Below are 113,853 nucleotides of genomic sequence, written 5' to 3'. Positions count from 1 at the left end.
GCCCGCCACCCCGCCGGTGCTGCTCGACTGGGAGCGTCCGCTGTACGAGCAGACCGGCGCCGAAACCAAGGGCCTCACCGGGCCACCCTGCACCGTCGACCGCGAACTCGCCGACGGCGAAGAACTCGGGTTCGGCGGCGGCGCGAAGGTTCTCGCGATCCCCGGGCACACCGACGGCAGCATCGCGATCCACCTCCCGGCGCACGGCATCCTGTTCGCCGGCGACTCGGTCTCGCAACGGGACGGCGTCGCCATGCCCGGCGTGTTCAACACGGACCGCCCGCGCCTGCTGGAGTCGTTCCGCAGGCTGGCCGCGCTGGACGTCGAAATCGCGTGCTTCGGCCACCTGGACCCGTTCACCGAGCACGCCGGCAAACGCTTGCGCGCCGCTCTCGACGGGCTGGCCTGAATCCGTCCTAGACTCGCCGGATGTCCTGGTTACGGCGGTACGCCGCCGAACTCGCGGTCACCGTCGCGGTGCTCGCGGGTTCGCTGTTCGCCGTCCTGAGCGACACCGCGGAGCCCGGGAACCACGTCGTGCTCGGCTGGCTGCTGACGATCGCTTGCTGCGCCGCGCTGTTCCTGCGCCGCCGGTACCCGCTGGGCGTCGCCGGGTTCGCGCTGGTCTGCTGCGCGCTCTACTACCCGCTCACCGATCCGGACGGGCTGGTGCTGCTGGCCTTCGCCTACACGCTCTACACGGCCGCCGCGGCCGGGCGGATCCGCGGCGCCGCACTGCTCGTCGTCGCGGCGATGGCCGGTGTCGTGGTCGGCGAGATCAGCTCACGGTCCGGGCGGCACGTCGACAACTTCGCGTTCTTCCTGATGACGGGCTGGTTCGTCGCACTGGTCGCGGGCGGCGCGGTCGCGCACTTCCGCGCCGCGGCCGAGCGCACCAAAGCGGCCGAAGCGCGGACCGACGAGCGCCTCCGCATCGCGCGCGAGCTGCACGACGCGCTGGGCCACCACCTCGCGCTGATCAACGTCCAGGCCGGCGCCGCGCTGCATCGCCGTGATCCGGAGCAGACCGAAGAAGCGCTCGGAGCGATCAAGGACGCGAGCAAGACGGCGTTGCAGGAGCTGCGCGCGACCCTCGGCATGCTGCGCCAGAGCAGCGGGCCCGCGCTCTCCCGCGTCGCGGAGCTGGCCGAATCGGCCGGCGCGTCCGGGCTGACCGTGCGCACCGAGATCGACGGCGTCGTTCGGGACCTGCCGCCGGACGTCGAGCACGCCGCGTTCCGCGTCGTCCAGGAAGCGCTGACGAACGTCGCGAAGCACGCCGCCGCGAAGACCGTCGTGGTCCGGCTGGACTACAGCGAAACCGAGCTGTCCGTGCAGGTTGACGACGACGGGCGCGGCGGCACCGCCCCGGCGGGCAACGGCATCCGCGGCATGACCGAGCGCGCGCGGGCACTCGGCGGCGACGTGACCGCCGCGCCCCGTGAAGGCGGCGGCTACCGCGTGCGCGCCCGGCTTCCGGTGCGATGATGGGCCGATGATCCGGGTCCTGCTCGTCGACGACCAGCGGCTCGTCCGCGCCGGCTTCCGGTCCATTTTGGACGGCGAGGACGACATCGACGTCGTCGCCGAAGCCGCCGACGGGCGCGAAGCCCTGCAGGCCGCGCACGACCACCGCCCGGACGTCGTGCTGATGGACATCCGGATGCCGGTGCTCGACGGCCTGGCCGCGACGCGGCACCTGCTGGCAGACCCGGGGATGACCGGCACCAAGGTCGTCATCCTCACCACGTTCGACCTCGACGAAGACGTCTACGGCGCCCTTCGCGCGGGAGCGAGCGGGTTCCTGGTCAAGGACACCGAACCCGCCGAACTGATCCACGCGGTGCGCGTGGTCGCCCGCGGGGACGCGTTGCTGGCGCCGTCCGTCACGCGGCGGCTGATTTCCGAATTCGCCGCGCGCGTCACCCGGCCGACGCCGTCACCGGCGCTCGACCGGCTCACCGACCGCGAACGCGAAGTGCTGTCCCTGGTCGCCGCGGGCATGTCGAACGACGACATCGCGCGCGAGCTCACGCTCAGCCCGGCGACGGCGAAAACGCACGTCAGCCGCATCATGACCAAGACCGGCGCGCACGACCGCGCCCAGCTCGTCGTCCTCGCCTACGAGTCCGGCGCGGTGACGCCGCGCTGGCTCACCCCCTGAGCCGTACCCCCGCGGGAGTACGGGAAAGGCCGTAAGGGACACCGCTGGGTGCACGTGAAGTGCCCTCCGGAGCGCGACGCGGAGCAGGCCCGCACTCGCGGATTCTTGTCCACCATGGACACCATCACCCGCACCACCGGCGGCCGGCCGGCGCGCCTGGCCGGCTGGGCGCAACGCCACCGGTGGCTCGCCGTCGCGCTCTGGGCCCTGGTCCTCCTCGCCGTCACGTTCACCTCCCGGCTCACCGGGAGCGCCTTCCACGACGACAACTCGCTGCCGGGCGCCGAATCGCAGCAGGTCGTCGACCTGCTGAAGACGACCACGCAGTCCGGGGCGGACGCGCAGATCGTCTTCAAGTCCGACAGCGGGCTCGCCGCCAGGCGTGCAGCGGTCGAAAACGCTCTGGCAAATGTCCGATTGCAGCAGCACGTGCGGTCGGTGACCGGCCCGTTCGACAGCCCGGCGACGCTCTCGCGCGATGGCCGGATCGGCTACGCGACCGTCGCGTTCGACGCCGCGTCGGCCGACCTCCCCTACGACGACATCGTCAAGGTCGTCGACACCGCGAAGGCAGCCGACGGCGTCCAGGTGGCGCTCGCCGGTGACCCGATCAAGCGGGTCTCCGAAGGCGGCGGCCCCGCGGAGGGCGTCGGCCTGCTCGCCGCGCTGGTCGTGCTCGTGTTCCTGTTCCGCTCGCTGCTGGCGGCGGGACTGCCGGTCATCACCGCGGTGTTCGCGGTCGGCAGCACGCTCGGCGCGATCACGATCGTCTCGCACTACGTCGGCATCGCGAGCTACACGTCGCCGCTGATGATGCTGGTCGGGTTCGGCGTGGGCGTCGACTACTCGCTGCTCATCTTCTCCCGCTACCGCGGTGAGATCCTCGCCGGCCACGACCGCGACACGGCGGTGCGCCGCGCGCTCGACACCGCCGGGCGGTCGGTGCTGTTCGCCGGGACGACGGTGATCATCGCGTTGCTCGGCCTGCTCGCTCTCGGCCTCGGCGGGCTGCGGGGCGTCGCGCTGGCCGTCGCGCTCACCGTCCTCATGACGATGCTCGCGTCGGTGACGCTGCTGCCCGCGCTGCTGTCGCTGTTCGGCAAGCGGCTCGAACGCGGCATCCGCAAGCACGCCGTGAAACGTGCAAGGGGGTCCGGGCCTGGGGCGAAGCCCCGAATGTCACCGCGCGAGCACGGCAACGCCTGGCGGCGGCTCGCCGACGGCGTCCAGCGCCGGCCGCTGGCCCCGCTGGCGATCGGCCTGACCGTGCTCATCGGACTGGCCATCCCGGCCGCCGGCATGCGGCTCGGCTTCGCCGACTCGGGCACGGACCCCGCCGGGTCGACGACGCGTGAGGCGTACGACCTGATGGCCGAAGGGTTCGGGCCGGGCTTCAGCGGACCGCTCGCCGTCGTCACCGAAGACGGCGACCCCGTCGCGCTGCAGCAGCGGCTCGCGTCGACCCCGGGGATCGCCCGCGCGCTGCCGCCGACGGGCCTGACCGTGCTCGCGTTCCCGACGACGTCCCCGCAGGACGAAGCGACCGCCGAACTGGTGACGCGCCTGCGGACCGAGGTCCTGCCGTCCCTGCCGGGGCACTACCTGGTCGGCGGTTCGGTCGCGGCCGCGACCGACTTCGCCGACGCCGTCGCCGCTCGGCTGCCGCTGTTCGTGCTCGTCGTCGTCGGGCTCTCGGCGCTGCTGCTGATGGTCGTGTTCCGCTCGATCCTGATCCCGCTGAAGGCGGCGTTGCTGAACCTGCTGAGCATCGGCGCCTCGCTCGGCGTGATGACGCTGGTGTTCGGCGACGGCTGGTTCGGCGCGCAGTCGGGCCCGATCGAGGCGTTCGTGCCGGTGATGATCTTCGCGATCGTGTTCGGGCTGTCGATGGACTACGAGGTGTTCCTGGTGTCGCGGATGCACGAGGAGTGGCGGCGCACCGGCGACGCGCGCCTCGCGGTGCGCGAAGGGCTCGCCGCGACCGGCGGCGTGATCACCGCCGCCGGCGCGATCATGGTGCTGGTGTTCGGCGCGTTCCTGCTCGACCCGTCCCGGATGCTGGCGCAGTTCGGGCTCGGCCTGGCGGTGGCGGTGCTGCTGGACGCACTGCTGATCCGCTGCCTGCTCGTCCCGGCGATCATGCGCTTGCTCGGCGCGCGGGCTTGGTGGCTGCCGCGCCGGCTGGACCGCCGGCTCCCGCACGTCGCGCTGGAGCCTTAAGTCCCCCAGGTGGTGGGTGTCTCGGACAGGCGGAAGTCCAGGGCGCCGCCCGAACGCAGGAAGGACGCGTCGAGCTTCCAGTCCCGCTGCGGCCGGCCATCGCGGCGGACGTCCGCGACGTACTTGCCGCTGCCCGACGTCGTGATCCGGATCGGGGCCCCGGCCGCCGGGTGGATCACGGCGCTCGGGAACAGCGGGCTCGAGAGCAGCAGCTCGCCCGAACCCGGCGTGCGCGGGTAGACGCCGAGCGCGGCGAAGACGTACCAGGCGGACATCGTGCCGAGGTCGTCGTTGCCGGGCAGGCCCGACGGCCCGGTCGTGTACACCGAGTTCACCAGCTGCCGGACGGTCTCCTGCGTCTTCCACGGCTGGCCGAGCTCGTTGTACATCCAGGGCGCGTGGATGTCGGGCTCGTTCGTCGGGTCGTACTTGAGCGGGCCGCCGCCCTTGAGCAGCCAGTTCCCGTTCGCGTCGTGGAAGAAGCCGTCGAGTCGGGTGACGGCGTTCGCCTTGCCGCCCATCGCGTCGGCGAGGCCGGAGACGTCCTGCGGGACCATCCAGGTGTAGGCCGCCGCGCTGCCCTGGGCGAAACCGCGGTCGCTCGCCGGGTCGAACGGCGTCACCCAGCTGCCGTCGACGTTGCGGGCCTGCATGTAGCCGGTCCCCGGGTTGTACACGTTGCGCCAGTACGCACCCCGGGCGTGCAGCTCCGCGGCTTCGCGAGTGCGACCGAGCAGCTCTGCGAAATGTCCGATTGCGTAGTCCGCGACCGCGTCTTCGAGCGTCTCCGCGGCGCCGCCCCAGCAGTGGCAGACGTCGTTGGGCGCGTAGTGCGAGGTCAGGTACTGCGCGAGGTTCGGGCGCTGGCCGACGCACTGGCCGGGGCAGCCGCCGTCCTGCAGCCCTTCCGGCCGCGGCACGGTCGCCTGCTTGTAGAGCGAATCGAACGCGCCGCGGTAGTCGAAGTTGCGGACGCCCATCGCGTAGAACGTCGCGAGCGTCGCCGCCGTCGGGTCGCCGGTCATCACGTGCGTCGCGCCGTTGACGTGCACCCAGCGGTCCCAGACGCCGTCGTTCTGCTGCGCGTAGTTGTAGAGCGACTGCGCGAAGTTCCCGGCGACGCGGGGTTCGAGCAGGGCCAGGAGCTGCACCTGCGCGCGGTACTGGTCCCAGCCGGAGAAGTTGGAGTACTGCGCGTCCTGGCCGCGGGCGACGCGGTGGGGTTTCCGATCCATCCCCAGGTACTGACCGTCGACGTCGCTCACGAGGTTCGGCTGCTGCAGGCCGTGGTAGAGCGCGGTGTAGAAGGTGATCTGCTGGTTGGCCGTGCCGCCGCTGACGGCGACGCGGTTCAGCTCGGTGTTCCACGCGCGTTTCGTCCCGGCGGCCACACTGTCCACAGTGGACTTGACCGGCAGCTCGGCCCGCAGGTTGCGCTTCGCGCCGTCGAGCGAGACGTACGAGATCGCGATCCGCATGGTGACCTTGCTGCCGGACGCGAAGGTGACGTACCCGCCGGAGCCCCGGCCGGCGCGGTCGCTGCCGGTCGCGTACCCCTCGCCGCCGGTCTGACCGAGCCCGCCCGGCTGCAGCGTCGCGTCCTTCCACGTCCCGGTGCCGGCGAACGGCTGGTCGAACTGCGCGGTGAAGTACAGGCGGTAGTAGGACTTGCGGTTGTTGACGCCGCCGTTCGCGCGACGGCCGCAGAACGCGCCGGTGAGCACGGAGCCGGTGACCTCGCGATTCGCCGGGTCGAGGTGCGTCTCGGCGTCCTCGCTGCCGTTGAGCGAGTTCGACGTCCGGAAGAGCAGGTTCGCGGGTTTGCCTGCCGGGTACTGCAGGGCGCCGATCGCGGTGCGTTCGGTGGCGGCGACGTCGGTGGTGACGCCGTTCGCGAGCCCGAGCTTGTAGCGCCCCGGCGTCGCGGCTTCGTCGGCGTGGCTGAAGTTGCTCGCGTAGATCGCATCAGTGGTGTCGGCGGTCGGCGACGAGGTGACGTCCCCGGCGAACGGCAGGATCGGCACGTCCCCCGCGGCGCCCGGGTTGCAGCCCGCGCCGTTGACGTGCGTGAGGCTCAGGCCGCGGATCCGGGTGGTGTCGTACTGGTAGCCGTTGGCGGCCCCGGTGCTGGTCTGGTCCCCGCGCGTACTGGTGGGACTCCAGGCGAGCATCCCGAACGGCGCGGTGGCGCCGGGGTAGGTGTTCCCGTCCCCGGCCGAGCCGATGAGGGGATCGACGAAGTCGGCGGGGCTCAGCCCGGAGGCGGCCGACATCGTTGTCAGGCTGGAGGCGAGCAAGACGGCGGCGAGGACCACCGTGACGGGACGGCGCATGGGCGGAGATTAACCCGCTTCGATGGCCTTCCGGCGAATTCGAAGTGGACAAGCTTCCGGACACCCACGAAAGCCGTGAAGGCCTCCTTACCGGCTCTAACAGCCGGTAAGGAGGCCTTCACGGACCTTGCTTATTCGTAGATCTCGCCCTTGGCGGCCTTCTCCACCAGCGAAGCCGGCGGCTCGAAGTGGTCGCCGTACCGAGCGGCCAGCTCGCGCGACCGGTCGACGAAACCCTGCAGGCCACCCTCGTACTGGTTGATGTACTGGATGACACCGCCGGTCCAAGCCGGGAAGCCGATGCCGAAGATGGAGCCGATGTTGGCGTCCGCGATCGACGTCAGCACGCCCTCGTCGAAGCACTTCACCGTCTCGAGCGCCTCGGCGAACAGCATCCGCTCCTTGAGGTCCTCGAACGGGACCTCGGCCGAGCCGGACTTGAACGCGTCACGCAGGCCCGGCCACAGCCCGGTGCGCTTGCCGTCCTCGCCGTACTCGTAGAAGCCCGCGCCCGTCGAGCGGCCCTTGCGGTCGAACTCCTCGACCATCCGGTCGATGACGCCCTCCGACGCGTGCGCCTTCCAGGTGCCGCCCGCGGCCTCGATCGCCTCGCGCGTCTCCTTGCGGATCTTGCGCGGCAGGGTCAGCGTCAGCTCGTCCATCAGCTGCAGCGGCGGCGCCGGGTAGCCGGCCTGCGAACCCGCCTGCTCGATCGACGCCGGCTCGACGCCCTCGCCCAAGGCGGCGACGGCCTCGTTGATGAACGTGCCGATCACGCGCGAGGTGAAGAAGCCGCGGCTGTCGTTGACGACGATCGGGGTCTTCTTGATCTGCAGCGTGTAGTCGAAGACCTTCGCCAGCGTCGCCGGCGACGTCTTCTCACCGCAGATGATCTCGACCAGCGGCATCTTGTCCACCGGCGAGAAGAAGTGGATCCCGATGAAGTCCTCGGTCCGCTGCACGCCCTCGGCGAGGGTGGTGATCGGCAGCGTCGAGGTGTTGGAGCCCAGCACCGCGTCGGCGTTGACGACGCTCTCGATCTCGCCGAACACCTTGTGCTTGAGCTCGACGCTCTCGAACACGGCCTCGATCACGAAGTCGACGCCCGCGAAGTCGGCCGGGTCGGCGGTCGGCGTGATCTTCGCCAGCAGCGCGTCCGACTTCTCCTGCGTCGTCTTGCCGCGCGAAAGGGCCTTCTGCTCGATCTTGGCCGCGTAGCCCTTGCCCTTCTCGGCCGCCTCCTGCGAGACGTCCTTGAGGACGACGTCGATGCCGGCCTTCGCCGACACGTACGCGATCGCGGCGCCCATCATCCCGGCCCCGAGCACGCCGACCTTCTTGGCCGTGTACTTCTCGAAGCCGTCCGGCCGCGAGCCGCCGGAGTTGATCGTCTGCAGGTCGAAGAAGAACGCCTTCGTCATGTTCTTCGAGACCTGGCCGGTGGCGAGGCTGATGAAGTAGCGCGTCTCGATGGTGATCGCGGTGTCGAAGTCGACCTGCGAGCCCTCGATGGCGGCGGCCAGGATCGCCCGCGGCGCCGGCATGTTCGCGCCCTTGATCTGCTTGCGCAGGTTCGCCGGGAACGCGGGCAGGTTCGCCGCGAAGCTCGGGTTCGACGGCGTGCCGCCGGGGATCCGGTAGCCCTTGACGTCCCAGGGCTGGACGCCGCCTTCGGGGTTGGCCTTGATCCACGCCTTCGCGGCGGGGACGAGTTCCTCGACGGTGTCGACGACCTCGTGCACCAGGCCCAGCTCCAGCGCCTTGCGCGGACGGTGGCGCTGGCCCTGCAGCAGGACGTTCAGCAGCGCGCTCTGGATACCCAGCAATCGGACAGTGCGCACGACGCCACCGCCGCCGGGCAGCAGGCCGAGCGTCACCTCGGGCAGGCCGATCTGGCTACCCTTGGCGTCGGCCGCGATGCGGTGGTGCGTCGCCAGCGCGATCTCCAGGCCACCGCCGAGCGCGGCGCCGTTGATCGCCGCGACGACCGGCTTGCCGAGCTGCTCGATCCGCCGCATCTGGCCCTTCATCAGGCCGGACGACTCGGTGAACTCGACGGCGTTCTCGGGCTTGGCCTGGATGAGGTCGTTCAGGTCGCCGCCGGCGAAGAAGGTCTTCTTCGCGGAGGTGATGACGACGCCGGTGATGGAGTCCTTCTCGGCCTCCAGGCGGTCCACGGTCACGCCGAGCGACTCGCGGAAGTCGGCGTTCATGGTGTTCGCCGACTGCTTCGGGTCGTCGAGGGTCAGCGTGACGATGCCGTCCTCGTCCTGCTCCCAGCGGATGGTCTTGCTCTCAGCCATTAGTGTCCTCACACCCGCTCGATGATGGTGGCGACGCCCATGCCGCCGCCGATGCACAGGGTCACCAGGGCGCGGCGCGCCTGGCGGCGTTCGAGCTCGTCGACCACGGTGCCGACCAGCATCGCGCCGGTGGCGCCGAGCGGGTGGCCCATGGCGATCGCGCCGCCGTTGACGTTGACCTTCTCCTCGTCGAGGTGCAGGTCCTTGATCCACTTGAGCACGACGGACGCGAACGCCTCGTTGAGCTCCCACAGGTCGATGTCCTCGGGCTTGAGGCCCGCGGTCTTCAGCACCTTCTCGGTGGCCGGGGTCGGGCCGGTGAGCATGATCGTCGGCTCGGAGCCGATCGACGCGGTCGCCACGATCCGGGCGCGCGGCGTCAGCCCGAAGGTCTTGCCGATCTGCTCGGAGCCGACGAGCACCAGCGCGGCGCCGTCGACGATGCCGGAGGAGTTGCCGCCGGTGTGGACGTGGTTGATCTTCTCGACCGAGTGGTACTTCTGCAGCGCGACGGCGTCGAAGCCGCCCAGCTCGCCGATGCCGGCGAACGCGGGCTTGAGCTTGCCGAGGCTCTCGACGGTGGAGCCGGGGCGGCGGTGCTCGTCGTGGTCCAGGACGGTCACGCCGTTGATGTCCTTGACCGGGACGACGGACTTGGCGAAGTAGCCGCCGGACCAGGCCGCCTCGGCACGTTCCTGCGAGCGCACGGCCCACGCGTCGACGTCTTCGCGCGAGAAGCCCTCGATGGTCGCGATCAGGTCGGCGCCGGTGCCCTGCGGGACGATGTAGTTGTCGTACGCGGTCGCCGGGTCCATGAACAGCGCGCCGCCGTCGGAGCCCATCGGCACGCGCGACATCGACTCGACACCGCCGGCGATGATCAGGTTGTCCCAGCCGGAGCGGACCTTCTGCGCGGCGGTGTTGGTGGCTTCCAGCCCGGAGGCGCAGAAGCGGTTGAGCTGCACGCCCGCGACGGTCTCGGGCAGGCCGGCGTTCAGCGCGGCGGTGCGCGCGATGACCGCGCCCTGCTCGCCGACCGGCGAGACGACGCCGAGCACGACGTCGTCGATCACGGCGGGATCGAGGTTCGGGTGGCGGACCTTGAGCTCTTCGATCAGGCCGACCACCAGGTCGACCGGCTTGGTGCCGTGCAGGGCACCGCCCTTGTTCTTGCCGCGAGGCGTGCGGATCGCCTCGTAGATGTAGGCCTCGCTACTCACAGAAAAACTCCTCGCGAGCGGATGGGAACGTCGTCGTGCCCTGACCGATGATACCGGCCAGTAGTGCTAATGGCCATTAACATATCCTCGGATAACCCCATGGTGTCAATGGGTTGCCGTTGTGCCGTTAGCCGCTATCGTCGACTCACCATGACCGACTCCGTACGTACCGCGCGACCGCGCGACCGCAAGGCTCAGCTGGCCGCGGTCGCCGCCGGGCTGTTCCGCGCGCGCGGCTTCCCCGGAGTCGGCATCAAGGACATAGCGGACGCGGCGGGCGTCACCGGGCCGGCGTTGTACCGGCACTTCGCGGACAAGCAGGCGATCCTCGCGTACGTCGTCTTGAGCGGTTTCGAGGACCTGGAGGCGGCGACGGCGGAGGCGCTGTCCGACTCCGTTCCGCCCGCCGACCAGCTGGAAGCCCTGCTCACGCGGCTCGCGGCACAGGCCGTCGAGCGCCGGGAGATCGCGGCGCTGTGGCGCTGGGAAGGCCGTCACCTCCCGAAGGAAGACCAACGGGAGATCGCCCGCAGGTCGACGCTGGCGCTGGCGTCGTGGTCGAAGGCGTTGCTGGTCCAGCGCCCGGATCTGCCGGCCGAAGACGCCGAACTGCTGTGCTGGGCGGCGCTGTCGGTGTTCGGCAGCGTGTCGGTCCACCACACCGCCGTGGCCCGCCGCCGCTTCGCTCAACTACTGGTCGAGCTGGCCCTGGGTGTGCTGAACGCCACACTCCCGTTGCCCGTCTCCGCGCCTTCGGAGACGCCCTCCTTGCGCTTGGGCACGCCGTCCCGCCGCGAGCAGGTCCTGGCGGAGGCCACGGCCCTGTTCGCCCAGCGCGGCTTCCACGACGTGAGCATGGAGGACATCGGAGCGGCGGCGGGCATAGCCGGCCCGAGCGTCTACCGCCACTTCCCGAGCAAAGCCGCCCTGATGGTCGCGATCGGCCACCGAGCGGCCGACCGCCTGGCCTTGGCGGCGGAGCAAGCGCTGCAGGCCCCCGACGAGCCGACGGCACTGCGCCGCTTGGCGGCGTCGTACGTCCGCACGATTCTGCACACGCCGGAACTCCTGGTCTCGTTCTCGGCGGACCGCGTCACGATGCCGGACCGCGACAAAGCCGACCTCCTGCGGGTGCAGCGCGATTACGTGGCCCAGTGGGTCACGCTGCTATCGGCCACCCACCCGTCACTCCCCCCGCGAGAGGCCAAGATAACGGTCCACGCGGCTCTGACCATCGCGAACGACCTGGCCCGCACCCGCCGGGTCGCGGCCCGGGCGAACTTCGAAGCCGAGCTGACGACGCTGCTGCACAAGATCCTCGACGTAGCCTGATCGACGCACGACGTCCGTCCCTGTCGCAACGGCGGGAAATGCGAGACAATGCAGACGGGCCGACGGGGTCCGTTCTCCCTGCGAGAGGGGATTTTCTGATGCAGTCACCGGGGACCGACGGGGACACGGGAATCGAATCGGAACTCCTCGACCTCGGCGCCGTGTCACTGACGAGGCTGCGCACGCTCGACGGCAACCGGATGCAAACCGCGTTGCGACACGCCGTGGAACGCGTGTCCCACATCCAGGTGACCGCGAGTGGAAGCCAAGGCGCGAAACGGCTCGATTGACGAGGTCTGCTGTGCTCATCGAAAACCCTGAGCAAAACGAACACGCGCCGGAGCTGGCGCCGCATCACCTTCCCTGGTCCGATTTCGACGCCCTCGCCCGCGGCGAAGGTGGTCCGGGACCCGTGCAAAAACTGCGGGCGGCCGAGCGCAGCAGACGGTTGCTCTTGTTGCGTGGCCTGATTGACATCGCGAGCAAGAGCCACGACCGATTCGGCCCTCTTTCGTCACCGGAATCCGCCTGGGAATTGCTCACTCGAGTGCAGCATGCCGCTCCTGAAGCACTGGAACTGACTCTCGCGCACCCGTACACGGGAACTTGGGCCGGCTACACGACGCGATTGTTCCACCAGCAGGTCACGGGCGTCTGCCCGATCTGGGTCCACGTCGGGCATGTGCACTGCCTGGCTGCGGCCGCAGCCGTACACGCCGGGCTGCAGTTCGACATCGACGTTCCGGTGTGGCAGGGCAACGTGTCCCTGCCAACCCTCGGCATGGCTCACCTCGCGACGGACGAGCCGTTCTCGGTCGCCGAAGTTCACGGTCGCGACGGTGAAGTCACAGTCGAGAACTGGTATTCACGTGTATTGCTGCCGGCAGACCGGTCGATCGACGTCCCCGCATGGTCGGGGATCCGCGAAGCCACGGCGCAAACCGAGGGTCGCAGGCTGTCCGTTCGGCTTGACGATCTGGACCCGTACCGCGGACTCTACGAACCTGTTCCCCCGCGGCGGCTCACCATCGAAGAAGTTGAATCCTGGCGCACCGTGGTGGGTGGCGCGTGGGACTTGCTCGTCCGGCACCTGCCCGAGGTGGCCGACGCGCTCCCGGACGGCCTCGATTCCCTCGTACCCGCGCCCGCAGTGCCGTTCCGCCAGCCGAGCGCGTCCAGTGGTGAAGCCTTCGGCAGTGCGATCATCGCCCATTCAGAAGATCCCGCGTCCCTTGCCGCAGCGCTAGTGCACGAATTCCACCACATCCGTTTAGGCGGTCTCCAGCACCTGACGGCCTTCACCACCGCCGACCCTCGGGAACGGCTTTACGCGCCCTGGCGCGACGATCCTCGGCCGATCGCCGGCGTTCTGCACGGCATCTACGCCTTTTTCGGAGTGACCGGCTTCTGGCGGCGGCTGGCTTCGGCCGACCCGAACAATGAGCTGGCCGCGTTCGAATTCGCACTGTGGCGAGGCGCGACTTGGAACACCTTGCGGGTGGTCAGACGGGATGCCGCCTTGACCGACGCCGGCCGCAGATTCCTCGACGGCGTCACTGATCGGCTCGGCCCTTGGCAGGAAGACCCGATCACCCCTGGCCCGGCAGCATGGGCAGCAGCCATCGCGTCCGACCACTACGCGGGCTGGCGGGTTCGGCACCTGCGACCGATTCCCGGTACCGTCACGGAACTCGTGCGAGCGTGGCGAGCCGACCACACCCGGCCGAATGTGACGCGACTGCTCGAACCCGAAAGCCCGACCCCGGTGCCGGACGGAACTTGGCCCGACGCCCGGGCCGACCTCGTCCGCTTGCGACTGAGTCCTGACGGCGCGCACCGGCTGGCCACGAACTGGTCGTCCGTCAGGGGCGCGAGCGCCGCTGACTTCGATTACGCAGCAGGACGAACCGAAGCGGCGATCGCCGGCTACCGGGCCGAGCTGAGCAAGGCACCTGACAGCCCGTCCGCTCTGGTCGGCCTCGGCCTCGCGCTCTCCACGCGAGGCACCAGCCCGGCCGCCCGGGCGTTGATGCACCGCCCGGAACTCGTCCGGGCGGTGCATCGTCGCCTCCGCGCCGAAACTCGCGACGCACCGTCACCCGAAACGGTCGCCGCGTGGATCGGCCGGTTCACTCACTGACCGAAGGGACTACAAGGGCATCGGGTCGATGTCGCAGTCGGCGCGGACGCCACGAGACGCGCTGAGCGTGCCCGGGTGTGTCTCCCCCAGAACAGCCCGGTACCGCTCCATGACGTCTTGGTAGAGCACATCGGCTTCGCCGTCGTCACCCTGGGCGCGCAGATCGAGGGACCGGTTGAGCTGAGCGGCGAGAGTGGTCGGGTGGTCCTTGCCGAGAATGCGGCGTGCCCGGGTCAACATCTCGTCGTCGATCGCCGCTGCCTCCTCGACACGGCCGAGGGCGAACAGGTCACTTGCCACGTCGATCGCGCACACGATGGAGTGCGGGTGGTCCGCGCCGAGCAATGTCCTCAGCTGTTCGAGCGAACGCTCGTCAATGGCTCGCGCGCTGGCCGGGTCACCACTGAGACGCATGGTCACGCCCAGGTCGAGCGCAGCCGAAAGCGTGTGGGGATGCTGCTCACCCACGCTCTCCCGGTACAGGTTGAACACCTGCTCACCCAGTGCGCGCGCCTTGGTGAAGTCCTTGGCGTGCCGCAGGTCGATCGAGTGCCCGAGCGCACAGGCCAGTGCATTCGGGTGCTTGTCGCCGTAACGGTCCCGGAACCGTTTGAGCGCCGCATCCGACAAGGCCAAGGCTGCCTCGTGGTCGCCGTCCTTCCGGCATGCGACAGCCTGGTGGTAGCGACGTCGAAGCGTTCCGACGCTGTTCTCGCCGTACAGCTTCAATGCTCGCTCGGCGATCCGTTCCTGCTCTATCCGCGCCCACGGATACTCTCCCAGCTCCCGCCGGGCGATGACCAGCAACACCTGGGTCGAGATGGTCGCGTCGTGATCATAGCCAAGGATCTGCGCACGGCGATCGTAGGTCTCCTGGGCGAGTCGGCGAGCCTCCTCGTACTCCCCCGTCAGCAGTAGCGAAACAACGAAGTCGTGCGCCGCGTTGAGGGTGATCGGGTCGTCTTCGCCGAACAATCCCCTGGTCTTCACGTAGGTCCGGTCACCAAGGGACCTGGCGGCTGCGAAGTCACCGTTGGCCTTCAGCACCAGGGCCACCGTGAGTTCCGCGTTGATCGTCTGTTCCGCATCCGCGCCCAGAGTCTCCTGGTACAGGTCCAACGTTCGCTGCGTGACCTCGGCGGCTTCGGTGTACCGCCCGACGACCCAGTAGTAGAACCCGAGGCGCTCGGACGCCTGCAGCACCTGCAGATCGGTCTCCGGGCGCACATCCGCATCGGCGTCAGGGGCCGACCAGGCGCGCACGGTCTGGTCCGCCAGGGCGAGCGCGCCCTCGTGGTCGCCCCAGTGGTACAGGAACTTCAGAAGGTTGATTACCAGCTGACGCACCCAGCGGTCATCACAACCGATCAATTCGGCGGAATAGACGTGCGGCAGCAAGATCTGGTATCGGGGCCAATGCTTCGGAGAAGCCGGGTCGCGGGGATCAAGATTCGCGAGAAGCATATGCGCACCGTGGCGCATGTGAGCCCGGTCTTGCCTGCTCAGTCGATTGCGCAACACAAGCTGAACAAGCCGGTGCAACACGATGGTGTCGTTACCGTGGTCGATCTTCGCCAGTCCGAACTTGTTGATGTCGCGGATCGCGCGCCCCAGCTCCATCGGATCGCGCAGCGCTTCGTCGAGCTCAGCGGTGATTTCCACGCCGCGCACGCCGGTGAACAAGCTGCGCGCGATCGGCTCTGGCGCGAAGAACGCGCACACCTGCAACAGCTGGTGGGCAGCGGGATTGCGCCGGCTCAGCTCGTCGAACGAGACGTTCCACGCTGCCGCAACCGAGACCTCGTAGTCGGCCGGTGCCGAAGTGCTGAGGACTTCAGTGACCTTTTCGTCGAACAGCCGCAGATACTCCTGCACCGGCATCCCGGTTTCAGCACGCCAAGCGGCGGCCTGGGCAATGGCGAGCGGCAGATCGCCGAGCTTCTCGGACAGCAGGTCCGCATCATTGTCGGAAATCGCCGGCCCGCGGCGCCGCAACAGGTCCCGGCTCTCCGAGCGTTCGAAGACCGCGACCTCTAGCGGCCGGGCGATCCCGGCCCAATCCGGGTTACGGGACGTCACCAGGATCTCGCCGGGTCCGTTCACCGGGAAGAACCGGCGGGCCATATCCGGATTCTCCGCCGAGTCGAACACCAGCAACCAGCGCCGGTACGGACGGCCGAGCCGGAGTGCTTCCCGGACCGCCGGTACAGCCGTGATCGCCTCGTCACAGCCAGGCAGCCGGAGGTGCTGGGCCAGTTCGGTCAAGGACGATCTGATCTGGGTCTCCTCGGTGGCTTGGATCCACCAGACCAAATCGTAGTCCTGGAGGTGACGGTAAATGAACTCGACCGCCATCTGCGTTTTGCCGATACCACCCATGCCATGCAATGCGGCCGGCAGGACAGCCGTCGTACCCGCACCCAAACGCTCGCCGAGCTGGTCGAGCAAGTCGTCCCGTCCGGTGAAATTGAGGTTCTTGGCCGGGATCTTTCCCCAGACCGGAGGGTTTTCATCACTGGACGGCCGTTCATGCCGCGCCGTCGACGCCACGCTGGACACGGCGCGCGCAGGGCTCACCGTGCCACCCTCGCCGGAATCCGGTCGGCCGTCCGGAACTGGGGAATTTGTCGGGGCAAGGGCAGCAGGGTCGCTCGGAAGACCGGCGATCCGGTCGGGCGCCTGGGACATCGTGTCACTCACCGGTTCGATATTAGAGTCTAATGTGGATACCCGAGTGGGGCCTTGCTGTTCAGCGCCGGCCTCTGCTTCGATAGCGTCAAGCCGAGCTGCGCGTGAAAGGTACGGGCCGGACAGTGCGGCCATGACAGCCCGCTCAAGGGCGACTTCGTCGACTGTTCCTGGTTCGGGCGCGGGGTCAGAAGTACTGTCGGGATCCTCCAGGGCGTCCCGCAATCGCGCGAGAAACCCACTGCGGACACCGAAAGAACGTCGCGCGGCCAACACCGCCCGTACGGTCTCCGACCGACGTGCCCCACTCAGCAAGACTGCCCGGACTTGATGCGGGAAGTCCCAGTTCACAGCATCCCAAGGCCCGTCGCCGCCAGTCTGCTCCAGCAAGCCACTGGTGAAGACTTCCGCCAGGTGAGCGGGCTCCGAGTCCGGCACGAGTTCGGCCTGCAGCGTCCGCGCTACGCCGACCGTGACCGGCACGGCGGCCAAGAGCGTCGCCAGCCGATACGCCGGCGGAGAGGCTTGACTGTGAAAGCGTTTCACTTGGTCTCTTGGCGACGGATCGAAGGTCTCTTCCCTCTCCGGTTCCGTTTCGCGGACCGGAACCGACCGGTGCCGAGCGAGCAAGACCTTGGCCGTACGCCGTTCTTCACCGTTCCCGGTGACCAGCCCGACCCACCAATGCAACCACCGCGGTTTGAATTCCAGGACCGGCACCGGCACCGAGCCCGCGACGAGCTCCGCCGAACGATCGGGGTCCACCCAGTCGTCGGGGAGCTCGAGCCCGTAGTGCCGGTTTGCTCTCAACGGCCCGGATGTGGCAAGGACCGCGCGATGCACGTCGAGACCGCCTCGTGGCCAGAGTCGCTGCGGCAACAGATGCAACACGGCCACCGGCATCGCGCGGGCCCAGTCCGCGAGGATCGGTGAGACGAGATCATTTCGCCAGGCATCGGAAACGCCGTCGGTCACCACCAGCATCAGCCGACGTCCGGACGAGTCCAGAACCTCCGCGGCACCGCGCGCAGGCGTTTCGAGCGTGCCCCCGTGCAGCTCCGGCTCGATGACCGTGCCGTCCTCGGCCTGGCCCGCCTTTCCCGTGTCGAGCATGCGGACCTGGATCGACCGGAACGCGCCGAGTCGTTCCAGCAGGCTGACGAACGCGTTCACCGTCGGTTTCCAAAGAGCCAGTGATGGCGCCGCGTCGATCACCAGCGTCAAATCGAGCCACTTCCGCCGTTTTTGCCGGGTGACCGGCCACCAGCGCCCCGTCTCCGCCGCTTCTTCGGCGGTACGTTCTTCATCGAGTTCAACGTCCTCCGGGCGCCGGGACTTGATCAGCCGCTTGAGGGGCCGTAACGACCGGACGAATTCAGCTGCGTCGGGCAACGTTGCGATGCCTGCGTCCGAGACCTGCCGCTGCCCCCGGCCGGACGGCGCGAATGCGATGGGTACCCACGGTGCCGGGCTCGGCGCCTCATCCTCCCCCGCCTCCGTGGGCATCCCGTCATCCGGTTCGGCGTCCTTCAGCACGACGTCATGCCGTGCCCCACCCTCGTCGGGAGACTCGGATTCCACACCGGGATCCGGCGGCGGGAATGCTGTGTCGGGCTCGGTGGACTCCGGTGTCAGAGTCGGTTCGACAACGGGAAGATCCCACTCGGGTTCCCTCGTGACCTGGTCGTCGCGTTGTCCGAAGTTCGGAACAGCGCCCTGCATCACCGCGGCGAGCCACAGTCCGTCGGCGAGTTCGCGGGAAGTCAGCTGCGGGGCGTCCGGAACGCCGACCGGTCCACCCGCCATCTCAAGACTCCGGCGACGTGAGCTGCTGCCAAAGCGCACCGACCACGCGTCGCCACGACTCACCGTCCTTTTGGTAAGCGCCTGAAGTCGCCAGGTACACGGCGTCGAGTAGTTTGTCCGCCGGCGGAGCACCTTTGGCCTTGCTCGCTTCGACGAACTCCTCGACCAGCCGAGACCGGTGCTCATTGTCCGGGTCGAGAGCGTGTGCGGCCGCCATGGCCGCCAGTTGCTCCGCTGTCGGAGTCTTCGTCTTGTACGTGAGGCAACGGCGCAGGAAGGCTGGTGAGAATTCCCGTTCACCATTGCTCGTGATCACCACGATGGGGAAGGCCGCGCACCTGATCCGGCCGCCGGCCACTTCGGCGGTCTGATCCTGGTCGGCGGTGAAGACGTCGACCTCGGGCGTCCGGCGCGCGGCACGAGCCAGCTCGGGGATGACGAACTCGCCGTCCTCAAAAAGACTCAGGAGGTCGTGCGGCAGGTCGGAGTCTGATTTGTCCAATTCGTCGATGAGTAGCACTCTCGGCAGGTGACGCGGCAGGAAGGCCGTACCCAACATGCCCAGGCGCAGGAAATCACCGATCGGCGACTCTTCCGACACCCCACCGGACTGCGAGTGACCGACCGCTCTGGTGCCGGCCGCCTGCGCGCGCCCGATGGCGTCGTAGTCGTAGAGCCCGGACTTGAGAGTGGTGTTCGAGGTAATCGGCCAGCGCAGCACCCGCCCGAGGCGAAGTTCGCGACTGATTCGGTATGCCAAGCTGGATTTGCCACTGCCCGGTCGGCCGGTGACCAGCAAGGGCCGCCGCAGATGGATCGCCGCGTTGACCATCTCGATTTCGTGCGGGTCGACATGGAGCGCCGACCGGTGCCTGCGGCCCAGACGCCTGTCCATCTCACCGTCATCCTCGGGAACGACGTCCGCTTCCGGCAACGGGCCCCCGTCGAAGACGCGCCAAGGAGGTGCCGGTGGCAGCAGCTCAGCAAGCCCGATGTCCTCCAGCGGATGCCCCGTACCGCGATAGATGCACCACGCCGGTACACCATCGCGGTGTTCCACCGCTGTCATCGGCGACTCATGTCCGCGCAGGACGATCGAACGTATCGCCGACCAGTCGACCCGGATCGTCCCACAACACCACCAGATCACGAAGAATGTCAGTGTCGAACGGCACCGACAGGTCCGAGAAAATTGCTTGCCGCGTTTGTTGCGTCCGGTACGGCAATTCTCCCAAACCATTAGCACCGACGATCCACGATACCACCTCGCGCAAGGCCTCCACACCGGCAGTCGGGTGCCAGACGAGAATCGGCAATCCGGCCCGCAATGCCGCGAACAGTTGATCTTGCCCAGGAACCGGTCTGACCGGCGGAGACTCGGTCAGCACCATCATCACCCACTGGTCGTCACTCAGGATCGAGTCCAGCCGATGTGGCTCCTCTGTGTCCTTCTCATGACAGAAATACACTCGATCGACGGATGGATCGGCCTCCAGCGCGCGCCAGCGCAAACGCCACCGCCGATGCCATTGACGGGTTTCCAACCGCTCCAGTGAACGAATCACGATCGGGTAGCTGATGAACAGCGGACTGGGATCACCCGAACGGCGGTCAGTCGACCAGGAATGCACCGGCAGGTTGAGCAACGCCCTAGGCAGCACGAACTCGATGACCACCTCCGACGCCACGCCTGCCCAGTACTCTTCCGCTACGCCTACGAGGTCACCGATCTCGTCCTCCAGGTCGTCCGCACAGACGAACCGAATCTCACCCCGTGGCGGCGGCCACTGCCCAGCATCGTCCTGCCGCCACGGAGAGATCTGATATCGGCCTGCGTCGATACCGTCCGGTTCGATCGCTATCACTAGATGCAGCCGTCCAGCCGGGCCTGCGGTACGGCTCTCCGATCGCAACCGCCGCAACGCCCCGTCGAGCCGAAGGCGACGGGCCTGCCTGGTGGTCCACTCGATCAGATCCGCACCCAGCGGACCGCCGCATTCCGCCCCGATCAACTCGATGAAGACCAGGGCAGGTGGCAGTTCCTCGGGAGCCGCGTTGAAGTCGGCAAGATCGGAGAACGCCATCCAGGCGTCCTCGTACCGCGGCGGGGGCACTGCAGCGTCTCGGGCTGCCCGCCGCACCGCCGCGGCGAGCCCCGGAGGCGCCAGTCCGGTCAGCCGGGCCCGGATCAGTTCCTGTTCCGTTTCGGGGATGACGTCCCGCAACCAGAGAGAAGACACCACTCTGCGCAGTTCCGCACATTCCGGAGTCCCCGGACGCATCAACTCGAACACGTCGGCCAACGCGTCCATGCCGTCCTCGAGCCTGCCGCACGCGTTGACCACTTCGAGCAACTCGTCACGTGGGGCGAGCTGGTCCGAAAAGGTGAACTGGCACTCCAATACCGTCTCGAGCTCTCCGACCAGGAGCGCACGGCGCGCCTTGTCGTGTGCGAAACCGGCGGCGGCCAACACGTCCACCAGCGCTTTTCGTGCCGCGAGATTGACCCGGCCTCGCCGCGAAGCCACCTGACGAACCACCTCCCGCCCCCGCGAAGCGCCCGAAGATCGTGAGTTTACCTATTCGCCGCGCTGACAAAAGGGCAAATCCTGGACAAAGATCATCCGATTCCACCGGGCAGTCCGCCGATGATCTTGGCGAGTTCGCCTACCTGGGGTGATTCAGGTTCGAGCATCCGCACGGCCGCGAGCAGGTCGGACAGGCCACTGTCGAACCGCTGACAAGTACGAGCCAGTGCAATGACGTGCAACCGGTCCTCGGGATGGTAGGGCACGGCATCGGCGATTTCACGCCGGGGAAGCTGCTCGAGCAGCAACCGACGGCCTTCGATGTCCCGCACGCAAGGCACCGCGAGCAGGGCATCGACCAGTGCCGGAAAGTCCACCTTGAGCGCGAGCTCGGAGCCGGAGCCGGCGTACCCCTTCACCAGGGTGCCCAGCAGGCGCAGCCAGGCTTCGGTATGCGTTTCCTTCACCGACACTGCTATGCGGCGATAAGAACCGGGGTCCGCGGCAGGGTCCGCCCGGACGACGTCTTGGAAGAAAGTGTCGGAAACGATCAACGCCAGCTGTGCTCCCGACGACTTCAGAGCGCTCTTGACCTGCTGCTCATCCAGCAGCCGGAACGCGAAACTCGTCGCATCACTTACCGTGCCGTGGCTTCCTTCGTAGACCTCACCCGCGTGGATGGCCACACGCAGCCTTATGCCGGCGGCATCAGCGCGGACCTCGTTGTAACGGCGCAGCTCGGCGAGCATGCGGTCCGGCAGCCCGGCGACCAGATCCGCCTTTGCCACCTGTGCCGGCAACTGGATCATCGCGCCGTCTCCGGTGTTCTCCACGAAACAGACGTCCCACGGAATGCCTGCGTCAGCGAACGATCTGCGCATCAGGCCCCAGAAGCCTTCGTGCACAGCCCGGCGATGGATCATTGCTCGCTTCGGGTCGTTGTAGCCGGCTATGTCGACAGCCATGATCGTCCGGTGTTGCGCGGCAGAATCCGGTAGCACGACACCTCCCCACGTCCCGTGTTCAGTGTCCCAGACAGATGCACGCGCGGCCATGTTCGCGCAGGGCGTTACCGCGAAACACGGACGTCAGGGGGCCGCACTGGACATAATTCGGCGTGCCAACGAGACGCCTGCACCTGGTGAGCGCGGATGAGGACCACCGCGTCTCGACCATCGAGCTCTTCTTCGACCTGGTCTTCGTCTACGCCATCACCCAGACCACCCAGCTGATGGCCGACCACCTGAGCCCGCTCGGGGTCGGGCAGGGGCTGGCCATGCTCGCCGTGCTGTGGTGGTGCTGGTGCTCCTACGCCTGGCTCGGGACCACCATCCACGTCGACCACGGGATCGCGCGGCTCGCGATGTTCGGGGCGATGGCCGTGATGTTCCTCGTCTCGCTCACCATTCCCGAAGCCTTTGTCGATCATCCCGGCGGGCTGTTCGCGCCGGTGTTGTTCGTGGTCTGCTACGCGCTCGTGCGGCTGCTGCACCTCGTCGCCTACCTCGGGGCCGCGCGGCACGATCCCGGGCTCAAGCGGGTGCTGCTCCGGATGTTCGTCGGCTTGCTGCCGAGCGTGGTGCTGCTCGGTGTGGCGACGGCGCTGAGCGGGCCGTGGCAGCTGGGGCTCTGGGTGGTCGCGCTGCTCGTCGACTACCTCAACGTCTACCTCACCGGGCCCGACGGCTGGCGGCTGAACTCGCCCGCGCACTTCGCCGAGCGGTTCGGGCTGATCGTGATCATCGCGCTCGGGGAGTCGATCGTCGCGATCGGCATCGGGATCGGGGCGCTGCCGATGTCGTGGCCGGTCACCGGGGCGGCCGTGTGCGGGCTCGCGCTGGCCGCGGGGATGTGGTGGACGTACTTCGACGTCGTCGCGCGCGTGTCCGAGCACCGGCTGACGCGGGCGACCGGGCGCGAGCGCGCGAAGCTCGCCACCGACTCCTACACGTTCCTGCACCTGCCGCTGATCGCCGGGATCGTGCTGGTCGCCCTCGGGCTGAAGAAGGCGCTCCTCTACGTCGCCGACACCGAGCACCACGCGCCCGGCGAAGCGCTGCACGGCGTGCCGGCCTGGACGTTGACCGGCGGCCTCGCGCTCTACCTGATCGCGCTGAGCTCCCTGCGCAAGCGCAACCTCGGCAGCTGGAACCACCAGCGCCTCGTCATCGCGGTCCTGCTGGTCGCGGCGACGCCGTTGCTGGAACACGTGCCCGCCGCCGTGCTGGTGCTGATCGTCGCCGCGGTCGTTCTCGCGCTCATCGCCTTCGAACGCCTGCAGTTCGCGGAGTGGCGCAAGCAGGTGCACGCCGAGCACTCATGACGACTCGAGCAGCTCCGGGCCGACGACCGAAAGGAGCAGGAGCTTCTCGGCGTCCTCGGTGCCGGGCGTGGCCGTGAACACCAGCAGCACCTGCGCGAGGTCGTCGGTGAACAGCAGCTGGCAGTCGAGGTCGATCTCGCCCAGGTTCGGGTGGACGATCGTCTTGCGCCGCTCCGACGGCACCCCGACCTCGTGCGCGTCCCACAGTTCGGCGAACTCCGCGCTCTTCGCCCGGACCAGCCGCGCGAGCTCGGTGGCCCGGGCGTCGGTGCCGCTCGCCGTGCGGAGGTTCGCCACCAGGAACCGGGCGTGCCGCGGGCGGTAGGCCGCCGGGTAGATCAGCTGCTCGTCCGGGTTGGTGAACCAGCGGTAGACGGCGCTGCGCGCGGGTCCGGTGTAGCCGGTCTCGTCGCCGAGCAGCGCCTTGGCCGGCTGGTTCTGCACGAGCGTCTCGCCGAGGTTCGACATCACCTGGGCGGGGGTGTCGTGCAGCCGGTCCAGCACGCGCATCAACGGCCGGCTGACGTGGTCGCTGCGCGAAACCCGCGTCGGCGCGGTGTGGCCGGCGAGGCGGAACAGGTGGTCGCGCTCGTCGAGGGACAGGCGCAGGCCGCGCGCGATGGCGACGAGCATCTGCTCCGACGGCCGCGGCCCGCGCTGCTGCTCCAGCCGCGTGTAGTAGTCGGTGGACATGCCCGAGAGCGTCGCGACCTCCTCGCGGCGCAGCCCGGCGGTGCGGCGACGCTGCCCCGGCGGCAGCCCGACGTCCTCCGGGCTCAGTGCCTCACGACGGCGGCGCAGGAAATCGGCGAGTTCGGGTCGGTCCACACCGTCGATTATCGGCGCTTCCGCCGGGCGTGCCAGGGATCGCCGATCCCCCGTTCGACGCGCTCTGCCACGGCGCGCCGGACGCGACGACGCTGAGCGCATGACCACTTCACTCTCCGGCCGCACCTTCGTCGTCACCGGCGCCGGTGGCGGCCTCGGTGCCATCACCGCCCGCGACCTGGCCGCCCGCGGCGCGCACGTCGTGCTCGCCGTGCGCGACCCCGCCCGCGTCACGCCGCCGCCCGGTGACACCGAGGTCCGCCGCCTCGACCTCGCCGACCTGGCTTCCGTGCGCGCGTTCGCCGACGGCTGGTCCGGCGACCTCGACGTGCTCGTCAACAACGCGGGCGTGATGGCCGTGCCGTACGGCAAGTCCGTCGACGGCTTCGAGACGCACATGGCCGTCAACCACTTCGGGCCCTTCGCGCTGACGAACCTGCTGCTGCCGCACCTGACCGGACGGGTCGTGACCGTGGCGTCCGGCCTGTCCCGGACGGGCAAGATCGAGCTGGCCGACCTGAACTGGGAACGCCGCCGCTACTCGCCGATGCGCGCGTACGGCCAGTCGAAGCTGGCGAACCTGCTGTTCACGCTCGAACTGCAGCGCCGGCTCACCGAAGCCGGCAGCAAGGTCCTGGCGGTCGCGGCGCACCCGGGCGTCGCGCGGACCGGGCTCGACCGGCACGCCGGCGGCGTCCAGGCGGTGGTGGTCAAGGCGCTCTACCCGCTGATCACGCAGAAGAAGACGGAGTACGGCGCGCTGCCCACGCTCTTCGCCGCGACCGAGGACGTCCCGGGCAACGCCTACCTCGGCCCGGGCGGGCGATCCGGTGAGACGCCGAAGCCGGCCCGGCGGCGGCCCGCGGACAGCGACGCCGCCGTCGCGCGCGCCCTCTGGGACGTCTCGGCCCGGCTGACTCACTCGTAAGTGACCCCGCACTGGCGCCGAGCCGCATCCCGCGTTAACCTACTCACGAGTAGGTAACGGGATGGAGGGCCACATGGCTGCGCCAAGGAAACGGGACGCGATGGGCTGGGGCCTTTCGGCGCTGACCCGGCTGGCCGGGAGCAAGGTCGTGGATCGGGCCGGGCTGCGCAAGCCCATCGAAGGCCTGGTCACGGCGGGGACGCGCAACGGCTTCCGTGCCGCCGGCGCGGCGACCCGGTCGTTCAAGTCTGTGCAAAAACTGGGCAAGCCCGCCCGGCTCGCGCCGACGTCCGACACCGGGCTGTTCGACCTCACGCCGAGCGAGGACCAGCAGCTCATCGTCGAGACGGTGACGGAGTTCGCCGCCGAGCAGCTGCGCCCGGCCGCCGCGGACGCCGACGCCAAGCTCGAAGCCCCGGAAGGCCTGCTGAGCCGGGCCGCCGAGCTGGGCATCAGCCTGGTCGGCATCCCCGAGGAGCTGGGCGGCGTCGGCACCGAACGCTCGGTCGTCACCAACGCGCTGGTCGCGGAGGCCCTCGCGCACGGCGACCTCGGGCTCGCGGTCGCGGTGCTCGCGCCGTCCGCGGTCAGCACCGCGCTGGTCAGCTGGGGCGACGAGCAGCAGCAGGCGGACTACCTGCCCGCGTTCGTCGGCGAGAACGTGCCCGCCGCGGCGCTCGCGCTGCAGGAACAGCGGGCGCTGTACGACCCGTTCAAGCCCGCGACGAAGGCTCGCCGCACCCCCAAGGGCTACCAGCTCGACGGCGTGAAGTCGCTGGTTCCGCGGGCGGCGCAGGCGGAGCTGTTCATCGTCTCGACCGACCTCGAAGGCCGCGGCCCGGCGCTGTTCCTCGTCGAGTCGTCGAACGCGGGCGTGACCATCGAGGCCGAGCCGGCGATGGGCCTGCGCGGCGCCGCGACCGGCAAGCTGCACCTCTCGAGCGTCGCACTGCCCGCGGGCGCGCTGCTCGGCGGCGGCAAGCTCGACGTCTTCACCGAGCTCGTCCGGCTTTCGCGGCTGGGCTGGGCGGCGCTGGCCACCGGCACCGCGAAGGCCGTCCTCGACTACGTCGTCCCCTACGTCAACGACCGGACGGCGTTCGGCGAGCCGATCAGCCACCGGCAGGCCGTGGCGTTCTCCGTCGCCGACATCGCGATCGAGCTGGAGGGGCTGCGGCTGGTCACCCTGCGCGCCGCGTCCCTGGCCGAGCAGGGCAAGTCCTACGCCCGCGAGGTCGCGCTGGCCCGGAAGCTGGCCGTGGACAAGGCCATGCAGATCGGCAACGCGGGCGTGCAGCTGCTCGGCGGGCACGGCTTCGTCAAGGAGCACCCGGTCGAGCGCTGGTACCGGGACCTGCGGGCCATCGGCGTCATGGAAGGCGCCGTCCTTCTTTAGGAAAGGGCTTTGAACCGATGATCAACCTGGAAGCTCCCAAGAAGGCCGGCGCGCTGATCAACCAGGCGTACCAGGCCGCGGCCGAGGTGTTCCGGCCGATCTCGCGCAAGTACGACCGCGCGGAGCACACCTACCCCGCCGAGCTCGACATGTTCGCGGCGCTGCTGGACGGCCTGAACTCTTCCGGCGAAGGTGGCGCGGGAGCCGCGGGCGTCCGGCGTTCCGGTTCCGACGACGCCAAGAAGGGCAACCGCAACGGCGCCAACCTGAACGTCGTCCTCGGCACGATCGAGATGTGCTGGGGTGACGTCGGCCTGCTGCTGTCGATGCCGCGCCAGGGCCTGGGCAACGCGGCGATCGGCTCGGTCGCGACCGACGAGCAGCTCAAGCGTTTCTCCGGGCTGTGGGCGGCGATGGCGATCACCGAGCCGTCGTGCGGTTCGGACTCGGCCGCGATCACGGCGACCGCGCGTCTCGACGGTGACGACTACGTGCTCAACGGCGAGAAGATCTTCGTGACGTCGGGCGAGCGCGCGGACGCGGTCGTGGTGTGGGCGACGCTGGACAAGACGAAGGGCCGCGCGGCGATCAAGTCGTTCGTGGTCGAGAAGGGCACGCCGGGCTTCGAGGTGGTGCGCGTCGAGCACAAGCTCGGCATCCGCGCGTCGGACACCGCGGTGCTGCGCTTCGAGAACTGCCGTGTCCCCGCGGAGAACCTCTTGGGCACGCCGGAAATCGACACGGCCAAGGGTTTCGCCGGCGTCATGCAGACGTTCGACAACACCCGCCCGCTGGTGGCGGCGATGGCGATCGGCGTCGCGCGGGCGGCGCTGGAGGAAACGCGGCGGATCCTGACCGACGCGGGCGTGGTCATCGACTACGACCGCCCGGCACACACCCAGCACGCGGCGGCGGCGGAATTCATCCGCCTGGAAGCGGACTACGAGTCGGCGTACCTGCTGACGCTCGAGTCGGCGTGGATGGCGGACAACCGCAAGCCGAACTCGCTGCAGGCGTCGATGGCGAAGGCCAAGGCCGGCCGCTCGGTGGTGGACATCGCGCTGAAGTGCGTCGAGCTGACCGGGGCTTACGGCGAGGAGTCGCTGCTGGAGAAGTGGGCCCGGGACGCGAAGATTCTCGACATCTTCGAGGGGACCCAGCAGATCCAGCAGCTGATCGTGGCCCGCCGAGTGCTGGGGAAGACTTCCGCTCAGCTCAAGTAAGCGAAAGCCGTGAAGGCCTCCTTACCGGCTCTTATGGCCGGGAAGGGGGCCTTCACGGCTTTCGGAGCGAGATGCGCCGGGTAACCGCGATGGCGCACGTCCGGCGAGGTCACTCCGACGCGGCGATCCGGTCGTCGAGGAACTCGTCCAGGTAGCGCCACGTCGTGCCGCGCGCCTTGCGGCCGGTCAGGACGCCCAGGTGCCCGCCCGGCGCGGTCTTGAAGCGGACCTCGGGCGCGTTGTCCAGCAGCTCCACCACGCGCTCCACCGACGCCTGGGGCGCGATCGTGTCGTTCTGGCCCGCCACCACCAGCGTCGGGACCTTCACCGTCGACAGGGAGATCACCCGGCCGTTCAGGTCCACCTTGCCCTCCGCCAGGTCGTTCGTGCGGAACAGGCGGTGGTACAGCTGGCCGAACGTGCGGCCCGGGTAGGCGTACATGTTGTCCATGAAGTGGTCCACCGCCTCGATCTGGGCCAGGTAGTCCCGGTCGTCGAGGTTCTTGAGGATCGCGATCGGCTTCGTGATCTCCTTGCTGATGCCCGTCGCCTTGAACACGCGGCTGACCAAATAGGACGGTGCGCCGCCGAACGCGCGGTAGATCGGCGTCAGCAGGTGGCCGCCCGTCAGGTCGACCAGCGGGCGGAACGGGGCGACGATCGGGATCGCCGTGAAGTCCACCGGGGAACCGATCGCCGTGATCGACGCGATCGGCAGGTCCGGCTGGTCGGCGTTCACCAGCAGCGAGAAGATCCCACCGAGCGACCACGACACCAGGTGCACGGCCTGGCCGCCGTTGTCGGCGCTGACCTTGCGGATCGCGCGCGGCAGCACCTCGTCGATCCAGTGCTCGATGCCCAGCCGGCGGTCGGAGAACGCGACCATGCCGTAGTCGACGAGGTAGGCGTTGCGGCCGGCCTCGACGAGGTGCTCGATGAGGCTGCAGCCGCGGCGCAGGTCGAAGCAGATCGCCGGCGCGGCCAGCGGCGGCACCAGCAGGATCGGCGGCCCCGACACCGGACGGCTGCTGTGCGTCATCCGGTACACCGAGCGGTTCGGGCCCTGGTCGATCAGCACCCGCGGCATCGGGCGGAGATCGGCGACCCCGCCGTGCAGCACCTTGCCGACCACGTTCGACGCCGCGGCGGCCAGCCGTGCGGGCGGTGAAGCCATTTCTCTTGCCTCCTGGAGGTCCCCCGGGGATTCCAGGCAATCTTGCCAGTGCGGACGCGCGCGGCTCAACATCACCACACCTGCAAGCACCCGGCAAGCACGTCCAATTCGGACAGTCGCTAGGCCGTCCGAGCTACTCCGGGCCCGCCCCGGGAGCGCTCTCCGCGGCCCGCGCCTCGTACGCCGCACGAGCCGGGGAATGGGCCGCTGAAGCCAAAAGCTGGTCCGCTTTCAACGTCCGCGCGAGCCTTTCGGCGGCCCGTCGCGGCAACAGTCCCGTGAGTTTGCCCATAGGACCCAGTGACCGGGGCACGAAGACGTCGAACTTCGGCTTCCGCAGTGTGCCGACGATGGCGTCGGCGACGTCTTCCGGGCTCGCGGACTTGAACAGCTTCGCCTCGCCGAGGCCGCTCGCGAGCTCGGTCCGCACGATCGCGGGCATCACGCAGGAGACGTGCACGCCGGAGCCGTGCAGCTCCAGGTGCACGGCCTCGGACAGCCCGACGACGGCGTGCTTGGTCGCGCAGTACGTCGCCGCGCCCGGAAAGCCCGCTTTGCCGGCGAACGACGCGACGTTGACGATGTGCCCGCTGCGGCGCGGGCGCATCCGCTTCATCGCTTCGCGGGTGCCGTGGATGACGGCGTGCAGGTTGATCTCGAGCTGCCGCCGGGTCGTCGCGTCGCTCTCCTCCTCGAGGCCGGCGAGCGGCATGATCCCGGCGTTGTTGATCAGCACGTCGATGCGGCCGTGCCGGCGTTCGACCTCGTCGAGGAACTCGGTGAAACCGCGGATGTCGGTGACGTCCAGCGGCAGCGCGTCGGCGCCCAGCTCACCGGCCGTCTTCTCGGCCCGGACCTGGTCGAGGTCACCGATCACCACCCGCGCGCCCAGCCGGGCCAGCGCCGACGCGGTCGCCGCGCCGATCCCCTGCCCGCCGCCGGTGATGACGACGACCTTGCCCGCGAGATGCTCGGCCATGGCGGCTCCTTCGTCTGTTGGCAACGCGTCAACAGTGTCGCTCGCCGGCCGCGATCGCGCTACCCCACGCGCTGCTCCAGCACCTGACCGGTCCAGCCGTCGACGTCGAACCGCACGGTCGGCTTGAAGCCCTGGCTCTCGTAGTAGCGCTGCAGGTCGCCGTCGCCGCCGGCCCAGCAGTCGACGCGCACGAGGTCGATGCCGCGGCGCTTGGCCTCGTCGAGCGCGTACTCGACGAGCCGCCCGCCGACGCGCTGCCCGGCGAACCGCCGGGAGGTGATCAGCAGCCGCACGTATAGCTCACGCTCGTCGACGGCCGGCACGTGCGGGTCGTGCTCCTCGGAGACGATCAGCGCGCCCGCTGGCTCGCCGCCGACCATCGCGATGCGCAGCCCGGGGTCGGCGACCATGCCTTCGACCCGCTCGACGCGCTTCGGGACGACGCTCCACGGCTCGGTCCCCCACTGCTTCGAGCTGCCCCGGGCGACCAGCCACTCGACGGCTTCGTCGAAGAAGCGCAGCAGGATGTCGACGTCCCCGGGGTCACCCGATCGGATGACGGTGTTGTCCATGCCCCCTGTTTACCGGACCGAGGGCACGCGCGTGCGGCCTTCGGCGAAGGCGAACAGCTCAGCCGACGCCGAGGTGGCGCGAGATCAGCATCTTCTGGACCTCGCTCGTCCCCTCGCCGATCTCCAGGATCTTGGCGTCGCGGTAGAAGCGGCTCACCGGGTACTCGTTCATGAACCCGTAGCCGCCGAAGATCTGCGTCGCGTCGCGCGCGTTGTCCATCGCGGCGTTCGAGGCCACCAGCTTGGCGATCGACGCTTCCTTCTTGAACGGCTCGCCGCGCAGCATCTTCGACGCCGCCTGGTAGTACGCCAGGCGGGCTGTGTGCGTGCGGACCTCCATGTCGGCGATCTTGAACTGGATCGCCTGGTACTCGCCGATGCGCTTGCCGAACGCGACGCGGTCCTTCACGTACCCCAGGCACTCGTCGACGCAGCCTTGCGCCAGGCCCACCGACAGCGCGGCGATCGCGACGCGGCCTTCGTCCAAAATGGACAAGAACTGGGCGTACCCGCGGCCGCGCGTGCCGACCAGGTTCGCCAGCGGGACGTGGACGTCCGAAAAGGACAGTTCGTGGGTGTCCGAGCAGTTCCAGCCGACCTTCGAGTACTTCGGCGCGACCTCGAAGCCCGGCGTCCCCGACGGGATGAGGATCGCCGAGATCTCCTTGCGGCCGTTCTCCATCACGTCCGTCACGGCGGTGACCGTGACCAGGCGGGTGATGTCCGTACCCGAGTTCGTGATGAACGCCTTGCTGCCGTTGACGACCCAGTCGTCGCCGTCCTGACGCGCTCGCGTGCGGGTCGCGCCCGCGTCCGAACCGCCGCCCGGCTCCGTCAGGCCGAAGCCGCCCAAGGCCGTGCCCTCGCACAGCGACGGCAGCCACTTTTCCTTCTGCTCCTGCGTGCCGAAGCGGTAGATCGGCATCGCGCCGAGGGAAACGCCCGCCTCCAGCGTGATCGCGACCGACGAGTCGACGCGGGCGAGTTCTTCCAAGGCCAGGCACAGCGCGAAGTAGTCGCCGCCCATGCCGCCGAACTCCTCCGCGAACGGCAGGCCGAACAGGCCCATCTCGCCCATCTTCGCGACGATCTCGTACGGGAACTCTTCCTTCTCGTACAGCGCGCCGATCACCGGCGCCACCTCGGCGTGCGCGAAGTCCTCGACCGTCTTGCGTAGGGACTCGTACTCCTCGTCCAGGCGGAAGTCGATCACTGCTGCTCCTCTTGAGGCTTCACTGTGCTGATCGTTACTAATCCGACCACAGTCACGGCTGAATGCTACTTTTGGCCGGATTGGTAACTATGGCAAGGGTTTCGTCGAGCGCGACCTGCTGGCCGGCCCGGACGGGAAGTTCGCTGACCACGCCGTCGATCGGCGCGGTGACCGTGTGCTCCATCTTCATCGCCTCGACGACCAGCAGCGGCGTCCCGGCACGCACGACGTCACCCGCGGCCACCTTGACGACGAGCACGGTGCCCGGCATCGGGCTGACGACCGGCCCGGCCCCGGCGGCCTCGCCGCGTGACGAGAGCACGAACTCCTGCTCCCCGAAGGGAAAGCTCTGACCGTCGCGAGCCAGCCACACTGTCCGATCAGGACCGGACGCGTGCCGGTACCGGTGGAACACGCCGCCCTGGCGAACCTCCAGCAGGGACTCGTCACGGCGAGCCGAGACGCGCACCGGCGCCGCGTCGTCGAGGAAGACGGTCGCCGCAGCAGGCGTGCCCTCCACTCGCACCACGGCCGACGTCTGGCCGGACCTCAGCCGGAACGTCACGCCGCCGGCCGCGCCCATCCGCCAGCCGTCCGGCACGTCCCACGGGTCCACAACGGAACCCGACGGCTGCAGCTCCAGCAGGCGGTCCAACGCGGCCGCGACGAAGAACTCCGCGGACACCTCCGACGAGACCAATGCGGACAGACGACGGTCGACCAGTTCGGTGTCGAGACGTCCGGACCGCACGTCCTCGTCCGCCAGCAATCCCCGCAGGAACGCGGTGTTCGTGCCGACGCCCAGCACCGCCGTGTCGGCCAGCGCCCGGTCGAGCCGGTGCAACGCGGCCGCGCGGTCCGGGCCCCAGGCGATGACCTTGGCCAGCATCGGGTCGTAGTTCGAGCCGATCACCGCGCCGGGCGCCAGCCACGAGTCGACGCGCACGCCGTCACCGGACGGCTCGTGCACGGCCAGCACCGTGCCGCCGGTCGGGATGAACCCGCGCGCCGGGTCCTCGGCGTACACCCGCGCTTCGACGGCGTGGCCACGCAGGGAAACGTCCGACTGCGCGACGGAAAGCCGTTCGCCGGCGGCGACGCGGACCTGCCACTCGACGAGGTCGAGGCCGGTGACCAGCTCGGTGACCGGGTGCTCGACCTGCAGCCGGGTGTTCATCTCCATGAAGAAGAACTCGTCCGGGTTGTGCGCCGACATGATGAACTCGACCGTGCCCGCGCCGACGTACCCGACCGAGCGCGCCGCCTCGGCGGCCGCCGTGCCCATCTTGTCGCGGGTCGCCTCGTCGAGCAGCACCGACGGCGCTTCCTCGATGATCTTCTGGTGCCGCCGCTGCAGGCTGCACTCGCGCTCGCCGAGGTGGATCACGTGCCCGAACGTGTCGGCCATGACCTGGATCTCGATGTGCCGCGGGGTCGTGACGAACCGCTCGATCAGCAGGGTGTCATCCCCGAAGGAACTCTTGGCCTCGCGCCGCGCCGACTCGATGGCCTCGTCCAGCTCATCGGGAGCGTGGACCAGCCGCATGCCCTTGCCACCACCGCCGGCGGACGGCTTGATCAGCAGCGGGTACCCGACCTCGGCCGCGGCAGAAGCGAACCCGCCGGCCGGGATGTCCACATCGGACGCTCCGGGCACGACCGGGACGCCGGCCTTCGACACCGTCGCCTTGGCGCGGATCTTGTCGCCCATGGCGTCGATCGCGGCGACCGGCGGGCCGATGAACACCAGCCCGGCGTCCTCGCAGGCCCGCGCGAACGCGGCGTTCTCGGCCAGGAAGCCGTACCCCGGGTGCACCGCCTGCGCGCCCGAAGAAACGGCAGCGTCCACAATGGCCGGAATGGACAGGTAGCTGCGAGCGGCTTCGGCGGGCCCGATCCGGACGGCGGTGTCCGCCTCGTGGACGTGCCGCGCCTCGGCGTCGGCGTCGCTGTAGACGGCGACGGCGCGGATGCCGAGGTCACGCAGCGTGCGGATGACCCGCACCGCGATCTCGCCACGGTTCGCGACCAATACTGAGTCGAACATGATCACATCCGGAAGACGCCGTAGTTGACATCGGACAAGGGAGCGTTCGCCGCGGTCGAGAGCGCGAGACCGAGGACCGTGCGGGTGTCGGCCGGGTCGATCACGCCGTCGTCCCACAGCCGCGCGGTGGAGTAGTACGGGCTGCCCTGCGCCTCGTACTGTTCGCGGATCGGGTCCTTGAACGTCTCTTCGTCCTTTGTGGACCATTCGCCGCCGCGCCCCTCGATGGAGTCGCGGCGGACCGTCGAGAGCACCGACGCCGCCTGCTCGCCGCCCATCACCGAGATCCGCGCGTTCGGCCACATCCACAGGAACCGCGGCGAGTACGCCCGGCCGCACATCGAGTAGTTGCCGGCCCCGAACGAGCCACCGATCACGACGGTCAGCTTCGGCACCCGCGCGCAGGCCACCGCGGTGACCATCTTCGCGCCGTGCTTGGCGATGCCGCCGGCCTCGTACGCCTTGCCGACCATGAAGCCGGTGATGTTCTGCAGGAACAGCAGCGGGATCGAGCGCTTGTCGCACAGCTCGATGAAGTGCGCGCCCTTCATCGCGGACTCGGCGAACAGGACGCCGTTGTTCGCGACGATGCCGACCGGGTGGCCGTGGATCCGAGCGAACCCGGTGACCAGCGTCGAGCCGTACTCCTTCTTGAACTCGCCGAACCGGCTGCCGTCGACGATCCGCGCGATCACCTCGCGCACGTCGTACGGCGTGCGCGAGTCGGCCGGCACCACGCCGTACAGCTCGTTGGGGTCGACGGCCGGTGCTTCGGTTGGCAGGACGTCCCACGGGCGCGGCGTGCGCGGCCCGAGCGTCGAGACGATCGAGCGGACGATCCGCAGCGCGTGCGCGTCGTCGTCGGCCAGGTGGTCGGTGACGCCGGACTGGCGCGAGTGGACGTCGCCGCCGCCCAGCTCCTCGGCCGTGACGACCTCGCCGGTCGCGGCCTTCACCAGCGGCGGGCCGCCGAGGAAGATCGTGCCCTGGTTCCGGACGATCACGGCCTCGTCGCTCATCGCCGGGACGTACGCGCCGCCCGCGGTGCACGAACCGAGCACCGCGGCGATCTGCGGGATGCCGCGCGCGGACATCGTCGCCTGGTTGTAGAAGATCCGGCCGAAGTGTTCACGATCCGGGAATACCTCGTCCTGCCGCGGCAGGAACGCGCCGCCGGAGTCCACCAGGTAGACGCACGGCAGGTTGTTGTGCAGCGCGACCTCCTGGGCGCGCAGGTGCTTCTTCACCGTCATCGGGTAGTACGTGCCGCCCTTGACGGTGGCGTCGTTGGCGACGATCACGCACTCGCGTCCGGAGACGCGCCCGATCCCGGTGATGATGCCGGCCGACGGCGCTTCGTCGTCGTACAGTCCGTTCGCGGCCAGCGGCGACAGCTCGAGGAACGGCGAACCCGGGTCCAGCAGCGTGTCGACGCGGTCGCGCGGGAGCAGCTTGCCGCGTTCGACGTGCCGGGTGCGCGACTTCTCCGGGCCGCCGAGGCGGGCGCTCGAGAGGCGTTTGCGGAGGTCTTCGACCAGCTCCGCGTGGGATGTGGCGTTGCGGGCGTAAGCCTCGCTGTCCGGGGCAGCAGACGTCCCCAGAGCCGGCGTGTCCATGGGCTCCCTCGAAGTTAGCGGTCGTTAACCTCCGTCCCGATGTTAGCGACCGCTAACCTGACTGTCCAGTCACCCGGACGCCGTGAAGGCCACCCCGGACGCACCGGGATGGCCTTCACGACCGGAGGGGACCGGGTTCAGCCGATGGCACCCCGAAGCGGGGCGTAGTAGCCGCCGGACTGGCCGGCCGCCGTCGGGTGGTACGACTCGATGACCGGCCAGGTGAGGCTGTGCAGGTAGTCGCCGGCCGAGGAGCAGATGTTGTGGCCGGTGAACGCCGGCCGGACGTCGACGAACGTCGCGCCCGCCGCCGCCGCCCGCGACGCCGTCACCGACGCCAGCGTGTCGGCGCCCGAGTTGATCGCGGTGCGCTTGGTGTCGCTCAGCCCGACCCAGCAGGAGCCGGGCACGGTGTAGAAGCGCGGGTAGGACAGGACGACGAGCCGCGCGCTCGGCGCCTTCGCCTTGATCGCGTTGTAGGTGTTCGTCAGCAGCGCCGGGAGGGTGTTGTTGACGTAGGTCTTCGCGGTGTTGACGCGGTTGGTGCAGTCCGCGTCGCTGCCGAGGGTGCAGGTCTGGATCACGTCGGTGAAGCCGGCGTCGTTGCCGCCCACGGTGACGGTGACCAGGGTCGCGTTGGCGGGGATCGAGTTGGCCTGGCCGATGACGTCCGGCGTCTTGGCGCCGGAACAGGCCAGGAACGTGAGCGCCGTGCCGGCGTGGGCGTTGGTCCACAGCTGGGCGTAGGCGTTCGAGCTGCGGTAACAGCTCCCGGAGCTGCCGTAGCTGCCGGCCCCGACCCCGGAGGAGTAGGAGTCGCCGAGCGCGGCGTAGACGGCCCCGGCGGCATGAGCGGTGCCCACGACGCCGAGGGTGGACAGGGCGACGGCACCCAGTGCTGTGGTCAGCCGCAGGAGAAAACGTCGCGCGGTACGGATCGGAACCCCCATGGGCCACTCCTTTGTGACAGAACCGACAGTAAAAGCACACCAGGTGAGGCCTTCACAAGGAAGAGCGGTTACTCGCAAGTAATCCTCTTGGCCCAAGACTTAAGTCGTGATCCGCTGTTAGCGCTCGCTAACCGGCCCGCTCTAATATGGCCGGATGCCGGCGAACCCGACCCCCCTCGTGAACGGCGAGAAGGCGAACAGACGCGAACAGATCATGTCCGCGGCCGCCGAGTTGTTCGCCCACCACGGCTTCCACGGCGTCGGCATCGACGACATCGGCGCCGCGGTCGGCATCTCCGGCCCGGCGCTCTACCGCCACTTCCGCAGCAAGGACGCCATCCTCGGCGAGATGCTGAACTCGATCAGCCGCTACCTGCTCGACGGCGGCACCGCGCGGGCGAGCCGGCCCGGCGAACCGGACGACACGCTGAGCGGACTGGTCCGGTTCCACGTCGATTTCGCGCTCGAGCACCCGGCGCTGATCACCGTCCAGGAGCGCAACCTCGCGAACCTCACCGACACCGACCGCAAGCAGGTGCGCGCGCTGCAGCGGCAATACGTCGAAGTGTGGGTCCGCGCGATCCGCGACGCGCTGCCGGAGCTGGGCGAACGGCAGGCGCGATCGGCGGCGCACGCCGTGTTCGGACTGATCAACTCGACGCCGTACAACCGCCATCTCGGTGATGCCGAACTCGCGGAACTGCTCTGCCGCCTCGCGCTGGGCGCGTTGCGCGCGGCCGGATGACCGACCCGGATCAAGGTATCCCCACGAGCGCCGTCGCTGGTGTTTGATGGGGCACGTGGACCCGGACTGGAGCGAGCCGGAACGGCAGCTCGTAGAGAAGGCGCAGCGCGCGTTGACCGCGCTGAGCCTCGGCAACGACGCCGTGGCGCTCGGCGAGCTCGCCCCGACGGCCGCCGAACCGCAGGCCCGCGCGGACGAGACCAAGGACCTGATGCTGCTGTTGTTCGGCGAGTGCAGCGCGATGGTCTCCACCCTGGGCGACGGCGGCAGTGCGCCGGTCAAGGTCCAGGTCTTCGACGAGGACGGCGAAGAGGTCTCGATCGACCAGGCCGACCCGCCGGTGCGGACGGCCGTGCGGACGCTGCTCGCCGAGGTGCACGGCAACACCGAGGCGGCGCAGGAGCAGGTCGAGATCGCCCTGGCCAACGCGGCGCCCGACGAGGTCGACAGCCTGGTGCTGCAGGCCCTGCGCTGGACGATCCGGCTGTCGGTGGAGTGCCTGGACCGCGACCTGCCGGTGGCGCCCTGGATCTCGGAAGCCGTCTCGGACTGAGGCGTCACTTTCATAGGGAAAGATGCGCCTCGACCCGGCGGCGACGCATCTTTCCCTACGAAAGTGACGCGTCTACGCCGGGCGCAAGGAGCGCACGATCGGGGTCAGGTACAGCTCCGCGACGCGACGGCGTTCGACGTCGTCGTCCACCGGCAGCACCGTCTCGGGTGTCAGCACCAGGGAGACCACGATCCGGATGAGCAGCTCGGCCATGCCGTCGATGTCGTCGTCCGGCAGGCTCAGGCGGCCCGCGGCGACCTCCGCGCGGAAGTGCGTCGCGATCCGGGCTCGCGCGGCCGCGAACAGGCCGCCGGCCTGCACCGTCAGGTGCGGCAGGATCAGCTCCGGTTCGGTGCGCAGCAGGCGGTTGAGCAGCCGGTGCCCCCGCAGGTACACCAGGGAGAAGCTCAACCCCTCGATGAGCTTCTCCTCCGGCGTCGGCTGCGCTTCGAGGACGGCGTCGACCTTCGTCAGGAACCGCTTCATCTCCCGCAGGATCAGCGCGTTGAGCAGCTGGTCCTTCTTCGGGAAGTACCGGTAGATCGTCACGCGCGAGAGCCCGACGCGGCGCGCGACGTCGTCCACGGTGAACCGGCGCAGCCCGAAGTCCTCGGCCTGGGTCAGGGCCGCGCCCATGATCCGTTCGGACGTCTCGTCACCGGGCAGCTCGGCGTCAAGCGCGTGCTGCAGGAGGTTGCGCATGGGGCAACCCTAGGCTGCTTTACAACTTGACGGAACTTGTTTCATGCGTTCTCCTGTTTCAGGACACGGGGAGGCACGCATGGGTGATCGTGAAGCGACGGCCGAGAGGCTGCTCAAGTCGAGCGCCCGGCTCTCCTACGACCCGGACGTCGACGTCCACTGGGCCGCGCCGCTGAACGAGGACCAGTTCTTCATCCCCGAACGGCTGGTTTCGCTGTACGGCACGCGGTTGTGGGACACGCTGACGCGCGCGCAGCGGATCGAGCTGTCGCGCCAAGAGCTGGTCAACACCGTCAGCGTCGGCATCTGGTTCGAGATCATCCTGATGCAGATGTTGCTGCGCGCGTCCTACCGGCAGGACCCGACGACGCGGCACGTGCACTACGCGCTGACCGAGGTCGCCGACGAATGCCGGCACTCCACGATGTTCGCGACGCTGATCGAGCGCGTCGGCGGCCGGCCCTACCGCAACAACCGCTGGCTGCAACGGTCCGCGCAGACGTTGCCGTTGATCCTGCACGGGCCCGCGATGTGGGTGGCCACGCTGATCGGCGAAGAGATCTTCGACGCCCTGCAGCGCGAGCACCTCGACGACGAGTCGGTGCAGCCGGTGGTGCGTGCGGTGATGCGGATCCACGTCACCGAAGAGGCGCGGCACGTCCGCTACGCGCGCGACGACCTGGTCCGTTCGCTGGCCGATGCGCCGAGGTGGCGCAAGGAGTTCACGCGCATTGTCGTTGCCGCGGGCGCGTTGCTGATGTCGCGGCTGCTGTCCCGGCCGCGGCAGTACCAGCGCGCCGGGCTCGACCCCGCGGTGGCCGTCGCGGCCGCGCGGTCGAGCGCGCACCGGCGGGAGACGCTCTCCTTCGGTGCCCGGAAGCTGGTGCGGTTCCTGCGGGAGAACGACCTGATCGGCGGGCCGAGCGCGGTGCTCTGGCGCCGCGCCGGGATGCTCTAGGAGGGAAAGCCATGGCACTCAAGGATCTTCTCGTCGCCGGCACCGGCCGTCTCGCGGACCGGATCAGCACGGCCGGCGACGAGGCGGGCGAGCGCGCCGACGACGTCGCCTGGCGGGTGGCGAAGCTGTCCGACAAGGCGGCCGAGCGCCTCGGCGACGTCGCGGCCGGCGCGTCCCGCCGGGTCGCGAACCGCTTGGTGCGGCTGGGCGAACGGGTCGCGGGCCGCTAGCCCAGCAACGCCTTCACCAGCGCGGCGATCTGCTCGGTCTCGATGAGGAACGAGTCGTGGCCGTACGGCGACGTCACCACCGCAGGCTCCGTCGTGCCCTTGATCCCGGCCGCGATCTCCGCCGACTGGTACAGCGGGTAGAGCCGGTCGCTGTCCACCCCGCCGATCACCGCGCGAGCCGTCGCGCGCCCGAGCGCCGCCGCGACGCCGCCGCGGTCGCGGCCGACGTCGTGGGTGTTCATCGACTCCGTCAGGACCAGGTAGCTGTTCGCGTCGAACCGGCCGGCCAGCTTCTCCGCGTGGTGGTCCAAATAGGACTCGACGGCGAACCGCCCACCCCGCAACGGATCCTCGCCGCGCTGGTAGTTCCGGCCGAACCGATCGGCCAGCTCCGGCTCGCTGCGGTAGGTCACGTGCGCGATCCGCCGCGCGACGCCGAGGCCGCGGTACGGCCCGGCCGGCGCCGAGTAGTAGTCACCGCCGTGCCAGTCCGGGTCGGCGCGGATCGCGTGCAGCTGCGGGGCCGCCCAGGCGATCTGCTCGGCCGACGCGCGCGCCGTCGACGCCAGGACCAGCACCGTCGCCACCCGCGAGGGCAGCGAAACCGCCCACTCGAGCGCGCGCATCCCGCCCATGGACCCGCCGACGACGGCCGCCCAGCGCGTGATCCCGAGCGCGTCGGCCAGCACGGCCTCGGTCGCGACCTGGTCCCGGACCGTCACGACCGGGAAGCGGCTGCCCCACGGCGTCCCGTCGGGATCGGGTGAGGACGGCCCGGTCGAGCCCTGGCAGCCGCCGAGCACGTTGGGGACCACAACGAAGAACTCCTTGGTGTCCAAGGCTTTCCCGGGCCCGATCAGGCCGTCCCACCAGCCCGCGCTGGGGTGGCCGCGCTCCGCTGGGCCGGCGGCGTGGCTGTCGCCGGTCAGCGCGTGCTCGACGAGGATCGCGTTGGACGCGTCGGAGTTCGGCGTCCCCCACGTCTCGTAGGCCAGGGTGTACCCGGGCAGCACACCACCGGCCTCGAGCGTGAGCTCGGGGCCGGTGACGAACTGCCTGCGGCCTGGCGGATCACCGATCCGCCAGGCCCCGGTGACGGGCTCAGCCGTCACAGATCCGCCTTGGCCGCCCGGAATCCGGCCTCCAGGTCGGCCTTGAGGTCCTCGATGCCCTCCAGCCCGACGGCGAGCCGGACCAGGCCCGGCGTCACGCCGCTGGCCAGCTGCTCCTCCGGGGAGAGCTGGCTGTGCGTGGTCGACGCCGGGTGCACGATCAGGCTGCGGACGTCACCGATGTTCACCAGCTGGCTGTGCAATTCGGTGCCGTCGACGAACTTCCGGCCCGCCGCGACACCGCCGCGCAGGTCGAACGACAGGACCGCGCCCGCGCCGCGCGGCAGGTACTTCTGCGCCGCGGAGTAGAACGGGCTGGACGGCAGGCCCGCGTAGTAGACCTTCTCGACCTCGTCGCGCTGCTCGAGCCACTCGGCGAGCGCCTGCGCGTTCGACACGTGCCGCTCGATGCGCAGCGACAGCGTCTCGATGCCCTGCAGGATCAGGAAGCTGTTCAGCGGCGAGATCGCCGCGCCGGTGTCGCGCAGGATCTGGACGCGCGCCTTGGCCGCGTACGCGCCCGGGCCGAGCGCCTCCCAGTACTTGAGACCGTGGTAGCTCGGATCCGGCTCGTTGAAGCCCGGGAACTTCGCCGCGTCCTTGCCGAAGTCGAACGTGCCGCCGTCGACCAGCACGCCGGCGACCGTGGTGCCGTGGCCGCCGAGGTACTTCGTCGCCGAGTGGACGACGATGTCGGCGCCGTGCTCGATCGGGCGCAGCAGGAACGGCGTCGGCACGGTGTTGTCGACGACCAGCGGGACACCGGCCTCGTGCGCGGTGTCGGCGACCCCGCGGACGTCGAGGACGTTGCTGCCCGGGTTGGCCAGCGTCTCGGCGAAGAACAGCTTCGTGTTCGGGCGGACGGCGGCGCGCCACTGCTCGAGGTCGTCCTGGTCCTCGACGAACGAGACCTCGATGCCCAGCTTCGGCAGCGTGTAGTGGAAGAGGTTGTACGTGCCGCCGTAGAGCGACGGGCTGGAGACGAAGTGGTCGCCCGCGTTGGCCAGGTTGAGGATCGCCGCGGTGGTGGCGGCCGAACCGGACGCGAACGCGAGCGCCGCGACGCCGCCTTCGAGCGCGGCGACCCGCTGCTCCAGGACGTCCTGGGTCGGGTTCATGATCCGCGTGTAGATGTTGCCCGGCTCGGCCAGGCTGAACAGGTCGGCGCCGTGCTGGCTGTCGCGGAAGACGTACGACGTCGTCTGGTAGATCGGCGTCGCCCGCGCGCCCGTCGCTGGATCCGGCGCGGCGCCCGCGTGGATCTGCGTGGTCTCGAAGGACCACGCCGAGGTGTCGTCCGCGCTCATCGGTTCTCCTTGCGGCTCAAGGGGGTGCTGGAGGGCTGCTTGTCCGAAGCTACTTCGGCCGAACGGAGTACCCAACCGTTCCCACGTCCTGGGAGACACGCTACCCGGGGTTGCTGTCGAGAATTATCTTGCGGATCGAATCTCTTTGTACCTAAAATACTTTTACAGGGAGACTTCACGGGAGGTAGTCATGGCGGAACGGACACAGGTGCTGGTCGTGGGGGCCGGGCTCGGCGGGCTGTCGGCGTCGATGTTCCTGGCGCGGGAAGGAGTGGACGTGCTGACGGTCGAGCGGCACACCGGAACGTCGGTCCACTCGCGAGCGTCCGGGCAGAACTGGCGCACGATGGAGCTGTTCCACTGGGCGGGCATCGACGACGACGTGCTGCACGCGAGCCCGAGGGCGTCGCAGGGCCTGCGGATCACGGTCGCGACCAGCCTGGCCGGCCAGGTCTTCCACCGGCTCATGGAGGACGGCAGCGAGTTCGACGTCTCGGCCACGACCACGATGCCGCACGGCATGGCCGGGCAGGACGTCGTCGAGCCGATCCTGCTGGCGGCCGCGGAGAAGGCGGGCGCGCGCGTCCGGTTCCGGACCGAGCTGGCCGAGTTGGAGCAGGACGACGACGGCGTCACCGCGACGCTGCGGCACCGCGACTCCGGCGAGGAGACGGTGGTGCGCGCGGACTACGTCGTCGCGGCCGACGGCGGGCGCAGCGGGATCCGGCAGCTGCTGGGCATCCCGACCGAGGGCCTGGACGGGCTCAGCCACTGCCTGGGCGTGGTGTTCGACGCCGACCTCGGCGACCGCGTCAAGGCGGGCGTGACCGATCTCTTCTACCTGCAGAACCCGGAGTTCACGGCCGGGCTGTCGAACACCGACGTCGCCGGCCGGTACGTCTTCGCCCCGGACTACCACCCGGAACGCGGCGAGAGCCCGGACGACTTCGGCCACGACCGGCTGGTCGCGATGATCCGCACCGCCACCGACCTGCCCGAGCTCGACCCGAAGATCGTCTGGACGGGCTCGTGGGAGATCGCCGCGCGGATCGCGGAGCGGTTCCGCGCCGGCCGCGTCTTCCTGGCCGGCGACGCGGCGAAGGTGACTCCGCCGTCGGGCGGCCAGGGCGGCAACACCGCGGTCGGCGACGGCGCGGACATCGCGTGGAAGCTCGCCTCGGTCCTCCGCGGCGACGCGGGCGACGCGCTGCTGGACACCTACGAGGCCGAGCGGAAGCCGATCGCGCGGATGATTGTCGACATGTCGCTGCACAACCTGAAGCAGCGCATGCACCCCGACCTGGACGTCTCCGGCTTGACGAAGGCCGAGGACCCGCTGGCGGCGGTCCTCGGCTTCCGCTACCGCTCGACGGCCGTGCTGCCGGAGGAGCCGGACGACGGCGCACGCGTCGAAGACGTCCACACGCCGACCGGACGGCCCGGGTTCCGCGCGCCGGGCATGGCGTCCACAGTGGACTTGCTGGGCCATTCCTGGGTCCTGCTGTGCGCCGGCGACGCCTCGCGGTGGACGGCCGCCGCCGACGTCGACTGCCACGCCATCGAGGGCGAGGAGTTCGCGGCGAAGTACGGGCTGGCCCCGGGAGGCGCATCCCTGGTCCGCCCGGACGGCATCGTCGCGTGGCGCGCGAAGGAACCGGTCGACGACCCGGCGGCCGAGCTGCGCCGAGTCCTGGACGCGGTCTTGTCGCGTTAGCCGGTCTGCCGCGGCTTGTCGTGAGTGTTTAGGGCGGTTAGAACCGCCCTAAACACTCACGACCGGGCCGGCACCCAGTGGAAGGGCGCCGGGCCGCAGCCAGCGAGCGTCAGTTCGTCAACGGCCCCGGAACCCTCAGATGTGTGCGTCGACTCGGACGAACGGGGCTACGGCCGGATCCGGCACCTGGTGATCCGGGCGGGCGGCCGCGGTCTGCTTCGGCCAGAATGAGGCCGTGGTGTCGGTGCGCAGCGTGGTCGACCGGGTGGGGCCGACGCTGCTCCACGCGCTCCAGGTGCCCGACGACTCGCCCGCCGTCGCCGACGTCGTGATCGCCGAGCCCGGCGGGGGCCTCACCCTCGCCGCCGGGGATCTGGTGCTCGGGGTCGCCACCACCGGGCCCGAAGATGCCGCCGAGCTGGTGAAACATAGCGCCGAACAGGGCGCGGCCGCCGTGCTGCTCAAGCCGCCCGTCGCGGCGAAAACCCAAGTGAAACGGGCCGCGAAGGCCGCCGGGATCGCGTTGATCCAGGTGCACGCGGCGACGTCGTGGGCGCAGCTCGTGTGGCTGCTGCGGACCGTGCTCGACGCGCTCGCCGACGAGTCCGAGAACCTCGAGAACGACACCGGGTCCGGCGACCTGTTCCGGCTCGCCGACGCCGTCGCGTCCGTTGTGGACGCTCCGGTCACCATCGAGGACACCAACTCGCGTGTGCTCGCCTACTCCGCCCGCCAGGACCTCACCGACCCCGCGCGCGTCGCCACGATCATGGGCCGCCGCATCCCGGACGACGTCCTCGCGCGGTTCCGCTCGCGCGGCGTGTTCCGGGAGCTGTCGCGCGGGCGGCAGACGATCTTCGTGCCGGCCCAGCGCGACGGCACGCTGCCGCGGCTGATCGTGCCGATCCGGATGGGCGGGGAGCTGCTCGGCTCGATGTGGGCGGTGGTCGCCGGGCCGGTGTCCGACGAGCGCGCGGCCGCCTTCGCCGACGCCGCCCCGGTCGTCGCGCTGCACCTGCTGCGCCGCCGGGCTTACACGGACGCGCAGCGCCGCGCGTCGGCCGAGCTACTGCGCGGCGTGCTCGAAGGCCGGGCCAACCCGCGCAAGGCGATGGCGGAGCTGGACCTGTCCGACGAGCCGCACCGCGTGGTCGTCATCGAGGTCACCGGCGGCGACGGCCGCGACGCCGAGGGCCTGCGGCTCGCGTTGCTGGAGCGGCTTTCCCAGGGCATCGGCCGCCGTCCGGTGGCGACCGAGCTGGGCGGGCTGCTGTACGCCGTGGTCCCGGACCGCGCCGGCTCCGGTGGCTGGGCCGAGCTGCGCGACGCGCTCGCGACGCAGCCGGCGTCCCGGCGCGGCGGCGCCCCGCGGGCCGCGGCCGGTTCGCCCGGCGAGATCGGCGACCTGTCGACGTCGCGCGCCCAAGCCGACGAAGCGCTCGGCCTGCTGCGCGCGGAAATCCTCGACGAGCGCGTCATCACCTTCGACGAAGCCTGGACGGCGCTGGCGCTGCACCGCGGGGCGACGGCGGCGGTCGCGGCGAAGGTCGCGGAGCTCGGGCCGCTCGGCGCGCTGCGCGCCCACGACGAGACGAGCAAAGCCGGGTACACCGACACGCTCTACGAGTGGCTGCGGCACCCCGGCGACCCGCGCGCGGCGGCGCGCGAGCTGCGGATCCACCCCAACACCCTGCGGTACCGGATGCGGAAGCTGCTGGAGCTGGTCCCGCTGGACCTCGACGACCCCGACGTCCGGCTCGCGCTGATCACCCAGCTGGTGGCGTTGCGCTGGAGCTGAGCCGATCGGCTCAACACGTCACCCATGCACTACTCCGCATGGATCGCGCCGATCGTACGGATTGTCCTTTCCCACCGAAAGAGGGTGGATTCTCGCGATTGTCCGGCGCATTTTCGCTGCACCACCCGCGGTAGCCGGGTCGTCGCAGAGGAGTGTCCATGAGTTTTCGCAGGGCCCTGAAGCTGGGCGCGGTGTCCGCGCTCTCCCTGGTTTCCCTGGCCGTCCCGGGCGCCACGGCCGGGAGCGCCGTCGCGGCGCCGAGCGGCGACTGCTTCACGCCCACCCAGTCCGCGGACCGCAGCAAGGACGGCCACTCCGACAGCCTGTCGCCGGCCGAAGCCGCCCGCGTCGAAGCCGACATGCAGAGCAAGCTGGCCGGCAAGCGCGCCGCGCTGGCGCCCGCGGCGACGTCGATCCCGGTGTACTTCCACGTGATCACCAGCGGCTCGACCGGCAACCTGCCGGCCGCCACGATCACCAAGCAGATCTCGGTGCTCAACAGCGCGTACGGCAGCAAGGGCTTCAGCTTCAGCCTGGTGAGCACGGACTACACGAACAACTCCACCTGGTACAACGGCATCACCGACGGCACGTCCGCCGAGCGCAACATGAAGAACGCGCTGCGCAAGGGCGGCAAGAACGCGCTGAACATCTACACCGCCAACCTCGGTGACGACCTGCTCGGCTGGGCGACGTTCCCGTGGAACTACACCGCGTCGCCGAAGCTCGACGGCGTCGTCATCCTCGACGAGTCCCTCCCGGGCCGCTCGGCGACCAACTACAACGAAGGCGACACGGCGACGCACGAGGTCGGCCACTGGATGGGGCTCTACCACACGTTCCAGGGCGGCTGCTCCGGTTCGGGCGACTACGTCTCCGACACCCCGGCCGAAGCGACCGCGACGTCCGGCTGCCCGGCGAGCAAGAACACCTGCTCGGCGGCGGGCAGCGACCCGATCCACAACTTCATGGACTACAGCTACGACGGCTGCATATACGAGTTCACCGCGGGCCAGGGCACGCGCATGACCAGCTCCTGGTCCGCCTACCGCGCCTGACGCTCAAAGCCGTGAATGGCACATTGAGGGACTCTGAGTCCCTCAATGTGCCATTCACGGCTTTCACGGCACCAGGAGCGTTTTGCCCACTGTGGTGCGGGATTGCATCGCCGCGTGGGCGTCGGATGCCTGGGCCAGCGGGAAGCGCCGGCCGATCAGCGGGACCAGGCGGCCTTCCGCCGCCTCCGTCAACGCCGACTTCGTGAACGTGCGCATGTCTTCGGGGCCGCCGAGCGAACGCACCAGCGTGACGTCGCGGGCGGCAGCGTCCACTTCGGACACTTCCGCCCACGAACCGCTCGCCAGGCCGTAGATCGCCATCCGGCCGCCGCGACGCAGCAGGCCGAACGCCGCCGTGCCGATGGCGCCGCCCACGCCGTCGAAGACCACGTCGACCTCACCGGCCACGGACGTCCAGTCCGGCCGCAGGTAGTCGACGACGACGTCGGCCCCCTGCACCTGGGCCACCTTCGCCGGGCCGCCCGCGGCGCCCACCACCGACGCGCCCGCGGCCTTCGCCAGCTGCACCAGCAGACCGCCGACGCCGCCCGCCGCGGCCTCGACGAGGACCCGCTCGCCGGGCCGCACCCCGGCCGCGTGGATCAAGCCCGTCGCGGTGCGGCCGTCCGCGAGCAGCGCCACCGCCGCGTCGAGCGCGAGGCCTTCCGGCACCGGGAACACCGCCGCCGCGTCCACCGCGACGCGCTGGGCGTACCCGCCGGACCCGCCGGTCGAGGTGACCACCCGCTGCCCGGCGAGGTCCGGGTCCACCCCCGCGCCGACCGCGCTGATCACGCCGCCGACGCCGTTGCCGGGCACGATCGGCAGCTCGGGGCGGAACGGCCCCGGGCCGCCCGCCCGCAGCTGCGTCTCGACGAACGTGATGTTCGCGAACGCCACCTCGACCACCACCTGGCCGTCCCCCGCGACCGGGTCCGGGGCCTCCCCCGGGATGAGTACTTCCGGACCGCCGAACTCCCGCATCCACACCACGCGCATGCCGCACAGGCTGCAACTTCAAGCACGGTCGAAGTCAATGACCTGTCGACTCAGCACCATGAACGCGTCTAACAACTGTCCGCTCAGCACGATGACACCGCCGTCCGGGTGGTTCACCGTGAGGGGAGCCACCGCACCGATTCCGGACGCAGACCGACCCAGGAGGCCGACCGTGCGTATCGCCGTTCCCCGTGAGATCAAGAAGCACGAGTACCGGGTCGCGCTGACCCCGGCCGGCGTGCACGAGCTGGTCGGGCGCGGGCACGACGTGTTCGTCGAGACCGGTGCCGGTGTCGGTTCTTCGATCTCCGACGAGGAGTACGTCGCCGCCGGCGCGAAGATCCTCGCCACCGCGGACGAGACCTGGGCCCAGGGCGAGCTCGTGCTCAAGGTCAAGGAGCCGATCGCCGAGGAGTACCCGCGGCTGCGCGCCGACCAGGTGCTGTTCACCTACCTGCACATCGCCGCCGACCGGCCGCTGACCGACGCGCTGCTGGCCGCGGGCACCACCGCGATCGCCTACGAGACCGTCCAGACCGCCAACGGCGCGCTGCCGCTGCTCGCCCCGATGTCCGAGGTCGCGGGCCGGCTGGCCCCGCAGGTCGGCGCGTACTCCCTGATGAAGCCGAGCGGCGGCCGCGGCGTGCTGCCCGGCGGCATCCCCGGCGTGCACCCGGCACGCGTCGTCGTCATCGGCGGCGGCGTGGCCGGCCTGAACGCCGCCCGCGTCGCGCTGGGCCTCGGCTCGGACGTCGAGATCCTGGACACCAACGTCGACCGCCTGCGCCAGATCGACAACGACTTCGGCGGCCGCATCCGCACAGTGACGTCGACCAGGCTCTCGGTAGAGGAGTCGGTACTGCAGGCCGACATGGTAGTGGGCGCAGTACTGGTCCCAGGAGCAAAAGCACCAAAACTGGTCTCGAACGAGCTGGTCTCCCGCATGAAGCCAGGCAGCGTCCTGGTCGACATCGCGATCGACCAGGGAGGCTGCTTCGCAGACTCCCGCCCCACAACCCACGACGACCCCACGTACACGGTCCACGAGTCGGTCTTCTACTGCGTAGCAAACATGCCGGGAGCAGTACCCCGCACCTCAACCTACGGCCTCACAAACGTAACGCTCCCCTACGCAGTCCAACTGGCCGACAAGGGCTGGAAGGCAGCACTACAGGCGGACGAAGCCCTGGCAAAGGGCCTCAACACCCAGGCAGGCGCCCTAACCAACGCCCCAGTAGCCGTCGCGCACGACCTCCCGCACACGCCGCTGGCCACAGTCCTCGCCTGACCAGAAGAACCAAAGGAGCGGGCCCCTGTCGCAAGACAGGGGCCCGCTCCTTTGCACAAGGATCAAGCCGAAGGCAAAGCAAGCACCGCCACGCAAGCACCCCCACACCAGCCACGCTGGAAGGTGCACCAGAGGCACCGTGGGGGTCCGGGGGCTCGGCCCCCGGGAGACACAACGAAGTGAGTCGAAGCGAAGCGAAGACATAACGACGGCCCGCTCAACCAACCTGGGGGTCATTGGGAGCGGGCCGCCACCGACAAGCTTAGAGGGCTTCGGACGAGTTGGCTGCACCGGGTCGGCAAGTCTGGCAAATTCTTTATCAACTCGGTCCGGCGGCTCCGTGAACGCGGGAGCAAACCCTCTGGTCAGACGCTCGCCGCCGCTACCCCTGATGACCGGAACCGGTTGCGGAACGTGACGAAGGTCGCTCTCCGCCGGTTCGCCCGTTCCGTGCGCGCGTCTCGCCCGAGTAGGGCAGGATGCGCCCCATCAGCGGGAACGTAAGGGGACGGTATGCACGACGGCAGTGGCCGGATTGTGGTGCAGAACCTGAGCAAGCAGTTCGGCACGGTGAACGCGGTGCAGAACCTGAGTTTCACGGTCGAGCCGGGTTCGGTGACGGGCTTCCTGGGCCCGAACGGCGCCGGCAAGACGACGACGCTCCGCATGCTGCTCGGGCTGGTGACGCCGACCGCGGGGTCGGCGACGATCAACGGGCGGCCGCACTCGCAGCTGGGGAACCCGGCGCGGGTGGTGGGCTCGGTGCTCGAGAACGAGGGCTTCCACCCGAGCCGGACGGCGCGCAACCACCTGCGCGTCTACGCGGCCGCGATCGGGGTGCCCGACACCCGCGCGGACGACGTGCTGGGCCTGGTCGGCCTGGGCAGCGCCGCCGACCGGAAAGCGGGCGGGTTCTCGCTCGGCATGCGGCAGCGGCTGGCGCTGGCGACGGCGTTGCTGGGTGACCCGCAGGTGCTCGTGCTCGACGAGCCGACGAACGGCCTGGACCCGGAGGGCATCCTCTGGCTGCGCAACTTCCTGCGGTCCTACGCCCGGGAGCAGCGCCGCACCGTGCTGGTGTCGAGCCACCTGCTCAACGAGGTCGAGCAGCTGATCGACCAGGTGGTCATCATCAGCCAGGGCGTGACGCGCTACAACGGGTCGCTGGACCAGCTGCGCAAGGGCCAGCAGTCCCGCGTGCTGGTGCAGCCGGCGGACGCCGCCGCGCTGGTGAAGGCGTTGCAGGAGAACGGCGTCACCCAGGTTTCGCCGACGCCGGACGGCCGGGTCGCGGTCGCCGGGTCGAGCGTCCAGCAGATCGGTGACCTCGCCGCGAAGGCCGGGATCGCCGTCTACGGGATGCAGGAGGAGCACGCCGACCTCGAGCGGATGTTCTTCCAGCTGACCCAGGGCCAGTTCAGCGGTGGCCCCCAGGGTTATCCCCCGCAGCCGCAGTACCAGGGGCCGCCGCCGCCCGGGTACCCGCCGCAGCAGTACCCGCCGCAGGGGCCGCCGTCGGGGCCGCGACAACAGCAGTACCAGCAAGGTCCGCCGCAGGGCTGGGGAGGTCCGCAGCAGTGATGGGGAACCTGATCAAGGCGGAGTTCCGCAAGACGCTCTCGCTGAAGACGTGGTGGGTGCTGCTGATCCCGCTGGCGCTGGTGGCGTTCTGGCTGACGTTCGCGTGGGGCAAGATCACCAACGACTTCGCGGACTTCCTGAGCTCGGACAGCGACGCCAGGCAGGTCACCAGGTTGATAGGCCTGGACCCGAACCAGGTGCCGGTGGGGCTGCTCGCGCTGGCGCACGGGGTGAACATCGCGCAGCTCGTCCCCGGGCTGTTCGGCATCTTCGCGCTCGCCGGCGAGTACCGCAGCAAGACGATCACGACGACGTTCCTGACCGCGCCGAACCGGATCTCGGCGTTGACCGCGAAGATGCTCACCTACGTCGGGTGGGGCGCGATCTACGGCCTGGTCAGCTTCGGCGTCTCGGCGATCGCCGTCATGGTGTCGGTGGACTCGGGCCGCTGGCCGTCGGCGGGCCAGTGGCTGGCCGCGCTCGGCGGGACGGTGCTGGCCGCGGTGCTGGTGACGTTGTTCGGCATCGGGTTCGGCGCGGTGCTGCGCAGCGTGCCACTGGCGGTGGTGCTGTTCCTGGTGTGGTTCCTGATCGTGGAGAACGTCCTGGTGATCCTGCTCTGGGGCCAGACGACCCTCCTGGGCGGGATCCTGCCGAACGGCACCGCGAACGGCATCGTCGGCGGCATCGCCGCGGACGCGTTCGGGTTCAACTCGCTCAACTTGCCCGCCGACGTCAACACGGGCGCGCAGCTGCTGCTGCAGTACACCGCGGCGGCGCCCGGTGTGCTCTCGTGGTGGGCGTCGGCGTTGATCTTCTTCGCGTGGACGATGATCTTCTTCGGCTTCGGCTGGCTGGGCAACCAGAAGCGCGACATCACCTGATCGAGCGATCCCGTGAGGGCCCCTTCCCGACGTCGGGAAGGGGCCCTCACGGCTTTCCGGAAATATTCTGTCGGTGGCGGCGCTTAGTGTTGCTACGTGACCATCGCTCCGACTCGTCCCCGTCAAGAGCTCCCACCTGCCGAGACCGTCGGCTGGGTCCGCAGGCTGTCCGCCGCGGCGTGGGAGCACCGCGCGACAGTCGTGCTGTCGCTGGTCGCCGCCATGCTGAGCGTCGGCGTCCAGGCCGCCGGCCCGCTGCTGGTGCGCGCGGCGGTGGACGACGCGGTGGCGGGGCAGACCGGCGCGCTGCCGGGGATCGCGGTCGTCCTGGTGACGTTGCAGCTGGTCGCGTTCGCCACCGCGTTCCTGCGCCGGTACTTCGGCGGCAAGCTCGCGCTCGACGTCCAGCACGACTTGCGTCAACGGGTGTTCAACGCGGTGTCGCGGCTCGACGGCGGCAAGCAGGACGCGCTGCGCACCGGCCAGGTCGTCTCGCGCGCGATCTCGGACCTGCAGCTGGTCACCGGGATCCTGATGCAGATCCCGCTGTCGTTCGGCTCGGTGATCTTCGCGCTGCTGTCGTTCGTGGCGATGCTGTGGATGTCCCCGGTGCTGACGCTGATCGCGCTGGTCGTCACGCCCGCGGTCGGCATCGTCGTGACCCGCAGCCGGAAGCGGCTGTTCCCGGCGACGTGGTCGGCGCAGCAGCGCGCGGCGGACGTCGCGCAGCAGGTGGAGGAGACCGTCACCGGCGTCCGCGTCGTGAAGGGCTTCGGCCAGGAGTCGCGCGAGGTCGGCCGCCTGGAGCGCACGGCGCGCAAGCTGTTCGGGGAGCGGCTTCGCGCGGCGAAGCTGTCCGCGGTGCCGACGGCGACCACGGCCGCGCTGCCCGCCGCGGGCCAGGTCGCGGTGCTCGGCATCGGCGGTGTCCTGGCGCTGAACGGCTCGATCACGCTCGGCACCTTCCTCGCCTTCGCGACCTACCTCGCCACCCTGATCGGCCCGGCCCGGATGCTGTCCGGCCTGGTCGTGCAGGCCCAGCTGACCCGCGCCGGCGCCGAACGCGTCTACGAGCTGATCGACGCGCAGCCGGAGGTCGTCGACGCCGCCGGCGCGCGCCCGCTGCCGACGGGCCCGCTCGGCATCGAGCTCGACGGCGTCCGGTTCGGCTACACCCGCAGCGAACCGGTGCTCGACGGCCTTTCGGTGACCGCGCACCCGGGCGAGACGCTCGCGCTGGTCGGCACCGCCGGCTCCGGAAAGTCGACGATCTCGCTGCTGCTGCCGCGCTTCTACGACGTGCACGCGGGCGCGATCCGCGTTGGCGGGCTCGACGTCCGGGACGTGCCGCTGCGGCAGCTGCGCCAGGCGATCGGCGTCGTGTTCGAGGAGGCGTTCCTGTTCTCCTCCTCGATCCGCGACAACATCGCCTACGGCCGGCCCGACGCGAGTGACGAGGAGATCGTCGCGGCGGCGCGCGCGGCGGAGGCCGACGAGTTCATCCGCGAGCTGCCGGAGGGCTACGAAACCCTGGTCGGCGAGCGCGGCCTGACCCTTTCGGGCGGCCAGCGGCAGCGGCTCGGGCTGGCGCGGGCGCTGATCACCGACCCGCGGATCCTGGTCCTCGACGACGCGACGTCGGCCATCGACACCGTCACCGAGGCGGCGATCCACGACACGCTGCGCTCCGTCACGGCGAGCCGCACGACCCTGCTGATCGCGCACCGGCGCTCCACCCTCGCGCTGGCCGACCGGATCGCGGTGCTCGACGACGGCCACGTCGTCGACGTCGGCACCGAGACCGAGCTGATGGCGCGCTGCCCGCTGTTCCGCGAGCTGGTCGCGGGCCCGGGTGACGGCGTCGAGGAGAAGGTGCGCTGCGAAGGCCTCGACCGCGGCCCGGCCGGCGTCACCGCGGCGCTCTGGCCGCGTGACGAGAGCAAGGACGAGGTCGACCACCTGGCCGAAGCCGCGCAGCAGCGCCGCGCCAACCCGAACAGCAGCGGCTTCGCGGGCCCGGGTGGTGGCGGTCTCGACCTGCCGCCGACCCCGGAGCTGATCGAAGGCGTCCGCAAGCTGCCGCCGGCCACCGACGAGCCCCGGCTGTCCGATGTGGACGTCACGGCGCCCGACCCACGGTTCCGGCTGGCCGGGCTGCTGCGGCCGGTCCGCTGGTCGCTCGCGGTGGTGATCGGGCTGGTCGCGGCGGACGCGCTGGCCTCGATCGCGCTGCCGGGGCTCTACCAGTTCGGCGTCGACCACGGCGTCCGCACCGGCGTGGAGTGGATGATCTGGCTCGCCGCCGGGATCGGCGCCGCGGTGATCGCGGCCGACTGGGTGGTGGTGCTCGCGCAGACCCGGCTGACCTCGCGCGTCGGCGAGACGGTGCTGTACGCGCTGCGCGTCCGCAGCTACGCGCACCTGCAGCGGCTCGGGCTCGACTACTACGAGCGGGAGCTGTCCGGGAAGATCATGACCCGGATGACGACGGACGTCGACGCGCTTTCGACGTTCCTGCAGACCGGGCTGGCCACCGCCGTGGTCAGCGCGCTGACGCTGGCCGGGATCACGGTGGCGCTGCTGGTCACCGACGCCGGGCTGGCGTTGTACGCGCTGGCGATGGTGCCGGTGCTGGCCGTCGCGACGGTGATCTTCCGGCGGGCGGCGTCGAAGGCCTACAACGAGGCCCGCGAGCGGGTCAGCCTGGTCAACGCGGACATGCAGGAGAACATGAGCGGCCTGCGCGTCGCCCAGGCCTACACCCGCGAAGAGCGTTCCGCCGAGGCGTTCGCGTCACGCAGTGACGACTACCGCCGCTCGCGGCTGCGGGCCCAGCGGTACGTGGCGACCTACTTCCCGCTGGTCGCGCTGATGTCCGACCTGGCGACGACCACGGTGCTGGTCGCGGGGGCGAACCGCGTGTCGGCCGGGACCCTGTCGGCCGGCGTGCTGCTCGGGTTCCTGCTGTACCTGCAGCAGTTCTTCTCCCCGATCCAGCAGCTGTCCTCGGTGTTCGACGGCTACCAGCAGGCCCGCGTCGGCCTGAACCGGATCGGCGACCTGCTGCGGACGCCGACGTCCGTCCCGCCGGCGGAACACCCGCTGGCGATCCCGGAGCGGCTGCGCGGCGAGGTCAGCTTCAAGGAGGTCGACTTCGCCTACGCGGGCACGGAGGCGAAGGCGCTGGCGCAGTTCTCGCTGGACGTCGCGGCCGGGGAGACGATCGCGCTGGTCGGCGCCACCGGCGCGGGGAAGTCGACGGCGGTGAAGCTGGTCGCCCGCTTCTACGACGCCACGGGCGGCACGGTCCGGATCGACGGCACCGACGTCCGCGAGTACGAGCTCGCCGGCCTGCGGCACCGGATGGGCGTGGTGCCGCAGGAGGCGCACCTGTTCTCCGGCACGGTGGCGGACAACGTCCGGTACGGCCGCCCGGCGGCGACGGACGCCGAGGTCGAGGCCGCGGTCCGCGCGGTGGGCGCGCTCGACGGCGTCGCGGCGCTGTCGGCCGGGTTCCTGCAACCGGTGGGCGAGCGCGGGCGGTCGCTGTCGGCGGGGCAGCGTCAGCTGGTGGCGCTGGCCCGGGCGGAGCTGGTGGACCCGGACGTCCTGCTGCTCGACGAGGCGACGGCCGCCCTGGACCCGTCCACGGAGGCCGCGGTCCTGCGCGCGACCGAGCACCTGGCCCGCCGCCGCACGACGTTCGTCGTCGCCCACCGCCTGGCGACGGCGGCCCGCGCCGACCGCATCGTGGTCCTCGACCACGGCCGGATCGTCGAAACCGGAACCCACGAAGAGCTCCTGGCCGCGGAAAGCTACTACGCCCGTCTCTGGTCCCTCGGCTGACCCGTCACTCGCGTGACTGAGCCCGTGACTCGCGTGACTGGACCCGTAACTCGCGAGTTCCGGCCCCGATCACGCGAGTCACGGCCCCGATCACCCGACTTACGTCGGGAATCACGCGAGTTGCGGGTTCGCCCGGCGGAAACGACCTCGCGGGGGTGGGCGGGCGCTGGGAGCATGGCGGGATGTTCGAACAACAGCGGGCGCCCGACCGGCAGATCCGCGCCGTGCAGACCGAGACCACCGTCCGGGTCTACCAGGCCTACTCTCCCGGGATCGCCGAGCCGGCGCTGGCGAAGCAGACGTTCGTCGCGCCGTTCAAGCGGGACCGGATGACGTGGATCAAGCCGTCGTTCCGGTGGATGGCCTACCGGTGCGGCTACGGGACCAAGCCCGGGCAGGAGGTCGTCCTGGCGATCGACATCACCCGCGACGGCTTCGAGTGGGCCCTGGCCCACTCCGCGCTGAGCCACCCCGGCCGCGACCAGGAGAAAGCGGCCTGGGAAGCACAGGTCAAGACCAGCCCCGTCCGGATCCAGTGGGATCCCGAACGTGACCTCAACCACCAGGCGCAGAACTTCCGGGCGATCCAGGTCGGCCTGAGCGGCGAGGCCGTCGACCGCTACGTCGACGAGTGGATCACCGCCATCACCGACGTCACGCCGGTGATGCGGCAGATCCACCAGCACCTGCGGGACTACGAGCTGCACAAGGCCGTGAAACTCGTCCCGCACGAGCCGCCGTACGAGCTCCCCGAAGACCTAGCGCGGGCCATCGACGCCGACGGTTAAGGCAGCGCCCGCCAGTTCAGCGCACCCAGCCCCGCGGCCTCGACGTCCGGGCGCGCGGCCCAGCGGAACGTCCCCGGCCGGACGTGCACGCCGGCGCCGACCCGCCAGTCCGGCTCATCGGGTTCGACGTGCTCCTGCTCCTCGAAGTCGGCCACGGTCGGCCACACGGCCGCGCACGAATCGCACCGCAGCACGACCGCGCCGGACTCGGTGACCAGCGGCCTGACCAGGCCCTGGTCCCAGAACGACGGACATTCGACCAGCCACATCCACCCAGCAGAACCGGCCGGGGTGAACGGCGGCGGAGCGCCTGGCGACGAGCCGGCCAACCCTGGCGAAAACCGTGTACCCGGTCCACTGCTTAAGGTTCTCTTAGCACATCTTGATCGTGTCAGTGACCGATGCCCTAGTGCGCCACGCCTCACACAGGCCGGTTCCATCACATCGCACTCATCGAGGGGGTTAGCCTGGTAGGCGCATCAACGGATTCAAGATCGAGATCGAGACGGATAGAGGCGAGCCCAAGCCGTGTCCAGCAGCAGCCCTGCGTCACAGTTCGGCCCCAACGAGTGGCTGGTCGAAGAGATGTACGACCAGTTCCTCGCTGACCCATCTTCAGTCGATGCCGCGTGGCACGACTTCTTCGCGGACTTCAAGCCGACGCAGAACGCTCAGACCAAGGCGGACAACGCCCGGCAGCAGCAGGCCGGCGCCAAGTCCGCGACCAACGGACAGGCCACGGCGCCGTCGACGAAGGCGGTGCAGAACGCGGAGTCCGCGGCCAAGCAGACGTCGACGCCCGCCACCACCACCACCGCGCCCGCCAAGCCGGCTCCGAAGCCCGCCGCGAACGCGGCGAGCGCCTCGAAGACCGCGTCGAAGGCCGCGTCGACCAGCCCGGCCAAGACCGAGGTGAAGCCGCAGGCCAAGGACGAACCGGAGTCGAAGCAGCTCCGGGGCGCCGCGGCGGCGATCGCCAAGAACATGGACGCGTCGCTGTCCGTGCCGACCGCGACCAGCGTGCGCGCGGTCCCGGCGAAGCTGATGGCCGACAACCGCATCGTCATCAACAACCACCTCAAGCGCACCCGCGGTGGCAAGATCTCCTTCACACACCTCATCGGCTTCGCCATGGTGCGGGCGCTGAAGGACTACCCGAACCTGAACCGGCACTACCAGCAGATCGACGGCAAGCCGTTCGCGATCACGCCGGAGCACGTCAACTTCGGGCTCGCCATCGACATGAAGGGCAAGGACGGCTCCCGCAACCTCGTCGTGGCCTCGGTCAAGAACGTCGGGGACATGTCGTTCCTGCAGTTCTGGCAGGCCTACGAGGACATCGTCAAGAAGGCCCGCAACAACAAGCTGACCGCGGACGACTTCGCCGGCACCACCATCTCGCTGACCAACCCGGGCGGCATCGGCACCAACCACTCGGTGCCGCGCCTGCAGGCCGGCCAGGGTGCGATCATCGGCGTCGGCGCCATGCAGTACCCGGCGGCGTTCGAGGGCACCAGCGAGAAGACGCTGGTCGACCTCGGCATCAGCAAGATCATGACGCTGACCTCGACCTACGACCACCGCATCATCCAGGGTGCGGAGTCCGGCGAGTTCCTCAAGCGCATCCACCAGCTGCTGCTCGGCGAAGACGGCTTCTACGACGACGTCTTCACCAGCCTGCGCCTGCCGTACGAGCCGATCCGCTGGGTCGCCGACATCCCCGAGGGCCCGGTCGACAAGACCGCCCGCGTGATCGAGCTGATCGACGCGTTCCGGATGCGCGGTCACCTGATGGCCGACACGGACCCGCTGAACTACCGTCAGCGCAGCCACGCCGACCTCGACGTGCTGAGCCACGGCCTCACCCTGTGGGACCTGGACCGCGAGTTCCCGGTCGGCGGCTTCGCCGGCCAGGAGCGGATGAAGCTGCGCGACATCCTCGGCGTGCTGCGCAACTCGTACTGCCGCACGGTCGGCATCGAGTACACGCACATCCTCGACCCCGAGGAGCGCCGCTGGATCCAGGAGCGCGTCGAGATCCCGCACGAGAAGCCGGACCCCGCGGTCCAGAAGTACGTGCTCTCGAAGCTGAACGCCGCCGAGGCGTTCGAGACGTTCCTGCAGACCAAGTACGTCGGCCAGAAGCGGTTCAGCCTCGAAGGCGGCGAGACGGCGATCCCGCTGCTCGACACCCTGCTGGACAAGGCCGCCGAGCACGAGCTCGACGAGGTCGTCATCGGCATGCCGCACCGCGGCCGGCTCAACGTGCTGGCCAACATCGTCGGCAAGCCGATCTCGCAGATCTTCCAGGAGTTCGAGGGCAACCTCGACCCGGGCCAGGCGCACGGCTCCGGTGACGTGAAGTACCACCTCGGCGCCGAGGGCAAGTACTTCCGGATGTTCGGCGACGGCGAGACGAAGGTGTCGCTGACGGCGAACCCGTCGCACCTGGAGACCGTGGACCCGGTGCTCGAGGGCATCGTCCGCGCGAAGCAGGACCTCCTGGACAAGGGTGGCGAGGGTTACACCGTGCTGCCGGTCCTGATGCACGGTGACGCGGCCTTCGCGGGCCAGGGCGTCGTCGCCGAGACGCTGAACCTGTCGCTGCTGCGCGGGTACCGCACCGGCGGCACCGTGCACGTGATCGTCAACAACCAGGTCGGCTTCACGACCGCGCCGGAGCACTCGCGCTCCAGCCAGTACGCCACCGACGTCGCGAAGATGATCGGCTCGCCGATCTTCCACGTGAACGGGGACGACCCGGAGGCCGCGCACTGGGTGGCCAAGCTGGCCGTCGAGTACCGGCAGGCGTTCCACAAGGACGTCGTGATCGACCTGATCTGCTACCGCCGCCGCGGCCACAACGAGGGCGACGACCCCTCGATGACGCAGCCGGCGATGTACGACATCATCGACACGAAGCGCTCGGTCCGGAAGGGCTACACCGAGTCGCTGATCGGCCGCGGTGACATCTCCGTCGAGGAGGCCGAGGCCGCGCTGCGCGACTTCTCGAGCCAGCTGGAGCACGTCTTCAACGAGGTCCGCGAGCTGGAGAAGCACCCGGCGAAGGCGAGCCCCTCCGTCGAGGAGGAGCAGCAGGTCCCGGCGAAGGTGACGACGTCGATCAGCAGCGAGACGCTCGAGCACATCGGCGACGCCTTCGTGAACGTGCCGGAGGGCTTCACGCCGCACCCGCGCGTCAAGCCGGTCATGGAGCGCCGCCACAAGATGTCGCGCGAAGGCGACATCGACTGGGCGTTCGGCGAGCTGCTGGCGTTCGGGTCGCTCGCGCTGGAAGGCCGGCTCATCCGGCTGTCCGGCCAGGACTCGCGGCGCGGCACGTTCACCCAGCGGCACTCGGTGTTCATCGACCGCAAGACCGGCCGGGAGTACTCGCCGCTGCAGAACCTGGCCGAAGGCCAGGGCCGCGTGATGATCTACGACTCGGCGCTGTCGGAGTACGCGGCCGTCGGCTTCGAGTACGGCTACTCGGTGGCGAACCCCGAGTCGCTGGTGATGTGGGAAGCGCAGTTCGGTGACTTCGTCAACGGCGCGCAGACCGTCATCGACGAGTACATCTCCTCGGGCGAGGCGAAGTGGGGCCAGCGCTCCGACGTCGTGCTGCTGCTGCCGCACGGCCACGAGGGCCAGGGCCCGGACCATACCTCCGGCCGCATCGAGCGCTTCCTGGCGCTGTGCGCCGAAGGCTCGATGACCGTCGCGGTGCCCTCCACCCCGGCGAACTACTTCCACCTGCTGCGCCGGCACGCCCTCGACGGCATCCAGCGCCCGTTGGTCGTCTTCACGCCGAAGTCGATGCTGCGCAACAAGGCCGCGACGTCGGCGACCGCCGACTTCACCGGCCAGTCCCGGTTCATGTCGGTCATCGACGACGTGACGCCGGACCCGGCGAAGGTCCGCAAGGTGCTGCTGACCTCCGGGAAGCTGTACTGGGAGCTGGTGGCGGAGCGGACGAAGCGCGAGGCGGACGACGTCGCGATCGTGCGGATCGAGCAGTACTACCCGCTGCCGAAGAAGAAGCTGCTGGCGGCCCTGGAGCGCTACACCAACGCGACGCAGGTCGCGTGGGTCCAGGAGGAGCCGGAAAACCAGGGTGGGTGGCCGTTCTTCGGCCTGAACCTGCCCCGGAAGTTCCCAGAGGTCCTCTCGGGCCTGCAGGTCGTGTCGCGCCGCCCGATGGCGGCGCCGTCGGCCGGCTCGTCGAAGGTCCACGAGGTGGAGCAGAAGGCGCTGATCTCGAAGGCGTTCGACTGATCGCTTGACCACGGCGAAGGCCCCCGCACCACCGTGTGCGGGGGCCTTCGTCGCGGGCGGGGCCGGTCAGACGGTCAGCGACCAGGTGCCGATGCGCCCGGTGTCGGCCGACGCGACGTCGTGGACGCGCAACGTCCGGGTGCCGTTGGTGACGGTGCCGCAGGTCGCCGGCGGCGGGGTGGTGCCGGTGCCCGTGTAGAGCAGGACGTTCGGTGAGCCCGTGCCCGGGCTGGTCACCTTCGTCGTGGTGCCGTTCGCGACGAGGCGGTGCCCCCAGGACGGTCACCGCGAAGACCGCCCACTCGAACGGTCCCCTGCCAAAGCCGGCCGGAAAACTGCGTCGCACCGAACCGCGTCCCACGGCATGCTGACGGTCATGCTCATCCGCCGCGAGTCCCCCGGTGACCAGGCCGCCGTCCACTCGGTGCACGCCGAAGCCTTCCGCCGCGAACCGGGCGTCACTCCCGTCGAAGCCCCGCTCGTCGACGACCTGCGGGCCGACGGGGACCTGATCGGCGCGTTGTCGTTCGTCGCGGTCCGCGACGGCGAGGTCGTCGGGCACGTCTGCTGCAGCCCGGCGCGGCTCGGCGACGACACCGGCGTCTCGGTCGGCCTCGGCCCGCTCGGCGTGCGGCCCGCGCACCACCGCGACGGCGTCGGTTCGGCGCTGGTGCACACGGTGCTCGGCGCGGCGGACGCCCTGGGCTACGGCCTCGTCGTGCTGCTCGGCGACCCGGCCTGCTACTCGCGCTTCGGGTTCGTCCTCGCGGCGACGCTCGGCGTCACGCCGCCGGAACCGGGGTGGGCCGAGCACTTCCAGGTCCGCACGCTCGCGGCGTACCAAGCTACGCACCAGGGCGCGTTCACCTACGCGCCGGCCTTTTCCCGCATCTGAACAGGAGCCCGCACGCATGTACGCACCCCGTTCGTCGGTCGGTGTCCGGATCAACCGCGAGCAGCCGCCGTCCCGGCTGCGTGAGCTGGCGCGACAGGCCGAAGCGGCCGGGCTCGACGAGCTGTGGCTGGTCGAGGACTGCTTCTGGGCGGCCGGGATCGCGACGGTCGCCACCGCGCTGGAGACGACGTCGACGATCAAGGTCGGCATCGGCGTGATGCCGGTGGTGGCGCGCAACCCGGCGATCGCGGCGATGGAGCTCGCGGCGCTGGCGGAGCTGCACCCGGGCCGGCTTCGGCCACGGCGTGCCGTCGTGGATGAAGCAGATCGGCGCCTACCCGGCGTCCCCGCTCGCGGCGCTGGAGGAGACGCTCGGCGCGGTCCGGCGCCTGCTGGCGGGCGACCGGGTCTCGGTGTCCGGGCGGTACGTCTCGCTGGACGAGGTGGAGCTGGTGTTCCCGCCGGCGTCGCCGCCGCCCCTGGTGGCGGGCGTCCGCCGGCCGAAGTCGCTGGCGATCGCGGGCGCGACGGCGGACGGCACGATCCTCGCCGAGCCGTCCCCGCCGGAGTACGTCCGCTCGGCGCTGGCGGCCATCGCTCCGGGACGCGAGCGGGACGGCGCCCCGGCGAGCCACACGGTGGTGACGTACAACTGGCTGGCCCTGGGCGACCCCGAACGGGCGCGGCTGACGGTGGCGGAGTCGCTGACGCCGGGCGCGCGGGTGCAGGTCCAGGACCTGCCGTTCGCCGACGAGCTGCTGGCGCTGGTGGACTCGGCGTCCACAGTGGACGAACTGGCGGCGGGCCTGCGTCCGGACTGGATCGAGCAGCTGGCCGTCTGCGGCGACCTGGCCTCGTGCGTGGCCCGCGTCCGCGCCCTGCACGAAGCCGGCAGCGGCTCGGTGGTCCTGCTGCCGCTGCCGGAGGAGCCGCCGGAGGAAGGCATCGAGGCCGCGGGCCAGGTGGCAGCCGCCTTACGCGCCTGACGGCCGCCGTTGTCCACAGCGCGCGGTTCGACGTCGCCGTGTTGGCCGTTCCGGTCGCCGTGTTGGCCGTTCTCGTCCTCGCCGTGCCGCCGGGTGGCGACTTTTGCCGGAACCCTGCAAGAAAGGGCGGGGGCTGCTTTGGGCTCGAGCTCCGTGGAAAAGGGGTTCGCCGGGCGCGGACCGCGTGTCAGGATCGGCCCATGCTCGTCGACCCGCACCTCCTGCTGGCCTTCGTCGTCACCACCATGATCGCGATGGTCGTGCCGGGGCCGGACATGCTGTTCGTCCTCGGCTGCGGCATGCGCGGCGGTCCGCGCGCCGGGCTGCTCGCCACCGCGGGGGTCGCCACCAGCGAGGCGATCCACGTCGCCGTCGCCGCGGCCGGGCTGGCCGCGCTGTTCGCCGCCGTGCCCGTCGCCTTCACCGTCGTGCGGGTCGTCGGTGCCGCTTACCTCATCTACCTCGGCGTCCAGACTATCCGGAAGCGCCGGAGCCTCCCTGACGACACCTCGCCCAGCACCAAGCGCGCCTACCTCTCCGGGCTGCTGACCAACCTGCTGAACCCGAAGATGGTCACCTTCACCATCGCGTTCCTCCCGCAGTTCGTCGACCCCGCGCTCGGGCGCATCGGGCTGCAGTTCGCGATCCTCGGCACGATCATGATCGTGTTCGAGTTCCTCGTCGACGGCGCCGTCGGCGTCCTCGCCGGCCGCATCGGCGGCCGGCTGCGCCGCAAGCGCAAGGCCCGGCAGCGCCTGGAGGTCGCCACCGGCGGCATCTTCATCGGCCTCGGCGTCCGGCTGGCCCTCGACCACTGACCGGGGGTAGCGCCTGCGCTACCCCGAAGTCGGCGGCCGGCCCCAGGGTGCGGAGTCCGGGCCCCGGCCAGGATCCTTTCCATGACCAGGAACCGGAAAACCACGGCCGTCCTCGCCGTCGCGGCCATCGCGACCGGGACGCTCTTCGCCCCGGCGACCGCCGAAGCGGCCCAGCCCGGCCCCGTCCGCGCGCTGACGCAGGCGGCGCATCCCCTGCGCACCAACGAACCCGGCCGGGACACCGCCGACCTGCGGGCCCTGGGCGCGATGATCGGCGACGCCCAGGTGACCGGCCTCGGCGAGGCGACCCACGGCTCGCACGAGTTCTTCGCCATGAAGGAGCGGCTCTTCCGTTACCTCGTGGAGCAGAAGGGCTTCACCACCTTCGCCCTCGAAGTGAGCTGGTCCGCGGGCCTCAAGATCGACGAGTTCCTCCGGACCGGCACCGGTGACGCGCGCACGGTCGCCAAGGCCGCGCTCGCCGGCTCGCCGTGGGACCGCGAGGAGTTCGTCCACCTCATCGAGTGGATGCGCGGCTACAACCGCGCTCACCCCACCCGGCCCGTCCACTTCCTCGGCGACGACCTCGGCGCCCCGACGCTCGACGACGCGTTCTTCGGCCGGGTGACCGGCTACGTCCAGCGGACCCACCCCGAGTCGCTGGCCCGGCTCAACGAGCTCTACACCGGCCTGCGCCCGATCGACGACGTCTTCGCCTACGTCGCCAAGCCGCTCGCGGAGCGGCAGCGGCTCGCGGCCCAGGCCCAGGAGGCCCTCGAGCTGGTGCAGAGCTTCGGCGACGACTGGGCGGCGCAGAACGCCCGGTCCATCGCCCAGACCACGAAGTTCCTCACGATCGACCTCGCCGATCCGGCCTCGGTGGCGACGTCCCAGCGCTTCCGCGACGAGGTGATGGCGCAGAACGTCGTGTGGTGGCAACGCCACACCGGCGCCAAGATCCTGCTGTCCGCCCACAACGGCCACGTCGGCTACGCCTCCGGTGATCCCGCGCGGTACCCCAAGACGCAGGGCTCGTTCCTGCACGAAACGCTGGGCGCGAACTACGTCGCCACCGGCTTCACCTTCGACCGCGGTTCGTTCCTGTCACAGGACGAGGCCGGCACCTGGCGGAAGTTCACCGTCGGCGCCGCCGGCCCCGGATCGAACGAGGACACCCTCGACCGGGTCCGCTACCAGGACTACTACCTCGACCTCCGGACCGCCCCGGCCGTGGCCCGCGCCTGGCTGGACGTCCCCCGCCCGACGTACGACATCGGGACGGCGTTCCCCGTCGACCCGGCGGACATCGCGCTCGCGCGGTCCTACGACCTGCTCATCCACCTCCACGACGTGCGCGAAGCGGCGATAGCTAGGACTTGAGGTTGTTGCGGGCCAGGAAGTCTTCGGCGATGTCGAGGGGGTTGCGCTTCTCCTCGGTGAACTCGACGTTCAGCTGAGTGAGCTGGTCGGTGGTCAGCGCCGCCGACACGCGGTTCAGCGCCGCGGCTTCCTGCTCCGACAGCGTTCCCTTGGCGATGAGCGGCACGATGTTCTGCGCCGGGAACATGTTCTTGTCGTCGGTGAGCGGCACGAACCCGTTCGCGGCGATCGTCGACGACGTGCTGAACAGGTCCGCGACCTGGACGTCGCCGGACTTGAGCGCCGCCACCGTCACCGGGCCGCCGGTGTCGGTGGTCCGGATCTCCTTGAACTCGCAGCCGTAGAGCGTCTTGATCTTGTCCTTCCAGCGGCTGCTCCACTGGCCCGGCCCGCCGAACACCAGGTCCTTGCAGCGCTTTCCCAGGTCGGAGAACGTCTTGACGCCGGAATCCGCCAGCTGCTTGCCGACGACGAGCAGGTCCTTGTCCTCGGCCGGCGCCTGGTCCAGCACCTCGAACCCGGCGGGCACCTTGGCCTTCAGCTGCGTGTAGACGTCTTCCGGCTTCGTGGCCTGGGTGTCCTTGTCGAAGTACCGCAACAGGTTCCCGCTGTAGTCCGGCACGACCGACAGCGACTTGTCCTGCAGCGCCTTGACGACGACCTCGCGGCTGCCGACCGGTGGCCGCACGGTGACGTTCATGGCCCCGGCGTTCTTCAGCGCCCCGGCGTAGATCTGGGCCAGCAGCAGGCTTTCGCCGACGTCGGACGCGCCGATGATGATGTCGCCGTTCGAGCCGCCCTCGCCACCACCCGCCAGCGGGTTGCCACAGCCCGCGACCAGCAGCGCGGCAGCGGCGAGGAGAGCCAGCCGTTTCACGCGGTCACCTTCTTGCCGGTCGCCGCGGCCGTCGCCAGCCGGACACCCTTGGGCACCAGCGCGCGGTTCAGCAGTGCGAACAGGACGTCGAGCACGATCGCCAGCAGCGTGGTGAGCAGCGCGCCGGCGATCACCTCCGAATAGTCCAAAATGGCCAGTCCGTCGAGCAGGAACCGGCCCAGGCCACCGAGTCCGACGTACGCGGCCACCGCGGCGGTCGCCACGAGCTGCAGCACGGCGTTGCGGATACCGCCCAGGACCAGCGGCAGCGAGATCGGCACCTCGACCTTCCAGAGCCGCTGCCAGCCGGTCATCCCGACGCCCTCGGCGGCGTCGACGACACCGTGGTCGGTCGCCTGCAGCCCGGCGTACGTGCCGGCCAGGATCGGCGGCACGGCCAGCACGACCAGGCCGATGATCGTCGAGGTGACGCTCTCGGTGAAGAGCAGGAAGAGGAACGTGACGAGACCCAGCGTCGGCAGCGCGCGGATCGCGTTGCCGACGCTCACCAACGCGACGCCGCCGCGTCCGGTGTGGCCGACGAACAGTCCCAGCGGGACGGCGATCACGAGCGAGATCACCAGCGCCAGCACCGTGTAGCCGAGGTGCTCCAGCAGCCGCTGCGGGATGCCGTCCGGGCCGGACCAGTGCGCCGGGTCGCCGAACCAGTGGAAGAGATCGGTGATCATGCGACGGCCACCCCCGTGTTCCCGGCGCGTTCCCAGGGTGTCAGCAGGTTCCGCAGGCCGACGAGCAGCAGGTCGACGACCAGGGCGAGCACCAGCGTCAGCACGATGCCGACGACGATCGGCGAGAAGTACTCACGCTGGAAGCCGTCGGTGAACAGCACGCCGAGGCCGCCGGTGCCGATCAGCGCGCCGACGCTGACCAGGCTGATGTTGCTGACCGACGCCACCCGCACGCCGGCCGCGAGGACCGGGACCGCCAGCGGCAGCTCGACGGCGAAGAACTTGCGCACCGGCTTGTAGCCGACGGCGGTGGCCGCGGCGATCACCGACGGCGCCACCGCGTCCAGCGCGTCGAGCACCGGGCGGACCAGCAGCGCGGTGGTGTAGATCGTCAGCGCGACGACGACGTTGATGCTGTCCAGGATCTTCGACCCGATCAGGCCGGGGATGACGACGAACAGCGCGAGCGACGGGATCGTGTAGAGCAGGTTGGCCAGCACCATGAGCACCGACCGCGCGGGCGCCCAGCGGTGGCCGAACCAGCCGGCCGCGATCGCCAGCACGATGCCGATGACCAGCGGGAGCAGTGCGAGGTAGATGTGGTCGCCGAGGTCGCCGAGGATCTGCTCGCGGTTGTTGCCGCTGCCCAGGTAGGTCCCGAGCTCGTCGAAGAAGCTCATGACGCCTGCGGGGTCGCCTCGATCACATCGAGCACTTGCCGAGCGAGCACGCCGCCGAGCACGCGGTGATCGTCGTCGACGACCACGCCGAGGCTGGCGGGCGACGACAGCGCGGCGTCGAGCGCGCCGCGGATCGGGGTGCCGCGGATCCACAGGGAACCACCGGCGACGAGGTCGTCTTCGGACAGTTCGCCGTCCACTGTGGAGTTCGGCGGCAGCCAGCCGCGCGGCTGCTTCTCGGCGTTGACGACCAGGCGCCAGCCGTCGCTCGCCGGCACCGAAGAGCCGATCTCGACCAGCTCGAGGTCCTTGATCTCGACGCCGTCGGCGGAGAGGAACGACAGGCCGCGGTAGCCGCGGTCGCGGCCGACGAACGACGAGACGAAGTCGTCCACCGGGTGGCGCAGGACGTCGGCGGGGGTGCCGTACTGGGCGAGCTTGCCGCCGACCCGCAGCACCGCGACCTTGTCGCCGAGCCGGACGGCCTCGTCGATGTCGTGCGTGACGAACACGATGGTCTTGCCCAGCTGCGACTGCAGCCGCAGCAGCTCGTCCTGCAGGCCTTCGCGCACCACCGGGTCGACCGCGGAGAACGGCTCGTCCATCAGCAGCACCGGCGAGTCCGCGGCGAGCGCGCGGGCGACGCCGACGCGCTGCTGCTGGCCACCCGAGAGCTGGGCCGGGTACCGCTTGCCGACCTCGACCGGCAGGCCGATGGTCTCGAGCAGCTCGGCCGCCCGCTTGCGCGCCTTCGCCTTGTCCCAGCCCGACAGCAGGGGCACGGTGGCGATGTTGTCCAGGACAGTCCTATGTGGAAAGAGGCCGGCGTGCTGGATGACGTAGCCGATGCCGCGGCGCAGCAGCGCCGGGTCGCCCTCGGCGACGTCCTTGCCGTCCAGCAGCACCTGGCCGCCGGTGGGCTCGATCATCCGGTTGATCATCCGCAGCGACGTCGTCTTGCCGCAGCCGGACGGGCCGACGAACACGGTGATCGTGCCGTCCTCGACCGTCAGGTTCAGCTTGTCGACGGCGACCGTCCCATCGGGATACTGCTTGGTCACGTCGCGGAATTCGATCGTCACTTGCCCACTCCCCGTGTCAGGTCCGTTCGACCGTAGCCGAGTCGGCGGTGGTTGGCACGCTGTTCCGGCAGGTGGAGGACACCGCCTAAGCTCGTGGTCCGTGAAGGCACTCGACGACGTCCTCGCCGCGCACGGCGTCGGCGTCCGCCCGTTGTACCGCGTCATCGACCTGCTGCGCACCGGCGACCACGACCTCGGCGAGCTGGTCCGGCTGAGCACCGCGCCGCGCCGCAGCGTGGAGGACGTCCTCGCGGCGCTGGGCGACGACCTCGACCGCAGCGGCGACCGGCTGCGCCTGTCCCCCGGCGTCGCGGCCTCGTACCTGCAGTACAGCGTCCCCCGCTACGCCGACCCGCTCGACGAAGCCGTGGCCACGCACGAGTTGCTGCCGAAGGTCGCCGAGTGGGTGGCCGAGGTGCCGGCGCCGCTGGCCGCGCTCGACCACGTCCAGGCCACGCCGGAGACGGTGCTGCGCCGCGCGCTGTGGCTGGACGCGCGCTACGACCTGGCGTCCGCGCGCCTGCTGTTCCTCGGTGACCACGACCTGACGTCGCTGGCGGTGCGGGCGATCTGCCCGGCGGCGGACCTGACCGTCGTCGACCTCGACGAGCGCGTCCTCGCCTACCTGGACGACCGCGGCGCCGGCGACATCAAGACCGCGCACGCGGACCTGCGCGTCGGCCTGCCGCCCGCCGTGGCCGGGCGCGCCGACCTGGTGTTCAGCGACCCGCCGTACACGCCGGAGGGGATGGGCCTGTTCGCCGCGCGCGGAGTGCAGGCGCTGCGGGAGCCGAGTGAGGGACGGCTCCTGTTCGCCTACGGCTACAGCCCGCGGCACCCGGCGCTGGGCGCGCAGGTGCAGCGCTCGCTGGCCACGCTCGGGCTGACGTTCGAGGCGATCCTGCCGGGCTTCAACAGCTACTTCGGCGCGCAGGCGATCGGCAGCGCGGCGGACCTGTACGTCTGCCAGCCGACGGCGAAGGCCAGGAAAGTCCGCAGCGGCAAGGCGATCTACACGCACGGGCCGCAGTCGGTGGAAGCGGCCGGGACGAAACCGGCTCTGCTGGAGAAGCTGAAGGAGATCGCCGTCGCGAGCGGGCTCTCGTTCGAGTCGCGCCCGGTGGACTGGTCGATTTCCGGCCCCGAGGGCGACGCGGTCGCGATGGACCTCTCGGCCGACCCCGGCCCGTGGCTGCTGCGCGCGCTGCTGGGCACGAACGCCCGCCGGCTCGCGCTGCTGCTGCCGAACGCGCACCCGGACCTGGCGGACCAGGCGTCCCAGACGTCGCTTGCGGCGCTGGTCGCGGGCAAGTACACCCTGCGGTACCTGCGGAGCACGCCGGACAACCGGCACGCTGTGGTCGTCGCGGACGCGGTGGCGCACCAGAGCGAGGTGCTGACCCGCGCCCACGCCCGCCTGGCGAACGTCTCCCTGGACGTCCCGCCGGACCTCCAGGACCTGCGCCTGGTCGACGTCCCCCGCCACCGCCTCCCCGCCCTGCTCGGCCTCTGAACACGCCAAAAGCGGCACTTTCACGTGAAAGTGCCGCTTTTGGCGGTGACTGTCAGGCCGTGACGCCGTCCGCTTCCGCGGCCTTCGCCACCGCGGCCGCGACCTCGGGGGCCACGCGCGGGTCGAGCGGGCTCGGCACGATCCGGTCCGGGCCCAGGTCGTCCATCGCCACCGAGACGATCGCCTCGGCGGCCGCAAGCTTCATGTTCTCCGTGATCGACCGGGCGCCGGAGTCCAGCGCGCCGCGGAAGACGCCGGGGAACGCCAGCACGTTGTTGATCTGGTTCGGGAAGTCGCTGCGGCCGGTGGCCACGATCGACGCGTAGCGCGCCGCGACGTCCGGGTGGACCTCCGGGTCCGGATTGGACAGTGCGAACACGATGCCGCCGCCCGCCATCCGGCCCAGCAGCGTCTCGTCGATCGTCGCGCCGGACAGGCCGAGGAAGACGTCGGCGCCTTCGAGGGCGTCGGCGAGCGAACCACGGAGGCCGGCCTTGTTGGTCGTCGAGGCCAGCTGCGCCTTGACCGGGTTCAGGCCGTCGCGGCCGGTGTGGATGATGCCGCGCGAGTCGAGCACGGTGACGTCGCCGATGCCGGCCTCCTGCAGGATCCGCGCGCAGGCCACCCCGGCCGCGCCGGCGCCGGAGATGACCACGCGCTGGTCGGCGATCGCCCGGTCCAGCACCAGGTTCGCGCCGCGCAACGCGGCCAGCGTGACGATCGCCGTGCCGTGCTGGTCGTCGTGCATGACCGGGCAGTCGAGCGCCTCCTTGAGCTTGTCCTCCAGCTCGAAGCAGCGCGGCGCGGAGACGTCCTCGAGGTTGACCGCGCCGTACGACGGGCGCAGCCGGACCAGGGTTTCGACGATTTCGTCGACGTCGGTGGTGTCCAGCACCAGCGGGATCGAGTCGAGGCCGCCGAAGGTCTTGAAGAGCACGGACTTGCCCTCCATGACCGGCAGGGACGCGCTGGCGCCGATGTCGCCGAGGCCGAGCACCGCTGTCCCGTCGCTCACCACCACGACCAGCCGGTCCGCCCACGTGTACCGCTTGGCCTTGGCGGCGTCCTCCGCGATCGCGCGGCTCACCTTCGCCACACCGGGGGTGTAGGCGATCGAAAGGTCACGCGGGCTGGAGATCGGGCGGGTGGCCGCCACCGAGAGCTTGCCGCCCTCGTGCCCGGTGAAGATCTCTTCGTCGGTGACCGGCGCAACAGTGCCGGTGGGGTCGTTCATGGGGTTTCCTGTCGTCGTTTCCGGCTTTCCCTCAGTAGGAATGACGGAACTCGCGGTTCGAACGTGGGTCACTCGGATTCTCCTGGGCCTGCGAGCGGGGGGACCAGGCAGCAGGCGAAGGCACACCCTCTGACCTGGGTTCATCCTCCGGCACGGCAGCCCAGCGCGGTAGCGCCGGCCTGTCGGCGAAGCGTCTCGTCGGCCATCGGTGCCGTGGGTGTGGCGATGGCCGCGGACGCGGCGGTCCCCTCATTGTGACAGGAGCCTTGCCGCCGGTGACCCCTCGGTGCGGTTGACGTCACACATTCCCGGCTTTTCCCCAATTACCAAGACGTCCGTCCGGTTTTCTTGGCGCCCGATATGGTGACGCCATGCAATTCCGCCGGCTGAGCGTCCCGGACGCCTTCGAGTTCACCCCCCGGGCGTTCCCCGACGACCGGGGCCTGTTCACCGCCCCCTTCCAGGAAGACGTCTTCCGCGCCGCCGTCGGCCACCGGCTGCGGCTCGGCCAGTCCAACCACAGCGTGTCCAAGCGCGGCTCGATCCGCGGTGTCCACTTCGCCGAGACCCCGCCCGGCCAGGCGAAGTACGTCTACTGCGCCCGCGGGTCGCTGCTCGACGTCGTCGTCGACGTGCGCGTCGGCTCGCCGACCTTCGGGAAGTGGGACGCCATCCGGCTCGACGCCGACAAGTTCAACGCCGCGTACCTCGCCGAGGGCCTCGGGCACGGCTTCATCGCGCTCGAGGACGACACCGCGATGGCCTACCTCTGCTCCGAGCCGTACAACCCGACGGGTGAGCACGGGATCAACCCGCTCGACCCGGCGCTGGACCTGCCGTGGCCGTCGGACATCACGCACATCCTGTCCGAGAAGGACCGCGCCGCCCCGACGCTGGCCGAGGCGGCGGAGCAGGGCCTGCTCCCGGCGTACGGCGACTGCGTCGCCTACTACGACAAGCTGCGCTCGGCTCACTGACCGCCGCCCGGACCGGGTCCGGCGGTCCCCTTGCGCATTTAGTATGCGCGCATATAGTCTGCTCGCATGGCACTTTACGAGTACGAGCACACCGAGACGTCCACCGCCCCCGCCGCCGCGATCTGGCCGCTCTGGGCGGACACCGCCCGCTGGCCCGAGTGGGACACCGCCGTCCGGTCGGTGGTCCTCGACGGCCCGTTCGCCGTCGGCGGCCGCGGCACGATGACGATGGACGGCCTGCCGCCCATCCCGTTCACCCTGACCGAGGTCACCGACGGCCGGAGCTTCACCGACGAGACGCGGCTGCCGGACGCGCTGCTGCGGTTCGAGCACGTCCTGACCGACATCGACGGCGGCACGGCGATCACCTACCGCGTCACGATCGACGGGCCGGAGGAGCTGGGCCCGCAGGTCACCGAGGACACCCCGGACGCCATGCGCGCGCTCGCCAGGCTCGCTGAGACATCCTTGCGGGTATGACCGCCCCGGAGTCCCGCCTGCCCGGTCCCGAGCGCAGCCCCGGCTTCCTGCTGTGGCGCGTGACGCTGGCCTGGCAGCGGGCGATGCGGGCCGCGCTGGCCCCGCACGACCTCACGCACGTCCAGTTCGTGCTGCTGACCACCACGTGGTGGCTCACCCGCTCGGGTGAGCCACCGACCCAGCGGCAGCTGGCCGAGCAGGCCGGCACCGACACGATGATGACCAGCCAGGTCGCCCGCAAGCTCGCCGAGCGGGGGCTCATGGAGCGCGCGGACGACCCGGCCGACGCCCGCGCGAAGCGGCTCCGGATCACCGCGCCGGGCCTGGAGCTGGTCGCGAAGGCACTGAAGGACGTCGAGGCCGCCGACGCGTCGTTCTTCGACGGCGTCGGCAGCGATTTCACGGATTCACTGGCAAAACTCAGCCCGTGAGGGCACGCTCGATTTCACCCGGTCGAGCGAAATTTCGGGACATCCCCTGGGGGCGATCCCGGATGTCCTCCTCGGCCGTCCTCGCCAGGCTGGCTCCCATGAAACTTCTCGTACTGGCCGCGACCGGGGTCGCCGTGGCCGCACTGGGGTCCACTCTCGCGTTCGCCTCGCCGGCACGCGCCGACGAGCTGCCGACGTTCGACTTCACCGACTGCCCGGCCCCGCCCGCGACCGCCGACCCCGGCACGTGGCGCTGTGAAGCCTTTGTCTCCCAAGGAAAACTGACCATCGATGGTTACGAGATCCCGCTCGGGGAGGTGCGGCTGACGTTCAGCGAAGGCCGGATCGACGGCCAGTACGCCCAGGCGTTCGGCGCGCTGCGCCACGCTCCGGCCCGCGTCCCCGGCCTGCCCGGCACGACGATCCAGCTGCGCTACGGCGGTTTCTCGGACTTCCAGAGCAACGACGAGCGCCGCGGCGAACTGGACATCTACGCGGTGTTGCGGAACCCGTTGCTGGGCAACGACTGCAGCATCGGCACCGCGGCGAAGCCGTTGCACACGGTCGTCCACGACGACCCGGCGGTCCCGCCCAAGGTGATTTCCCAGAACCCGGTGACGGCCTACCGCGGTGTCATCGACCCCGACCTGGCGCTGCCGGCGACCCAGGGCTGCGGCCCGCTCGGCAAGCTCGTCGACCGGCGCCTCGGCCTCCCGTCGCCGTCCGGCCAGAACACGTTCCAGCAGACGTCGTACGTGCAGTACAAGCCGCTCTGAGCCCTGCCGCGGCCGGTCGTGAGTGGTAATTCGGGTTAGAACCCGAATTACCACTCACGACCGGAGGGCCGCAGCGGGCTTCTTCGGGGTCACCCAGATGGTGATCGTCCCGGTGACCACCGGCTTGCCGTGCGCGTCGGAGATGGTCACCGGGACCGGGAGCTCGAACCCCTCGTCCCCGAACTCCGGCAGCTCGGGCAGCGACGCCACCGCGCGCAGGCCCGTCTCGGCCTTCGCGACGTACTGGACGTCCATGCCCTTCGGCAGCCAGCGGTGCGTCGCGGGGACGGTCGCCTCCGCGAGCATGCCCATCGCGATCTCGGCGAGGTTGCAGGCCGCGATGGCGTGGAACGTGTGGATGTGGTTGTAAACACCCCACCACTTCGGGGCACTCACCTCGCAGTGCCCGGGACGCAGCTCGCGCACCGAGGGCAGCACCGTGCCGAAGTACGGCACGCGCAGGCACATCGCGGCGCTGAACAGCTGCTTCCCGCCGGGCTTGGCGGCCAGCTTGTGCCACAGCGCGAACGTCGGCGTCTCGGCCATGCGTCTCCCTTGCTTGCCTACTGGCCGGTAGCTAAGCAGGCGCCCGGCCGGGTCGCAACCGGCCGCCTATAGTCGGCGCGTGGCAAATCGGCTGTTCCTCCTCCGCCACGGCCAGACCGAATGGTCGGTCGACGGGCGGCACACCGGACGCACGGACATCCCGCTGACCCCGGCCGGCGAAGGCCAGGCCCTCGCGGCCGGCGGCACGCTCCGGAGCCTGCTCGGCGGGCCGTCGCTGGTGCTGTCGAGCCCGCGCAAGCGCGCGCTGCGCACAGCCGCGCTGGCCGGCCTGCGCGTCGACGAGGTCACCGAGGACCTCTCCGAGTGGGACTACGGCGACTACGAGGGCATCACGACGCCCCAGATCCGCGAGACCGTGCCGGGCTGGACGGTGTGGACGCACCCGGTCCTCGGCGGCGAGAGCGCGGACGAAGTCAGCGCCCGCGCGGACAAGGTGCTCGAGCGCGCTCGCCGTGACACCGAGGCCGGCGACGTGATCCTGGTCGGTCACGGGCACTTCAGCCGGGTGCTGGTGGCCCGCTGGATCGGCCTGCCCGCGACGTCCGGCGTCCACTTCGGACTGGACGCGGCCGGTATCGCGGTGCTCGGCGACGAGCGCGGCGAACCCCAGATCGAACACCTCAACCTGCCACCCTCGCTGGAGGACTGACGTGCCCGACGACCGCATTTGCCGCATCCGGCCCGACGACGTCGAGGCCGCCGTCGGGCTGGTCTACGCCCTCGCGGAGTACGAACGCGCCCCGGACGAGTGCCACCTGACGGCGGACCAGCTGCACGCGGCGCTGTTCGGCGAGGCGCCGAAGCTGTTCGGGCACGTGGCCGAAGTGGACGGCGAGATCGTCGGCTTCGCGCTCTGGTTCCTGAACTTCTCGACCTGGCGCGGCGTGCACGGCATCTACCTGGAGGACCTGTTCGTCCTCCCGGACCACCGCGGCTCGGGCCTGGGCAAAGCGCTCCTGGCGACGCTCGCGGCGGAGTGCGTCGCCAACGGCTACGGCCGGCTGGAGTGGTCGGTCCTCGACTGGAACCCGGCGACGGAGTTCTACAAGGCCCTGGGCGCGGTCCCGATGGACGAGTGGACAGTCGACCGCCTGGCCGACGAACCCCTCCGAGCACTGGCCGCCCAGGCGTAACCCATGTGATCAGCGCCGGATCCCACGTGACCAAAGCCGGATCCAGCGTGATCAGAGCCGTAACTCGCGAGTTCCGGCCCCAATCACGTGAGTTGCGGGCTCAGTCACGTGAGTGGCGGGGCTGATCACGCGAGTTGCGGTGTCAGTCCTCGTCCTGGCCTTCGCGCTCCGCGCGGCGTCCGGCCAGGCCGCCGCGTTCGGCGGCCTCCGTCTCGGACTCGCCCTCGCGCAGGCCCAGGGCCCACTCGCGGGACGGGCGGCGGAACAGCAGCACCAGCGTGACGATGCCGAACAGCGCGATCGGGACGCCCCACACCGGCTCGCCCGACGGACCCAGCAGGTACCAGCCGAGGCCGACCACGATCAGCGCGATCACCACGCCCGGCGAGCGCGCCCAGGTCTGGCCGAGGACCAGCCCCGCCGACGCGGCCAGGAACGCCAGCGCCACGACGATGAACGTGCCGGCCTCGACGTAGACGTTGTTGCCCGGCCGCGCCGGCGTGCCCAGGCCGTTCACCAGCACGATCACCCCGAACACCAGCAGGGCCAGCGACGGCACCCCGGTGACCACGCCGGCCAGCCGGACCTCACGGGGAGCGGGCGAGAGCTTCACAGCGGGGACCTTCCGGGGGGCTGGCCGAGTGCTTTGCGGGAGCACAGCAGACTCGACCAGGGCGAGTAACCGTGCGTGAGCTGATTGGATCGTATGCCACCCGGTCGGCCGTTTTCGCGGGACCGCCCGGGCGTCGAAAATTCAGGTGTCGTCGATGAGCGGGCGGTCGGCCCGGGTGCACTTGTCACGACGAGCGGACACTCGTCACGCGAAGGAGGGCCGCCCGGCACAGGGTCACAGGTGCTGTTCGGAGCGTTGCCGGACCGGTGCTTCCGGTCACCTTGCGCCGCCGAGAGGTTCTCGGGGGCGGCAGGCGTCACCTACCCTGCGGTGGTGCGCGCAATCCTCATCGTGAACCCCCAGGCCACCTCGACCACCGCCGGTGGCCGGGACGTCCTGGCCCACGCGCTCGCCAGCCAGGTCAAGCTCGACGTCGTCGAGACGGACTACCGCGGCCACGCGATGGCCGTCGCGCGCTCGGCCGCGCGGGACGGGATCGACCTCGTCGTGGCCCACGGCGGCGACGGCACGGTGAACGAGGTCGTCAACGGCCTGCTGGCCGACGCCGACGGCGACCCGTCGCAGATCGGGCGGGTGCCCGCGCTCGGTGTCGTGCCCGGCGGCTCGGCCAACGTGTTCGCGCGCGCCCTCGGTATCTCGGCCGATCCCGTCGAGGCCACCCACCAGCTGCTCAACGCGCTGGAGAACGACCGCTCACGCCGGGTCGGGCTCGGCCTGGCCGACGGGCACTGGTTCACCTTCAACGCCGGCCTCGGCTGGGACGCCGACGTCGTCGGCCGCGTCGCGAAGCGCCGGGGCAAGCAGACGACGGCCGGGCTCTATCTACGGGCCGCCGTCCGCTCGTACTTCCGGCCGCCGCTGGGCCGCCCGGCCCTGACGATCCGCGTCCCGGGTGAGGAACCCGCCGAAGCGCTGACCGCTTTCGTGTCGAACACCGATCCGTGGAGCTACCTGGGCGAGCGACCGATCCACCTCAACCCGGGTTGCTCGTTCGAGACGGGATTGGGTCTGTTCGCGTTGAACGGTCTGGGGTTGCCCACGGTGTTCAAGCATGTACGGCGTGCTTTGGCTACGAAGAGCAACCAAAAGGGCAAGCGTCTCGTGCGTCACGACGACCTGCCGATGATCCGCATCGACGCTGCTGAACCGGTAAACTTCCAGGTGGACGGCGACCTCGTCGGCCAGAGGTCCCGGGTCGAGTTCTTCAGCGTCCCGGATGCACTCACAGTAATCGTGTGACGACGGGACAGCTGATCGCCTGCGGCAAAGTGCAATCTGCCGTTCGTCGACGCAGAAGCTCCACTCACCGCATCAGCCTTCCCTTCGAGTGGCTGTGTCGGAGAGAAACCGCAGGTCAGACGTGTCGCTCGGCCGGGTGAGCTGACTCACCGATCTTCAAGAAACACTTGTCCAACGCGGTGCTTCGTGAAAGCATTCACAAGCACCCAAAAAGACGACCGCCATTGACGACTGTGGCGCGGCCCTCCCGCGCCATATGAAGGAGCTCACGAACATGGACTGGCGCCACGACGCGGCCTGCCGAGACGAGGACCCCGAGCTGTTCTTCCCGGTGGGAACCAGCGGTCCTGCTCTGTCGCAGGTTAGTCAGGCCAAGGCCGTGTGCCACCGTTGCACCGTCGCCTCCGACTGCTTGGCCTGGGCTCTGGCCAGCGGCCAGGACGCCGGCGTGTGGGGCGGCATGAGCGAGGACGAGCGACGCGCAGTCAAGCGCCGCCGCACGCACATCGGCACGCGTACCAACGCCTGACTCTTCATCTGGCTACATCGCACAAGCTACACCCGAGCCACCAGGGAAATTCACCCGGGCTGACACTGTCGTGTCCAGGCCTTCTGTGGTGATACCTACCCGGCTCCAGCTTAACAAGTGGGGTGAAACCACCCGGCAACGGGTGCGGTGAAACCTCACCAGGACTTCAAGTCCTCCCGCGAGACGCTGAACGGCCCGGCACCTGCACCCAGGTGCCGGGCCTTCATCGTGTCGTCCTCCCAATCACGCGTGATGACTGCCCAATCACGTGAGTCACACCATCAATCACGCGAGATCCGCACCCGACCACGCCAGAAACGCCCAGAATCACGCCGTTGACGGGAAATGCTCGGTGTTGATCATCGCGAAACCCACCCGATCGAGCGACAAGGTCGATTCAAGCGATTGATTCAAAGCAGCTGATTCACGGGCTTTGATTCAGAGCCGGCGGGAAAGCGGGATCCGCAGCGCGGCTTCCGTCCCGGTCACCCGGGTCGCTGCCTCCTCCGTGCGCACCTTCCGCAACGACAGCGAACCGCGCAGCTCCGACTCGATCAGGGTGCGGACGATCTGCAGGCCCAAACCGTCGGACCGCTCCAGCGAAAAGCCCGCGGGCAGACCGCGGCCGTTGTCGCGGATGACGACGTCCAGCCAGCGCGCCGAGCGCTCCACGATCAGCTCGACCTTGCCCGACCGGCCCGCAGGGAAAGCGTGCTCGATCGCGTTCTGCACCAGCTCGGCCAGCACCATCACCAGCGGCGTCGCGATCTCCGCGACCACCACCCCGAACGAGCCCTTGCGCGACAGCCCGACCTGCGACTCCGCCGTCGCGACCTCGCCGACCATCGGCAGCACGTTGTCGAGCAGCTTGTCGAGGTCGACGCGCTCGTCGACCGAGATGGACAGCGCCTCGTGCACCAGCGCGATCGACGTCACCCGGCGCACCGACTCGGCCAGCGCGAGCCGGGCCTCCTCCGACGACGTCCGCCGCGACTGCAGGCGCAGCAGCGCCGCCACCGTCTGCAGGTTGTTCTTCACCCGGTGGTGGATCTCGCGGATCGTCGCGTCCTTCGACAGCAACGCGCGGTCACGCCGTTTCACCTCGGTGACGTCGCGGACCAGCACCAGCGCGCCCGCCGCCTGCCCGGCCGGCCGCAGCGGCAACGCGCGGAACAGCACCACGGCGCCGCGCCGCGAATCGGCCTCGGTGCGGCTCGACGGCTTCCCGTCGAGGGCTTCGATGATCCGGTGCGACACCTCGGTCGCGTCGAACGGGTCGCGGATCAGCGACCGCGTCAACGGCGCCAAGCGCGTGCCGACCAGGTCGGACTCGTGGCCCATCCGGTGGTACGCGGACAGGCCGTTCGGGCTGGCGAACACGACCGTGCCGCTCGAGTCGAGGCGGATCAGCCCGTCGCCCACCCGCGGCGACGTGTGCGTGTCGGTCGCGTTGGTGCCGCTCGGCGGGAACGTGCCGTCGACGATCATCTGGCACAGGTCGCCGGCGCTGCCCAGGTAGGCGATCTCCAACGGCGAAGGCACCCGCGGCGCGGCCAGGTTCGTTTCGCGGCTCAGCACGGCGACGACGGTGCCGGCGAACGTCACCGGGATCGCCTCCCGCCGCATCGGCAGGTCGCGGTACCAGTGCGGATCCTCTTCGCGGCAGATCCGCACGTCGCGCATGGCCTTCGCCAGCTGCGGGTGCTCCTGGACCGTGAACCGCGTGCCGACGACGTCCTCGGGGTGCGCGGTCGGCGCCGTCGTCGGGCGCGCGTGCGCGACGCACACGAAGTCGCCGCCGTCGGGCTGCAGTTCCTCGCTGACCGGGACCCAGAGCAGGAAGTCCGCGAAGGACAGGTCGGCCAGCAGCTGCCATTCGGCGACGACGGTCTGGAGGTGGTCCGCGGCCTCACCGGGGAGGCCGGTGTTGTCGGCGAGCAGTTCGGCGAGCGTCGACACGGTTACTCGACCGTCCCGAGGACGTCGCCCTGCTGGACGCGGTCACCCTTCGCCACGGCGAGGCTGGTCAGCGTGCCCGCCTTTTCGCTCACGGCCGGCAGCTCCATCTTCATCGACTCCAGGATCAGCACGGTGTCACCCGCGTTCAGCGATGCGCCCGGCTCCGCGACGACTTGGAGCACGGTGCCGACCATCTCGGCCCTGATCTCGGCCATCGACACCCCTCCTCGCGCGACACCCGGACCAGCCCCATCCAACCAGAACGGGACGTCATGACACACTTGAGTGGTTGCCCCCAGCCCGGCAGGCGCCAGCGCCGCGGCCGTGGCCACTTTTTGACGACGAGGAGTAAACATGTCGAAGCGCGCCCGCAAGCGTCGCAGCCGGAAGAAGAACAGCGCGAACCACGGCGGTAAGCCCAACTCCTGAACCGGCGTCGACACCGCAAAGGCCCCCGCACTCCTGCGCGGGGGCCTTCGTCGTGCTCGGGCGCTATTACTCGGAGCGCTGCTCGATGCTGATCTCGGTGCGCTCGACCGTCACGCCGCCGCGCGTGGCGACGGTCTGGCGGATCGACGCGCGCAGCCGGCTCTTGAGCTCGGCGGGGGCGTGGTCGCCACCGCACTTGCGGGCCAGCAGCTGCTTGATGTGCTCGTCGATGCCGTACTCCTCGAGGCACGGCGGGCAGTCCTCGATGTGGTGCCGCAGCGCGGCGTCACGTTCGGCGCTGCATTCCCGGTCGAGGAGCAGGTAGATGTCGGCGAGCGCCTCTTCGCAGCGGACCTTGTCGGACGCGCCCTCGCACATGTCGTTCATCGCCCGGCCACCTCTTCCTTGGCGCCTTCCTTGGTGCCGCGGATGAACCCGCGCTCGCGCGCGACGTCGGCGAGCAGGTCACGCAGCTGGGCGCGCCCGCGGTGCAGGCGGGACATCACGGTGCCGATGGGCGTTTCCATGATCTCGGCGATCTCCTTGTAGGCGAAGCCCTCGACGTCGGCCAGGTAGACGGCCAGCCGGAACTCCTCGGGCAGCTTCTGCAGGGCGGCCTTGACGTCGGTGTCGGGGAGATTGTCCATCGCCTCGACCTCGGCCGACCGCAGCCCGCTCGAGGTGTGGGCCTCGGCCTTGGCGATCTGCCAGTCCGTGATCTCCTCGGTGGGCTGCTGCACCGGCTGCCGCTGCCGCTTGCGGTAGCCGTTGATGTAGGTGTTCGTCAGGATGCGGTACATCCAGGCCTTGAGGTTCGTGCCGGCCTTGAACGACGCGAAGGCGGCGTACGCCTTCAGGTAGGTCTCCTGGACCAGGTCCTCGGCGTCGGCGGGGTTGCGGGTCATCCGCATCGCGGCCGAGTACAGCTGGTCGAGCAGCGGCATGGCGTCCCGTTCGAAGCGCTCGGCGCGCTCGGCTTCGGTCGCTTCTTCCGGCGCTGAGTTCTGCGTGCTCGGCAAACCGTTCCCTTCCCGCTCGGCGTCGATGCGCGTGTACGCATACGGCGACGTCGAGTTTACGCGGGGGCCGGGCACACCGCGGGTCGCCGGTGCCTCAGGGCGGCGGCTGCTGCGAGAGCGTGTGGTGGCGAGGGTTGTGGTCACGTCCGGTACAACCGATCGGACTACCCGGGCATTCCCTAGACTTCCGTGCCATGGCTGGCAAGGGCACCCCGGCGACCGCGCTCCTGACGAAGCAGAAGGTGGCGCACACGCTGCACGCGTACGCCCACGACCCGCGGGCCGAGTCGTTCGGCCTGGAGGCCGTGGAGGCCCTCGGCCTGGACCGCGCGCGGGTGTTCAAGACCCTGGTGGCGGAGGTCGACGGCAAGCTGACGGTGGGCGTGGTCCCGGTCACCGGCCAGCTGGACCTGAAGGGCCTGGCGGCCGCGGCGGGCGGCAAGAAGGCGAAGATGGCCGATCCGGCGGCCGCCCAGCGGGCGACGGGGTACGTGCTGGGCGGCATCTCACCGCTGGGCCACCGAAGCCGGCTGCCGGTGGTGATCGACGCCTCGGCGGAGAAGTTCGAGACGGTCTACTGCTCGGCGGGGCGGCGAGGGCTGGAGGTCGAGCTGGCACCTGGGGAGCTGATCCGGCTGACCGGCGCGGTGGTGGCACCAATCGCGGCCTGACCTGCGCAAATACAGCAACGTCGACCTTCGGGCAGCCCCAGCCCGTCCCGGCAGGGCCCCGGCAAAATCGGTTCAAGCGCCCGCCAGAGGGTTTCCGGAATGGCCAACACACGGCCCGGAGCAGCCAACACGGTGACGGGAACCGCCAACACGCCACCCGGAATGGCCAACACGGCACGCGGCGTCGAGGGCGTACCCGGTTGCCGGCGTGTTGGCCGTTCCGGGCGCTGTATCGGCCACTCCGGGCGCTGTGTTGGCCGTTCCCGTCCTCGGCCGTGTCCGCCTGGGTACGACTTCACCGAGGCCCTGGCCCGGCCCGGGGCCGGCCCTCGCGGCCCGAACTCCGGTAGCCGACGATGGAGGTTTCGGGACGTCGGACGTCCCGAATCCTCCATCAACGAAGCCAGGACGTCGGCAACGACCTTCAGGCCAGCGGGCGCAGCACCCGCGACAGCCACTCCGTCGCCGCGCGGGACACCTTCTCCAGGTCCTTGCCCAGGCTGTGGTCGCCGTCCACCAGGACCAGCTCCTGGTGCGGCCCCGGCTTCGGGCGGCCGAACGGGTCGCGCTCCCCCTGGATTACCAGCGTCGGGACCTCCACCGCGTCGAACTCCGGCTGGCGGGTCTTCTCCGGCTTGCCCGGCGGGTGCTCGGGGAACGCCAGGCACAGCACCGCCACGGCCTGGCCCGCCGACGCCGTCCGGCAGGCCACCCGGGCTCCCGACGACCGGCCGCCGAAGACGAACGGGAGGCCGTCGAAGCGCTCCGACAGCTCGTCGGCGATCGTCAGCCAGGCCGCGTCCAGCTGGTTCGCCGGGGCCGGCGCGCGGCGGCCCGCCACCTTGTACGGCTGCTCGACCAGCGCCACGTGCACCCCGGCCGCGGTCGCCGCGCGCGTCACCGCCACCAGGTCCTTCGCATCGATGCCGCCGCCCGCGCCGTGGCCCAGCATCAGGACCGCCACGCCTTCCTCGGCGCAGTGCAGGTAGACCCGGGCCGGGCCGTACGCGGTCTCGATCGGCAGGGCCGTCATGACTTCGGCGCGTCGAAGAGGGCGGCTTCGTGCTGCGGGTCGACGCGGTCGAGCAGCTCGGGTCCGTTGTTGCGGACGTTGTTGACCAGGCTCGACACCGGCCGCAGCTCCAGCGACGCGACGATGTCGTCGGGCGTGGGCACCAGCAGGTCGGTGACGTCGTCGCGGTCCGGGTCCAGCCAGCCGTCCCAGTGGGCCCGGGGCACGATCAGCGGCATCCGGTGGTGGACATCGGTGAGCTGCCCGGCGGCGTCGGTCGTGATGATCGAGAACGTGATCAGCGGCGCCGCGTTCTCGTCGTCCTTCGGGTGCCAGCTCTCCCAGATCCCGCCGAACGTGAGCGACGCGTCGCCGGGGCCGGTCATGTAGAACGGCTCCTTCTCCTTGCCCGTGCGGCGCCACTCGAACCAGCCGTCGGCGGGCACCAGGCAGCGGCGGGACACCAGCGCGCGGCGGAACGCCGGCTTCTCGGCGGCCGTCTCGGCGCGCGTGTTGATCATCCGCGAGCCGACGGACGGGTCCTTGGCCCAGAACGGCACCAGGCCCCACTTCATCAGCCGCAGCGAGCGCTCGGCGGGCTCGTCCTCGAGGACCTGGCCTTCGTCGTCACGCGGGTGCCGCTGCACGACGGTGACGACGTTCTTCGTCGGTGCCACGTTGTGGTCGGTCTGGGCCCGGCCCTCGGTGAGGTCGATCGCCTCGAACTCCTCGATCAGCTTCGCCGGGTCCTTCGTGGCGGCGTAACGGCCGCACATGGCCAACCTCCTCATACCGGAGACGTCCGGGACGCCATCGTTACACGCAGGCCAGGGCCCTGGCGAGCGGCATGGGATCATTCGGGGCACCGGTGCACAGGAAGGCGGACGGTTTGGCGAGCAACGACTGGAGCAAGCTGGACGAGTCCGACGTCCGCGTCCGCCCCGGCAAGGGCACCCGCCCCCGCAGCAAGCGCCGTCCCGAGCACGCCGACGCCGTCTCCGCGATGGTCATCGGCAAGGACCGCGGCCGCTGGACCTGCGCGATCGACGCCGACCCCGGCCGGGTGATCACCACGATGCGCGCCCGGGAGATGGGCCGCACGCCGGTGGTGGTCGGCGACCGGGTCGGGGTGGTCGGCGACGTCTCCGGCAAGCCCGACACCCTCGCGCGCATCATCCGCGTCGACGAGCGCACCAGCTCCCTGCTGCGCACGGCCGACGACACCGACCCGTTCGAGCGGCTGGTCGTCGCGAACGCCGAACGGCTGCTGATCGTCACCGCGCTCGCCGACCCGCCGCCGCGCAGCGGGTTCATCGACCGCTGCATCGTCGCCTGCTACGCGGGCGGCGTCGAGCCGGTGCTGTGCCTGACGAAGGCCGACCTCGCCAGCCCGGACGAGCTCCTCGCGAGCTACGCGGGCCTCGACATCCCGGCGATCGTCTCCCGGCAGGACGAAACGCCCGAAGGTCTCGCCGAGATGCTCAAGGACCGCGTGACGGCCCTGGTCGGGCACTCCGGCGTCGGCAAGTCCACCCTGGTCAACCGCCTGGTGCCGGACGCCGACCTGGCCGTCGGCGTGGTGAGCGGGGTCGGCAAGGGGCGGCACACGTCCGTCGCCGCGGTGGCGCTGCCGCTGCCGGACGGCGGCTGGGTGATCGACACCCCGGGCGTCCGCTCGTTCGGGCTGGCCCACGTGACCGCGGACGACATCGTCGACGCCTTCGAGGAGTTCGCCGCGGCCGCCGAGGAGTGCCCGTCGGGCTGCGGCCACCTCGGGCCGCCGGAGGACCCGGACTGCGCGCTCGACGACGTCGTCACCGACGGCCAGGCGGGGGCCGACCGGCTCGCGTCCCTGCGGCGCCTGCTGGCCTCGCGCGGCGGACTCGATATGACCCGCCCCACGGAATCCTGAGACAACCGGGAACCGGCTCCGCACCGTCATCGTCACATCGGTAACCAATCACCCGATCAGGCGATATGCCGAGCGGAAGATCCAACTCCTGAGGGGATTTCGATGCGCAAGACCACCCTGGTCGCCGCGGGCGCCGCGCTGGTGCTCACGCTGACGGCGTGCAGCGGCAACTCCGGCACCGCCGAGCCGGCCGCCGCGGGCAGCAACCAGTCCCAGGCCGACGGCGGCAGCGGCCTCGCGTCGCCGTTCACCGACGCCATCCAGCTCGCCTCGGCGTCCAAGCAGGGCACCGAGAAGTCGAAGTCCGCGAAGTTCACGATGGAGAGCTCGGTCGGCGGCCAGTCGATGACCGCCTCGGGTGCGATGAGCTTCGACGGCGCGAACACCAAGATGTCGATGACGTCGAACGCCGCCGGTCAGCAGAGCGAGATCCGGATCGTCGACGGCGCGTTCTACATCAAGATGCCGGCCGAGCAGGCCAAGCAGCTCGGTGCGGGCAAGGCGTGGATCAAGTTCGCGCCGGGCGGCGACGACCCGTTCTCGCAGATGCTGGGCAGCAGCTCGCAGTCCGCTGAGCAGAGCGACCCGAGCAAGATCCTCGACCAGGTCTCGAAGACCGGCCGGATCGTCTCGTCGGACCAGACCGAGCTGAACGGCCAGAAGGTCAACCACTACGTCGTCGAGATGGACGTCGCCAAGTCCATCGACGAGTTCACGAAGTCGATGCCGGAGGCGAGCCGCGCGAAGGTCGCGGAGGCGCTCAAGGGCAAGGACGTCAAGATCCCGGCCGAGTTCTGGCTGGACAAGGACAACCTGCCGGTGCAGGTCACGATGGACCAGGGCCCGCTGATGCAGGCCATGGGCGTGCCCAGCGCGGACGGCTCGAAGTTCACGATGAAGTACACCGACTGGGGCACCCAGGTCGACGTCGCGGCCCCGCCCGCGGACCAAGTGGCCGACCTCGGCGAGCTGCTCAAGGGCGGCCGCTGACCAGCGACCGTGCGTGACCAGCGGCTCCCCCGAACGGGTTCGGGGGAGCCGCTGTGTTTTGGTTGGCGCATGCGCAAAGCCGCCGTCGTGCTGCTGCTCGCCCTGCTCGCCGGCGCGTGCGACAGCTCCGCTTCACCGCCACCCACGTTCACCGACGCCCGCGCGCTGGCCGACGCCGCGACGGCGGCCACCACGAGCGGCGGGTCGGCGAAGTTCGCCACGGACGTCGCCGTCGGCTCGGTCCGGTCGAAGGGCCAGGGCCAGGCGCGGTTCGGCGCCGGCGGGACGTCCCAGGTGATGACGACCGACTTCATCGGCGAGCCGATGGAGCTGCGGCTGGTGGCCGGGAAGCTGTACGCGAAGGTGCCGGAGGGCTCGCGCGACCAGGTCGGCACGGCCAAGCCGTGGGTCGAGGTCGCGCCGGACGGCACCGACCCGTTCTCCCAGGTGCTCGGCGGCAGCCTCGGGCAGCTGGCGGCCCAGAACGACCCGGCGCACACGCTGCGCGAGGTCGCGGCGGCGGGCACGATCGTCGCGGCCGAGCGCGGCGACCTCGGCGGAGTGGCCGCGGAGCACTACCGCGTCGACCTCGACCTGGCGAAGCTCGGCGCGGACCTGCCCGCGGGCCTGGCCGCGGACGAGGTGGGACAGCTGGGCGGCAAGTTCCCGGTCGAGCTCTGGCTGGACGACACCCACCGGCCGCTGCAGATCGTGCTGGACCTGTCGCCGATCCTCGCGGGCCCGGGCGGCTCGGGCGGCTCCCCGGGCTCCCCCGGCTCCGGTGCGAAGATCACGACCCGCTACACGGAGTGGGGCGGGCCGGTCGACGTCCAGGCCCCGCCACCGGACCAAGTGGGGACGCTCACACCGTAGTCACGTTCCCGGCGACCGCCTCGTCCACGCGGGGACGAAGGGAGTCAGGACATGCGGGTGATGGTGATCGGGGCGACGGGCGTGCTGGGCGTCCCGGCGGTGACGCGGCTGCTGGAGGCCGGCCACGAGGTGAGCGGGCTGGCCCGCGGCGCGGATCGCGTGCCGGCGGTCCAGGACACGGGTGCGCAGCCGGTGCTAGGCGACCTGTTTGACGAGACGTCGCTGGCCACGGCGTTGCGGGGGCACGACGCGGTCCTGAACCTCGCGACGCGCATCCCGGGCCCGCGCGAGATGACGCGCAAGGCGGCCTGGGCCGAGAACGACCGCGTCCGGCTGGCGGGCAGCGCGGCGTTGGCGGCGGCGGTGCGGCAGGTGGACGAGCTGCGGACCGTGGTCCAGGAGGGCATTTCGTTCGTCTACGCGGACGGCGGCGACCACGAGCTGGACGAAGAGGCGCCCATATCGCCGCGGGGCGTCACGGCGTCTTCGGTGCGGGCGCACGGGAACGTGGCGGCACTGGAGGCTTCGGGCCGGACGGTGATCAGGCTGCGTATCGCGAACCTGGTGGGGGCGGGCGCGCTGCTGTCGCCGCTCGTCCTGGGTTCCCGAAAGGATTGGACGACGGCGATCCACCCGGCCGACGCGGCGGCGGGCGCGGTGGCTTCGCTGAAGGCGCCTTCGGGGATCTACAACGTCGGGGCGACGCCGGTGCCGAAGGAGCACCTGGGCCGGGTCATGGCCGAGGCGGCGGGAGTCCGGAAGGCGCGGACGGTGCCGAAGTGGCTGGCATCGCGGCTGTCGCTGGCCGAGCCGATGGCCCGGTCGCAGCGGGTGGTGTCACGGAAGCTGGCGGAGGCGACGGGCTGGCGGTGCGAGCTGCCGGAGCCGGGCCCGGAGTGGTTCGAGCCGCGCTGAGGGTTCGAGCCGCGCTGAGGGGTTCGGGCCTGAGCCGGCGAAGACCGGCCCCCACCCGATCCCTGGGGGGCGTGCCCAGGTCCAGTCTACCGGCCCACCCGGACGGAAACCCCAGATCAGCGACTAGGCGCGGAAGTTGTCCACATGCATATAAGCCTGTGGACAACTCGAGGCGCGCAGGTCAAGCCGGGCAACTCGACCCGACAGCCCAAACCGCACAGGTCTAGTCGAGCACCTCAAGGCCGACAGCTCGAGCCGGATAATTCGAGCCGGCCAGCTCAAGCCCAGCAACTCAGAGCAGCTCCAGCAGGAACGGCAGCTCCTGCGGCGCGTACCAAGCCAGCTCGTGATCCTCGGCGTCGCCCAGGATGAACTCCGCGTCCAGATCCCCCAGGTCGGCCGCGTCGATCACGCCCGCCGCCGCGGAGACCGCGTCCGCCGCCTCCGGGCTGTCCACGTGGACCGCCGCCACCGCCGACAGCGGGATCGGGCCGCCGATGCGGACCACCGGGGCGTCCAAGTCCGGGCGCAGCGTGATGCCTTCGACGTCCGCCGACACCACCACCCGGCGGGGCTCGCCCTTCTCCTCCGCCGCGATCAGGCGCAGCGAAGCGCGGGCCGCGTCCAGGAGCGCCGCGTACTCGAGCTCCTCGTCCGACCCGCTCACGTACGTCTCGCGCAGCGCCGGGGTCAGCGCGAACGCCGTCCCGTTGCGCGCGCGGAACTCCCCCGACGCTTCCAAGTCGCGAAGCATCGCGATGGTCGCAGGCAGATAGACCCTCACCAGTGCGCACCCTTCAGCTCTTCCAAGGATTCTTCGATCATCCCGGCCAGCAGGTCGACGTCGAACGCGGCCTTGCGGTCGCCGTTGAGTCCGAAGTAGACGCCGCCGTGGTACGACGTCACCCCGATCGCCAGCGCCTGGGTGCGCATCAGCGGCATCACCGGGAACATCTCGACCAGTCTCGCCTCTCCCGCGTACATCGGCACCTGCGGGCCCGGCGAGTTGGTCACCATGACGTTGAAGATCCGCCCCGACAACGACCCCGCCGCACGTGCGCCGAGGGAATGCAGGGTAGCCGGGGCGAAGCCGCCGACCTTGAGCAACCCGCGCGCGGCGACCGAACGGCCCGAGTCGAGGTGTTCGGTCATCGCGTGCCCGATGTGCTGCAGCCGCAGCACCGGGTTGGGCTCGCCCACCGGCAGGTCCACCAGGTACGCGGCCACCTGGTTGCCGACCAGGCCCGGCGTCGAGTACTCCGCCGTCTCGGCGTCGCGCACCGCCATCGGCGCCAGTGCCCGCACCGTCGCGTCGGGGGTCAGCGTCTCCTCGCGCGACAGCAGCCACTCGCGCAACGCGCCGGTGATGGCCGCGAGGACGACGTCGTTGACCGTGCCGCCGTGCTCCGCGCGGATCTTGCGGAAGTCCTCGAGCCGCGTGCGGACCACCGAGAACACGCGCCCGCCGGACACCCGGACGTTCAGCGGCCCCGGCGGCGCCGGGTTGACCAGCGTGCGCAGCGCCGACGCCACCCCGCCGACGGTCTCGGCGAACTTGCCGGCCGCCGCGACCGCGTCGTTCGCCGCCGACCGGACGTTCTCGACGACCTCGGCCGGCCGTTGGACGCCCTCGCTGACCGCGTCGAGCACCAGCTGGGTGCGGCTCGGCTCGCGCCGCGGCGTCCAGATGTCCTCGAACGGCTCCGGCTCGGCCGGGGTCGGGTCGAGGATGAGCTGGCCGAGCTCGATCGTGCCGACACCGTCCACAACGGACTGGTGCGTCTTGGTGACCAGCGCGATCCGGTCGCCGGACAGGCCCTCGATGAAGTACGCCTCCCAGAGCGGCCGCTCCGGCGCCAGCCGCCGCGACATCAACCGCGCCACCAGGTCGAACAGCTGGTCGTCACGGCCCGGCTGGGGCAGCGCTGAGCGCCGGACGTGGTAGTTCAGGTCGAAGTCGACGTCGTCCACCCACACCGGCCGCGCCAGGTGCCCCGGCACCTCCGCGACGCGCTGCCGGTACCGCGGCAGGTACGCCAGCCGCGCGCCGACGAGGTCGAGCAGCTGCGCGTAGGTGAACCCGGAGCGTGGCCGCTCGAAGATCGCGACGCCGCCGACGTGCATCGGCGTCGCGTGGTCCTCGACGTAGAGGAACGAGGCGTCCAGCGCGGAAAGGCGGTCGGGCATGGGCCGATCCTTACACAATGCGAGACTGCCCGGTGTGGGTGATGAGTCGACTGTCTCGCCGAAAGACCGCTTCCTGACCGTGTACGGCCGGAAGCCGGTGCTCGAGGCACTGGCGGACGGCGGGCTGCGCGTGGACAAGGTGATCCTCGCCGACACCGCCCGCGGGCCGGGCGCGGCCGAGATCCAGCGCGCGGCCAAGGACGCGGGCGTGCCGGTGCAGCGCGCCAGCGCCCACCGGGTCAAGGTGCTCGCCGGCAACGGCAAGCAGGACCAGGGTGTGCTCGCCGACGTCGTCGCGCCGCGGATGCGCGCGCTGGCCTCGGCGCTGGAGGACCGGCAGCCGCCGTCGCGGGTGCTGCTGCTGGACGGCATCACGACCCCGGCGAACGTCGGCATGATCCTGCGCACCGCGACCGCGGCCGGGCTCGACGGCGTGATCGTGCCGCGCCGCGGTGTCGCGGCGCTGGACCCGCTGGTGGTCAAGGCTTCGGCCGGAGTCGCGTTCCGCGCCCCGGTGCTGCGCTGCGGCTCCGCGCGCGAGGCGGCCGAAATGCTGACCGAAGCGGGCTACGGCATCTACGCGCTGGGCGCGTCCTCGAAGACCGCATTGTTCGACGTAAACCTGACGCAGCGCGCGGCTTTTGTGCTCGGCGGCGAAACGGACGGCGTCGGCGCGGACGTCGGCGAGCTCGTCACCGAATGGGTTTCGATCCCGATGCCGGGTGACGTCGAGTCGCTCAATGTCTCGGCCGCCGCGGCGGTGCTTTCCTTCGAACTGGTCCGCCGAGCGCGTTGACCGTTCACTGATCGGGGAACAGCACACCGAGTTCGGCGAGCGTTTCCCCGACCGACCGGTGGTGCACCCCGACCATGCCGGCCTCGACGGCGCCGAAGATGTTCGCTGCGGAGTCGTCGACGAACGCACAGTGCACGGCGGGCAGGGCCAGCCGGTCCGCCGCGATCAGGTAGACCGCCGGATCCGGTTTGGCCACGCCGACCTCGCCGGAGAACACCAGCGCGTCGAAATAGTCGAACATGGTTTTCTTGACCTGCTCCGACGCCCCGGGTGCGTTGGACAGCAACGCGGTACGGACGCCCCGCTTACGCGCGATCATCAGATATTCGTAGAAGCGGTCCGCGTCCGGATCGGTGAGAACTCCGGCGAAATCGACCAATAACCCCTTCAGCACCCGGCACACCATAGCCGGGTGACGGGGCGCTGTCTCTCGGAGTCCGACAATGCGATGTGCCCCTAGCGCACGGTAACCGGCGAAGCCATCGCTTCGGCGATTCTCCCCCGAATCGTGCGATTCCTGACGCGATTCGGGCCGCGCGTCCCTCTAAGCCTGCGGAAGCGGCGAAATGCCGCGACCGGGAGGGGAGGAAATGACCGAGGAACATCGCCTGAGAACGCTGATCCGCTACGAGGCGCCCCGCCGGGCCGAACGGCTCGCGGCCGTGACACCGGAGGAGCACCGCCGGGCCGGCGCGCGCTGGCCGGCGTCGAGGCAGCTCGAGGCGTCCGAAGTGGGCCACCTGCTGAACATGCTGCTGGAGGCCTACGACGGCCGTCGTCCGGTGCCGCAGATCCGGGGCCTGGTGGCGCCGGAGGTGTACGCCGGGCTGAGCGGGCCACGCCTGCCGCAGCCGCGGCACCGGACGCACACCGTCCACACGTGCAACCCGGTGGCGGGCGTGATCGAGGCGTGCGCCCGCGTGGAGGCCGACGGCCGGTCGTTCGCGCTGGCGGCCCGCTTCACCCGCACCGCGTCGGGGTGGCAGTGCGTGCGGTTCGCGCTGCTGAAACCGAGGCCGCCGGCCCTGCGGCCCCAGCGGGCAGCGGCGTGAAGCGGGCGGGCACGGCACGAGCCCCGCCGGGACCGTCCTGGTGCGACAGCCGGGAGCGGCCGGTCGGGACAGTCCCGTCTCGACGGTCGCGAACGGCCCGGCGCGTCGTTCGGCCGGTCGGGCTGTTTCGCCTCGACGGTCGCAGCCGGCCGGACCGGGCCTGACCCCGGCGGGACGGTCGTGAGTGGTGGTTCGGGTCCTGGACCTCTTCGCCACTCACGACCGGACCGGCAACGTCGCCAGGCCGCGCAGGGTGGTCGTCGGGTTCCAGGCCGGCGTGCCGTTCAGCACCAGGTCCGGGCGGCGGCGGGCCAGCTCGCGGAACACGACGCGCGCTTCGAGCCGGGCCAGTGGCGCGCCGAGGCAGAAGTGGATGCCCTGGCCGAACGCCAGGTGCTTGCCCGGCGCGCGGGCCGGGTCGAACGTCTCCGGGCCGCTCGCCGGGTCGCGGTTGGCCGCGCCGATCAGCACGATCGCCTGGCTGCCCGCCGGGACCGGCAGCGAGCCGAGCGTTGTGTCGCGCACCGCCGTCCGCGAGGTCAGCTGGACCGGCGAGTCGTAGCGCAGCACCTCCTCGACCACCCGGTCCGGCGCCGCCGCGGCCGGCCCCAGGCCGTCGTGGCGGAGCAGCGCCAGCACGCCGTTGCCGATCAGGTTCGTCGTCGTCTCGTGGCCGGCGATGAGCAGGAGCGTGAGCGTCACCAGGAGCTCGCCCTCGCTGAGGACTTCGCCCGCGTCGGACACCGCCACCAGCGCGGACAGGAGATCCTCTCCCGGCTCGCTCCGCCGTTTCGCGGCCAGGTCGCGGAAGTACGCGATGAAGGACTGGCGTGCCCGGACCGCCGGTTCGACCGTCTCGGGGCTCTGCAGGAACGGCGGGTCCAGCGCCCGCGCCATCGCGTGCGACCACTCCGCGAACTGCTCGCGGTCGTCCAGCGGGACGCCGAGCAGCTCGGCGATCACCTCGACCGGCAACGGCTTCGCGAGCGCCGTCATCAGGTCGAACTCGCGCGGCGCGCGGTCGATCAGGTCCGCGGTGATCTCGTCGATCCGCGGCGCCAGCCGCTCGACCATCCGCGGCGTGAACGCCTTCGCCACCAGCCGCCGCAGCCGCGTGTGGTCGGGCGGGTTCAGCGACAGGAACGCCCGGACCACGCGTCCTGACTCGTCGACCGGCTGGTCCGGCCGCCGGTCCGCCGGGTCCAGGTACTCCGGCTCGGGGTGCCCGAACGCCGGATCGCGCAGGACCTGCGTGGCTTCGGCGAGGCCGCTGACGGCGAACATCCCCTCGGCCAGGAGCGCGACCGGCAGCCGCTCGCGCCACCGCCGGTAGTGCGGGTACGGGTCCGGCCGCCGCTCGGCGCCGAACAGCGCGAAGAACTCCTGCATCTCCGCCGACATCGCCGTCACGACCATCCCCGTTCACGAAACCGGGGCGCGTGGAGTTGTCCACGCGCCCCGGTCTCTTGGCTCACATCAGCGGCTCACATCAGCGACGCGGGCCCTTCTTGCCCTTCTTGGCGGCGTCGCGCTGGGCGGCCCGGCGGTCCCGCCGGGTGGCTCCGCTTCCGCCCGCGCTGTCGCCCGCTTCCTCGGCGTGCGCTTCGACCTCGCCGTCCTCACCCGGGCCCGACAGCGTCAGCCCCGACTGCTGGCTGTTGCCACCCAGGCCCTTGCCGCGCAGCGCGGCCGGGACGGAATCGGTGTCGGTCGTCGGCGGCTGCGGCGGCGCCGGGCGCGCGTGCCGGCCTTCCGGCACGGCCTGGCCGTTGCCGTTGCCGACACCCGCCGGCAGCGCGGCGGCGTCTTCCGCGGGCGGCGCTTCGGCCCGCTCGACCTGCAGGTTGAACAGGAAGCCGACGGCCTCCTCCTTCAGCGAGTCGAGCATCGCGCGGAACATGTCGAAGCCCTCGCGCTGGTACTCGATCAGCGGGTCGCGCTGCGCGAGCGCCCGCATGCCGATGCCCTGCTTGAGGTAGTCCATCTCGTACAGGTGCTCACGCCACTTGCGGTCCAGCACGGTCAGCATCACCTGGTGCTCCAGGGTCCGCATGCCGTCGGGGCCGACGAGCGCGTTGATCTCCGCTTCGCGCTTGTCGTAGGCGTCGCGGGCGTCCTGGACGAGCGCCTCACGCAGGGTGTTCGCGTCGAGGTCGCCGTCTTCGAGCAGGTTGTCCCAATCGAGGCTGACCGGGTACAGCGTCTTCAGCGCCGTCCACAGCTTCTCGTGGTCCCAGTCCTCGGCGTAGCCGCTGGAGGTCGCGCCGTCGACGTAGGCGTTGACGACGTCCACGAGCATCTCTTCGATCTGGTCGCGCAGGCTCTCGCCGGCGAGCACGCGGTGGCGCTCGGCGTAGATCACCTTGCGCTGCTCGTTCATGACCTCGTCGTACTTGAGGACGTCCTTGCGCTGCTCCATGTTGATCTGCTCGACCTGGGTCTGCGCGCTCTTGATCGCCTTGGAGACCATCTTGTGCTCGATCGGCACGTCGTCGGGCAGCCGCATGGTCGTCATGACGCGCTCGACCATGGTCGCGTTGAAGCGGCGCATGAGCTCGTCACCGAGCGACAGGTAGAACCGGGACTCGCCCGGGTCGCCCTGCCGGCCGGACCGGCCGCGGAGCTGGTTGTCGATGCGGCGCGACTCGTGCCGCTCGGTGCCCAGCACGTACAGGCCGCCCGCGTCGCGGACCACCTCGGCCTCGGCCTTCGACTCTTCCTTGACCTTCTCGAGGATGCCGGGCCAGGCGGCCTCGTACTCCTCGGAGTGCTCGACCGGGTCCAGGCCCTGCTCGCGCAGCACGTGGTCGGCGATCAGGTCGGGGTTGCCGCCCAGCACGATGTCGGTACCGCGGCCGGCCATGTTCGTGGCGACCGTGACGGCGCCCTTCTGGCCGGCGCGCGCGACGATCAGCGCCTCCCGGTCGTGGTGCTTCGCGTTCAGCACCTCGTGCGGCACGCTCAGCTTGACCAGCAGCTTCGACAGCCGCTCGGACTTCTCGACGCTCGTCGTGCCGACCAGGACCGGCTGGCCCTTCTCGTGCCGCTCGGCGATGTCCTCGGCGACCGCCTCGTACTTCGCTTCTTCGGTCTTGTAGATCAGGTCCGGCTGGTCGGCGCGGACCATCGGGCGGTTCGTCGGGATCGGCACCACACCCAGCTTGTAGGTCTGGTGGAACTCGGCGGCCTCGGTCTCGGCCGTACCGGTCATGCCGGACAGCTTCCCGTAGAGGCGGAAGTAGTTCTGCAGCGTGATCGTGGCCAGCGTCTGGTTCTCGGCCTTGATCTCGACCTTTTCCTTGGCCTCGATCGCCTGGTGCATGCCCTCGTTGTAGCGGCGGCCGTGCAGGACGCGGCCGGTGAACTCGTCGACGATCGCGACCTCACCGTTGCGGACGATGTAGTCCTTGTCGCGGTGGAAGAGCTCCTGCACCTTCAGCGCGTTGTTCAGGTAGCCGACCAGCGGCGTGTTCGCGGCCTCGTAGAGGTTCTCGATGCCCAGCTGGTCCTCGATGAACCGGACGCCCTTCTCGGTGACGGCCACCGTGCGCTTCCGGACGTCGACCTCGTAGTGGTACTTCGAGTTGATCAGGTTCGTCTTCTCGAGCCGCTCGCGCGACCCCATCGTGGTGGTGTCGATGCCGTTCATCAGCGGGGCGAGCCGCGCGAACTCGACGTACCAGCGCGACGACTGGTCCGCCGGGCCCGAGATGATCAGCGGCGTCCTGGCCTCGTCGATGAGGATCGAGTCGACCTCGTCGACGACGGCGTAGTTGTGGCCGCGCTGGACGCAGTCGTCCAGGCTCCACGCCATGTTGTCGCGCAGGTAGTCGAAGCCGAACTCGTTGTTCGTGCCGTAGGTGACGTCGGCGTTGTACTGGCTGCGCCGGACGTCCGGCTGCTGCTCCGACAGGATGACGCCGACCTCGAGACCGAGGAAGCGGTGGATGCGGCCCATCCACTCGGAGTCGCGCTTGGCCAGGTAGTCGTTCGTCGTGACGACGTGGACGCCCTTGCCGGGGATGGCGTTGAGGTACGCCGCGAGGACGCAGGTCAGGGTCTTGCCCTCACCGGTCTTCATCTCGGCGACCTGGCCCAGGTGCAGGGCGGCGCCGCCCATCAGCTGGACGTCGAAGTGCCGCTGGCCGAGCACGCGCTTGGCGGCCTCGCGGGCGACCGCGAAAGCCTCCGGCAGCAGTTCGTCCAGGGACTCCCCGTCGGCGTGCCGCTTGCGGAACTCGTCCGTCTTGGCCCGCAGCTCGGCGTCGGTCAGGTCCTTGACGTCGTCTTCGAGGGTGTTGATGTGATCGGCGATGTTGCGCAGCCGCTTCACCATCTTGCCCTCGCCCGCGCGGAGCAGGCGGTTCAGCACCATCCGGTCGACCTCACTAGCTGATCATGAGCGCGCCCAGGCCGGTCCCGGGCAGGTTCTCCCACGGCGGCCGCCGTGGGTCGGCGCCACCGTTCCACCCCATCGTAGGGAACCCGGGGCGTCGTGTGCACACGCCGTACGTCCTGACATGCGGATGGCCCGCACGCGAGCGCGTGCGGGCCACCGGCGAAGGCCTTCTCAGAGCCGGCTCAGCCGAGCCGGATCACGCCGTAGTCGAAGCCTTTCCGCCGGTAGACCACGCTGGGCCGGCCCGCGTCGGAGTCGTTGAAGAGGTAGAAATCGTGGCCGACCAGTTCCATCTCGTAGAGGGCCTGGTCCACCGTCATCGGATCGGCGGTGTGCTGCTTCTCGCGGACGACGCGGCCGGGCTGGTGGCCCAGGTCGTCGTCGGCCCAGCTCTGCTGCTGGGGCAGGGTGATCTCGTCGGCACTCGCGAAACCGTTCAGCTGCGGTTCGGCCTCGGGTGCGTCCAACACCGCGGTACGCGCGGCGGGACTGGCGGCGGCGGCCGGGGAGGTACCACCCGGCAATACCGAGGTCGCTTCGGCGACCGATTCCGGTCGGCTGCGCCCGTAGTGCACGCGCCTCCGGTCGTGTGTCCTCCGCAGCCGGTTCTCCAGCTTGGTGACTGCGGAATCGAGCGCTGCGTAGAAGTCGGCGGCACACGCTTCAGCGCGTACGGCCGGGCCACGCCCCTTTCCGGTGATTTCGACGCGCTGGCAGCTCTTGGCCTGGCGCCGGTTGGGTTCGTGGAACAGCTCCACGTCGTACCGGATGACTTTCCTGTCGTAGCGCTCGAGGCGGGCCAGCTTTTCGCTGACGAGTGCCCGATAGTGCTCGGGCACCTCTACGTTGCGGCCCTTAACGACGATGTCCATACACGACCTCCCTCGCTGAGATGACTGCGAGCTGTTGAGTTCACACACGGCGCCGGTGTAGCGGGGACGAAGCCCGGATCGCGGGCTGAGAAGGAACTCGGATCGGTTCACGACGTCTCGTGCCGGATGCCCGAGCGCGGACTCAGCGCACCTCCGGCGCCAGGGACATGGGCTCGTCACCTCCCTGCCTGCGGGGATTGCTGATAGCGGAGCACGTTAGCTTCCTCACGCCCGTTACAACAGCCCCCGAGCCGGGGGATGTCGGGGAATGAGACTCCGTCACCCCGCGCAGTGAGCGGGGAGTGAACACCAGAAAACACCCGCTGGTCGGACGCTCGCCGGTTGCCGTGGCATCACACGGACGGCGCATCGCTCCAGCTGCACGGACGCCGAGGGTGACGGCCTTGTCCGGCACAGCCACCACTCCGGTGGAGTGGTTCGGCACCCGAGTGGCCTTGATCGACACCCTCATGCCCGGACAACGGCCGCGGCTCCGCTCGCGTTCCCGCCGGAAGTCACTCGTCCAGGTGACACCCGGATCACCCGGCCGCGAGGGCCGGGCTCGGCGGGTGCTTTCGGTGGCCGGGGCTCTCGTGGTGCGGATGGGGTCGGTGGGGCTCGAGGTGACTGGTGTGACCTGCTGAAACCGCCGTTCTGGTTTTGGGTCGAACGCCGGGGGCTGGGTGACGTGGTTGGGCGGTGGCCGGCGGTCGGATGTCGCGGATTCACCCGGGTGGGAAATCTTTCTTGGACCGGCCGGGCGGCTCGCCGAGCCGGGCTTGGCGGCGCCGGGCTTGGGCGCTGCCGAGCCCCGCTCGGCGGCGCCAAGTTTGGGCGTTTCGGTCAGGCGGGCTCCGGAGTCGTGGCGGTGGGCAGAGGAGTTTGGGGCGGTGGATGCCAGAGTTCCAACGGCGAGCATCGGTTCAGGCGGGTCGCCAGAGTTCTGGCGGCTGGCGCTGACTCAGGTGGCAGGCGCTGGTTCAGGCGGGGCCCCGGAGTTCACGCAAGGCGCCGGAGTTCCGATGGTGAGCACCGGAGTTCCGGCGTGACTTGATGGCGGTGCCGGCCGCCGCGAGGTTCGGGCGCCGATCGCCCGGCTCACCGCCCATGAGTTCACCCGGCCGCGAGCAAGGTGACGACGGCCGAGACCGCGACGCCCTCCGCCGCCAGCGTGTGCACGCATGCGGCGGCGGTGGCTCCGGTGGTCACCACGTCGTCCAGGACCACCACCGGGAACCCGGGCGGTGGGCGTCCGGCTTCGCGGAATCGCAGCCGGCCGGCCAGGTTGGCGGCGCGCTGGGCGTGGCCGAGCCCGACGGCGTCGCGAGCACTCCCGGCCAGCTCCAAAGCCGGTGCGACGGCCACTTCGAAACCGCGAGTGGCCAAGACTCTCGCCGCGGCTGCTGCCAGGAGTTCGACGTGGGGGCCGCCGCGGATCCGGGACGCGGAGGGGCGGCTGGGTGCCGGGACCAGGCAGACCTTGCGGTGCGCGGGGACGGATCCGGTGCTCGGGCCCGGGTGCCGGTGGGCGGACACGAGGCCGGCGCCCTGAGCAGCCGGTCGGGACTGACCTGCGGAAACGGCTCCGGCCGCGACCTGTGGTCGCCCGCCGGCCACGGTTTCCGTCAACGGCAACACGACCAGTGCCTCCGCCAGCGCCAGGCCCAGCGCCGGGGCCAGGTCCCGGCGGCCTCGCTCCTTGTACGCGATCAGCAACCGCCGTCCGACGCCGGTATACCTGGCCAGTGAGAACACCCGGACCAGCCCCGCCGTGGGCACGCGGACGATCTCCCGCACCGCGCCCCAAACACCCCCGCAGCGAGCGCAGCAAGGCTTGCCGCGGGCTCCGCAGGCGGCGCAGCGGCTGGGGATCAGGAGTTCGAGAAGCGCGTTGATGACCACACGGAAAGTGTCGCGACCACCACCGACAGTTTCGGGCCCGCGGCCATCACCCGATCGAATGAAACCCGTCAGCCCGGGTAGAAGGGGTCCGCGTCCTTCGCCGAATGGCTCTGGGGGCGCCACACCTCGCCGAGCACCGAGGCCGTCCACAAGCCGCTCGCGTCCGCTACCACGATCGGCCGGCCGGGGGCCGCGGTGACGCCGTGGACCTGCGGTGTCAGGTTGGAGCTGTTGAACGCGTCCATGCGCTGGCCGTCCACCGTCACGCGGACCACCGGCTGGGACAGGCTCGTCGTCACCGCGACCAGGGTGTCCTGGGCCAGCCAGTCCACGTCGACGACGTCGTGGAGGTCGTGGGGCTGCAGGTGCCGGGGCTCGCGCAGGCTGACCGAGTCGCCGCCCGAGCCGACCACCGAGGCCACCCACAGCTGGCCGTTGACCACCGCCGCGACCCGGGTGCCGTCGCGGGAGAACCGGAGCTCCGCGATGTCGCCCTGCTGGATCAGGTCGGCGGCGTTCACCAGCAGGGGGGTCCACTGGCCGTTCGGGGTCAGCACGACGCGGGCCACCGACTGCTGGTCGACCACCGTCCACACCTCGGACGCGCCGGGGCGCCACGTCGGCCGGCTCAGGGAATTGCCGGCCACGCTGAGCTGCGGCAGCTCGCGCCCGAGGTCACCGATCCGCAGGTGGACCCCGCCGCCCGCGCGCTCCACCACCGCGAGGCGCTTGCCGTCGGTCGACTGGGCCGCGTTGACGACGTCGTAGCCGCCGGTGCCGGCCGGGCCGGCGATCGGGGCGCCGTCGCCGAGGGAGCGGACGCGGCCGCCGACCGTCATCAGCCCCGGCAGGTCCTGGCTCGGCGAGAGCGCCGCGCCGTACGCGGGCAGCTCGCTCAGCCGCCAGTCCGGGTGGTTCGGCACCAGCGGGGCAGCGTCGGCGAGGATCCGGATCCGCGCCGACGTCACGTACTGCAGCGAAAGCACGATCTGCGCGGCGATCAGGTTCCGGGTGTCGTCGCTGACGCCGGTCAGCCCGGTCAGGGGCACCACCAGCGTCCCGTCGTCGAGGCTCTTGACGTTGGTGTCGATCTCCACCGGTTCGCCGAGCAGGTTCTTCACCGCGCCCGCCAGGCTCGTCGACGGGCCGGCGACCAGCATGTCCATCACCCGGCCCGGCAGCCCGGCCTGCGGTTTCGCGACGACGTAGCGCCGGTCGGGGACGAACGTGTTGGCGGACTCCGAGTAGAAGACCACCGGCACCGCGGTGTAGTTCTCGGCGAAGTCGGACTCGGTCGCGTACAGGTCGGCGGGCGGGTCGACGATCCGCCACTGGCCGGTCGGCTGCTTGCGCACCTTCACGTGGAGCAGCGCCGGGCTGTAGTCCGGGACGAACGCGCTGTTCTGGTCCAGCGTGCCGACGTCGAACCCGCGCACGTTGACGACCTGCGTGTTCGGGTCCGGCTGCGGCTCGGTGTCGTAGACCGTGCCGAAGGTGTCCTGGATGATCGTCAGGCTGCGGCTGGGCCGCCAGGTCGCCTGCCCCTGGTCGTCCAGGTAGGCGCGGGCGGCGCCGTTGTTCTGGCCGGGCTTGAGCGTCGCGCCGATGAAGTCGCGGACCAGCGTCAGCGCGTCGATGTTCGCCTGCGGCTCGGGTGCCTCGGCGTTCTGGCCCTGGCCCTGGCGCTCCCCCGGGACGACGACGGGCTGGGACTCGAGCGGGACGTTGGCGCACCCCGCCACCAGCACCAGGCACAACACTGCGAGCAGAACGCGTTTCACTGACCGACTTCCTCACGCTCGGCGAAGATCGCCTCCGGCGCCGGGGTCACCTCGATGATCCCGAGTGGCACCTCGCCCGGGACGCGCTCCGGCGGCGGCAGACCCAGCGGCGACTCGCCGATGGGCACGTCCTGGTGGCGCGGGAAGCGGAACCGGAAGCAGGCGCCCTGGCCGGGCGCGCCCCACGCGTCGAGCTCGCCGCCGTGCAGGCGCGCGTCCTCGAGGCTGATCGCCAGGCCGAGGCCGGTGCCGCCGGTGCGCCGGTTGCGCGACGGGTCGGCGCGCCAGAACCGGTTGAACACCAGGTCCGCCTCGCCGGGCCGCAGGCCGACGCCGCGGTCCTGGACGGTGATGGCGACGGTGGTCTCGTTGGCCGCGACGGTGAGCACCACCGGCCGGCCCTCGCTGTGGTCCACGGCGTTGGCGAGCAGGTTGCGCAGGATCCGCTCGACGCGCCGCGAGTCGACGTCGGCGGGGATCTCCTCGTCGGGCAGCACGAGCTCGACCGAGGAGCCCGCGTTGCCGGCGATGACCCGCACCTGCTCGACCGCGCGGGTGGCGATCGGGCGGACGTCGATGAACTCCGCGGACAGCTCCTCGACGCCGGCGTCGAGCCTGCTGATCTCCAGCAGGTCGCCGAGCAGGGCCTCGAACCGGTCGAGCTCGTCGACCAGCAGCTCGGTGGAGCGCGCGAGCCCGGCCGGGAACTGCTCGCGGGACGCGTGCAGCACGTCGGCGGCCATCCGGACGGTGGTCAGCGGCGTCCGCAGCTCGTGCGAGACGTCGGAGGTGAACCGGCGCTGCAGGCCGCCGAACTCCTCGAGCTGGCGGATCTGGCGCTGGATGCTGGCGGCCATCCCGTTGTAGGACACGGCGAGCTTCGCCAGGTCGTCCTCGCCGATCACGGCGACGCGCTGGTCGAGGTCGCCGCCGGCGAACTGCTCCGCCGCCGCGGCGGCCTGCCGGACCGGCCGCACCACCTGCCGCACCACCAGGTTCGTGATGCCGGCCAGCAGGAGCAGCAGGACGAGGCCGCCGACCAGCAGCGTGTTCTGCACGGTCGAGACGGTGTTCTGCTCGGTCGTCAGCGGGAACAGCAAGTACAGCTGCAGCGGGCTGGCGACGGTCTTCAGCGACGTCCCGACGATCAGGTACGTCGTGCGCCCGCCGTTCATGTCGGGGACGGTGTGCTCGAGGTAGCTCGTCTGCTCGGCTTCGACGAACTGCCGCAGCCGCGGCGGCACGTTCTCGAACGGCCCGGCGAACTCGGGTTCGCTGCCGGACTGGTCGTGGCCGCCGCTGGCGAGCACCGGGATGAACGTGCCTGCCGCCGAGCCCGCCGCGTCCTGACTGGTCGGCGTGATCGCGATCTTCTTCAGCGCGTTCTCGAGCCGGTTGCGCAGCGCGTCCGACGTCTCGCTGCCGAGGCCGACGAGCTCACCGGCGGCGGTCTCCGCGGCCGCGCGGGTCTGCGCGGTGGCGGCGTCGCGCTTGGTGTCGAGCAGCCGCTCGGTGATCTGGTTCTGCAGGACCATGCCCAGCACGAACACCACGGCGGAGGACAGCGCGAGGGTCGACACGGTCACGCGGAACTGGAGCGAGTGCTTCCACAGCTCGTTGAACGCGACCGCGCGACGGCGCGCGAAAACGACGACACGCCGCACCAGGCGTGCCGTCGAGCGCGCGAACGCGGGGAGCCGTCTACCGGTCTCCACGGTCATGGAGCCATCACGGCGGGCCGGCCTTGTACCCGACGCCGCGAACGGTCAACACCACCTCGGGGTGTTCCGGATCCTTCTCGACCTTGGAGCGCAGCCGCTGGACGTGCACGTTCACCAGCCGGGTGTCGGCCGCGTGCCGGTAGCCCCAGACCTGCTCGAGCAGCACCTCGCGGGTGAACACCTGGCGCGGCTTGCGGGCCAGCGCCACCAGCAGGTCGAACTCCAGCGGGGTCAGCGGGATGGCCTTGCCCTCGCGCGTGACCTCGTGGCCGGGCACGTCGATCGCCAGGTCGCCGATCGTGAGCGACTCCGCCGGTTCGGCTTCGGTGCGGCGCATCCGGGCGCGGACCCGGGCGACCAGCTCCTTCGGCTTGAACGGCTTGACGACGTAGTCGTCGGCGCCGGACTCCAGGCCGAGGACGATGTCGACCGTGTCGCTCTTGGCGGTGAGCATGACGATCGGTACCCCGGACTCGGCGCGGATCGCCTTGCAGACGTCGATCCCGTTCATCCCGGGCAGCATCAGGTCGAGCAGGACGAGGTCGGGCTTCAGTTCACGCAGCGCGGGAAGCGCGCGTGAGCCGTCGGCGACCACCGCCGTGTCGAACCCCTCCCCACGGAGCACGATGGTGAGCATCTCCGCGAGTGCAGGGTCGTCGTCGACCACGAGAACACGTGCCTTCATGACCACATATTCGCACTAGTTCCGACGCCCGTACGCGCGACCCGCGTGTTTGACCACCAGAAAGATCAAGATCGGCACGGGTCCCTGCTCCATCCGGGTGCCCCTGGACGGTCCGTGAAGGCCGCCGACAGGGCCAAATATGGCGTTGACCTGGTGATTCGCTAGTGATCGTCTGACAGCTGTGTGACAGGCGGCCCGCACGATCATGGCTCCCACCAGGGCATGACGTAGAAGGTTCGACGAACGGCAGAGCCCCCCCGGAGCATTGGTGAACCGGGGGGCTCTGGCATGTACGCGTAGGCCGAACAGGTGAAGCGGCTAGCACCACCGTGGGGTTGACCCTGCGCGTTTACCATGGACCCAGGCGCGCGCGAACGGGCTAGCACGGAGGGCAACTAGCTATGGTCACTACGGGTAGCACGATCGGCGAACGCATCCGCGAACTACGCAACGGGTGGATGACACAGCAGGAGCTAGCGACGGCGGCGGGGGTCAGCGTCGACCTAGTGCGGAAGCTCGAACAGGGCATCCGACACACGTGCTCGGTGTCGAGCCTCGCCCGGTTGGCGCGCGCGTTGGACGTCGACATGGCCGCGCTCCTGGCAAAGCCGACACCCCCGCCGACGACGGAACCCGATAGCGGCCTCATCGCCATTCGCCGCGTGCTCACCTCAGTGGAGGATCTCACCGGTGGCGGCCATGACGTTGAGCCCGCATCGCTCATCGAAGCGGAACGGACCGTTGACTACCTCTGGGGTTCCTACTGGTCGGGCCGGTACGAACTACTGGCGTCGCTGCTGCCCGCCGCGTTGACCACTTTGCGGGCCACGTACCGCGATGCGAAAACGGCGGAAAAGCCGCAGGCTGCACATATTCTGGCCCGCGCGTACCAGGCGGCCGGGGACACGCTGGTCCACATGGGACAGACGGACGCGGCATTCCTGGCTATCCGAGAAGCGTTGGTAGCGGCGAAGAACAGCGACGATCCGCTGCTGTACGCGGCCATGCGGATGTCTGTCTCATGGCAAATGTTGGTGCAGGGCCGGTATGACGACTCGGCGAACGTGGCGTTAGCCGCAGCAAACGAGATCTCTCCTCGCGGCAAGGTCTCCAACTCCCAGCTCTCTGCGTACGGCATCCTCACGGTCACGGCGGCCACCGCGACGGCCCGCAAGCTGGATAAGGCATCCACTGTGGACCTCTTGGCGGAGTCGCGGCAGGCAGCCAACCGGATCGGCTATGACCGCTCGGAGCACCAAACGACATTCGGCCCGGCGAAGGTGGCAATGCTGTCCGTGGACTGTGCCGTCGTGATGGACAATTTTACGGGTGCATTGGCTGCTGCGCAACAACTACCTCGCGACGCGCACTTGCCGTTGGCCACCAAGGCGCGCCATTTGGCCGACGTGTCACTGTCTCATCTCCGGTTGGGCCACGATAAAAAGGCGCTCGATACCTTGCTGTCGACCGAATCGTTTGCGTCGGACTGGCTCAAGTACCAGTCCTTGCCCCGGCAGATCACGTCCGAGTTGCTGGAACGTGAGAATCGCAAGTCAACTCGCCTGCGCGAATTCGCAACGCGTATCGGTGCCACTCGATCGAGCTAACGCACTGGGACACATTGTCCTACTGGCTTCCATCGATGCGGTAGTAGGACAAGGTGTCATACCCGTTCTGACTAGGAGTTTCCTAGCGTTTCACGCATGGTTGATCTTGATTCGTCGAACGTTGTCTTGACCGTGCTGGCCGTCGCGGCGGCGCTCGTACCTGCGCTCCGGTTAGCCGAATGGCTCGATCGACGTTGGCGAGCCTCTGCGCGGGTCGCGGTCATGCGCGCATGGCTGGTTGGTGTGGTCGCTCGGGTCGGGCGGCTTGCACGCGGCAGGGAGCCAGCTAGGCCAGCGGAAGGGCGTCATGAGCGGACGGCGGAGTTGCAGTCGGCGGCCCAGCGAGACACCGGCCGGATGTCGAGGCACGCCCGATGACCGAACCTTTGACTTTCGTGCGGTTCCGGCAAGGCCTCGTCGGCGAGGCGCGTCGGGTGGTGCACCTAGTGCAACTGCCATCCGCTATTCGCGACCAATTCAGCATCAATGAATTCGCCGGATCACTGACCGCCCTTTGTGGACAAGCATTCGCACCGAGGGAAGCGGAAGCGTTGTCCAGCATGCGCGGCGTTCCTTGCAATTCCTGCCTACTGAAATCACCTGGTCCCGACGGCTCGACAACGCGCCGGAGCATCGAGCCACCGGGTCCGGGCGCGCTATGCGCATAAAGGGACAGTCGTGAAGATCGACGCGTATATCGAAGTGCTGCCAGGTACGGACATTAGTCATGACCTACTTCCGGCAGACGAGAAGATCGAAATTCAAATCGGATCGCTCTTTGCCCGCGACGATAGTACGCTACGACTTTCATTCTCCGACCCTGAATCGTTGACGCAGCTCGCAAAAGTCGCCATCGAAGCGCGGACTGCACTGATGCTTGAGCAACGGCGACAACTCGAATCGGCGGAGCGCAACGGGCAACCGGAACGGATCGTGTTCTTCCCTACATACGAACAGATCGAAAGCGGCCGAGACTAAGACTTCCCTCGCATTTGCCCCGACGCTGTGCGAGGGGAAGGCGGACACGGGTCCCACGTGCAAGGCGCGAACGTGGGGCCCGTGTACCGATTAGCCGCTGTAGTTCGTCAAGCGGAACGCATCGGGAATCAACACGTCACCACCCGTACGCCAGTGCATGTGGAAGCCACGTTGTCCGGTTGGCCGTCCGGCCGCGCCGAATAGCGTCGGAATCAGTTCGATCATCGTGCCGATTCGATCTGTGATTTGGTATTGCGAGAAGTCGCCGGACAACCACACATAATCGTTCGAAGCGCCCGCACCGATCGTTCCGTCGATATTGCTATTCTCCAGCAGTTCCCAGCCGAAGCAATGAGGCGGAACTGTAGCGTCATTCACAATCGACGGCCCATTCGCGTACAGCGGGATTTGCCGCGCAGAATTGATCATCGACAGGTTTGCCATGAACTTGGCATTTGTTCGCCAACGCGGCGGCAATGCGTTCTGATTGGCCACGATATCAACCAGAGCGAGCGCAGTCAGAGCGCTGGTGACCACTGAGCCGCCGACAGCGGCCACTGCCGTGACGACGCCCTTAGGCTGTGCCGCACCGGTACCGAGGGTAAAGGCGTTGGCTTCAAGTTGAGTTTTCGCGTCGGCGAACAGGTTGCCAACCTGCGTCGTCAAGTCCGAATCCTCAAACAGCTCAAGAGAAACGGGAATGAACGCTTGCCCCTTGAATGCGGTAATGGCAGGCTGCGCAAGTACCGGAGAATCGTCGCTTACTTCTTGGGCTTCCGGGTCCCACGAAGCCGACACGCCAGCACTGGTGACGAACCGCTGTTCATTCAACGCGGTCAGCTTAACGCTGGACACTTGGCGCATCGGGTCAATCGAACCAGTACCTGACAAACGAATTTGCGGGTCCAATGCATAAGGCACCAGGAAACCGCCGGCCGTTGTCGTACCCAAACTCATTGCACGAGAAAGGGCAGTGACGCGCCGATACGCGGAAAGCTCCGCGTCATTCCACATGCGATGCCCATTGGTGGGATCGTTCATCCAGGATCGAAACGCCGTTAGGTAATTGGCGTCGCTGGCCTCCACCACATAACGAGCCAAGCGGCCATCAGGATCAGTGTCGCGCTCAAGGGCAACCGTGACACGCTCGCTCGCGGTATCCGGAACACCGTGCTCACGGGCGGACTGTTCGACCGCCTTGAGTGCTCGTCCGCGCAGTTCGTTGCCCGGTCGTTCAACGTGCCCGTTGTCGGATGGCGTTCCGTCTTCAATATTGCCCTTGCGGTATGCGTCGTCGAGCAGCACCCGTTGCAAAACAAGCGATTCGGTTCGTAATTGCTGCCACTCGGTTTCCTGTGGCGTAGTCAACTTGTCATGACGGTCAAGCTCACGCATCCGTGCATCGATCACCCGTTGTCGAATCGCCGTTTCCTCAATTGTCATTGCCATTTAATTTCTCACCCGAACAGGATTCGCGCGTAACGATGACGCGCTCGCTAATGGGATTCCTGTCGAGTGGCGGCCACCGCTGGCCGGAGGACTCGAACAACGGGGGCCATCTGACGTCCCGCTGATAGCGATTGTACGGGTCCGCGCGACTCCGGGGAAAGGCGAAGGACTACCACCACCCCCATGGGTCGTCTACGTGGACGCTAGGGGGCTGGAATGGGTCTTCCGCGATCGGCCCTACAGGTAGTCGGGCACGTCTAGCGGGTCCCCGTAGGTCAACACGCGAAATTCGATCTCGGCGACCACCGCGCGGGTCAACGCGCTATACACAATCTTTGTTGTCCTGTTCTCATTCGGACTGACACTGACCCTTTGGCATGCGTCTTTGATTTCGTGCAGTTGGTCTTCGTCGAGATCTCGTAGGTCGAGTTCGGGGCCGATGCGGTTTAGCATTGCAGAACACCTTTCGAAATTTGCCAGCGGTCGACGACGGGAAAGTGGTACCAGAAAAAAAGATCGGGGGACTCGGGTGGATGCCGTGGTCGGGAAATTCTGCGCGAAGCCTGGGCCCCCTACATTCCTCCGTCATTGCGAGTTTACCTGTCACGCTTCCATCCATAATTACATTGTTCGCATTCGACCTTGTAGTTATCAATGATGCTCGTGCCACCATTCCTTAATGGAATGATGTGTCCCAACGTCTTCATTCGTCCATTGAATGCTTTATGACATGTTGCACAATGCGTTGCTTGTTCGAGTAGTCGAATCGTCGAGACGCGATGACGGAACCGATCGTGTCCTCGCCTCTTGCGTGATCGACCTGACTGCTCAACGCTTGCGCAAGCGGGGCAGCGTGATACCCCAGGCGCTAATGGGAATAGCCTATGGCAGTCAAGGCACGGTCGCGTGGGCATGGCTTCCACCTCACCGTTCGAGGTCATCGATCTTGGCGTAGTTCTGGGTGAGATGGGCCAGCATGTCCCGTGCTTCCTCCAAGTCCTGGTCATCTTGGCCCGTACGTTTAATTCCCTCCAATGTGCTAATCTCCTTCCCTACTTCCGCCATTCTTTCGATGTAGCCCGCACGCAGGTTGGCCCATTTATCCATTACCCGTTCTCCTTTGTCTATTTAGCTATCTGTTCGCTTCGGCCGGCATCGGGTTGATGCTATATCTACCGCGTGTATTCGACAGCCATTGCCTCTACCTTTCTTCTCTTGGTCGCAGTGTCATTCCATTTACCTGGGCAACCCTTTGTCTGCATGTCCATATGTCACGGTGTCACTCCCCTAAAGGAAGGGGAGGTGACGGACACTGTCACCCATTGAGTGACACGAGGTGACATGAGTGACAAGATCACGTTGTGTCGCGCTTATAGAATGGGCGTTGGTCAGTTCCGGCGTTGACCAGTACACCCTTATTGACCAGGCCATTCAGTCCCTTGTGGAAGCTGGACGGTGGCATACCGGCGGCCCGGCGAAGCTCTGCCTTGGATGCCCCTGTTTCACTGAAGTGGGACATATAGAGTGACAAGATCTTTTCCGAAGATCCCGAAATGTCACCCCATATGTCACTCTCTCCGGAGGTGGAGGCCATCTCGATTACGCCGCTGTCGGTGAATTCCACATCGCTAAGCCGTAGCTTCATGTCATGCACCAATGGTCCATCCTTTCGTTTTGTCATCTTGAGTGTTACCTCTTGTGCATTGCCTTCCGCCATGTAGACACAGTCAACGCCGCTTTCCAGCGCCGATGATCCGCGCACAGTGACCTTGTCTTTTCCGGTGTGATGCACCACGAGCACGGTGCCATCACCGGTTGCTTGTTGAATCCGGTAAAGTGCGGATACGACCGGCCCCATATCCTTGGCGCTATTCTCATCGAGGCCGGGCATGCACTTCGATAGGGTGTCAATCACAACGAGCGTGTATCTTTCATCATCGTCGGAGATCAGTTCACACAGCTCGTCCACTTCGGACCGCTTGCCAAGGTGTGGCGCACGTTTGAGCGTCACGAGATCGTCGACACGCTTTTGTTGCCAGCCCTTTTCCCATGCGGTGATTCGATCGTCTAGACCGGATGCGCCTTCCGCCGCTATATACAACACGCTTCCGTGGCGCATGACGGTTCGCGCTTGCCATTGCGGCCTTGCCGACGCGATCGACGCAGCCCAATCCAGCGCGATGAATGACTTGCACGATCCCCAATATCCCGCAAGCAACGTCACGCCGCCCATGTCAATTGTGTTTTCGATGAGCGGCAGCGGTTTAAGCAGGTACGCTAGTTGGTCGCGTGAGAGCAATGAATCCGACATGGTTGGCCGGTCCGGGTCGAAGTCATCCACTGGTGGACGCCCGTGCTTGACCAGATACCGGATCGCGCGCTGCCTGACTATCACATTCCACGATTCATTGTCATCGTCGAATGACATCACCGTGTAAACATCGCTCTCGGGGACGTCAAACTTTGCCGCGAAGTAATCGATCGGCGCTTTTGGCGCCCTGTGCAATTCGCGAATGAAGTTCTTGACCTTGCTTACGTCCATCGGAGCAGATAGCGACGATTGCAGCTTGTCCCATGCCGCTAGCGGGTTGTCCTTAAATCTATCATCCCGTTTCTGGCATGTTGTGCACCATGGATGACAGTCGTGGCCATGCTTGGCCAGATGGTCGGCACTGGCGTCAGAAACAAGCTGGACGGCCAGTCGATACAGGCGCAGGTCGTCACCCGCCTCGGGGGTCTCGATCTGCTGTCGCCAGTCCTCGGGGTCTTTGAACGGCCGGTACGGCGGATATACAGGTCGGCGCTCGACCACTGATGGAAGTGGCTGTTCCGCGCTAGTCAGCGATGGGCGGTCTGGCGTAGGCTGTGAATTGACGGTCACGCCTCATCCTTTGTGTGTTATGCGGGAATAGATCCCGGTGTGCAGGCAAGTGCGCACCGGGATTTCTTAAGGGCTAGTACCAAGTGAGACCAGCTGAATAAATGCTGCTGCGGCAATGGGCGTAGGCAATCGCATGAGGTGTTCGGGATTCGGCAACGAGCTATGCGATTGAGCCACGGTAAACACTCCAGCGGAACGGAGACATGAAGTCTCGACGTGTACCCGCGAGTGATGTCTAGCCGTTGACCGTGAGTGGTCCTCCGAAAAGGGGCCCGACTCAAACGATCGCCAGAGGGATCGGCTTGCGCTTGGAGCAATTCTATCACCAGCTCGGCCTGACCTTGATCATTCAGGCGGCCCAAATAGACCGGCAAAAGATCTTTCCTTGGCTTCCGCCAACTACACGCACGTAGAACCGCCGTAGGTAGGCGTACTGTTGCTCTTATGGCACCAACAAGGGAAACGATCAAGGGGCCCGTCAGGGACCAGGTGGCCGCCAGTGTTCGGGCTCGCCGGGAACGACTGGGACTCTCGCTTGCCGACGTCGCGGCGCTGTTGACGCAGCTAGGGCACGGTATGGGCCGTCATGCGGTGTTGCGGATCGAGACCGGCGCGCGGGCGGCCAGCGTTGACGATCTTGTCTCCCTGGCGCTCGTCTTGGACTGCTCGCCGCTAGCCCTGTTACTTCCGACCGAGGACACCGGCGAACCAGTGAAGATCACAAGCAGAGCATCCCTGAAATTCGATGACGCGTGGCGGTGGGCGCGAGGAAAGGGAAACGGCAAACCAAAGATTCTCGCGGAAAGGAACGAGTAGCGAAATGGCTTGGGTCATCCCGCAAAAATCGGAAAGAGACGAGAACGGCAACCTGCGTAAGCGGTACTGCGCGGGATACGCCATCGGCAAAGGCGCGAATCGGCAACGGCGTTCCGTGAAGAACCCGGATGGCTCGAACGTCATCTTCTACAACAAGCGTGAATGCCTGCGGGTTGCGAACGCGGAGGAACGGCGGGTACGCGGCGCGGCCCCCACTGCACTCAACACGGAAGCAACCACGCTGTACCGGGTGTGGTGGGAGAAGAACTACGACGGCAACCGTCACCCGGGTAGCGATGGCGACGAGCAGGAACAACGCATCATGCGTGTGCACATCCTGCCGCGTTGGGGTGACGTGCCGCTGAACGAAATCACCGAGCAAGACATCCGCGATTGGATCAAAGATACGCTCACGCCGAAGGTGTCGGCCGCCTACGCGGAAAAGCTGTACTACGCGTTCAAGGTGTGGGTAAAGCTCGCCGTTGACAAAGGTGTGCTGACCCGCGCGCCGTACACGGACAAGATGGGTTTGCCGAAGATCCTGAAAAAGGAACGCCCGTACTTCCTGGATTCTGACATTGCCGCATTGCGCGAAGCGGGTTTCCGCGATGACTACATGGACATTGTCGAATTCTGCTTCGAGGTGGGCGTACGCCCGTCCGAAGCGACCGGACTGCACTCGGCCATGTTGCGGCTCGACAAGGGTTTCATGGTCACGCGAGATGTGCTGGTCCCGGGTAAACGAGTCATCCGCGAATCCCCGAAGAACGGGGAGCCTCGCAAGGTGCCCTTAACCGACCGGGCAATCGAGTTGGTCAAGCTGCACATAGACGGCCGGGACATGACGGCCGGATGCGGCCTGGTCCACCTGGTCGGCGAGAACCTGCGAGAGGTCGAGTGCGCCACTGAGGTCGTGTTCCGCAACCGGCAGGGTGGCACGGTTACGGCACGGGCCATTACGACGGCCCTACGGGACTTCTGCAAGGCGAACGGCCTTGAGTACAAGTCCGCGTATGCCACGCGGCGCGGCTGGTCCACGTGGACCGCTGACGGCGGGCTAGACAGCGAGTTCCGACGGACGACCATGGGCCACGCCGACGATGCGCAGACGGATGGCTACAGGCAAGTGACCCCCGCGATGCGTGTGCGACTCCAGGAAGCACGTGACCGCGTGAAGGCATCTAGCCATGATCAAACCGTATCGGAGCCTGTGACAGAACCTGTGACACTCGTGCCGGGGAAGACTGTGGAAGACGTAGGAGAAAGTGGTGATCGACATGCCGCGTGACCTACGGATACACAGGATTTTGGTGGACCAGGTAGGAAGATGGGGGAAAATGCAAAACCCCAGGTCAGAGGCCAGTCCCGTAAGGCCACCTTCAGGGACTCCGGGTCTCTCAAGGCGGCCTTCACGGACCTGCGGGAAGGGCTCAGGGGGTGACGGCCGGGACCGGCGCGTCGACGAAGACGACGCCGTCCTCGACGACCACGCGGTGCGTCCGCACGGCCTTCTTGGCCGGCAGGCAGGTGGGCGCGCCGGTGCGCAGGTCGAACCGGGCGGCGTGCAGCGGGCACTCGACGAAACAGCCCTCCAGCCAGCCGTCGGCCAGCGATGCGTCCTGGTGGGTGCAGGTGTCGTCGACGGCGAAGAAGCCGGCTTCGGTGTGGAACACCGCGATCGGGACGGGCCCGTCGAGGCGGCGGGCTTCGCCCTCGGGCAGGTCGGTGACGGCGCAGGCGCGGATCATCAGGGCCTCCGGAAACGACTGGCGGGATGCCGGGACGGTTCGTGAAAGTTGCGCATTGCGCGACGCTGCGCTTCTTGCGCAACAATCCGGTCCGAGGGGCGGCCGCGTCAAGAGATTCGCCCACTCAGCCGATAGGGAGTGCGCAAAACGGATAGTGTTGCGCTATGCGGAACCAGGACTCGGGCAACGCAACTCAGAGCCAGGTGCAGTCGGTCGACCGGGCGATCAGCGTGCTGGAGCTGCTCGCCCGCAACGGCGAAACCGGCATCACGGAGATCGCGGGCGAGCTGGGCGTGCACAAGTCGACGGCGTCGCGCCTGCTCAGCGTCCTGGAGTCGAGAGGCCTGGTCGAGCAGCTCGGCGAACGCGGGAAGTACGCGATCGGCTTCGGCATCGTGCGGCTGGCGGGCGCCGCGACCGGGCGGATGGACCTGGCGAAGCTCGGCCGCACCAGCTGCCTGAGCCTCGCCGAGGAGCTCGGCGAGACCGTGAACATCGCCATCGCCGACGACGGCGTCGCGATCAACATCAGCCAGGCCCGCGGCGCCGCGGCGATCACCACGCAGAACTGGACCGGCCAGCGGACGCCGTTGCACGCGACCTCCAGCGGCAAGATTCTCTTGGCCTACATGGCCGAAGCCGAACGCAAGCGGGTGCTGAAGCGGAAGCTGGAGCAGTACACGCCCCGCACGACCGTCGAGCCGGACGAGCTGATGACCGAGCTGGAACGGATCCTCGAGGACGGCTACGCGGCCTGCTACGAGGAGTTCGAGCTCGGCATGCACGCGGTCGCGGTGCCGATCCACGGCCCGGGCGGGGACGTCGTCGCCGCGATGAGCGCGTCCGGCCCGTCCTACCGGCTCTCGAAGCAGCGGGTGAAGCAGATCGTGCGGCCGATGGCCGAGGCGGCGGACGACCTGTCCGCGCAGCTGGGTTACTTCCGGGACTAGTACAGCCGGGCCATCGCCCGGATCGTCTTTCCCATGTGCGCCACCAGTTCCGCGGGTTCGAGGACCTGCGCGTCCGCGCCGAGCCGCAGCAGCCCGGCGGCGGCGTGCGGCACGCTCTCCAGCGGGACGGTCGCACGCCGCCAGCCCTCGGCGTCCGCGGGTTCGAGCGTGTGCGAGACGAGCCGGGCCGCCTTCGGGCCGAGGATGTCCGGCAGGGCCGCGATTCCTGCCGGCGAGAGGCGGACGACGGCCGTCTCGTCGATGTCCGCCGCTTCGTACCGCTCGACGTGCGCCCGCCAGAACTCCGCGAGGTCGAAGGCAGCGGGCCGGGTGAACTTTTCGTCGAGCGGCGTCAGGGCCACGATGTTCGTGACGCGGTAGGTGCGCGGCTCCGACCGCCCGGCCGCGACGAGGTACCAGACGCCGGCCTTGAGGACCAGGCCGAGCGGGTGCAGCCGCCGCGTCACGACGCCGGGACGCGGTGACCAGCGGCGGTAGCGGACCTCGACGACCTGGTCCCGCCACAGGGCTTCCGCGGCGGCGAGCAGCTGCGGCACCGGGTCCGCTTCGCGGTACCAGCCGGGCGCGTCGAGGTGGAACCGCTGCCGGATCCGCGTCGACGCGTCCCGGTACGGCGTCGGCAGCGCCGCCGTCAGCTTCAGCTCGGCCGCGGCCACCTGGGCGCCCAAGCCCAGCTCGGCGGCGGGCTGCGGCAGCCCGGTCAGGAACAGCGACTCGGCTTCGTCGGCGGTCAGGCCGGTCAGCCGGGTGCGGTAGCCGTCCATCAGCTGGTAGCCGCCGCTCGGGCCGGGCTCGGCGTAGATCGGCACGCCCGCCGCGGCCAGGGCCTCGACGTCGCGGTACACCGTCCGCGCGGTCACGCCCAGCTCGGCGGCCAGGCGCGACGCGCTCATCCGGCCGCGGTTCTGCAGCAGCAGAAGCAGGGACACCAGCCGGCTCGCACGCACCCGGCGAAGTCTGCCAGCCACCACTGACAGAAGGTGTCAGTGATCGCGGCCCAGGATCGCCGTCATGAACGACTTCGACTTCCTCCACGGCTCCTGGACCGTCGTCAGCCGGCGGCTCGAGACGATCTTCGCCGGCTGCGACGACTGGGACGTCTACCCCGGCACCACCACCTGCCGGACCCTCTTCGAGGGCGGCGGCAACACCGAGGAGATCCGCTTCCCCGCCCGCGGGTTTCGCGGCTTCACGCTGCGCCTGTACGACGTCGAGCGGAAGGAGTGGTCGATCTACTGGGCCAACGACCGCACCGGGGTGCTCCAGCCGCCGGTCGTGGGCACCTTCGCCGACGGCCGCGGCGACTTCTACGGCGACGACGTCCACGAGGGTCAGCCGATCAAGGCGCACTACCTCTGGTCGGGCACCACGGGGCCGTCGCCGCGGTGGGAGCAGGAGTTCTCGGCCGACGGCGGGAAGACCTGGGAATCCAACTGGGTCATGGAGTTCACCCGGGCTTGAACGGGCACCTTTTCGGGCGCTTGACA

General features: G+C 69.4%; 100 protein-coding genes and 1 pseudogene (1 of these 101 only partly in view). 50 read left to right on the top strand and 51 right to left on the bottom strand.

Annotation, left to right across the window (positions count from 1 at the left end):
• From ACLJQZ_RS15785 to ACLJQZ_RS15770, 4 genes are all read left to right on the top strand, one after another.
• On the top strand, window positions 1-409 hold the 3' portion of the coding sequence (locus ACLJQZ_RS15785; protein WP_410620717.1) for an MBL fold metallo-hydrolase. The gene continues 293 nt to the left of window position 1, outside the view; the window shows 409 of its 702 coding nt (coding positions 294-702); its start codon lies off the left edge, out of view; its stop codon occupies window positions 407-409.
• A gap of 20 nt (window positions 410-429) precedes the next feature.
• The gene (locus ACLJQZ_RS15780) at window positions 430-1,488 is read left to right on the top strand and encodes a sensor histidine kinase (protein WP_410620716.1); all 1,059 of its coding nucleotides are present in this window, start codon (window positions 430-432) and stop codon (window positions 1,486-1,488) included.
• 7 nt (window positions 1,489-1,495) lie between these two features.
• Window positions 1,496-2,164: a response regulator transcription factor gene (locus ACLJQZ_RS15775; protein WP_326944206.1), complete on the top strand. Its 669-nt coding sequence runs from the start codon at window positions 1,496-1,498 to the stop codon at window positions 2,162-2,164.
• Between the two features lie 114 nt (window positions 2,165-2,278).
• On the top strand, window positions 2,279-4,384 hold the full coding sequence (locus ACLJQZ_RS15770) for an MMPL family transporter (RefSeq protein ID WP_410620715.1): 2,106 nt from the start codon (window positions 2,279-2,281) through the stop codon (window positions 4,382-4,384).
• On the opposite strand, the gene ACLJQZ_RS15765 is transcribed toward ACLJQZ_RS15770, so the two are convergent.
• From ACLJQZ_RS15765 to ACLJQZ_RS15755, 3 genes are all read right to left on the bottom strand, one after another.
• Window positions 4,381-6,717 carry a GH92 family glycosyl hydrolase gene (locus tag ACLJQZ_RS15765; RefSeq protein ID WP_410620714.1) on the bottom strand — a complete coding sequence of 779 codons (2,337 nt, stop codon included), beginning with the start codon at window positions 6,715-6,717 and terminating at the stop codon, window positions 4,381-4,383. The genes ACLJQZ_RS15770 and ACLJQZ_RS15765 overlap by 4 nt on opposite strands.
• Window positions 6,718-6,848: 131 nt before the next feature.
• Window positions 6,849-9,020 (bottom strand): 3-hydroxyacyl-CoA dehydrogenase NAD-binding domain-containing protein, encoded by a 2,172-nt coding sequence (locus tag ACLJQZ_RS15760; protein WP_410620713.1) that lies wholly within the window; start codon window positions 9,018-9,020, stop codon window positions 6,849-6,851.
• An 8-nt stretch (window positions 9,021-9,028) separates the two neighbouring features.
• Window positions 9,029-10,240 (bottom strand): acetyl-CoA C-acetyltransferase, encoded by a 1,212-nt coding sequence (locus tag ACLJQZ_RS15755; RefSeq protein ID WP_247057317.1) that lies wholly within the window; start codon window positions 10,238-10,240, stop codon window positions 9,029-9,031.
• 150 nt (window positions 10,241-10,390) lie between these two features.
• Here ACLJQZ_RS15755 and ACLJQZ_RS15750 point away from each other — a divergent pair, with 150 nt between their 5' ends.
• On the top strand, window positions 10,391-11,572 hold the full coding sequence (locus ACLJQZ_RS15750) for a TetR/AcrR family transcriptional regulator (protein WP_410620712.1): 1,182 nt from the start codon (window positions 10,391-10,393) through the stop codon (window positions 11,570-11,572).
• 301 nt (window positions 11,573-11,873) lie between these two features.
• A complete protein-coding gene (locus ACLJQZ_RS15745; RefSeq protein WP_410620711.1) occupies window positions 11,874-13,712 on the top strand; it encodes an HEXXH motif domain-containing protein in 1,839 nt (612 codons plus the stop codon).
• A 9-nt stretch (window positions 13,713-13,721) separates the two neighbouring features.
• Here ACLJQZ_RS15745 and fxsT read toward each other — a convergent pair whose 3' ends face one another.
• From fxsT to ACLJQZ_RS15725, 4 genes are all read right to left on the bottom strand, one after another.
• Entirely contained in the window at window positions 13,722-18,269 is a 4,548-nt protein-coding gene (fxsT, locus tag ACLJQZ_RS15740) for an FxSxx-COOH system tetratricopeptide repeat protein (protein WP_410620710.1), read from the bottom strand.
• Window positions 18,208-19,275 (bottom strand): AAA family ATPase, encoded by a 1,068-nt coding sequence (locus tag ACLJQZ_RS15735; protein WP_410620709.1) that lies wholly within the window; start codon window positions 19,273-19,275, stop codon window positions 18,208-18,210. The genes fxsT and ACLJQZ_RS15735 overlap by 62 nt, the downstream gene beginning before the upstream one ends.
• Before the next feature lie 7 nt (window positions 19,276-19,282).
• The gene (locus ACLJQZ_RS15730; protein WP_410620708.1) at window positions 19,283-20,734 is read right to left on the bottom strand and encodes an effector-associated domain 2-containing protein; all 1,452 of its coding nucleotides are present in this window, start codon (window positions 20,732-20,734) and stop codon (window positions 19,283-19,285) included.
• A gap of 92 nt (window positions 20,735-20,826) precedes the next feature.
• Window positions 20,827-21,699: an effector-associated domain 2-containing protein gene (locus tag ACLJQZ_RS15725; protein WP_410620707.1), complete on the bottom strand. Its 873-nt coding sequence runs from the start codon at window positions 21,697-21,699 to the stop codon at window positions 20,827-20,829.
• A gap of 152 nt (window positions 21,700-21,851) precedes the next feature.
• Between ACLJQZ_RS15725 and ACLJQZ_RS15720 the strand changes: the two genes are divergently transcribed.
• On the top strand, window positions 21,852-23,057 hold the full coding sequence (locus ACLJQZ_RS15720) for a low temperature requirement protein A (protein WP_410620706.1): 1,206 nt from the start codon (window positions 21,852-21,854) through the stop codon (window positions 23,055-23,057).
• On the opposite strand, the gene ACLJQZ_RS15715 is transcribed toward ACLJQZ_RS15720, so the two are convergent.
• Window positions 23,052-23,885 carry a helix-turn-helix transcriptional regulator gene (locus ACLJQZ_RS15715; protein ID WP_410620705.1) on the bottom strand — a complete coding sequence of 278 codons (834 nt, stop codon included), beginning with the start codon at window positions 23,883-23,885 and terminating at the stop codon, window positions 23,052-23,054. The two genes, ACLJQZ_RS15720 and ACLJQZ_RS15715, sit on opposite strands and share 6 nt — an antisense overlap.
• Before the next feature lie 100 nt (window positions 23,886-23,985).
• Between ACLJQZ_RS15715 and ACLJQZ_RS15710 the strand changes: the two genes are divergently transcribed.
• The 3 genes from ACLJQZ_RS15710 to ACLJQZ_RS15700 all read left to right on the top strand — a co-directional run bounded on the left by ACLJQZ_RS15710 (window position 23,986) and on the right by ACLJQZ_RS15700 (window position 27,432).
• Window positions 23,986-24,813: an SDR family NAD(P)-dependent oxidoreductase gene (locus ACLJQZ_RS15710; protein ID WP_410620704.1), complete on the top strand. Its 828-nt coding sequence runs from the start codon at window positions 23,986-23,988 to the stop codon at window positions 24,811-24,813.
• A gap of 100 nt (window positions 24,814-24,913) precedes the next feature.
• The gene (locus tag ACLJQZ_RS15705; RefSeq protein ID WP_410620813.1) at window positions 24,914-26,209 is read left to right on the top strand and encodes an acyl-CoA dehydrogenase family protein; all 1,296 of its coding nucleotides are present in this window, start codon (window positions 24,914-24,916) and stop codon (window positions 26,207-26,209) included.
• Window positions 26,210-26,226: 17 nt separating this feature from the next.
• On the top strand, window positions 26,227-27,432 hold the full coding sequence (locus ACLJQZ_RS15700; protein ID WP_410620703.1) for an acyl-CoA dehydrogenase family protein: 1,206 nt from the start codon (window positions 26,227-26,229) through the stop codon (window positions 27,430-27,432).
• 109 nt (window positions 27,433-27,541) lie between these two features.
• Here the strand turns inward: ACLJQZ_RS15700 and ACLJQZ_RS15695 are convergent, their stop codons facing one another.
• The 7 genes from ACLJQZ_RS15695 to ACLJQZ_RS15665 form a co-directional block, all read right to left on the bottom strand.
• Complete coding sequence (locus ACLJQZ_RS15695; protein WP_410620702.1) at window positions 27,542-28,606, bottom strand: alpha/beta fold hydrolase; 1,065 nt, start codon at window positions 28,604-28,606, stop codon at window positions 27,542-27,544.
• A 133-nt stretch (window positions 28,607-28,739) separates the two neighbouring features.
• Entirely contained in the window at window positions 28,740-29,585 is an 846-nt protein-coding gene (locus ACLJQZ_RS15690) for an SDR family oxidoreductase (protein ID WP_410620701.1), read from the bottom strand.
• Between the two features lie 59 nt (window positions 29,586-29,644).
• Complete coding sequence (locus ACLJQZ_RS15685; protein ID WP_410620700.1) at window positions 29,645-30,157, bottom strand: GNAT family N-acetyltransferase; 513 nt, start codon at window positions 30,155-30,157, stop codon at window positions 29,645-29,647.
• Between the two features lie 58 nt (window positions 30,158-30,215).
• Complete coding sequence (locus ACLJQZ_RS15680; RefSeq protein ID WP_247057353.1) at window positions 30,216-31,370, bottom strand: acyl-CoA dehydrogenase family protein; 1,155 nt, start codon at window positions 31,368-31,370, stop codon at window positions 30,216-30,218.
• 52 nt (window positions 31,371-31,422) lie between these two features.
• Window positions 31,423-33,417, bottom strand: a complete 1,995-nt coding sequence (locus ACLJQZ_RS15675) for an acetyl/propionyl/methylcrotonyl-CoA carboxylase subunit alpha (protein WP_410620699.1) — start codon at window positions 33,415-33,417, stop codon at window positions 31,423-31,425.
• A gap of 2 nt (window positions 33,418-33,419) precedes the next feature.
• On the bottom strand, window positions 33,420-35,033 hold the full coding sequence (locus ACLJQZ_RS15670) for a carboxyl transferase domain-containing protein (protein ID WP_410620698.1): 1,614 nt from the start codon (window positions 35,031-35,033) through the stop codon (window positions 33,420-33,422).
• Window positions 35,034-35,170: 137 nt separating this feature from the next.
• Window positions 35,171-35,983 carry an SGNH/GDSL hydrolase family protein gene (locus ACLJQZ_RS15665; RefSeq protein WP_410620697.1) on the bottom strand — a complete coding sequence of 271 codons (813 nt, stop codon included), beginning with the start codon at window positions 35,981-35,983 and terminating at the stop codon, window positions 35,171-35,173.
• Between the two features lie 154 nt (window positions 35,984-36,137).
• On the opposite strand from ACLJQZ_RS15665, the gene ACLJQZ_RS15660 reads away from it, so the two are divergent.
• Both ACLJQZ_RS15660 and ACLJQZ_RS15655 read left to right on the top strand, forming a co-directional pair.
• Window positions 36,138-36,728, top strand: a complete 591-nt coding sequence (locus tag ACLJQZ_RS15660) for a TetR/AcrR family transcriptional regulator (protein ID WP_410620696.1) — start codon at window positions 36,138-36,140, stop codon at window positions 36,726-36,728.
• A gap of 46 nt (window positions 36,729-36,774) precedes the next feature.
• A complete protein-coding gene (locus ACLJQZ_RS15655) occupies window positions 36,775-37,281 on the top strand; it encodes a hypothetical protein (protein ID WP_326944237.1) in 507 nt (168 codons plus the stop codon).
• A 72-nt stretch (window positions 37,282-37,353) separates the two neighbouring features.
• On the opposite strand, the gene ACLJQZ_RS15650 is transcribed toward ACLJQZ_RS15655, so the two are convergent.
• Window positions 37,354-37,983, bottom strand: coding sequence for a TetR/AcrR family transcriptional regulator (locus ACLJQZ_RS15650; RefSeq protein WP_247057366.1), 630 nt, complete (start codon window positions 37,981-37,983; stop codon window positions 37,354-37,356).
• Window positions 37,984-38,062: 79 nt separating this feature from the next.
• Here ACLJQZ_RS15650 and ACLJQZ_RS15645 point away from each other — a divergent pair, with 79 nt between their 5' ends.
• Entirely contained in the window at window positions 38,063-38,941 is an 879-nt protein-coding gene (locus ACLJQZ_RS15645) for an AurF N-oxygenase family protein (protein WP_410620695.1), read from the top strand.
• Window positions 38,942-38,952: 11 nt separating this feature from the next.
• Window positions 38,953-39,171, top strand: coding sequence for a hypothetical protein (locus ACLJQZ_RS15640; protein WP_247057370.1), 219 nt, complete (start codon window positions 38,953-38,955; stop codon window positions 39,169-39,171).
• Here ACLJQZ_RS15640 and ACLJQZ_RS15635 read toward each other — a convergent pair.
• A complete protein-coding gene (locus ACLJQZ_RS15635; RefSeq protein WP_410620694.1) occupies window positions 39,168-40,283 on the bottom strand; it encodes a homoserine O-acetyltransferase in 1,116 nt (371 codons plus the stop codon). The genes ACLJQZ_RS15640 and ACLJQZ_RS15635 overlap by 4 nt on opposite strands.
• A complete protein-coding gene (locus tag ACLJQZ_RS15630) occupies window positions 40,280-41,590 on the bottom strand; it encodes a bifunctional o-acetylhomoserine/o-acetylserine sulfhydrylase (RefSeq protein ID WP_410620693.1) in 1,311 nt (436 codons plus the stop codon). Before ACLJQZ_RS15630 ends, ACLJQZ_RS15635 begins: the two co-directional genes overlap by 4 nt.
• 190 nt (window positions 41,591-41,780) lie before the next feature.
• On the opposite strand from ACLJQZ_RS15630, the gene rdmE reads away from it, so the two are divergent.
• From rdmE to ACLJQZ_RS15615, 3 genes are all read left to right on the top strand, one after another.
• The gene (gene rdmE / locus ACLJQZ_RS15625) at window positions 41,781-43,304 is read left to right on the top strand and encodes an aklavinone 12-hydroxylase RdmE (protein WP_410620692.1); all 1,524 of its coding nucleotides are present in this window, start codon (window positions 41,781-41,783) and stop codon (window positions 43,302-43,304) included.
• A 235-nt stretch (window positions 43,305-43,539) separates the two neighbouring features.
• Complete coding sequence (locus ACLJQZ_RS15620; RefSeq protein ID WP_410620691.1) at window positions 43,540-45,102, top strand: PucR family transcriptional regulator; 1,563 nt, start codon at window positions 43,540-43,542, stop codon at window positions 45,100-45,102.
• 158 nt (window positions 45,103-45,260) lie between these two features.
• Entirely contained in the window at window positions 45,261-46,160 is a 900-nt protein-coding gene (locus ACLJQZ_RS15615) for a zinc metalloprotease (protein WP_410620690.1), read from the top strand.
• A gap of 63 nt (window positions 46,161-46,223) precedes the next feature.
• Here ACLJQZ_RS15615 and ACLJQZ_RS15610 read toward each other — a convergent pair whose 3' ends face one another.
• Complete coding sequence (locus ACLJQZ_RS15610; protein WP_410620689.1) at window positions 46,224-47,159, bottom strand: zinc-binding dehydrogenase; 936 nt, start codon at window positions 47,157-47,159, stop codon at window positions 46,224-46,226.
• 172 nt (window positions 47,160-47,331) lie between these two features.
• Here ACLJQZ_RS15610 and ald point away from each other — a divergent pair, with 172 nt between their 5' ends.
• The 5 genes from ald to ACLJQZ_RS15585 all read left to right on the top strand — a co-directional run bounded on the left by ald (window position 47,332) and on the right by ACLJQZ_RS15585 (window position 55,546).
• The gene (ald, locus tag ACLJQZ_RS15605; protein ID WP_410620688.1) at window positions 47,332-48,447 is read left to right on the top strand and encodes an alanine dehydrogenase; all 1,116 of its coding nucleotides are present in this window, start codon (window positions 47,332-47,334) and stop codon (window positions 48,445-48,447) included.
• 513 nt (window positions 48,448-48,960) lie between these two features.
• A complete protein-coding gene (locus ACLJQZ_RS15600; RefSeq protein ID WP_410620687.1) occupies window positions 48,961-50,028 on the top strand; it encodes an ABC transporter ATP-binding protein in 1,068 nt (355 codons plus the stop codon).
• Window positions 50,028-50,912 carry an ABC transporter permease gene (locus tag ACLJQZ_RS15595; RefSeq protein ID WP_410620686.1) on the top strand — a complete coding sequence of 295 codons (885 nt, stop codon included), beginning with the start codon at window positions 50,028-50,030 and terminating at the stop codon, window positions 50,910-50,912. Before ACLJQZ_RS15600 ends, ACLJQZ_RS15595 begins: the two co-directional genes overlap by 1 nt.
• Before the next feature lie 96 nt (window positions 50,913-51,008).
• Entirely contained in the window at window positions 51,009-54,758 is a 3,750-nt protein-coding gene (locus tag ACLJQZ_RS15590) for an ABC transporter ATP-binding protein (protein WP_410620685.1), read from the top strand.
• 182 nt (window positions 54,759-54,940) lie between these two features.
• Window positions 54,941-55,546 (top strand): DUF4291 domain-containing protein, encoded by a 606-nt coding sequence (locus ACLJQZ_RS15585; protein ID WP_410620684.1) that lies wholly within the window; start codon window positions 54,941-54,943, stop codon window positions 55,544-55,546.
• On the opposite strand, the gene ACLJQZ_RS15580 is transcribed toward ACLJQZ_RS15585, so the two are convergent.
• Complete coding sequence (locus tag ACLJQZ_RS15580; RefSeq protein ID WP_410620683.1) at window positions 55,543-55,815, bottom strand: hypothetical protein; 273 nt, start codon at window positions 55,813-55,815, stop codon at window positions 55,543-55,545. The two genes, ACLJQZ_RS15585 and ACLJQZ_RS15580, sit on opposite strands and share 4 nt — an antisense overlap.
• Window positions 55,816-56,074: 259 nt before the next feature.
• Between ACLJQZ_RS15580 and ACLJQZ_RS15575 the strand changes: the two genes are divergently transcribed.
• Window positions 56,075-59,821 (top strand): multifunctional oxoglutarate decarboxylase/oxoglutarate dehydrogenase thiamine pyrophosphate-binding subunit/dihydrolipoyllysine-residue succinyltransferase subunit, encoded by a 3,747-nt coding sequence (locus ACLJQZ_RS15575; RefSeq protein ID WP_410620682.1) that lies wholly within the window; start codon window positions 56,075-56,077, stop codon window positions 59,819-59,821.
• A 66-nt stretch (window positions 59,822-59,887) separates the two neighbouring features.
• Here ACLJQZ_RS15575 and ACLJQZ_RS15570 read toward each other — a convergent pair whose 3' ends face one another.
• The gene (locus ACLJQZ_RS15570; RefSeq protein ID WP_410620681.1) at window positions 59,888-60,058 is read right to left on the bottom strand and encodes a hypothetical protein; all 171 of its coding nucleotides are present in this window, start codon (window positions 60,056-60,058) and stop codon (window positions 59,888-59,890) included.
• Between the two features lie 139 nt (window positions 60,059-60,197).
• On the opposite strand from ACLJQZ_RS15570, the gene ACLJQZ_RS15565 reads away from it, so the two are divergent.
• The 4 genes and pseudogenes from ACLJQZ_RS15565 (at window position 60,198) to ACLJQZ_RS15550 (ending at window position 63,900) form a co-directional block, all read left to right on the top strand.
• The gene (locus ACLJQZ_RS15565) at window positions 60,198-60,716 is read left to right on the top strand and encodes a GNAT family N-acetyltransferase (protein WP_410620680.1); all 519 of its coding nucleotides are present in this window, start codon (window positions 60,198-60,200) and stop codon (window positions 60,714-60,716) included.
• 16 nt (window positions 60,717-60,732) lie between these two features.
• Window positions 60,733-61,702: pseudogene (locus ACLJQZ_RS15560) on the top strand (LLM class flavin-dependent oxidoreductase).
• A gap of 200 nt (window positions 61,703-61,902) precedes the next feature.
• A complete protein-coding gene (locus ACLJQZ_RS15555) occupies window positions 61,903-62,520 on the top strand; it encodes a LysE family translocator (RefSeq protein ID WP_410620679.1) in 618 nt (205 codons plus the stop codon).
• An 81-nt stretch (window positions 62,521-62,601) separates the two neighbouring features.
• The gene (locus tag ACLJQZ_RS15550; protein ID WP_410620678.1) at window positions 62,602-63,900 is read left to right on the top strand and encodes an erythromycin esterase family protein; all 1,299 of its coding nucleotides are present in this window, start codon (window positions 62,602-62,604) and stop codon (window positions 63,898-63,900) included.
• Here ACLJQZ_RS15550 and ACLJQZ_RS15545 read toward each other — a convergent pair.
• From ACLJQZ_RS15545 to ACLJQZ_RS15530, 4 genes are read right to left on the bottom strand one after another with little or no spacing between them, the layout of a single operon-like run.
• A complete protein-coding gene (locus ACLJQZ_RS15545) occupies window positions 63,890-64,777 on the bottom strand; it encodes an ABC transporter substrate-binding protein (protein ID WP_410620677.1) in 888 nt (295 codons plus the stop codon). The genes ACLJQZ_RS15550 and ACLJQZ_RS15545 overlap by 11 nt on opposite strands.
• The gene (locus ACLJQZ_RS15540; RefSeq protein WP_247057413.1) at window positions 64,774-65,466 is read right to left on the bottom strand and encodes an ABC transporter permease; all 693 of its coding nucleotides are present in this window, start codon (window positions 65,464-65,466) and stop codon (window positions 64,774-64,776) included. Before ACLJQZ_RS15540 ends, ACLJQZ_RS15545 begins: the two co-directional genes overlap by 4 nt.
• A complete protein-coding gene (locus ACLJQZ_RS15535) occupies window positions 65,463-66,146 on the bottom strand; it encodes an ABC transporter permease (protein ID WP_328644734.1) in 684 nt (227 codons plus the stop codon). Before ACLJQZ_RS15535 ends, ACLJQZ_RS15540 begins: the two co-directional genes overlap by 4 nt.
• Complete coding sequence (locus ACLJQZ_RS15530) at window positions 66,143-67,228, bottom strand: ABC transporter ATP-binding protein (RefSeq protein WP_247057417.1); 1,086 nt, start codon at window positions 67,226-67,228, stop codon at window positions 66,143-66,145. Before ACLJQZ_RS15530 ends, ACLJQZ_RS15535 begins: the two co-directional genes overlap by 4 nt.
• A gap of 100 nt (window positions 67,229-67,328) precedes the next feature.
• On the opposite strand from ACLJQZ_RS15530, the gene ACLJQZ_RS15525 reads away from it, so the two are divergent.
• Complete coding sequence (locus ACLJQZ_RS15525; protein ID WP_410620676.1) at window positions 67,329-68,741, top strand: bis-aminopropyl spermidine synthase family protein; 1,413 nt, start codon at window positions 67,329-67,331, stop codon at window positions 68,739-68,741.
• Between the two features lie 52 nt (window positions 68,742-68,793).
• On the opposite strand, the gene ACLJQZ_RS15520 is transcribed toward ACLJQZ_RS15525, so the two are convergent.
• Complete coding sequence (locus ACLJQZ_RS15520; protein WP_410620675.1) at window positions 68,794-69,975, bottom strand: NADP-dependent malic enzyme; 1,182 nt, start codon at window positions 69,973-69,975, stop codon at window positions 68,794-68,796.
• 371 nt (window positions 69,976-70,346) lie between these two features.
• On the opposite strand from ACLJQZ_RS15520, the gene ACLJQZ_RS15515 reads away from it, so the two are divergent.
• From ACLJQZ_RS15515 to ACLJQZ_RS15500, 4 genes are all read left to right on the top strand, one after another.
• Window positions 70,347-70,952, top strand: coding sequence for a dTDP-4-dehydrorhamnose 3,5-epimerase family protein (locus ACLJQZ_RS15515; protein WP_410620674.1), 606 nt, complete (start codon window positions 70,347-70,349; stop codon window positions 70,950-70,952).
• A 66-nt stretch (window positions 70,953-71,018) separates the two neighbouring features.
• Window positions 71,019-71,432, top strand: coding sequence for an SRPBCC family protein (locus ACLJQZ_RS15510; RefSeq protein WP_410620673.1), 414 nt, complete (start codon window positions 71,019-71,021; stop codon window positions 71,430-71,432).
• Window positions 71,429-71,863, top strand: a complete 435-nt coding sequence (locus tag ACLJQZ_RS15505) for a MarR family winged helix-turn-helix transcriptional regulator (RefSeq protein ID WP_410620672.1) — start codon at window positions 71,429-71,431, stop codon at window positions 71,861-71,863. Before ACLJQZ_RS15510 ends, ACLJQZ_RS15505 begins: the two co-directional genes overlap by 4 nt.
• A gap of 98 nt (window positions 71,864-71,961) precedes the next feature.
• Window positions 71,962-72,639: a hypothetical protein gene (locus ACLJQZ_RS15500; protein WP_410620671.1), complete on the top strand. Its 678-nt coding sequence runs from the start codon at window positions 71,962-71,964 to the stop codon at window positions 72,637-72,639.
• Window positions 72,640-72,693: 54 nt separating this feature from the next.
• Here ACLJQZ_RS15500 and ACLJQZ_RS15495 read toward each other — a convergent pair whose 3' ends face one another.
• Window positions 72,694-73,185 carry a hotdog fold domain-containing protein gene (locus ACLJQZ_RS15495; RefSeq protein ID WP_410620670.1) on the bottom strand — a complete coding sequence of 164 codons (492 nt, stop codon included), beginning with the start codon at window positions 73,183-73,185 and terminating at the stop codon, window positions 72,694-72,696.
• A 79-nt stretch (window positions 73,186-73,264) separates the two neighbouring features.
• Between ACLJQZ_RS15495 and ACLJQZ_RS15490 the strand changes: the two genes are divergently transcribed.
• Window positions 73,265-73,855, top strand: coding sequence for an acid phosphatase (locus ACLJQZ_RS15490; RefSeq protein WP_247057434.1), 591 nt, complete (start codon window positions 73,265-73,267; stop codon window positions 73,853-73,855).
• Between the two features lies 1 nt (window position 73,856).
• Window positions 73,857-74,339, top strand: coding sequence for a GNAT family N-acetyltransferase (locus ACLJQZ_RS15485; RefSeq protein ID WP_410620669.1), 483 nt, complete (start codon window positions 73,857-73,859; stop codon window positions 74,337-74,339).
• Window positions 74,340-74,481: 142 nt separating this feature from the next.
• Here ACLJQZ_RS15485 and ACLJQZ_RS15480 read toward each other — a convergent pair whose 3' ends face one another.
• A complete protein-coding gene (locus ACLJQZ_RS15480; RefSeq protein WP_326944266.1) occupies window positions 74,482-74,952 on the bottom strand; it encodes a hypothetical protein in 471 nt (156 codons plus the stop codon).
• A 333-nt stretch (window positions 74,953-75,285) separates the two neighbouring features.
• On the opposite strand from ACLJQZ_RS15480, the gene ACLJQZ_RS15475 reads away from it, so the two are divergent.
• Both ACLJQZ_RS15475 and ACLJQZ_RS15470 read left to right on the top strand, forming a co-directional pair.
• The gene (locus tag ACLJQZ_RS15475) at window positions 75,286-76,212 is read left to right on the top strand and encodes a diacylglycerol/lipid kinase family protein (protein WP_410620668.1); all 927 of its coding nucleotides are present in this window, start codon (window positions 75,286-75,288) and stop codon (window positions 76,210-76,212) included.
• A 274-nt stretch (window positions 76,213-76,486) separates the two neighbouring features.
• A complete protein-coding gene (locus ACLJQZ_RS15470; protein ID WP_247057443.1) occupies window positions 76,487-76,741 on the top strand; it encodes a WhiB family transcriptional regulator in 255 nt (84 codons plus the stop codon).
• A gap of 438 nt (window positions 76,742-77,179) precedes the next feature.
• On the opposite strand, the gene ACLJQZ_RS15465 is transcribed toward ACLJQZ_RS15470, so the two are convergent.
• Window positions 77,180-78,700 (bottom strand): sensor histidine kinase, encoded by a 1,521-nt coding sequence (locus ACLJQZ_RS15465; RefSeq protein ID WP_410620667.1) that lies wholly within the window; start codon window positions 78,698-78,700, stop codon window positions 77,180-77,182.
• Between the two features lie 2 nt (window positions 78,701-78,702).
• Window positions 78,703-78,915 (bottom strand): biotin/lipoyl-binding carrier protein, encoded by a 213-nt coding sequence (locus ACLJQZ_RS15460; RefSeq protein WP_326944268.1) that lies wholly within the window; start codon window positions 78,913-78,915, stop codon window positions 78,703-78,705.
• A gap of 139 nt (window positions 78,916-79,054) precedes the next feature.
• On the opposite strand from ACLJQZ_RS15460, the gene ACLJQZ_RS15455 reads away from it, so the two are divergent.
• Complete coding sequence (locus tag ACLJQZ_RS15455) at window positions 79,055-79,129, top strand: 50S ribosomal protein bL37 (protein ID WP_371827656.1); 75 nt, start codon at window positions 79,055-79,057, stop codon at window positions 79,127-79,129.
• A 66-nt stretch (window positions 79,130-79,195) separates the two neighbouring features.
• Here the strand turns inward: ACLJQZ_RS15455 and rsrA are convergent, their stop codons facing one another.
• Window positions 79,196-79,516: a mycothiol system anti-sigma-R factor gene (rsrA, locus tag ACLJQZ_RS15450; RefSeq protein WP_247057449.1), complete on the bottom strand. Its 321-nt coding sequence runs from the start codon at window positions 79,514-79,516 to the stop codon at window positions 79,196-79,198.
• Window positions 79,513-80,148, bottom strand: a complete 636-nt coding sequence (locus ACLJQZ_RS15445) for a sigma-70 family RNA polymerase sigma factor (protein WP_326944269.1) — start codon at window positions 80,146-80,148, stop codon at window positions 79,513-79,515. The genes rsrA and ACLJQZ_RS15445 overlap by 4 nt, the downstream gene beginning before the upstream one ends.
• 194 nt (window positions 80,149-80,342) lie before the next feature.
• On the opposite strand from ACLJQZ_RS15445, the gene ybaK reads away from it, so the two are divergent.
• Entirely contained in the window at window positions 80,343-80,819 is a 477-nt protein-coding gene (gene ybaK, locus ACLJQZ_RS15440) for a Cys-tRNA(Pro) deacylase (protein ID WP_410620666.1), read from the top strand.
• Window positions 80,820-81,243: 424 nt separating this feature from the next.
• Here ybaK and ACLJQZ_RS15435 read toward each other — a convergent pair whose 3' ends face one another.
• Together ACLJQZ_RS15435 and ACLJQZ_RS15430 are read right to left on the bottom strand one after the other, a co-directional pair.
• Window positions 81,244-81,852 (bottom strand): alpha/beta family hydrolase, encoded by a 609-nt coding sequence (locus ACLJQZ_RS15435; RefSeq protein ID WP_410620665.1) that lies wholly within the window; start codon window positions 81,850-81,852, stop codon window positions 81,244-81,246.
• Window positions 81,849-82,607 (bottom strand): SOS response-associated peptidase, encoded by a 759-nt coding sequence (locus ACLJQZ_RS15430; protein WP_410620664.1) that lies wholly within the window; start codon window positions 82,605-82,607, stop codon window positions 81,849-81,851. Before ACLJQZ_RS15430 ends, ACLJQZ_RS15435 begins: the two co-directional genes overlap by 4 nt.
• A 113-nt stretch (window positions 82,608-82,720) precedes the next feature.
• On the opposite strand from ACLJQZ_RS15430, the gene rsgA reads away from it, so the two are divergent.
• The 4 genes from rsgA to ACLJQZ_RS15410 all read left to right on the top strand — a co-directional run bounded on the left by rsgA (window position 82,721) and on the right by ACLJQZ_RS15410 (window position 86,521).
• Entirely contained in the window at window positions 82,721-83,743 is a 1,023-nt protein-coding gene (gene rsgA, locus ACLJQZ_RS15425; protein WP_410620663.1) for a ribosome small subunit-dependent GTPase A, read from the top strand.
• A gap of 102 nt (window positions 83,744-83,845) precedes the next feature.
• The gene (locus ACLJQZ_RS15420; protein WP_410620662.1) at window positions 83,846-84,733 is read left to right on the top strand and encodes a hypothetical protein; all 888 of its coding nucleotides are present in this window, start codon (window positions 83,846-83,848) and stop codon (window positions 84,731-84,733) included.
• Between the two features lie 69 nt (window positions 84,734-84,802).
• Complete coding sequence (locus ACLJQZ_RS15415) at window positions 84,803-85,606, top strand: hypothetical protein (RefSeq protein ID WP_410620661.1); 804 nt, start codon at window positions 84,803-84,805, stop codon at window positions 85,604-85,606.
• A 51-nt stretch (window positions 85,607-85,657) separates the two neighbouring features.
• Entirely contained in the window at window positions 85,658-86,521 is an 864-nt protein-coding gene (locus ACLJQZ_RS15410) for an NAD-dependent epimerase/dehydratase family protein (RefSeq protein WP_410620660.1), read from the top strand.
• Window positions 86,522-86,813: 292 nt separating this feature from the next.
• Here the strand turns inward: ACLJQZ_RS15410 and ACLJQZ_RS15405 are convergent, their stop codons facing one another.
• Together ACLJQZ_RS15405 and ACLJQZ_RS15400 are read right to left on the bottom strand one after the other, a co-directional pair.
• A complete protein-coding gene (locus tag ACLJQZ_RS15405; protein WP_247057468.1) occupies window positions 86,814-87,305 on the bottom strand; it encodes a DUF6912 family protein in 492 nt (163 codons plus the stop codon).
• Window positions 87,302-88,708, bottom strand: coding sequence for a WS/DGAT/MGAT family O-acyltransferase (locus ACLJQZ_RS15400; RefSeq protein ID WP_410620659.1), 1,407 nt, complete (start codon window positions 88,706-88,708; stop codon window positions 87,302-87,304). The genes ACLJQZ_RS15405 and ACLJQZ_RS15400 overlap by 4 nt, the downstream gene beginning before the upstream one ends.
• A gap of 34 nt (window positions 88,709-88,742) precedes the next feature.
• On the opposite strand from ACLJQZ_RS15400, the gene ACLJQZ_RS15395 reads away from it, so the two are divergent.
• The gene (locus ACLJQZ_RS15395) at window positions 88,743-89,504 is read left to right on the top strand and encodes an RNA methyltransferase (protein ID WP_326944277.1); all 762 of its coding nucleotides are present in this window, start codon (window positions 88,743-88,745) and stop codon (window positions 89,502-89,504) included.
• A 4-nt stretch (window positions 89,505-89,508) separates the two neighbouring features.
• Here the strand turns inward: ACLJQZ_RS15395 and ACLJQZ_RS15390 are convergent, their stop codons facing one another.
• A complete protein-coding gene (locus ACLJQZ_RS15390; protein WP_410620812.1) occupies window positions 89,509-89,883 on the bottom strand; it encodes an HAD-IA family hydrolase in 375 nt (124 codons plus the stop codon).
• A gap of 211 nt (window positions 89,884-90,094) precedes the next feature.
• On the opposite strand from ACLJQZ_RS15390, the gene ACLJQZ_RS15385 reads away from it, so the two are divergent.
• Entirely contained in the window at window positions 90,095-90,556 is a 462-nt protein-coding gene (locus tag ACLJQZ_RS15385) for an Rv3235 family protein (protein WP_410620658.1), read from the top strand.
• Window positions 90,557-90,772: 216 nt separating this feature from the next.
• On the opposite strand, the gene ACLJQZ_RS15380 is transcribed toward ACLJQZ_RS15385, so the two are convergent.
• The 7 genes from ACLJQZ_RS15380 to mtrA all read right to left on the bottom strand — a co-directional run bounded on the left by ACLJQZ_RS15380 (window position 90,773) and on the right by mtrA (window position 101,916).
• Complete coding sequence (locus tag ACLJQZ_RS15380; RefSeq protein WP_410620811.1) at window positions 90,773-91,957, bottom strand: cytochrome P450; 1,185 nt, start codon at window positions 91,955-91,957, stop codon at window positions 90,773-90,775.
• Between the two features lie 88 nt (window positions 91,958-92,045).
• Complete coding sequence (secA, locus tag ACLJQZ_RS15375) at window positions 92,046-94,931, bottom strand: preprotein translocase subunit SecA (protein ID WP_410620657.1); 2,886 nt, start codon at window positions 94,929-94,931, stop codon at window positions 92,046-92,048.
• Window positions 94,932-95,137: 206 nt separating this feature from the next.
• Complete coding sequence (gene hpf, locus ACLJQZ_RS15370) at window positions 95,138-95,827, bottom strand: ribosome hibernation-promoting factor, HPF/YfiA family (protein ID WP_326944281.1); 690 nt, start codon at window positions 95,825-95,827, stop codon at window positions 95,138-95,140.
• A gap of 1,113 nt (window positions 95,828-96,940) precedes the next feature.
• Window positions 96,941-97,723, bottom strand: coding sequence for a ComF family protein (locus tag ACLJQZ_RS15365; RefSeq protein ID WP_410620810.1), 783 nt, complete (start codon window positions 97,721-97,723; stop codon window positions 96,941-96,943).
• A 74-nt stretch (window positions 97,724-97,797) separates the two neighbouring features.
• On the bottom strand, window positions 97,798-99,510 hold the full coding sequence (locus tag ACLJQZ_RS15360; RefSeq protein WP_410620656.1) for an LpqB family beta-propeller domain-containing protein: 1,713 nt from the start codon (window positions 99,508-99,510) through the stop codon (window positions 97,798-97,800).
• The gene (mtrB, locus tag ACLJQZ_RS15355; protein WP_410620655.1) at window positions 99,507-101,231 is read right to left on the bottom strand and encodes an MtrAB system histidine kinase MtrB; all 1,725 of its coding nucleotides are present in this window, start codon (window positions 101,229-101,231) and stop codon (window positions 99,507-99,509) included. Before mtrB ends, ACLJQZ_RS15360 begins: the two co-directional genes overlap by 4 nt.
• Window positions 101,232-101,238: 7 nt before the next feature.
• Complete coding sequence (gene mtrA / locus ACLJQZ_RS15350) at window positions 101,239-101,916, bottom strand: MtrAB system response regulator MtrA (protein ID WP_005150760.1); 678 nt, start codon at window positions 101,914-101,916, stop codon at window positions 101,239-101,241.
• A gap of 401 nt (window positions 101,917-102,317) precedes the next feature.
• On the opposite strand from mtrA, the gene ACLJQZ_RS15345 reads away from it, so the two are divergent.
• Together ACLJQZ_RS15345 and ACLJQZ_RS15340 are read left to right on the top strand one after the other, a co-directional pair.
• Entirely contained in the window at window positions 102,318-103,523 is a 1,206-nt protein-coding gene (locus ACLJQZ_RS15345; protein ID WP_410620654.1) for a helix-turn-helix domain-containing protein, read from the top strand.
• Between the two features lie 678 nt (window positions 103,524-104,201).
• Entirely contained in the window at window positions 104,202-104,501 is a 300-nt protein-coding gene (locus tag ACLJQZ_RS15340) for a hypothetical protein (RefSeq protein ID WP_410620653.1), read from the top strand.
• Window positions 104,502-104,591: 90 nt separating this feature from the next.
• Here ACLJQZ_RS15340 and ACLJQZ_RS15335 read toward each other — a convergent pair whose 3' ends face one another.
• The 5 genes from ACLJQZ_RS15335 to ACLJQZ_RS15315 form a co-directional block, all read right to left on the bottom strand.
• Window positions 104,592-105,944 carry a phage major capsid protein gene (locus ACLJQZ_RS15335; protein ID WP_410620652.1) on the bottom strand — a complete coding sequence of 451 codons (1,353 nt, stop codon included), beginning with the start codon at window positions 105,942-105,944 and terminating at the stop codon, window positions 104,592-104,594.
• A 243-nt stretch (window positions 105,945-106,187) separates the two neighbouring features.
• Entirely contained in the window at window positions 106,188-106,403 is a 216-nt protein-coding gene (locus tag ACLJQZ_RS15330) for a hypothetical protein (RefSeq protein ID WP_410620651.1), read from the bottom strand.
• Window positions 106,404-106,546: 143 nt separating this feature from the next.
• Window positions 106,547-106,864 (bottom strand): HNH endonuclease, encoded by a 318-nt coding sequence (locus tag ACLJQZ_RS15325; RefSeq protein WP_410620650.1) that lies wholly within the window; start codon window positions 106,862-106,864, stop codon window positions 106,547-106,549.
• A gap of 10 nt (window positions 106,865-106,874) precedes the next feature.
• Window positions 106,875-107,057, bottom strand: coding sequence for a hypothetical protein (locus ACLJQZ_RS15320; RefSeq protein ID WP_410620649.1), 183 nt, complete (start codon window positions 107,055-107,057; stop codon window positions 106,875-106,877).
• Between the two features lie 247 nt (window positions 107,058-107,304).
• Window positions 107,305-108,831: an AAA family ATPase gene (locus ACLJQZ_RS15315; protein WP_410620648.1), complete on the bottom strand. Its 1,527-nt coding sequence runs from the start codon at window positions 108,829-108,831 to the stop codon at window positions 107,305-107,307.
• Window positions 108,832-109,275: 444 nt separating this feature from the next.
• Here ACLJQZ_RS15315 and ACLJQZ_RS15310 point away from each other — a divergent pair, with 444 nt between their 5' ends.
• Both ACLJQZ_RS15310 and ACLJQZ_RS15305 read left to right on the top strand, forming a co-directional pair.
• Window positions 109,276-109,647: a helix-turn-helix domain-containing protein gene (locus ACLJQZ_RS15310; RefSeq protein WP_410620647.1), complete on the top strand. Its 372-nt coding sequence runs from the start codon at window positions 109,276-109,278 to the stop codon at window positions 109,645-109,647.
• Window positions 109,648-109,651: 4 nt separating this feature from the next.
• A complete protein-coding gene (locus ACLJQZ_RS15305; protein WP_410620646.1) occupies window positions 109,652-110,935 on the top strand; it encodes a tyrosine-type recombinase/integrase in 1,284 nt (427 codons plus the stop codon).
• A 142-nt stretch (window positions 110,936-111,077) separates the two neighbouring features.
• On the opposite strand, the gene ACLJQZ_RS15300 is transcribed toward ACLJQZ_RS15305, so the two are convergent.
• On the bottom strand, window positions 111,078-111,395 hold the full coding sequence (locus tag ACLJQZ_RS15300) for a bifunctional 3-phenylpropionate/cinnamic acid dioxygenase ferredoxin subunit (protein WP_326944285.1): 318 nt from the start codon (window positions 111,393-111,395) through the stop codon (window positions 111,078-111,080).
• 164 nt (window positions 111,396-111,559) lie between these two features.
• On the opposite strand from ACLJQZ_RS15300, the gene ACLJQZ_RS15295 reads away from it, so the two are divergent.
• Window positions 111,560-112,345, top strand: a complete 786-nt coding sequence (locus ACLJQZ_RS15295; RefSeq protein ID WP_326944286.1) for an IclR family transcriptional regulator — start codon at window positions 111,560-111,562, stop codon at window positions 112,343-112,345.
• On the opposite strand, the gene ACLJQZ_RS15290 is transcribed toward ACLJQZ_RS15295, so the two are convergent.
• Window positions 112,342-113,313 (bottom strand): helix-turn-helix transcriptional regulator, encoded by a 972-nt coding sequence (locus ACLJQZ_RS15290; RefSeq protein ID WP_410620645.1) that lies wholly within the window; start codon window positions 113,311-113,313, stop codon window positions 112,342-112,344. The two genes, ACLJQZ_RS15295 and ACLJQZ_RS15290, sit on opposite strands and share 4 nt — an antisense overlap.
• A gap of 64 nt (window positions 113,314-113,377) precedes the next feature.
• Here ACLJQZ_RS15290 and ACLJQZ_RS15285 point away from each other — a divergent pair, with 64 nt between their 5' ends.
• Window positions 113,378-113,827, top strand: coding sequence for a hypothetical protein (locus ACLJQZ_RS15285; protein ID WP_410620644.1), 450 nt, complete (start codon window positions 113,378-113,380; stop codon window positions 113,825-113,827).
• The last annotated feature ends 26 nt before the right edge of the window (window positions 113,828-113,853 follow it).

This window comes from Amycolatopsis sp. cmx-8-4 (assembly GCF_046548675.1).
Lineage (GTDB): Bacteria > Actinomycetota > Actinomycetes > Mycobacteriales > Pseudonocardiaceae > Amycolatopsis.
This window is presented reverse-complemented; position numbering and strand designations above follow the sequence as displayed.

Coding starts and splice junctions, on each gene's coding strand:
- mtrA (WP_005150760.1), bottom strand. CDS start 101,916: ATGAAGGCACGTGTTCTCGTGGTCGACGACGACCCTGCACTCGCGGAG.
- ACLJQZ_RS15285 (WP_410620644.1), top strand. CDS start 113,378: ATGAACGACTTCGACTTCCTCCACGGCTCCTGGACCGTCGTCAGCCGG.
- ACLJQZ_RS15460 (WP_326944268.1), bottom strand. CDS start 78,915: ATGGCCGAGATCAGGGCCGAGATGGTCGGCACCGTGCTCCAAGTCGTC.
- ACLJQZ_RS15710 (WP_410620704.1), top strand. CDS start 23,986: ATGACCACTTCACTCTCCGGCCGCACCTTCGTCGTCACCGGCGCCGGT.
- ACLJQZ_RS15320 (WP_410620649.1), bottom strand. CDS start 107,057: ATGGATAAATGGGCCAACCTGCGTGCGGGCTACATCGAAAGAATGGCG.
- ACLJQZ_RS15700 (WP_410620703.1), top strand. CDS start 26,227: ATGATCAACCTGGAAGCTCCCAAGAAGGCCGGCGCGCTGATCAACCAG.
- ACLJQZ_RS15495 (WP_410620670.1), bottom strand. CDS start 73,185: ATGGCCGAGACGCCGACGTTCGCGCTGTGGCACAAGCTGGCCGCCAAG.
- ACLJQZ_RS15535 (WP_328644734.1), bottom strand. CDS start 66,146: ATGAGCTTCTTCGACGAGCTCGGGACCTACCTGGGCAGCGGCAACAAC.
- ACLJQZ_RS15335 (WP_410620652.1), bottom strand. CDS start 105,944: ATGACAATTGAGGAAACGGCGATTCGACAACGGGTGATCGATGCACGG.
- ACLJQZ_RS15770 (WP_410620715.1), top strand. CDS start 2,279: ATGGACACCATCACCCGCACCACCGGCGGCCGGCCGGCGCGCCTGGCC.
- ACLJQZ_RS15540 (WP_247057413.1), bottom strand. CDS start 65,466: ATGATCACCGATCTCTTCCACTGGTTCGGCGACCCGGCGCACTGGTCC.
- ACLJQZ_RS15670 (WP_410620698.1), bottom strand. CDS start 35,033: ATGGACACGCCGGCTCTGGGGACGTCTGCTGCCCCGGACAGCGAGGCT.
- hpf (WP_326944281.1), bottom strand. CDS start 95,827: ATGGACATCGTCGTTAAGGGCCGCAACGTAGAGGTGCCCGAGCACTAT.
- ACLJQZ_RS15725 (WP_410620707.1), bottom strand. CDS start 21,699: ATGGCTGTCGACATAGCCGGCTACAACGACCCGAAGCGAGCAATGATC.
- ACLJQZ_RS15550 (WP_410620678.1), top strand. CDS start 62,602: ATGACCAGGAACCGGAAAACCACGGCCGTCCTCGCCGTCGCGGCCATC.
- ACLJQZ_RS15385 (WP_410620658.1), top strand. CDS start 90,095: ATGACCGAGGAACATCGCCTGAGAACGCTGATCCGCTACGAGGCGCCC.
- ACLJQZ_RS15400 (WP_410620659.1), bottom strand. CDS start 88,708: ATGCCCGACCGCCTTTCCGCGCTGGACGCCTCGTTCCTCTACGTCGAG.
- ACLJQZ_RS15505 (WP_410620672.1), top strand. CDS start 71,429: ATGACCGCCCCGGAGTCCCGCCTGCCCGGTCCCGAGCGCAGCCCCGGC.
- ACLJQZ_RS15585 (WP_410620684.1), top strand. CDS start 54,941: ATGTTCGAACAACAGCGGGCGCCCGACCGGCAGATCCGCGCCGTGCAG.
- ACLJQZ_RS15380 (WP_410620811.1), bottom strand. CDS start 91,957: ATGTCGGCGGAGATGCAGGAGTTCTTCGCGCTGTTCGGCGCCGAGCGG.
- ACLJQZ_RS15500 (WP_410620671.1), top strand. CDS start 71,962: ATGAAACTTCTCGTACTGGCCGCGACCGGGGTCGCCGTGGCCGCACTG.
- ACLJQZ_RS15690 (WP_410620701.1), bottom strand. CDS start 29,585: ATGGCCGAGCATCTCGCGGGCAAGGTCGTCGTCATCACCGGCGGCGGG.
- ACLJQZ_RS15665 (WP_410620697.1), bottom strand. CDS start 35,983: ATGGGGGTTCCGATCCGTACCGCGCGACGTTTTCTCCTGCGGCTGACC.
- ACLJQZ_RS15595 (WP_410620686.1), top strand. CDS start 50,028: ATGGGGAACCTGATCAAGGCGGAGTTCCGCAAGACGCTCTCGCTGAAG.
- ACLJQZ_RS15420 (WP_410620662.1), top strand. CDS start 83,846: ATGCGCAAGACCACCCTGGTCGCCGCGGGCGCCGCGCTGGTGCTCACG.
- ACLJQZ_RS15410 (WP_410620660.1), top strand. CDS start 85,658: ATGCGGGTGATGGTGATCGGGGCGACGGGCGTGCTGGGCGTCCCGGCG.
- ACLJQZ_RS15750 (WP_410620712.1), top strand. CDS start 10,391: ATGACCGACTCCGTACGTACCGCGCGACCGCGCGACCGCAAGGCTCAG.
- ACLJQZ_RS15520 (WP_410620675.1), bottom strand. CDS start 69,975: ATGAACGACCCCACCGGCACTGTTGCGCCGGTCACCGACGAAGAGATC.
- ACLJQZ_RS15325 (WP_410620650.1), bottom strand. CDS start 106,864: ATGCCCACGCGACCGTGCCTTGACTGCCATAGGCTATTCCCATTAGCG.
- ACLJQZ_RS15735 (WP_410620709.1), bottom strand. CDS start 19,275: ATGACAGCGGTGGAACACCGCGATGGTGTACCGGCGTGGTGCATCTAT.
- ACLJQZ_RS15615 (WP_410620690.1), top strand. CDS start 45,261: ATGAGTTTTCGCAGGGCCCTGAAGCTGGGCGCGGTGTCCGCGCTCTCC.
- ACLJQZ_RS15515 (WP_410620674.1), top strand. CDS start 70,347: ATGCAATTCCGCCGGCTGAGCGTCCCGGACGCCTTCGAGTTCACCCCC.
- ACLJQZ_RS15640 (WP_247057370.1), top strand. CDS start 38,953: ATGGCACTCAAGGATCTTCTCGTCGCCGGCACCGGCCGTCTCGCGGAC.
- ACLJQZ_RS15655 (WP_326944237.1), top strand. CDS start 36,775: ATGGGGCACGTGGACCCGGACTGGAGCGAGCCGGAACGGCAGCTCGTA.
- ACLJQZ_RS15555 (WP_410620679.1), top strand. CDS start 61,903: ATGCTCGTCGACCCGCACCTCCTGCTGGCCTTCGTCGTCACCACCATG.
- ACLJQZ_RS15310 (WP_410620647.1), top strand. CDS start 109,276: ATGGCACCAACAAGGGAAACGATCAAGGGGCCCGTCAGGGACCAGGTG.
- ACLJQZ_RS15305 (WP_410620646.1), top strand. CDS start 109,652: ATGGCTTGGGTCATCCCGCAAAAATCGGAAAGAGACGAGAACGGCAAC.
- ACLJQZ_RS15610 (WP_410620689.1), bottom strand. CDS start 47,159: ATGCGCGTGGTGTGGATGCGGGAGTTCGGCGGTCCGGAAGTACTCATC.
- ACLJQZ_RS15775 (WP_326944206.1), top strand. CDS start 1,496: ATGATCCGGGTCCTGCTCGTCGACGACCAGCGGCTCGTCCGCGCCGGC.
- ACLJQZ_RS15295 (WP_326944286.1), top strand. CDS start 111,560: ATGCGGAACCAGGACTCGGGCAACGCAACTCAGAGCCAGGTGCAGTCG.
- ACLJQZ_RS15645 (WP_410620695.1), top strand. CDS start 38,063: ATGGGTGATCGTGAAGCGACGGCCGAGAGGCTGCTCAAGTCGAGCGCC.
- ACLJQZ_RS15650 (WP_247057366.1), bottom strand. CDS start 37,983: ATGCGCAACCTCCTGCAGCACGCGCTTGACGCCGAGCTGCCCGGTGAC.
- ACLJQZ_RS15760 (WP_410620713.1), bottom strand. CDS start 9,020: ATGGCTGAGAGCAAGACCATCCGCTGGGAGCAGGACGAGGACGGCATC.
- ACLJQZ_RS15510 (WP_410620673.1), top strand. CDS start 71,019: ATGGCACTTTACGAGTACGAGCACACCGAGACGTCCACCGCCCCCGCC.
- ACLJQZ_RS15780 (WP_410620716.1), top strand. CDS start 430: ATGTCCTGGTTACGGCGGTACGCCGCCGAACTCGCGGTCACCGTCGCG.
- ACLJQZ_RS15345 (WP_410620654.1), top strand. CDS start 102,318: ATGGTCACTACGGGTAGCACGATCGGCGAACGCATCCGCGAACTACGC.
- ACLJQZ_RS15695 (WP_410620702.1), bottom strand. CDS start 28,606: ATGGCTTCACCGCCCGCACGGCTGGCCGCCGCGGCGTCGAACGTGGTC.
- ACLJQZ_RS15300 (WP_326944285.1), bottom strand. CDS start 111,395: ATGATCCGCGCCTGCGCCGTCACCGACCTGCCCGAGGGCGAAGCCCGC.
- ACLJQZ_RS15685 (WP_410620700.1), bottom strand. CDS start 30,157: ATGGACAACACCGTCATCCGATCGGGTGACCCCGGGGACGTCGACATC.
- ACLJQZ_RS15565 (WP_410620680.1), top strand. CDS start 60,198: ATGCTCATCCGCCGCGAGTCCCCCGGTGACCAGGCCGCCGTCCACTCG.
- rdmE (WP_410620692.1), top strand. CDS start 41,781: ATGGCGGAACGGACACAGGTGCTGGTCGTGGGGGCCGGGCTCGGCGGG.
- ACLJQZ_RS15630 (WP_410620693.1), bottom strand. CDS start 41,590: ATGAGCGCGGACGACACCTCGGCGTGGTCCTTCGAGACCACGCAGATC.
- ACLJQZ_RS15765 (WP_410620714.1), bottom strand. CDS start 6,717: ATGCGCCGTCCCGTCACGGTGGTCCTCGCCGCCGTCTTGCTCGCCTCC.
- mtrB (WP_410620655.1), bottom strand. CDS start 101,231: ATGACCGTGGAGACCGGTAGACGGCTCCCCGCGTTCGCGCGCTCGACG.
- secA (WP_410620657.1), bottom strand. CDS start 94,931: ATGGTGCTGAACCGCCTGCTCCGCGCGGGCGAGGGCAAGATGGTGAAG.
- ACLJQZ_RS15660 (WP_410620696.1), top strand. CDS start 36,138: ATGCCGGCGAACCCGACCCCCCTCGTGAACGGCGAGAAGGCGAACAGA.
- ACLJQZ_RS15580 (WP_410620683.1), bottom strand. CDS start 55,815: ATGTGGCTGGTCGAATGTCCGTCGTTCTGGGACCAGGGCCTGGTCAGG.
- ACLJQZ_RS15600 (WP_410620687.1), top strand. CDS start 48,961: ATGCACGACGGCAGTGGCCGGATTGTGGTGCAGAACCTGAGCAAGCAG.
- ACLJQZ_RS15705 (WP_410620813.1), top strand. CDS start 24,914: ATGGGCTGGGGCCTTTCGGCGCTGACCCGGCTGGCCGGGAGCAAGGTC.
- ybaK (WP_410620666.1), top strand. CDS start 80,343: ATGGCTGGCAAGGGCACCCCGGCGACCGCGCTCCTGACGAAGCAGAAG.
- ACLJQZ_RS15675 (WP_410620699.1), bottom strand. CDS start 33,417: ATGTTCGACTCAGTATTGGTCGCGAACCGTGGCGAGATCGCGGTGCGG.
- ACLJQZ_RS15435 (WP_410620665.1), bottom strand. CDS start 81,852: ATGACGGCCCTGCCGATCGAGACCGCGTACGGCCCGGCCCGGGTCTAC.
- ACLJQZ_RS15430 (WP_410620664.1), bottom strand. CDS start 82,607: ATGTGCGGCCGTTACGCCGCCACGAAGGACCCGGCGAAGCTGATCGAG.
- rsrA (WP_247057449.1), bottom strand. CDS start 79,516: ATGAACGACATGTGCGAGGGCGCGTCCGACAAGGTCCGCTGCGAAGAG.
- ACLJQZ_RS15330 (WP_410620651.1), bottom strand. CDS start 106,403: ATGCTAAACCGCATCGGCCCCGAACTCGACCTACGAGATCTCGACGAA.
- ACLJQZ_RS15470 (WP_247057443.1), top strand. CDS start 76,487: ATGGACTGGCGCCACGACGCGGCCTGCCGAGACGAGGACCCCGAGCTG.
- ACLJQZ_RS15415 (WP_410620661.1), top strand. CDS start 84,803: ATGCGCAAAGCCGCCGTCGTGCTGCTGCTCGCCCTGCTCGCCGGCGCG.